The sequence below is a fragment of the Methylobacterium sp. A49B genome (genome assembly GCF_053346215.1).
Map to the genome: position 1 here is coordinate 1 of NZ_JBKFBO010000114.1, position 113,461 is coordinate 113,461.

The following is a 113,461-nucleotide window of genomic DNA, read 5'->3' on the forward strand; positions in this document are numbered from 1 at the left end:
CGAGCCCGGCCATTTGTATCAAGCCGGGAGAGAGAGGTGCGAGGTCATGAGTACGGCCGTTGGCGTCCTGATCCTTGATGAACCGCAGGACCTGAGCGCGACTGTTCGCGCGACACTGGAGCACATGCCCGAGCTCCACACGATCGGCGAGGCGGATCTGGATCGGGCGAACACCGACACGACCGTCGCGCTGATCTTCCTCGACGAGATCCGGCTTGCCGACGGGATCGCCCGCATCGTCGGCCTGAAGGAGCGTCAGCCCAACCTGCGCACGCTGGTGGCCTTCGGCGCGCTCGCGGCGGATGACCTGCGCGCGCTGCTGGCTGCGGGCGTCGACGCGTTCGTGGCGCGCTCGAAGTCGCCCCGGGAACTCGGCGCCGCGCTGCTGGCGCTCGCGGAGGGCTCGGACTGCCTGACACCGCCGGAGCAGCCCGATGCGGCGGCGAGCGAGGCGGCCGACAGCCTGGGCCTCACGCCCCGCGAGGCCGAGGTGCTGCGCTTCCTCAGCTCCGGCTTCAGCAACAAGGAGGTCGCCCGGCGGCTGGCGCTGAGCGTGCGCACCGTCGAGACCCACCGGCTCAACCTGCGCCGCAAGACCCAGACGGGCCGCCTCAAGGATCTGGTCTCGCTCGCCCGACAGCTCGGCCTGGCGCCCGTCGTTGACAACGGCGATCAGGTCCGGCGCGGCACCGACAGCCGCAGATCGAATACCGACGGCCAGTCCCGGCATTGACCGGGACCTCGGGCCGCCCCCCCGGTGGGCCGCTCCATCCTCAAGCTGCGCCGACCCGTGTCTCGGCGCGGGCCTTCGGCGGACGCCGTCCCTTGGCGGAGGCCGACCCTTGAGATCCGGCCGCCGGCTTCGCCGTGCCTTGCGCCTTGCTTTTGGGCGACGCCTTGCCGGGCGGTGCCTTGGAACCCCGGCCGCGCGCAGTGGCTGGCTTGACCGGCTGTCCGTTCCGGGCCGCGTGCCCGGCGGCAGCCAGACGGGCCTGGAGCAGGCCGAGAACCGCAGCCTCCTCGGGGCGAAGATCGGAGAGGTCCGCACTCAATTCCGATTCCACCGCATCCTTCACCTGAAGGAGCAGGCCGCCCTCCAGATAGCAGTCGAGGACCTCGGGATGGATGTAGCATTTGCGGCAGATGGTCGGCGTATTGCCGAGCCGGCCCGCCACGCTCTCGATGGCGGTGCGAATGTTGCGCTTGGCACCCGCCTCGCTGTCGAAGCTCTCGAACTCGCGCAGCGCCAGTGCCGCCAGCACCGTCCCGGCCCAGGTCCGGAAGTCCTTGGCGGTGAACTCCTCGCCGGTGATCTCGCGCAGATAGGCGTTCACGTCCGAGGACGTGACGTCGCGCTGGGTGCCGTCCTGGTCGATGTACTGGAACAGCTCTTGGCCGGGCAGGTCCTGGCAGGCCTTCACGATCCTCGCCACGCGCCGATCCTTGAGCGACACGTCCCAGGTCTTGCCGCTCTTGCCCTTGAAGCGGAAGGACAGCGCCGCACCTTCGATCCGGACGTGCGGATCGCGCAGGGTGGTCAGGCCGTAGCTCTTGTTGGTGCGGGCGTAATCGTCGTTTCCGACGCGGATCAGCGTGGTCTCGAGAAGGTGGACGACCGTGGCCAGCACCTTCTCGCGGGTGAGGCCCTTTCCCCTCATGTCGGCGTCGACGCGCTGGCGGATGCCCGGCAGGGCATTCGCGAAGGCCATGATCCGCGAGAACTTGTTGGCCTCCCGGGCCTCCCGGAAGTCCGGGTGATAGCGGTACTGCTTCCGGCCCTTGGCATCCCGACCGGTCGCCTGGATGTGGCCGTTGCCGCGGGGGCAGATCCAGACATCCGTGTAGGCCGGCGGCACGGCGAGCGACCGGATACGGGCCAGCACCGCCTTGTCGCGCACCGGGGCGCCCTTGGCGTCGAGGTAGCGGAAGCCGGTGCCGCTGCGCTTGCGCGTCAGGCCGGGACGGCCGTCATCGACGTAGACGAGCCCGGCCTCCTCCGCGGCAGCCCGAAGGTTTCCGCCGCTCTCCGCCGTCTCGACACCCGCCATGGAACCCCCCTTCCGTGCACGCCGCCGGGCGACCGGGCCCGGCGGGAAGGCCTTGTTCAACCGGCCGCCCGCGACGCCGTTCCGGGCCTGCGCATCGGTCGCAGGACGAGCCACTCCCGCGTGCTAGAGGGCTTCCATGGATCCCGCGCCTGAAAACCCGCCCCGCCCGATGCGCCGTCTGGTCTTCGTGGTGACCGAGGACTGGTTCTTCGCCTCGCATTTCCTGCCGATGGCGCGGGCCGCCGTCGGCATGGGCCTCTCCGTGTCGGTCGTCACCCGCGTGCGCGCGCATCGCGCGGCCATCGAGGCGACGGGCGCGCGGGTCGTGCCGCTGGAGGCGGAACGGGCGAGCCTTAACCCGATGGCCGCCGGCTACGCGGCCGGGCAGCTCGCCGCGATCCTGAAGGCGCTTCAGGCCGACGTCGTGCACTGCATCGCCCTGCGCGGCATCCTGGTCGGCGGCACGGCGGCGGCCATGGCGGGGATCCCCGCGCGTGTCTACGCGCTGACGGGCCTCGGTCTCGTCGGGGCGCGGAGCGACCGGGTTGGGCGCGCGACCCGCCTCGCCCTGCGGGCCCTGATCCGCGGGCCCCTGGCCTCTCGCCGCACGCGCTTCCTGTTCGAGAACCCGGACGACGCCCGCGCGCTCGGCCTCGACCCGTTGGAGCAGTCGGTCACCGTCGTGGGCGGGGCCGGAGTCGATCCCGCGGCCTTCGCGCCCACACCCCTTCCGCCGATGCCCCCCCTGCGCGTGGCCGTGGTGGCCCGCATGCTGTGGTCCAAGGGGATCGACGTGGCCGTCGAGGCGGTCCGCCTCGCCCGTTCGCAGGGCGCACCCGTGGAACTCGCCCTGTACGGTGCACCCGACCCGTCGAACCGGCGCGTGATCGCCGAGGCGACGTTGAGGGATTGGAGCCGCGACGGCGTGACCTGGCACGGGCCGACGGCCGACATACCCGCGGTCTGGGCGGCCCACCATGTGGCCTGCCTCCCGTCCCGGGGCGGGGAGGGGCTGCCGCGCACGCTGCTGGAAGCGGCCGCCTGCGGCCGGGCGTTGGTCGCGTCCGACGTTCCGGGCTGCCGCAGCCTCGTGCGCGACGGCGTCGAGGGTCTTCTCGTCCCGCCGGGGGATGCACCGGCCCTGGCGAGCGCCCTGGTGCGGCTGAGCGGCGATCCCGCACATGTCGCCGGCTTCGGGGCAGCGGCGCGCGCGCGGATCGAGACCGGCGGCTTCACGGAGCTCGCGGTGACCGACAGCGTCCGCGCCCTCTGGCGCGACCTGCTGGAGGCCTGACCATGCGCGCGCCCGACGATCCGGCCGGCTTCATCCGCGCCCACACCCGCCTGCTGCCGGTCCCGCACGCTCCGGAGATCCGGCTCCACGTGGGCGACGAGGCAACGGCCCTGTGGCAGAAGACCGAGGAGGAGCTTCAGGAGATCGGGCTCCCGCCGCCGTTCTGGGCCTTCGCCTGGGCCGGCGGACAGGCGCTCGCCCGCTACGTCCTCGATCATCCGGAGGCCGCGGCGGGCGCGGCGACGGTGGATTTCGCCTCCGGCTCCGGTCTGGTGGCGATCGCGGCCGCCCGCGCCGGGGCGCGGCACGTGACCGCCAGCGACCTCGATCCTTTCGCCGTCGCGGCGATCGGCCTGAACGCCGCCGCCAACGGCGTCGCAGGGCTGATCGAGCCGGTTGCCCACGACCTGCTCCGGGAGCAGCCGGAGGCCGACTTGGTCCTGGCGGCCGACGTGTTTTACGAGCGTGACCTCGCCCAGGCCGTCACTGCCTGGCTCACGAGCCTGCAGGCGCGGGGCACGATGGTGCTGATCGGGGATCCGGGCCGCACATACCTCCCGCGGGAGCGGCTCGAATGCCTGGCGACCTACGCGGTGCCCGTCTCGCGGTCCCTGGAGGATTCCGAGATCAAGCGCAGCCACGTCTGGAGACTGCGCGCATGAAAATCCGCCGACAACTAACCATACGGCCGCAGCACTCGGATGCACCGAGTGTTCACCCGGCCGAGGAATGCGCTACCAATACTTGGCTCCAGGCGCGTGTGCGGTACGCGGCTGACTTGTGCGCGGTCCCGTCTCGGGGCGTCTCGCAGCGGAAGGGTTCCCGGTGAGTATCGAGTCGAACATCAAGCCGAGGCTTGCCCGCGTCGTCGCCTTCTCCGGAAGCGCCAAGCGGCCTTCGCGCACCCGCGTCCTAGTCGAAGCGCTGGGGGCGGAGCTCGAACGCCTGCGCCGGATCGATCTCACGGTCTACGATCTGATCGACGCCGGACCCGGGCTGGGCGTGACCCAGCGCGATGACCTGCCCCCGGCGGCGGCGGGCCTGATCGAGGCGATCGAGGGCGCGGACGCGCTGATCGTCGGCACCCCGGTCTACCAGGGCGGCTATGCCGGCCTGTTCAAGCACGTCTTCGACTTCGTCGAGCCGGCGCGGATGGCCGGCATGCCGGTGGCGATCACCGCCACCGGCGGCGGCCTGCGCCACGCCCTCGTGGTCGAGCATGGGCTTCGGCCGCTCTTCGGCTTCTTCGCGGCCCATGTGGCGCCGACTTCGGTCTATGCCGGGTCCGACGATCTCGTGGATGGTCGCGTCGTCAACGGCACCGTGGCGACCCGGCTCGGCGCAGCGGCGACGGAACTCGCGGCCCTGCTCGACGTGAAGCGGACCGCCGACGTCTGACGGGATACTCCCCCCGTGCCGATGCGGGCCCTAGATCCCAGGCGGACCACGCTCATCCGCGAGGGATCATGTCAGGTTCTCCGATTACGGCCGGCAAAACGATCACGCCGCAGCCGGCCACATACGTCACGGCCTCCGGCCTGCCCCGCTACCACCCGGTGTCGCAGGTCCTGCACTGGCTGACCGCGGCGCTGGTGCTGGCCATCCTGCCGCTGGCCTGGGTGGCGATCAGCCTCCCGCCGACGCCGGCCAAGGGGAGCATGTTCGTGCTTCACAAGTCGGTGGGCCTGACGATCCTGGCGATCGTCGTCCTGCGGATCGTCTGGCGCATGATTCGTCCCGCGCCCCCGGACCCGCAGGCCCCGCGGCTCCTGACGCTGATCGGCCGCATCAATCATTGGTTGCTCTACGCGATCTTCCTGATCATGCCGATCAGCGGCTATCTGCTGAGCGCGCTCTCCGGCCGCGACACGCCGTATTTCTGGCTGTTCACCGTCCCGGGGCTGCAGAAGGACGAAGCCGCCCAGAAGGTGGCGGAGTCGGTCCACGTCGCGGGGCAGTGGGCCGTCTATGCCCTGGTGCTCCTGCACATCGCCGGCACCGTGTGGCACCTCCTGATCCGCCGCGACGGTTTGCTGGAGCGGATGCTCCCGGTGCAGGACGGGCGCGGCGCCACGCGCTGAGCCATTTCCGCGACGAAAACCTGCGACCGTCCGCGGGCGCCGGCAGGCCTGCGCTGGCTTGGCCGACGCCGGCCTGCGCGACGTCACTCGACGCGGCGCAGCACGAAGGTGGTGCCGACCTCCGGGTCGCGCCGCCAGCGCCCGTCGCCGCTCGGCACGAGATCGATGCTGTGGCCGCGCTTCGCCGTCAGGGTCATGCGACCGTTGGCGAAGCGCCACCGGACGGGATCGAACACCTCGAGGCCGCCATCGTGGCAACCCGGGACGATCCGCACGCCGCCGCCGGTCCCATCGAGGGCGATGCGACAGGTGTCGCGCTCCTGGAAGCGATCGAGGGCGTAGACGCCCGGCCTGGGCCCGGGATCGGCCGCGGCCGCCGTCGCGGGCTGCAATTCGGCCGGGACGGGCGCCGCGGCCTGAAGCGGGGAGGGCGGCGTTCCTTCCGGTGCGGCGGCCTCGGCCTCGGACGGCCCGCCGGGGCGCATCGCCACGATGTCGAGGGGCACGAGGCTGTAGCGCTCACCGCCCTCGGAGGACGCGACGAGGCTGCGTTGATCCGGCCGTCGCGTGAAGTCGAGGATCGGGCGGACGTTGCGATCGACCAGCCGCACGACGCCGTCGACGAAGAGCCATCCCGCGACACCGTTGAGCACCGGCAGGGCGCGGCGGCAGCCGGCCGGGAAGCGCAGCTTCCGTCCGGCATCGCCGTTGTCCAGCACGAGGGTCATCACACAGCGGCGGTTGGTGCCGTCGCGGGACAGATCCCAGGTTCCGGGCACCTGGCCGATCTTCTCGGGAAGGCTCGGCGGCGCCGACGCCGCGGCGGGCGTATCCGCGGCGGGCGAATCCGCGGCCGGCGTCGCCGGCTCGGGGTTCGCCGCCGGCGCGTCCTGCGCCGCCGGCATATCCTGCGCCGCCGCCGGCCGGGACACCAGTGCCAGGAGTATCAGGAAGGCAGGTCCGGCGGATCTCACGCCTTCGGCTTCCAGGGCGTCTCGCCGACGGGCGTCAACGGGCCCCGACCCTCGAACCACGAGATCACGTTGTCGACGACGAGTTGGGCCATGGCCGCGCGGGTATGCTCGGAGGCCGAGCCGACGTGCGGCAGCAGCACCGTGTTGTCGAGGGCCGCGAGGTCGGACGGCACGTGCGGCTCGTTCTCGAACACGTCGAGGCCGGCACCGAGGATCGAGCCCGCCTTCAGCGCTTCGGTGAGGGCCGCCTCGTCCACGAGGCTGCCGCGGGCGACATTGACCAAGATACCTTCGGGGCCGAGGGCCTCCAGCACGGCCTTGTCGACGAGACCGCGGGTGTCGGAGCCGCCCGGGGCCACCACGATCAGCACATGGACGGCTTGTGCGAGGCCGATCAGGCTGTCGTAGTAGGCAAAGGGCACGTCCGTCTGCCGGCGTCGACCGTGATAGGCGATCTCGACGCCGAAGCTTTCCAGCCGCTTGGCGATGGCCCGCCCGATCCGGCCGAGGCCGAGGATGCCAACCCGCCGCCCGCGCAGGGACGCCGTGAGCGGGAACGGCGCCTTCGGCCAGTGACCCGCGCGCAGGTAGCGGTCGGCCTGGGGCAGGCGCCGGAGCGTGGCGAGCACGAGGCCGATGGCGAGATCGGCGACCTCGTCCGTAAGCACGTCCGGCGTGTTGGTGACGACGATGCCCCGCCGATGGGCCTCGACGGCGTCGACGGCGTCGTAGCCGACACCGAAATTGGCGATGACCTCCAGGTTCGGCAGCCGGTCCATCAGCGCGCCGTCGATGCCGACCTGCCCGCCGACGCAGAGCCCGCGGATGCGCGGTCCGACCGCGTCCAGCATCGCCTCTGGGTCAGAAGCGTCCGCGAGGCGGTGGACGGTGTGCCGTCCGTCCAGAGCTGTCTCGACCAGCGGGTGCATCTTCCGCAGGAACAGGATGTCGGCCGCCGCGTCAGGCATCAATCACTCCCTTGTGAGGCCGTCGGCCGGCCATCGTCGATCCGCCGCCTGCGCAACCGGATCCCGCGCCCGGCATAGGGCCTGGGACGGGGGCGGCGCCACCCTGACCGACCCGTCCGCGTGACATCCGTCCACGGGCGCCGGGCGGCCATCCGACCGCGACAGACCTGGCCTCTTTCGAAAACCGCGCGCGATGCCTACTAAGGACCACGCATCACCCGCGAGCGCCAGAACCGACGCATCATCTGAAGACGAAAACCGATGACCAGCCCGCGCACCCTCTACGACAAGATCTGGGACGACCACGTCGTCGATGTCCAGCCGGACGGCTCCAGCCTTCTCTACATCGACCGTCACCTCGTTCACGAAGTGACGAGCCCGCAGGCCTTCGAGGGGCTGCGGGCGGCGGGCCGCAAGGTGCGTCACCCGGAGAAGACGCTGGCGGTGGTCGACCACAACGTCCAGACCTCCGACCGCAGCCAGGGTATCGACGACCCCGAGAGCCGCACCCAGCTCGAGGCGCTCGCCGAGAACGTGCGCGACTTCGGCATCGAGTTCTACGACGCCCTTGATGTCCGCCAGGGCATCGTTCACATCATCGGGCCCGAGCAAGGCTTCACGCTGCCGGGCCAGACGATCGTGTGCGGCGACTCGCACACCTCGACGCACGGTGCCTTCGGGGCGCTCGCGCATGGCATCGGCACCTCCGAGGTCGAGCACGTCCTGGCCACCCAGACGCTCGTGCAGCGCAAGGCCCGGAACATGCGCGTGACCGTCGACGGCACGCTGCCGGCGGGGGTGACCGCGAAGGACATCATCCTGGCGATCATCGGCGAGATCGGGACAGCCGGCGGCACCGGCCACGTCATCGAGTATGCCGGCGAGGCGATCCGCGGCCTCTCGATGGAAGGCCGGATGACGATCTGCAACATGTCGATCGAGGGCGGTGCCCGCGCCGGTATGGTCGCCCCCGATGCGACCACCTTCGCGTATGTGCAGGACCGCCCGAAGGCGCCGAAGGGTGCGGCCTTCGATGCGGCCCGGCGCTACTGGGAGAGCCTCGTCACCGACGAGGGCGCGCATTTCAACCGTGAGGTGCGCCTCGACGCCGCCAACCTGCCGCCGCTGGTCAGCTGGGGGACGAGCCCCGAGGACGTGATCTCGATCCAGGGTCGCGTGCCGGACCCGGCGGAGATCGCCGACGAGAACAAGCGCCAGTCGAAGGAGAAGGCGCTGGCCTATATGGGCCTGACGCCGGGCACGAGGATCACCGACATCACCCTCGACCGGATCTTCATCGGCTCCTGTACCAACGGCCGCATCGAGGATTTGCGCGAGGTCGCGCGTGTGGTTGGCGACCGCAAGGTGCACGAGGGCGTCTCCGCCATGATCGTCCCGGGCTCGGGCCTCGTGAAGGCGCAGGCGGAGGCTGAAGGCCTCGACAAGATCCTCAAGGCAGCGGGCTTCGACTGGCGCGAGCCGGGTTGCTCGATGTGCTTGGGCATGAACCCCGACAAGCTGCGGCCGGGCGAGCGCTGCGCCTCCACGTCGAACCGTAACTTCGAGGGCCGCCAGGGTCCGCGGGGGCGCACGCATCTGGTCTCGCCGGCGATGGCGGCGGCCGCCGCGGTGGCCGGACGCTTCGTCGACATCCGGGAATGGCCGCGCGGCTGAAATCCCGATTGACGGCGACGGCTCCGTTGCCTAAACGGAGCCGTCGCCGGCCGATGGCCGACGGCGAGCCCAGGTGGCGGAATTGGTAGACGCGCTGGTTTCAGGTACCAGTCTCGCGAGAGGTGAAGGTTCGAGTCCTTTCCTGGGCACCACCGATAAGGTGGAGTCGCGAAAACCTGAGAGGCTCACGGCAGCCTCAATACTCCATTCAGTATCGATTGAATTGTACAGCCCGCGCCGGCTTGGCAGCAGGTATCGATCCCGTCTTTCATAGCGTGGGGCTTCGCCTTCACCGACGCTTTTCTCGGGCGCGACCGATCCGTGTCTTGGTCTCCTTCAGCCGGCGACTTGGATACGCACCTCCAGCGCCCCGATCGGACCATCGCAGAGCCTGAAAGCCGGGCCGCCGGCCGGTGAGCTCATGGCGAACGGCTTTCCCATCCGGAAAGCTTTTACAGGCGATCTGATCTTAATCCAGCTGCTCGGCAAAAAATTCAAATCCATGTGACCAGCAATCGCAACACGCACGCAGGTGGTTAGACAAAGAATATACTCCTTCTACTGCAATAAACTTCTCGATCGCCCTTGAACGAATGTCCGTCCTGTGCGACAGAGTGATGTCCGTACAAGACGATGCGGGAGAGCCCAGACCGGCCTGAGTCGGTCATGGCGCCGCGGAGCGACCGCCCCCGGAAGCTTCGAGGCACAATTCCGTAGCGTTGGACGATCTGGAGTGCGACGCGTCCTGCGTCCTTGACGAGCCGAGGCTGCCGAAAGGTCGCCGCGGCTCCAGGCACCCGCGACAGAGGGGGGCGACCGGAATGCTTTGACGGGCATTTCCTCGCCCGTCCGTCGAGGGAGAGCGGCATGTTTCCGGACGACGACGACTTCGAATTTGTCGGCCCTGTACGCGATTGGAACCTCGAACCGGCCTGTGCGGACGTTTTCAAGGATTTCACGTCGCCCGTCTACACGACGGACGCCGATGGCTGGCTGACCTACTACAACGAAGCGGCAGCTGATCTGTGGGGCTATCATCCCGAGCTCGGGAAGACGCGCTGGTGCGGCTGCTGGCGCATCTTCACGATGGACGGCGCCCTGCTTCCCTTCGATCGATGCCCCATGGCCGAGACGATCCGCCAGGGCGTACCCGTACGCGGCGTCCAGGCCCTGCTGGAGCGGCCGGACGGGACACGCATTCCCTTCATGCCGTATCCCACACCCCTGCGCGACGCGTCCGGCACCCTCGTCGCGGCGTCCAATGTGCTCCTGAGGATCACGCGGCTGAACTGGTTGGGTCAGACCGGTGCCTCGGCCGATCCTGCGGCCGATCCCTTGTCCGATGCGATGTCCGGCACGCGCGGAGCAGATCTCGGGCTCGATGATCTGACGGGGATGCTCCAGGCCACCCTGGCGGCCCTGGCGGATGTCGAGTTCGGCTTCCAGAGCGATTGCGAGCGCCTCGAGGGTTGGTCCGATCCGGTGGCGAAGCGGGATCGGATCCTCTGCCAGCTCGAGCAGAAACGGCAGAGGCAGCGCGAGGTCTTGGTCAGACGCGCTGAATGGCTCCAGCGGCAGGCGAGGCCGTTCATCGGCCATCAATCGACCGACACCCCGCGACGGCCGCGACGTGCTTCGCAGGGAGGCGGCACGATTCACTGAGCGCCCGGCGGAACACTCCGGAGGAGCGCCTGCCGGAAGCGTGCCCGAACTCGTTCAAACGGAAGCGTCGGCTTCGCCGGTGCCAAAGGCGCGCGCCGTGAGCGCGTCGCGTCAGCATGCCCGATCAGGTCCCGTCACCTCCCTCACCCACCCCCGCTTGGACGAGGTGGCGGGTCGCGCCAGACCGGGACCGGCGATACCCACTCGATAGAGCGTTGCAAAAGGCTCCGGGCGAGTCCAGGGCGTCGGCGCGTCCGCCGGACAGAGCTACGCGTGCAGCTCGGATCCGAGCGCGCGGGCCGCAAGAGCGCTGTCGGCGATGAGGGCTGCCGGAACGTCCGGCACGATGTCGGCCTCAGGCAGCAGGGTGCTCGGCAGCGTGATCGCCGGCGCAGCCTCCAACGCCCCTCCGTGTGCCTCCATGAACGCGACGATCTTCGGCACGATCTCGGCCCGGAAGCGGGAGCCGTTGAAGACGCCGTAATGGCCGGCGCCCATCTGGAGGTGATAGGCCTTCTTGCTGTCGGGCAGGTTCAGCGTCAGGTCGAGCGCGGCGCGCGTCTGGCCGATGCCGGTGATGTCGTCCTTCTCGCCCTCGATCGCCATCAGCGCGCAGCGACGGATCGCGTTCAGGTCGACGAGCGCGCCGCGATGGCGCATCTCACCCTTGGGCAGGCGGTGCTCGATGAACACCGTCTCGACCGTCTGGAGATAGTACTCCGCGGGCAAATCCATCACGGCCAGGTACTCGTCGTAAAACTCCCGGTGCTTGGCCGCGGAGTCGCCGTCACCCTCGACGAGGTGGTTGAACATGTCCCAGTGGGCCGTCTGATGCCGGTCCAGGTTCATGCTGATGAAGCCGGCCAGCTGGAGAAATCCCGGATAGACGTCGCGGCCGTGGCCCTGATGCGTCCACGGCACCTCGTGGATGCAATGGCGCTCGAACCAGCCGATGCTCCGCTCCTGCGGCAGGCGGTTCACGGCCGTCGGCGAGCGGCGCGTATCGATCGGGCCACCGATCAGCACGGCGGAACGCGGAACGAGTGGATGGTTTTCCGCCTCCATGCGGGCGATCGCCGCCAAGACCGGAACGGAGGGCTGACATACCGCCGCCACGTGCAGGTCCGGGCCGAGTTCCGTGAACAGGTCGATGCAGTAATCGATGTAGTCGTCGAGATCGAAGCGGCCGGCCGAGAGCGGCACCTTCTTGGCGTCGGCCCAGTCGGTGATGAACACCTGATGCGTGTCGAGGAAGGCCGCGACCGTGCCACGGAGCAGGGTGGCGTAATGACCGGACAGCGGGGCCACCACCAGGAGCTTCGGTTTGTCCGACGGTTCGCCGAAGGCAACGACGCGGCAAAATGGTCGCTCCCACACCACCCGCTCGGCGACCTGAAGGTTGAAGGCCGGCTTGGCGTAAGTGCGTGTGGCACGCTCGAACAGCTCACAGCCGGCGGCGATGGCGCGACTCGTGGGTGCGTAAGAGAGAGGGCTGAACGGATTTTCGCACGCCGTCCGGGCCACCTCGGCGGCCACGCGCATGGGCGAGAGCATCTGATCGTAGGCGTCGCGCATCAGGTACAGCATGCGGATGTGTCCTCTGGCGGCCTGACGTCATGCGGCCCGAAACGCCTAACGTTCTTGCATTATGATGCGGTTCCGGGCGCCGACAGCTTTTTATTGCTCATGCCTGCGGCACAAAATTGCTCATCTCCTCCAGTCCTGGCTAGGTTGCCCACGCTACGAAGCGGTGGAAAGCCGCCGCTTGTTGCTCCGCGGCAACAGCGTTGAACGATGGTCTGAGCACACGAAAGCCCGCGTCGGCGGGGCCGAGCGGGCTGAGTGGCGGCATAGGGTCTGGGAATTTCGCCGTGGCGCGCCGCTATCATCCCGGTGATGACGCGCGCGTGACGCCCTGGTGCTTGGCGCGGCGGCAGGATGCACCCTTCGTGTCCCGCATGGCGTAGGGCCGAACGCAACCGACGCCGCGCTAGCCCCCGGTAACCCCAATCAGGATTTTTATCTTATTGACGCTCGGGTCCGAAGCACCCTGGTCTGATGACTTTCGACTGAAACCGCATCACCTTCGCGGTACTGGCGGCACGAAGCGGAGCCCCAGGATTCGAACACACCGATGGCCGAGATCCTGACGCAACAGGGGTTCTGGATTTCGGGCTCGCCTGCGGCGCCCTGGAGAGACCGGGGCGACCATCAACCCAGGGCATCCTCGTCGGAGTGGAAGAACGGTCGAACCCATGTGATCCTCCGCCGAACGAAGAGGTCGGGCGCATCATCAAGGCTCCCAGGACGCAACGTCCCGAGATCCGCGGAGAGGGCCGCGGCTCCGAGGACCGTGCGGTTGCTCCGGCATCGGCCCGAGGCCGGATCCGTCCGGCGCCGGCGATCGACCTCCTGAATGCGCTTTCCGAAACGCCGAAGCCGCCTATCTGCGCGCGCAGGTGCCGGAACCCGAGGCGAGGGTGCCCAGGAGGAGGACGACGCCCTCGATGTCACTGACGAAGCGGATCGTGGGGCTGGTGGGCTTGGCGCTCGTGCCCGCACTCGCCATCCAGGGCTACAACGAGTACGCGCTGCGCGCCGCCCGGAGCGCGGCTGTCCGCAGCGAGGCGATGCGGACCGCGCGGGGCATCGCCGCCGACCTGGGCCAGTACGGGCGCGGCGCCCAGCAGATCCTCGGCATCCTGTCCGAACTGCCCGAGATCCGGCACCGGGATCCGCAAACCTGCACGGCCTATCTCCGGCGCGTCGTCGACAAGGTCCCCGGGTCATTCTTCTTCGGCGTCGCCGATCCGGACGGGAAAATTCGCTGCAACACACTCGGGTCCTCGCCCGGCGCCTACACGATCGCCGACCGATCCTACTTCCAGGACGCGATGCGCACGGGCGCCTTCGCGGTCGGAGACGTCGTGTCCGGCCGTGTCACCCGGAGGCCGACCATTCAGTTCGCCATAGGGATACCCGGTGCGGACGGTCGCTCGGACGGGATCGTGCTGACGAGCATCGACCTGTCTTATCTGGCGGGCCGACAGGCCTCAGCCGGCCTGCCCCCCGACGCGACCCTGACGGTCGCGGACCGGAAGGGCACGATCCTCATCCGGCTGCCGGGTCACGAGGAATGGGTGGGCAGGACGCTCCCGCAGCCGTTCTGGGCGGCCCTGGTCCAGCACCGCGGCGGCGTTGCGGATCTGCCCGGCCTCAACGGAAGCCCGCGGATCACCGCCGTGGCGGAGGCGAGCCCCGACGACCTCGACTCCGTCACGGTGTCGGTCGCCTTCTCACCGACGACGGCCTTCGCCGACATCGATGCCGCCACGCGGCGCGGACTGGTCCTGATCGGCCTCGGCGCCGCCTTGGCGATCGCGGCCGCCTTGCTGGCGGGACGCGCCTTCATCCGCCAGCCTGTCCGCCGGCTGCTCCGCGCCGCCGCGTCGTGGCGGGCCGGTGCGCTGGACACGCGCAGCGGGCTTGCCGGCCCGGGTGAGTTCGGGGAACTGGGCGAGGCGTTCGACGCCATGGCCGCCGCGCTCCAGACCCACGAGGGCGAGCTGCGATCGGAGATCGAGCGGAGCCGCCGTCTGCAGGAGCGGCAGACCCTGATGCTGCACGAGCTGAACCACCGGGTGCGCAACACGCTGGCGACCGTTCAGTCCCTGGCCCGTCAAGGACGACGCGACGATGACCGGGGCGAACGGCTGGAGGGACGCATCCTGGCGCTGTCGAAATCGCACGACCTGCTGTCGCGCGATGATTGGGGCGGGGCGTCCCTGCGCGCGGTGCTCGAGAGCGCGCTCGCCCCCTTCGAGGACGCGGCGCCGCGCCGCTTCGGGCTGAACGGCCCCGACATCGAATTGCCGCCCCGCTACGTGCTGGCGCTCGGCATGACGATCCACGAACTGACCACAAACGCGGCGAAGTACGGAGCGCTCGCGGCCGAGGGCGGCCGGATCGACATCACGTGGCACGTGGCCACGACGGACAGGCCCACCCGGACCCTGGCGCTGGAGTGGCGCGAGAGCGGCGGTCCCCCCGTCACAGCCCCGCAGCGCCGCGGCTTCGGCACGCGCCTGATCTCCAGCGGCATCAGCCGGGAACTCGGCGGCACCGTAGACCTGAGCTTTCCGACGGAGGGCGTCCGCTGCACCCTCGCGGTGCCCCTGGACGAGCCGGACCGCTTCACCTCGTTCCGGAACCCCGTGGGAGCCGGGACATCCGCGATACCGGTCTGACCCGCGCTAGGACTTCGGGAAGTCGTAGAGTTCGGCCGGGTTGTCGACGAGGATGCGCGTGCGGGCGCCCGCGTCGGGCACGAAGGTCGGAAGCAGGTCGAGGAGCAGGGCGTCGTCCGGCTTGTTGGACTGGTTCTCGGTGGGATGCGGCCAGTCTGTCCCCCAGAGGCACCGCGTCGGCGCCGCGGCCGCGAAGGCGCGCGCGACGGCCACGGAATCCCCGTAGGTGGGCGGCCCGACCTTGGTGTCGGCGTAGAGGCCGGTCAGCTTCACCCAGGTGTTGCCCTGGTCGAGGAGCCGGCGGATCAGCTTGAACGTGTCGCTCTCGACGCCCGCAGGCTGCGGACAATGGGCCAGATGGTCGAAGACCAGCTTGCCGCGGATCTTGCGGAAGGTGTCGGCCGCCGCCGCGATCTTTTCGCCCGGCATGTTGATCTGACAGTGCCAGCCGAGGGCGTCGACCCGCTGCGACAGCGGCTCCAGCATGTCGAGCGTCGTGGCGCCGGTTTGCGCGAGGTTGAAACGGATGCCGCGGATGCCGAGGCCGTGCAGGCGCTGCAGCTCGGCGTCGCTCACGGAGGGGTTCACCACGGCCACGCCGCGGAAGTTCGGCCCGAGGGCCGCCATGCCCTCGAGGGTCGGACGGTTGTCGAACCCGTAGAGGGACGGTTGGATGACCACGCCCCGGCCGGTGCCGAGACGCGCCTGAAGGGCGCGGTAATCGTCCGGTGAGGCGTTCGGCGCCGGCAGTCCGCCCGCCACCGGCGCGAAGCGGTCGTCGTAGATGTGGAAGTGGCAGTCGGTGGCGTTCTGCGGGACGCGGAACTTCGGCGCCTCGCTCCCGGTCGAGTACCGCACGTTGTGCTGCGCGGAGGCCGATCGGGCGCGGAGCCCGAGCGAGGCGCCCAGGGACGCGGCGGCCGCACTGCCGAGCACACGGCGTCGGCTGGGGTCAGATGGAATCATCGCGTCCTCCCACTGCCTATAGCCCGCCGCTCTCCGCGGCGCGCCAACTTGAATGCAGAGTACAGTCGGTCCGCATCCGCCGGAACGATGCACGGCGGATGCGGGATACGTCTGCGCGGAAGCGTCAGGCGTTGTCGCCCCGGATCGCCGCGATGACGGCGTCGGTAACCTGCCGGGTCGTCGCCTTGCCGCCCAGATCGGGCGTGTGCAGGTTCGGATCCGCGGTCACCCGCTCGACGGCGCGCATCAGCCGGTCGGCCGCCGGCTTCTCGCCGAGGTGCTCCAGCATCTGGCAGGCCGTCCAGAAGGTCGCGACCGGGTTGGCGATGCCTTTGCCGGTAATGTCGAAGGCCGAGCCGTGGATCGGCTCGAACATCGACGGGAAGGTCCGCTCGGGGTTGATGTTGGCGGTCGGCGCGATGCCGAGCGAGCCCGCGAGGGCCGCCGCGAGGTCCGATAGGATGTCGGCGTGCAGATTCGTCGCCACGATCGTGTCGAGGGTCTCGGGCTTGGTCACCATGCGCATGGTCATGGCGTCGACCAGCATCTTGTCCCAGGTGACGTCCGGGAAATCCTTCGCGACCTCGGCGGCGATCTCGTCCCACATCACCATGGCGTGGCGCTGGGCGTTGGACTTGGTGACGACGGTGAGCAGCTTGCGCGGGCGAGAGCGGGCGAGCTCGAAGGCGTAGCGGATGATCCGGTCGACGCCCGAGCGGGTCATCATCGAGACGTCGGTGGCGACCTCGTTGGGGTGGCCCTGGTGGACCCGGCCGCCGACGCCCGCATACTCGCCCTCCGAGTTCTCGCGCACGATCACCCAGTCGAGCTCCGGCCCCGAGACGTTGCGCAGCGGGCTGGTGATGCCCGGCAGGATCCGGGTCGGGCGGACGTTGGCGTACTGGTCGAAGGGCTGGCAGATCGCGAGCCGCAGGCCCCAGAGGGTGATGTGATCGGGCACGTCCGGCGCGCCGACGGCGCCGAAGAAGATCGCGTCGTGGTCCCGGATCTGCTCGCGGCCGTCGGCCGGCATCATCACGCCGTGCTTCTTGTAATAGTCCGAGCCCCAGTCGAAATGGTCGAACGTGAAGGCGAAGGAGCCGGTCTTCTCGGCCAGCGCGTCGAGCACCTCGATGCCGGCGGCGATGACCTCGACGCCGATGCCGTCTGCGGGGATGGCCGCGATGGTGTAAGTCTTCGTCATCATCGATCTCCTTGAGCTTTGGAAAGGTTCAGCGGGCGACCGCGCCGGCGGGCTCGGCGCGCCGCCCGGCCCGGGCGACCACCAGGGTCAGGATGGCGGAGAGCACGAGCAGGCCCGCCACGAACATCAGGCCGCCGGAGAAGCTGCCGGTCCGGTCCCGGATCCAGCCGATCACCCAGGGGCCGACGAAGCCGCCGAGATTGCCGATCGCGTTGATGGTGGCGATCCCCACGGCCGCCGCCGAGCCGGACAGGAACATGGTCGGCATGGCCCAGAGAGGCGGCTTCGCGGCGCTGATCCCGACATTGACGAGGCTCAGCGCGGCGACGACCGCGAGCACGGAGGCTGCGCCCCCGGCCAGGATCAGGCCGACGGCCGCGGCGAGGCAGGCGATCACCACGTGCCACGTGCGCTCGCCGGTCCTGTCGGAATGACGCGCCCAGAGCACCATCGCCACCACCGCCACGGAGGGCGGCACGGCGTTGAGCAGGCCCACCGCCATCGTCGACAGGCCCAATCCCTTGATGATCTGTGGCGCCCAGATGCCCAGCGTGTAGAGGCCGGCTGAAGTGCCAAAATAGATGAGCGCGAGGGCCAGCACGCGCGGGTCGGAGAGTCCGCTCAGGAGACTGTGGCGGGCGCTCGTCTGTTTGCGGGCGCGCTCCGCCTCCATCTCGGCGACGAGCCACGCCCGCTGATCGGCGGCGAGCCACGTCGCCTTCTCGGGCCGGTCGGTCAGGTAGAACAGCACGACGACCCCGAGGATCACGGCGGGCACCGCCTCGACCAGGAACATCCACTGCCAGCCGTGCAGGCCGAGAAGCCCCTCCATCTCGAGGAGCAGGCTCGACAGGGGCGAGCCGAGCAGCACGGAGATCGGCGCCGCCGCCATGAACAGGGACACCACCGCGGCGCGGTAGCGGGCCGGGAACCAGTAGCTCAGGTAGAGGATGATGCCGGGAAAGAAGCCGGCCTCGGCGGCGCCGAGCAGGAAGCGCAGCACGTAGAAGCTCGTCTCGCCGGCGATGAAGGCGAAGGCTCCCGAGAGGAAGCCCCAGGTGATCATCACCCGGGCGATCCAGAGCCGCGCGCCGACCTTGTCGAGGATGATGTTCGAGGGGACCTCGAACAGGAAATATCCGAAGAAGAAGATCCCGGCCCCAAAGCCGAAGACTGTCGACGAGAAGCCGAGATCCTTGTTCATCGTCAATGCCGCGAAACCGATGTTCACGCGGTCGATGAAGGCGATGAAATAGAGGAGGCAGATGAAGGGTATCAACCGCCACGCGACGCGGCGCATCGTGGCCTGCTCGAGCGAGCCGTCCATCGCATCCTCCCAGTGCCGCGACGCGCTGCTGTTCCTTGCGCGCCATCTTCCATGCAAGATGAAATACAGGTACGGCCGATGAGGTGGGCTGTCAACGCGTGTTCCGCAGGGGCCCCGGACAGTGATAGGGCTGCCTTGCTAGGGGAGGGGTCGATGGCGCGGGCGCAGCCCAGCAAGGGTCAGGACGGGCAGGCGGGCGCCGACGAGGGTCAGAGACCCGCCTCCCTGGTCGACGCGGCTTACGCGGCGATGCGCGCCGCGATCCGGGACGCCAGCTTCACCCCGGGTTATCAGGCCTCCGAGCAGGAGATCGCCCTGCGGCTCGGCATGAGCCGGACCCCGGTCCACGAGGCGGCCATCCGTCTGCAGGAGGACGGGCTCGTGCGGGTCCTGCCCCGGAAGGGCATCCTGATCCTGGCGCTGGCGCCGGACGACATGCGCGAGATCTACGACGTCGTGATCGCGATGGATGGCCGGGCGGCGGAACTGGTCGCCGCGCTGCCGGATGACGCGCGCCATGCGGCCGCGCAGGTCCTCGACGGCCACACGGACGCAATGGCGGACGCGCACGCCAGCGGCGATCTCCTCGGCTGGGGTCAGGCGGACGGGGCGTTCCACGCCGCGCTGATCGAGCAGGCCCGGAACGGCCGCATGAGCCGGATCGTGCAGGCGATCAACGACCAGTCCCATCGGGCGCGGATGCTGACGCTCAACCTCCGCCGGGGTCTCGACGCCTCGATCGCGGAGCACCGGCGCATCGCCGGAGCGGTCCGCGCGGGCGATGCCGCCGAGGCCCTCGACGCCGCGCGCCAGCATCGCATCCGGGCCCGGAACGAGTTGCTGCCCCTCCTGAGCAGCTACGGCCTCAAGCACCTTTAGCGCAGATGCGATCCCTCCACCGCTTCATGTAACATTTTGTGACAGCGGCCGGATTCGCGTTGCCGCCGCGTCGGCGGCGCCTATGCTCCAGCCATGCACGAAGGCACGACCATCGCCGTCGTCGAGGACGATCCCGACATCCGTACGCTGCTCGCCGACTACCTGGAGGGCGAGGGCTTTCGCGTCGTCGCGCTCGACGGCGGCGCCAGCCTCGACCGGCTCCTGGCCTCCGGCACGCTCCCGGACCTGATCGTCCTCGACTGGATGCTGCCCGGCGAGGACGGGCTCTCGATCTGCCGGCGCCTGCGCGACGCGAACGGGCCGCCGGTGGTGATGCTCACTGCCAAGGACGAGGATATCGACCGGGTGCTCGGCCTGGAGATGGGCGCCGACGACTACGTCTCGAAGCCCTTCAATCCGCGGGTGCTGCTCGCCCGCATTCGCGCCGTCCTGCGCCGGGCCAACGGCGGAGGCTCTGCCGCCGAGCCCGGACCGGAAACGCTGAGCGTAGCCGACCTCGTCATCAACCTCGCCGCCCGCACCGTCACCACCGGAGCGCCGGCCACCGAGGTACCCCTCACCAGCGCCGAGTACGACCTGCTGCACTGCTTCGTCACGCGCCCGCAACGGGTGCTCTCGCGCGACCAGCTCCTCGACTGGACACGCGGGCGGACCGCCGACGCCTTCGATCGCACCATCGACGTCCAGGTCAGCCGCCTGCGGCACAGGCTCGACGCCGCCGGCAGCAGCGCCGCCGGCCTCCTCAAGACCGTGCGCAACGCGGGATATATCCTGGCGGCAGCGGTGAAGCCCGGAAGCCCGTGATGAGCCGCGTCGGCCTGCTCGGCCGGATCATGCTGCTTCTCCTGGGGGCGCTGTCGCTGCTCGTCCTCGCCACCGTGGGCGTCGACCGCTGGCAGCGGGGCCAGGAGATCTCGCCCTACAAGACGCCGTTTCCCCGCGTGGACCAGGCGGCGGGAATCATCTCGCTCCTGTCGGAGGCCGATCCGGCACAGCGGCCGGCGATCCTGAAGGCCGTGAGCGGCGAGGCGCTCGCCGTGGACATCGTCGACACGCCGCCCGACGAAACCACGCTGATCCGCGAGCCGCGTCTTGAGGCACGCCTGCGCCGCCTGACCAGCGAGCCGGCCAGCCAGGTCTCCGCGTTCACCCGCCCCGACATGCTGCGCCACGGCGTCAATGCGGCCGACGTGGCCCGGGCGGATGTCACGCGGCCCCAGGGTGGCCTGGCCCTGGCCAGCGCCCGGTTGCCGGACGGCCGGACCGTCGTCATCACGACGATCCGGAACCATCGCTCGCTGATGCCCTGGCTGCTGGGTCAGCCGCTCAGCCTGTGGGTCGCGGCCCTCGGCGTGGCGGTGGCGGGCCTCGTCCTGGTCGGCGCCCGCCACGAACTTGCCCCGCTGCGGCGCCTCACGGATGCGGTCTCCCGCTTCGACGGCCACGTACCGGAGCGGGTGAGTGCTCCGCGCGGCGCCCCGGAGATCCGGCGTCTCGCGCGCGCGGTCCAGCACATGCAGGAGCGGATCGCCGGCCTCATGGCCGAGCGCTCGCTGCTGATCGGCGCAATCTCACACGACCTCAAGACCTACCTGACACGCCTGCGCCTGCGGGCCGAAGGGGTCGGCGAGGCGGTCGTGCGCGACCGGATCGTGTCTGATCTCGACGCCATGACCGACCTGATCGAGACGTCCCTCGGCTTCGCCCGCGGCACCGCCGTCCAGGCCACCCGGTCGGCGGTGGATCTCGCCGACCTCGTGGCCGTCGAGGTCGCCGAGCACGCCGCGCAGGGCGCCAACATCCGCATGACCGGCGAGGAGGTGCGGGACGCCACGGTGGCGGGGGATGCCGTCGCCCTGCGCCGGGTCGTCGCCAACCTCATCGGGAACGCCGTCAAGTTCGGTCGGACCTCGGTGGCGGTCGCGGTGCAGCGTGTTGGAGCGGTCTGCCAGATCGTCGTCGAGGATGACGGACCGGGGATCCCGGAGGCGGAGCGGTCGGCGGTGTTCAGCCCCTACTACCGGGTCGAGCGGTCCCGGAACCGCCAGACCGGCGGTACGGGCCTGGGCCTCGCGATCAGCCGGCAGATCGCCGAGGCGCATGGCGGCTCCGTGGTCGCCGAGGCGGGTGCGCGGGGCGGGGCGCGGCTCGTCCTGACGCTGCCGAGCCTGGCCTGACGGCTCGGGCGCACGCAACTCATCGTTACGGAACGTTACGATCCGGCGCCTGCCCGTCACACCCGGGCACAGCGCGCGGGCGAACCTCTGCTCACACGTCGCGGCTTCACGGGCCGGGGCAATTCTGAGGGCCCGACACCCCCTCACACGAGCAGAAGGAACTCATCGATGCTGAAGATATTCGCCCCGGCCGCGCTGCTCGCCGCGCTCGCGGTCCCGGCCTCGGCCCTGCCGCAAGTCCAGGACGCGGTGTCCGATGGACCGGGCGACGCGCAGATCATCCAGGTCTACGGCGGCTGCGGTCCCTACGCCCATCGTGGCCCCTACGGCGGCTGCCGCCCGGGCGGTCAGTGGGGCGGCTATGTCCGGGGCGTCTCCTGTCCGGCCGGCTTCCACATCGGGCCTTACGGCCGCCGCTGCTGGCCGAACTGAGCTCGATCCCGAGTCCGCTTCCCGTCCGGCAAGGGCCGGACATCCTTGGAGGAGATCATGATTCGCACGCTTGCCCTTCCCGTCGCGCTCGCGGCGGGCGTTCTGATGGCCGGCACGAGCGCCGAGGCGCGCGACGGGTGCGGCCCCGGCTTTCACCGCAATTTCTATGGATGGTGCCGGCCGAACGGCTTCTATCGTCCGTACGTGTTCGTCCCGGCCTACCGCCGGTTCGGCTACCGGTGGCATTACGGCTACCGTCACGGCTGGCACCGCGGCTTCGCGTGGCACCGCGGCTATCGCTGGAGCGGATTCCGCCACGTGGGTTGGCACGGTGGATGGCATCGGGGTTGGCACGGCGGCTGGCACCGCCGCTGGTGAAACCGCGCTGCCCGCCCGACGGCAGGAACCGCCCTATGGCAGGACCAAGCCCGACACCGCATAGGTCAGGGCGGCGACGAGGCCCGCGGCCGGCATCGTGATCACCCAGGCGACCACGATGCTCTGCGCCACGTTCCAGCGGACAGCGGAGACCCGGCGGGCCGCCCCGACCCCGACGATCGCCCCGGTGATCGTGTGGGTGGTGGAGACCGGGATGCCGAGGGCCGTCGCGGCGAACAGCGTGACGGCCCCGCCCGTCTCGGCGCAGAAGCCCTGCATGGGCGACAGGCGCGTGATCTTCGATCCCATCGTGTGGACGATGCGCCAGCCGCCCAGCAGAGTGCCGGCCGCCATGGCGGTCTGACAGGACAGGACTACCCACAGGGGGACATGGAAGCTGCCACTCTCACCGTGCGCGTAGAGCAGGGCCGCGATGATGCCCATGGTCTTCTGGGCATCGTTGCCGCCGTGGCCGAGGGAGTAGAGCGAGGCCGAGACGAACTGCATCCCCCGGAACAGGCGGTCCACCGCGTAGGGCGTCGAGCGGACGAAGATCCACGACACCGCCAGCATCAGCAGCAGGCCGAGGGCGAAGCCCAGGGCCGGCGACAGCACGATGGCGGCGCTGGTGGCGATGACGCCGTGCCAGACGATGACGCTCATCCCCGCCTTGGCGATCCCGGCGCCCAGCAGGCCGCCGATGAGGGCGTGCGAGCTCGAGGAGGGGATCCCGGCGTACCACGTGATCAGGTTCCACGAGATGGCGCCGCCGAGCGCGCCCAGGATCACCCGGTCGTCGACCGCACCGACGTCGATGATGCCGGCGCCCACCGTGCCGGCCACGTGCAGGCCGAAGACCAGGAACGCCACGAAGTTGAAGAACGCCGCCCAGAATACCGCGTAGCGCGGCGCCAAGACGCGGGTCGACACGATGGTGGCGATGGAGTTCGCCGCATCGTGCAGCCCGTTCAGAAAGTCGAAGACCAGCGCCAGGGCGATGAGGATGACGAGGAACGTCACGCGTGCGGCCCGCGGCTCAGACGTGCTCGACCACGATGCTGCTGATCTGGTTCGCCACGTCCTCGAAGCGGTCCATGACTTTCTCCAGGTGATCGTAGAGCTCGGACCCGACCAGGAAGGCCATGGGATCCCGGCCTGACGCCTTGAACAGGGTCTTCAGTCCGGCGTTATGCAGATCGTCCGCGCGGCCTTCCAGCTCGATGACGCGCTCGGTCAGGGTGTTCAGCGCGGCGGCGTTCTCGCCGAGCGAGCGCAGCTTCGGCAGCGCCTCGGCTGTGACCTGCGCGGCCTCCTGGATCACGGCCCCCATCTCGCGCATCGCGGGCTCGAAGGCCGTCACTTCGAAGAGCTGCACCGCTTTGGCGGTCTTGAGCATCTGGTCGATGGCATCGTCCAGGGAGCCGACCAGCGCCTGAATGTCGCCGCGGTCGAAGGGGGTGATGAAGGTCCGGCGCACCGCGAGGAGCGCGTCCCGCGTGATGGCGTCGGCTTCGTCCTCGCGCGCCGCGATGACCGCACACGCCGCCGGGACATCCTGCGTGCCGTCCAGCAGCGTCCTCAATGCCGCCGCGCCGTCGACAAGGGTGGCGGCGTGACGCTCGAAGAGGTCGAAGAACCGATCCTCCTTCGGCATCAGGGCGCGGAACCAAGCCAGCATGTCGTGTCCGGGTCCAGAAATCGAGGTGACGCCGGCAGGCCGGCTTCCGGCAGGCACAACGGACCAAGGGCCCGGACCGATCCCGACGCGCCTGTTTCGACGGGACTCAGGCCGTCGCGGCGGACCGGCGGCTCACCGCAGGGGCAACAGGCCGAGACGCCGCGCGATGGGGACCGACCGACGCCAGCGGCGTTTGCGTCCGAAGACTCGGCGCGGATCCGGAAGCCGCGTTCCCGCGGCTACCCTGCGGACGACAGGTGCCTGTCGGCTGGCTCCGATCGCCACCAGAGCCGCCGCACTGATCAGCGCGACGAGTGCCGGGCCCAGGAACCAGCTCTCGAACATCGGCAACTCCCGGCCCGGAAAGACATCACACGTCGAAAACCGGCGACGATTGCGGCCAAATCTGGACAACGCCTAAGCTTCCCCCGGAACTCCAATAATGGGGCGATCTGAGCTGTGGACATCCGCGCGGACGGCGGTGCGGCGCCCGGCCGCCCTGCTTCCACGACGCGTCGCGCGAGCGTCGGGACTCGCCGGACTCAGGACGGCGCGCCCGGCTGCGCAGCGGGTGTGCGATGCCGCACCGGACCCGCTGGAGAGCCGTCGCGTGTGGGCGGCGTCACGCATTCCCGCCGTGTTTCTGGTCTTTTCAGGCGGCGTTGATGCAGCTGCGCACGGCGCAAGCCGGTCGTCTCCGGGATGACCGAGGCGGCCTCGCAGCGGTGAGGTTAAGGATTCATTTACCCTCCAGGTGTCCCATCCGGGTTCACGGAGGCGGGAAGGGGAAGCGATGTCGAGTGAGACCAAGACGCCGCCTCAGGAGCCAATCCTGGAACTGTGGCGCATTGTGGCGCTCGCGCTGATCGTGGCGGCTGGCATGCTCTTCGTCCACCTGATCGTCCCCAACGAGGCCGACGCGTCCGCCGATCCGGTCGTGGCGACCGCAACCGCCGGCAATCCCGGTCTTCGCTAGAGCAGGACATAGCGGACCGCACGATCGGGACATGCGATCGCGGCCGCCGTCACCGATGCCGGTCGGGCGCGCCGGTCACTTCACCGCGGCCTGATCCAATGCGGACGCGGCCGCCTTCAGATCGCGGCGCGCCTGCGCGATCGCCGTCGCCTTCTCGTCGCCCTGCGCATTCAGTGCTTCCAGGAAGGCCGTCCAGTCCGCGCGGGCGCTGTCCGGGATCTCTCCGTCGAGCCGTTTCCGAAGCTGGGCCACCCGCGCGTCCGCGGTCGCGGCGGCCGGTGCGACCACATCGGCGTCGTAGACGCCGACCCCACAGGTCTGGCCACCAGCCTTGGTGTAGTACGTGGTCTTTGGCTCCTCCACCGTGCTGCCGGGCTTGGGAAACAGGTAGCGGATCACCGAAATCTGGCCCGGCACGGCGGACCCCATCATCGTCCGGATGAAATAGTTGCCGGTCCTGTCGTGCAGGTCCCGCACGTCGTGTCCCCTGAGGATCGGGTTCGGGTGGGCGCTCATCACGCCGTCGGGCCCGACACAGAACACGTAGGTGTCGGCGGTCCGAAATCCGCGCGCGCCGTCAGTGAAGTCGCGAAGCGCCTGCGCCTTGTCGGCCTTCAGGGCCCGCTCGACCCGGCCGAGCATCCAGGAAGCGAGTCCGTTCGGGCTCGGATCGTCGCAGGAAGTCGGCGCCTCGCCGTCACCGCACGCCAGAGCCGGCGAGATCGGTGACATCGCGAGGACCAGCACGGCCGCGAGCATCGAAGCTTTCAGGGTCATCGGCCCCTCTCGAATGCAGAACATTCGCCGAATCGGGACCATCAGAAACTGCACTTGCCCGATTGGCAAGCGCTGAAGACAGTTTTCGCCAGATCTTCAGCGGCATCCGCACCGCCGAATCGCTACTGCAGCGGCAGCGGAATCGCTTCGACGCCCACTTCGCCGATCCCACGGGCCGCCAGGGCGGCCCGCAACGGGGCGTTGAGACAGCTACCCGCGGTAAACGCGCCGAGCGCCGAGCCGTGCCGACCGGCCTCGCGCGGAAGTGGCCCAATCAGCTGCACGACGCGCCGGGCGATCGCCGGTGCCGGATCGATCCAGGTCACCGGCCACGGAGCCAGGGCTTCAAGGCGCGGCAGCAGAAGGGGGTAGTGCGTGCAGGCGAGGCAGACCACGTCGGTGCGCCGCCCATCCGGTTCGGTCACGAAGCAGGGGGCGATCTCGGCCGCCAGGGCGGCATCGTCCACGGGTGCGCCGGCGAGTTCGGCCTCCGCGTAACCCGCGAGGTTCTGCGAGCCGACCCGGGTCACCGTGCAGGCGCCCGCGTAGGTGGCAATGAGATCCTGCGTGTAGGAGCGTGCCACCGTCCCGGGCGTGGCCAGGAGCGAGACGACCCGCGAGCGCGTCGCCGCCGCCGCAGGCTTGATCGGCGGCACGACGCCGACGAAGGGCGTGGTGAAGCGCTGACGCAGGGCCGGAAGGACGAGGGTCGAGGCAGTGTTGCAGGCGATGACCACGAGGTCCGGCCTGTGCGTCGCGACCAGACGCTCCATCACGGCGAGGACGCGGGCGACGAGGGTGGCCTCGCCGAGGCGGCCATACGGGAAGGCCGCATCGTCACCGACATAGACGTAGCGGGCATCCGGACGGGCGCGGCGCACAGCCTCGAGGACGGTGAGTCCGCCGAGGCCGGAATCGAACACCAGGATGGTCGGCTCGGCTGCGACATGCAGCGCGGCGGCGGAGTGGCTGGCCCCGGCCATCAGATCGATCCGCATGAGAACCCCGGACTCCACGAAGAGCGGCCCAAAATCTCGACGGCGAGGGTTAAGGTGGCCTCACTGCGGCGAGAGAAAGACGCGCCATCCCCAACAGTTCCGGTTAACCGACGCGGCGCCGGCGCGAAGATGACGCCGGACGGGTCGGGGGAGCGGCTGACCCGACGGAGGTTGTCGAAGCTCAAGCAGGACATATCTTCTGCGCACCAACCCTGGACAGGGAAATGCTTCCGGGCTGGGGCCGAAAACAGGGATGAATCTCATGGCAGCGACGGCCGCACTGCGCCCGGAGGAAGGGTGCGAGCAGGAGGCGACAGCCTTCCCGCCCCCCGCGGTGTCGGCCCGCCCGATCGACCGGACTGCCTGGATCGCCGCCTTCCGACAGGTGCGCGGCGAGACCGAGCGCCGCGCTGCACCGCTTTCCGCGGAGGACCAGCAGGTCCAGTCCATGGCCGATGCGAGCCCGACCAAGTGGCACCGGGCGCATGTGACGTGGTTCTTCGAGCAATTCCTGCTCCGCGAGCATCTGCCAGGCTACGCGATCTACGACGAGCGGCTGCACTACCTGTTCAACTCGTACTATGTGGCCGCCGGCCCGCGGCAACCGCGCATCCAGCGGGGCCTGATCACGCGCCCGACCATGGCGGAGGTCACCGCCTACCGCGCGCATGTGGACCGGGCGGTGGAGACCCTGCTCGGTCAGGCGTCCGACGGGGCGCTGGAGGCGGTGCTGCCGATCCTGGAGATCGGGCTCTACCACGAGCAGCAGCACCAAGAACTTCTCCTCACCGATATCCTGCACGCCTTCGCGCAGAACCCGCTGAATCCCGCCTACGATCCCGCGTGGCGTTTCCCGGCACCGGAGGCTCTCTCCGGCCAGCGTCGCCTCGACCGGGCCATCGCGTGGATCGGGCACGACGGGGAGGGCTTCTCGTTCGACAACGAGTCGCCACGCCACGAGGCTCTCATCCCGGCCGGACGGATCGACCGGGCGCTGGTGACCAACCGGCAGTGGCTCGCCTTCATGGAGGACGGCGGCTATGCCAAGGCCGAGTTGTGGCTGTCCGACGGCTGGTATGCCGGCCCCGGCGAGGGCTGGGAGGCGCCCGGCTACTGGCGCCGGTCCGACGGCGGCTGGGCGACCATGACGCTGGGCGGCCTGCGCCCCGTGGACCTTGACGCTCCGGTCACGCATGTCAGCTACTACGAGGCCGATGCGTTTGCCCGCTGGTCGGGACGCTTCCTGCCGACTGAGTTCGAGTGGGAGGTCGCGGCCCGGGACGGCCAGTTGCCCGACGCCTTCGGACTCGTGTGGCAATGGACCCGCAGCGCCTACCTGCCGTATCCCGGCTACCGGCCGCTGCCGGGGGCCCTCGGCGAGTACAACGGCAAGTTCATGGCCAACCAGTTCGTGCTGCGCGGCTCGTCGGTCGCGACGCCCGCGGGCCATGCCCGGCTGCCCTACCGCAACTTTTTCTATCCGCACCAGCGCTGGCAGTTCACGGGCCTGCGTCTGGCCGACGCCGCCTGACGCGCCCCCGGAGGCCTCCTTGACCATCAAGCCCGCATTCCCCGACGCGACCCCGATCGCGCTGGAAACGGCCGAACTCGCCTTCCTGGCCGATGTCCGGGAGGGCCTGTCCCGGCCGCAGAAGGCGCTCTCGCCCAAGTACTTCTACGACACCGCCGGCTCGGACCTGTTCGAGGCCATAACCCGCCTGCCGGAATACTACCCGACCCGCACCGAGATCGGCATCCTGGACCGGATCGGTCCGGAGATCGCGGCGCTGCTGCCGGCTCAGGCGGCCCTGGTGGAATTCGGCAGCGGCTCGACCGTGAAGCTCCGCTGCCTGCTCCGGCACCTCGACACGCTCGCCGCCTATGTTCCGGTGGACGTCTCCGGCGAGTTCCTGCGCGCGCAGGCGGACGTTCTCAGCGCCGACTTCCCGCACCTGCGCGTGGAGCCGGTGGCGGCGGATTTCACCCGGGACTTCGTGCTGCCGGAGAGCCTGGACGGACTGCCGCGGGCGGGCTTCTTCCCGGGCTCGACGATCGGCAACTTCGAGCCGTCCGAGGCCGAGGACTTGTTGCGCCGCTTCGGCCGGATCCTGGGGCAGGGCGCCCACATGATCGTGGGCGTCGACCTCGTGAAGGACTCTGCGACCCTTGAGACGGCCTACGACGATGCCGCGGGTGTGACGGCGGCGTTCAATCGCAACCTCCTGACCCGGATCAACCGGGAACTCGCCGGGCGCTTCAACCTCGATGCCTTCGCTCACCGCGCCGTGTTCAACCCGCAGGCATCGCGGATCGAGATGCATCTCGTCGCCCGGGATGCGCAGGCGGTGCGCGTCGGTTCCGACACCTTCACCTTCGCGGCGGGCGAGACGATCCACACGGAGAGCAGCTACAAATATACGCCGACGACCTTCCGGGAATTGGCGGAACGGGCCGGCTGGACATGGCTTACGGTGTGGACTGATCCGGACGCGCTGTTCTCGGTCCACGCCCTGCGGCTGGACTGAGGAGCGCCGGCGACCGGGGGGCCGCCATAGAGGACGCGTCGATGCGTTTCAGGCCCCCATGGTTCTTTCTCGTCGCGCCGACGCTCGGGGCCCTGGCCGGCCTGATGTACGGAGCGATCTTCGAGGTCGGCCCGCTCACGGGCGCGGCGATCCGTGGCGCCATCATCGGCACGCCGATCATGCTCTACGAGCGCCGTCTCCTGCTCCCGCGCCTGCGGGAGCGGATCCGAGGCCTCGCGACGCCGCTGTTCCTGCTCGCCACCGTGGCGATCTACATCGCGATGATCGTCATCGGCAACGCAATCGCCAGCACCGTCCTGAACCGCCTGTTCCGCTTCATGTACAGCGAGCGCAACGCGATGCTGATGACGGATACGGGTCTGCTCTACGCGCTCGGCATCTCGGCCATCGTGGTTTTCGTCTTCCGCGTCCGCGACCTGATCGGACCGGGCGTGTTCGCCAACCTGCTGATCGGCCGCTACCACCGGCCGATCAGCGAGGAGCGCATCTTCCTCTTCCTCGACGTCACCGGCTCGACCCGCTTCGCCGACCGGTACGGCGACCGCGCTGCCCAGGCCTATCTCGGGCAGGTCTTCAACGCCCTGGCCCTACCGGTCTCCCGCACGCGCGGCTCCATCGACGACTATATCGGCGACCTCGCGCTGGTGACCTGGACGATGGAGCGGGGCCTGCGCGACGCGGCGTGCCTGCGCTGCGTCTTCGATTTCGCCGCGCGGCTCAACGCCGAGGCGGAGAGTTGGCGCAGCCGCTTCGGGCAGGTGCCGGAATTCCGCGCCGCGCTCCATTGCGGCCCGGTCGTCACCGCCGAGATCGGACTGGAACGCCACAAGATCGCGTATTTCGGCGACGTCGTGAACACCACGGCACGGTTGGAGACGCTGTCCAAGTCGCTGGGCGTCCACGTCCTCGTCTCGGCCGATCTCCTCGACCGGATCGGACAGCTGCCGGACGACCTCGAGGCGGAGGATCTCGGCGCCCATACCCTGCGCGGGCGGGAGGAAGCCCTGGTGGTGGCCGCGGTTCGGCATCGGGCGCCCGTTCCGGTTCCGGCGGCAGCGCCGCGCCGGGCGGCCGTGACGGGCTGATCAGGCGCCCAGCACCTTCAGCACGTCGCGGGCGGCCCGGCCCCCGTCGAGGGTCGCGCCGCCGACCGTCATGGCGCCGCCGCCGGCCAGCGCCTCCCCGGCGAAGAACACCCGTCCGCCCACTGGTTCGCGCAGCCGGTCGCGGGCGTCGGCGTGGCCCGGCACGACGATCGAGTAGGACCCGCGGGCCTGCGGATCCGTCCACCAGCCGGCGAGCCGACCGGCCAGCACGACGCCCCGGGCTTTGTCGCCCAGGATCGCGCCGAGTCGTTCGGTGGCGAGTGCCACCGCCGCAGCTTCTCCGGCGCGGCAGAGGTCGCGGGCGAGATCGCCGCCGAGATTGGCGACTGCCAGCGGGCGGCCGAACGGAGCCATCTCGAGGTAGAGGGTCGGTCCGCCGGCCGCGACCGAGACCGCGTCGCCCAGGGCCGCCGGGTCGATCTTCGCTGGGTCGAGGCTAAGTCCGATCTTCGTGTAGGCACCCATGCGCAGCCCATCCAGCGCAGCCCGCGCGGAGTTCGGGAGGCCCGGCGTGAACCGGATCGCGCCCTCCCTCAGGACGCCGACCGGGACCGTGACGATGACGGCCGCCGCCGTCAGGGTGCCGCGCGCCGTCTCGACCCGCACATCCCGCCCGGACCAGTCGATCGCCCGGACGGCGCAGCCGAGGCTTGCCGGCACGTCGGAGAAGTGCCGCGCGACGAGGTCGCCGTAGCCGTCGACCCACAGGTCGCTGCCGGACCAGAGGCGATCGTAATCGACCGCCGAGACGCGCTCCGGATCTTCGCCCAGCGACAGCCGGCTCAAGCCCGCGGCGGCCTGCTCAGCGTCGGGGCCGCCGGCGCGGGCCGCCTCCGCCAGCGACGGGTCGCCCTTGCCCTTCGGGTCCAGCAGGGCGTCGAGGCCGGAGAAGCCGGCGCGCCGCTTGGCCTTCTCGGCGTCGGTGGCCGGCCGCCCGTCGATCGTGAGGCTGCGCGCCCAGCCGTCCTCGCGGGCAAAGCGGACCGCTGCCTGCCGGGCGATCGGCGCCCAAGGATTGTGCTCGGCCCAGTGAATATACTCGGCGCCCGCATCGAAGGGGCAGTCGGGACCGAGCGCCTTGTCGGTGAAGGCGCGGCCGCCGATCCGGTCCCGAGCCTCGACCAGCGTGAAGTTTTGTCCGGCCGCCCGCAGGGCGGAGGCTGCCGCGAGGCCGGCCGCACCGGCGCCGATGATCACCACCGGGCCGCCGCGCGCAGCCGCGCGCAGGGCCGGGGCCGCCAGCACCGCAGATGCGAGGATCGAGCGTCGGGTCGGTCTCAGTCGAGCCGGGTTCATGGCGCCTCCGCCCGGACAGGTCCCGGAGCCCGCGGACCACGGTAAACGACGGGACAACCTCGGACCGGCTGTCCCGCTCACACCTTCGTCCTGAGATGCCGCGCGATCGGAGTTCGCGGGGTCTCGACGGAGCCGTCCGGGGAGCGCGCGGCCCGGCCCCTCGTTGAAGGCGGCTATGCCCCGTCTCAGAATGAGGGCGTGGGTCGGAGGGGCCACGTCAGACAGGGCTGAGGGCGCCTTTCGAGACGATCCTCTAGCCGCGCCCGGCCGGGTTGCTCGAACGCTTCTCCATCATCGCCTTGACCTGCATCAGCTGGTCCCAGACCTGTCCCGGCGACGTCCCGAAGAAGCTGAAGCCCGCGTTGACGCCCCAGTAGACGCCGAAACAGATCAGCGGCACCAGAAACCAGGAGAGGACCTCCTCGCCGCGCTTGCGCCGACGGCGGCGCTTGCGGCGCTCCTCGCGCCAGGTCGGCTTTTTCGGGGGCGCCGGCTGCGCGACGGGGGACAGGGGTCCCTCGTGCAAGTTGTCAGTCATCGGGCGCCTCCTCGCCGCGGCGCATTCGCGTCGCGGCGGTCATAGACCGGCGGATCCTGGTCCGGAAGGCCGCCGGCCGGCGTGCACACCATTAGGCGCGCACGAGTGGCACCTTCGGCACGGTCTTGACGCCGCCGGAGCCGCCCCCGCCCTTGTTGTCCTTCGGCGTCTTCTTCCGTGACGCGGTGCGGGGCTTGGTGCGCTTGTGGCGCTTGGCGGCGTTGGTCACATCCTTCTCGGGCTTGGGCGTGACCGGACCGGCCGGAAAGTCGAAGCCCAGGCTGTCCTTGGCGCCGGCCTTGGCCTCGGCGTCCTCCGGCTTGCGCACCACCACGCGAACCGCGCCGCCGTCCTTCAGCTTGCCGAACAGCACCTCGTCGGCGAGCGGAGTCTTGATGGTCGACTGGATCAGCCGGGCCATCGGGCGCGCGCCCATCGCGTCATCGTAGCCGTGCTCCACCAGCCAGTCCCGTGCCTCGTCCGAGAGCTCGATGGTGACGTTGCGATCGGCGAGCTGCGCCTCGAGCTGGAGGACGAACTTGTCGACCACCTTGGCGACCACATCCTTCGGCAGGTGCCCGAACGAGATGATCGCGTCGAGACGGTTGCGGAATTCCGGCGCGAACAGCTTGTTGATCGCCTCTACGTCGTCGCCCGTGCGCTTCGATTGGGTGAAGCCGTAGGCCGACTTGGCCAGGTCCGAGGCGCCCGCATTGGTGGTCATGATGATGATGACGTTGCGGAAATCGACCTGCTTGCCGTTGTGATCGGTCAGCTTCCCGTGGTCCATCACCTGCAGCAGGATGTTGAACAGGTCCGGATGCGCCTTCTCGATCTCGTCGAGGAGGAGCACGCAGTGCGGGTGCTGGTCGATCCCGTCGGTGAGCAGGCCGCCCTGGTCGAAACCCACGTAGCCGGGGGGCGCGCCGATCAGGCGGCTCACCGTGTGGCGCTCCATGTATTCCGACATGTCGAAGCGCAGCATCTCGACGCCGAGCGAGGCGGCGAGCTGCTTGGCGGCCTCGGTCTTGCCGACGCCGGTCGGGCCCGCGAACAGGTACGAGCCGATCGGCTTGTCCGGGTCGCGCAGGCCGGCGCGGGCCAGCTTGATCGCCGAGGTCAGGGCCTCGATCGCGTTCGGCTGGCCGTAGACCACGCGCTTCAGGTTCTCGGTCAGGTGCTGGAGCACCACCGCGTCGTCCTTGGAGACGGTCTTCGGCGGGATCCGGGCCATCGTGGCGATGGTCGCCTCGATCTCCTTGATGCCGATGGTGCGCTTGCGGCGCGCCTCGGGCACCAGCATCTGCGAGGCGCCGGTCTCGTCGATCACGTCGATCGCCTTGTCGGGCAGCTTGCGGTCGTTGATGTAGCGCGCCGACAGCTCCACCGCGGCCTTCACGGCCTCGGTCGTGTACTTGAGCTTGTGGAACTCCTCGAAATACGGACGCAGGCCCTTCACGATCTCGATCGTATCGGGGATCGACGGCTCGTTGACGTCGATCTTCTGGAACCGGCGCACCAGGGCCCGGTCCTTCTCGAAGTACTGGCGGTACTCCTTGTAGGTGGTCGAGCCGATGCAGCGCAGCGTGCCGGAGGCCAAAGCAGGCTTGAGAAGGTTCGACGCGTCCATGGCGCCGCCCGAGGTCGCACCGGCGCCGATCACCGTGTGGATCTCGTCGATGAACATGATGGCGTTCGGGTGCGCCTCGATCTCCTTCATCACCTGCTTCAGGCGCTCCTCGAAGTCGCCCCGGTAGCGGGTGCCGGCGAGCAGCGTGCCCATGTCGAGCGAGAAGACCGTCGCGTCGGCCAGAACCTCCGGCACCTCGTGCTGGATGATCTTGCGCGCCAGCCCTTCCGCGATCGCGGTCTTGCCGACGCCGGGATCGCCGACCAGAAGCGGGTTGTTCTTCTGCCGGCGGCAGAGCACCTGGATGGTGCGCTGGACCTCGGTCTCGCGGCCGATCAGCGGGTCGATCTTGCCGTCGCGCGCCTTCTTGTTGAGGTTGACACAGTAGGCGTCGAGTGCGTCGCCCTTCTTCTTGGCGCCGCCGCGGGGATCGCCCTCGTCGCTCGGCCGCTCGGAGGCGCCTTCGTCCTCGGCGCCGCGCACCGGCTTCGACTCGGAGGCGCCGGGCCGCTTGGCGATGCCGTGGCTGATGTAGTTGACCGCGTCGTAGCGGGTCATGTCCTGCTCCTGCAGGAAGTAGGCGGCGTGGCTCTCGCGCTCGGCGAAGATCGCCACCAGCACGTTCGCCCCCGTCACCTCCTCGCGACCCGAGGACTGGACATGGATCACGGCGCGCTGAATCACGCGCTGGAACCCGGCCGTGGGCTTGGCGTCCTGCCGGCCGTCGCCGGTGAGGTTGGAGAGTTCGGTGTCGACGTAGTCGACGAGGCTGCGCTTGAGCGTGTCGATCTCGACGTTGCAGGCGCGCATGACCGCGGCCGCGTCCTGGTCGTCCACGAGGGCGAGCAGGAGATGCTCCAGCGTCGCGTATTCGTGACGGCGCTCCCCGGCGAGCGCCAGAGCGCGGTGGAGGGCTTGTTCTAGGCTGCGTGAGAAGCTTGGCAAAGCTGGCCTCTGTGTGGGTGCCTACCGCGAGCGGCGCCTATTTCTTTTCCATAACGCACTGGAGAGGATGTTGGTGTTTGCGCGCGAAGTCCATGACCTGCGTCACCTTGGTCTCCGCCACCTCGTAGGTGAAGACCCCGCACTCTCCGACCCCGTTCTGATGCACGTGCATCATGATGTGATAGGCGTCCTCGTGGCTCTTGTTGAAGAACCGCTCGACCACCAGCACCACGAACTCCATCGGCGTGTAGTCGTCGTTGAGGAGGAGCACCCGGTAGAGACTCGGCCGCTTGGTGCGGGGCTTCGTGCGGGTGATGATCGCGGTGTTGGACCGGTCGTCGCCTCCCGGGGCGCGCGAGCCGGACGCCGTGATCGCGCTGCGCGCCGGCCGGAGAACCCTCGTCGAAATCGCGGTGCCCTGCATGGGGACCTGTATCATGTGCGTCGAACCGATCCCTCGATTGGAGCGGGCGTCGCCGACCCTAGCGGGCGAACCTGCCCTGGCCCTGCCGGGGGCAGGGCTCAGCTCCACCGTCATTAATCTACAGACGGTGAGCCGACTTCGCCAGACGCCTGTGCGCGTTTGTCCGCCCCGCGAAGCTTGCGTCCGGCGCAGGTCCGCCGACGCCCAGGTCAGGGTCGGTCGCCGCGCGACGCCACCGGATTCATGAGATCACCGGCCAGTGTCGCCACGAGGCTGTTGGCCGCCGTCGCGCGCGCAGTGAAACGCTCGCCGGCGCGGCTCAGATAGGCCGTCTGCACCGCGAGGACCTCGGCGGGGTTGCGAGCCGCAGCGAGGCGCTGCGCCGTAGCGGCCAGGTCGTCGAGCCCCTGCCTGGCGGAATCGAGCCACTCGATGCCGAGCGTCTGAGCCGTCCGGGTCGCGTGACCGAGTCGACGCAGCGCCAAGCGCGTCCCGGCGGAGGGCGGGAATGCGGGGAAGGCGCGATCGTTCGACATGGGCCAACCTCCAGGCCGCCGCCGGCCCTGAAGGCCATACTCGACCGGCACGGCCAGCGAATGCGGATCTGCGCCGACTTTGTGCGCCGCGTCAGCGAGCGTCAAGCCGGCGCGCCCGGGCGCCGATAAGTGGCCTCCCAAGCGCAAGGATCCGGTATTCGAAGCGTCGGCATTAACGGGCCTGTAACTGCGCTTGCCTAACTCTCCGATGATGCAGCGGGGCCACGCGATCAAGGCGGGCTCACGCAGGGGACACGACCGGCGAGCGCCGGTTTCGCGAGGCAATCAGGCGTGATGCGTAGCGTAGTAGGCCGCTCCCGGACCATCCCCGCGCTGCCGGCCGCCCTCGCGGCCGCGGCGGTCCTGACGGCTCTCGCCTCGCCGGCGGAAGCCAGGCGCGGGCGGCATCACCATCACGTGCGCGCCGGCGGCGGCTACAACCCGCCCTACGCCGCCATGGTCGTCGACGTGAAGAGCGGCAAGACCCTGCACGCGGTGAACGAGGACGCCCTGCGCCACCCGGCCTCGATCACCAAGGTCATGACGCTCTACATGCTGTTCGAGCAGATGGAGCGCGGGAAGTTCGCCCTCGATTCCGACCTGACCATTTCGGCCCACGCCGCCGCGCAGGCACCCTCGAAGCTGGGTCTGCGCCCGGGTCAGACCATCTCGGTCGAGGACGCCATCAAGGCGATCGTGACGAAATCGGCCAACGACGTGGCCTGCGCCATCGGCGAGAACATCGCCGGCTCCGAGGAGCGCTTCGCCGAGATGATGACCGCGAAGGCCCGCGCGCTCGGCATGAGCCGGACGCACTACGCCAACGCTTCGGGCCTGCCCGATCCTGACCAGATCACCACAGCCCGCGATCTGACCGTGCTGGCCCGGGCGATCCAGGACCGGTTCCCGCACTACTACCGCTACTTCCAGACCCGCTCCTTCGCCTTCCGCGGCCGAGTGATCGGCAACCACAACCACCTGCTGGGCAACGTCCAGGGCGTGGACGGGATCAAGACCGGCTACACCCGCGATTCCGGCTTCAACCTGATGACCGCCGCGAAGTCCGAGGGCCGCCAGATCGTGGCGATCGTGCTCGGCGGCAAGTCGGGCGCGAGCCGCGACCGGATCATGGCCGACCTCGTCCGCTCCAGCCTGCCGCGGGCCTATGCCGGCACGCGGATCTCGGCGCCCGTCACCGAGGTGGCCGAGCGCGCCCGCCCGGCGGTGGTCGCCGACGCGGTCTCACGGACCCGCACGCAGGTCGCGTCCGCCGACGACGAGGATGTCGAGACCACCGGCACCACGGGCGAACCCCTCGATCTCGCGCCGTCCAAGACGACGACGCCGGGCGGCACCTGGAAGCCCGGCCCGCAGGGCATCCCGAAGGCCGCGCAGGCCTATGCCGGCGCCGGCAGCGCCCAGGCCCCGTTCCCGGGCGCGACCAAGTCGGCCGCCCGCGTGGCCTCGGTCGAACGCGACGAGCCGCCGAAGGCCGTCTCCGGCGCGCGCGTCATACCCACCGCCTGGGTGATCCAGCTCGGCGCCATGGACGACGAGGGCAAGGCCCGCTCGATGCTCTCGGAGGCACGCGCCAAGGTCGGCAGCACCCTCTCGAAGGCGGCCCCCTACACGGTGAAGGTCGAGCACGGCGGCACGACGCTGTTTCGCGCCCGCTTCTCGGGCTTCGCCGAGCAGGATTCCGCCCAGGAGGCCTGCTCGGCCCTGAAGCGCAGCGGCTTCAGCTGCTTCGCGACCCGGAGCTGAGCACCTCACGATGGTGCGACGCGCAGGCGCGTCGAAACGGTGATCCCGCGGGGTGTCCGCCCGCGGTCCAGCATCTGTAGATCTCTGACAACGCGCGTGGAGTTTAGCGATGTCGGTTCAGAAGCCTGTCCCGGGCCGCGTTGACGCGCGCCGCCCGCTCGGCGCTTCCCCCCTGGTCGGGGTGGGCGCTCTTCATGAGAGACCGGTGGGCCGACCGGATCTGCTCAGCGGTCGCCCCGCGCTGAAGCCCCAGGATCTGGTACGCCTCCTCCTGCGTCATCGTCCCTGGGTTCGGCGGGCGGCGCGGCCGCGGGTCTCGATCGCGCTCAGCGTCTACACGCCAGCCGGGCGCCCGGCGGTCGAGATACGGCTCTAGCAGGGCCGCCCCGGCGGCGTCGCGCTGGCGGCAGAGCCGCAGCAGGTCGATCACCGCCTCCGCCGGCATGGCATCGAGCCGCGCGCCGGCGTCCGGCCCGGCCAAGACCCGGCCCGTGTACAGGCTGCCGTCCGGGTTCAGTTGCGCCTCCAGCAGCGCCGTCCGGACGCGATTTTCCGGCTGTCGCCCTCCGAAGGGGCGCTTCAGGAGGCGCGCGAGGCGCGCGGTCATCGATGCCTGCCCCTCGATCAGCCAGATCCCGCTGAGCCCGAGGAGCGCCGCGAGGACGAGGTTGCCGCGGAACAGGAGGAAACCGGCTGCCAGGAGCGCGAAGGCGCCGAAGGCCGGCCAGCGGACGGGCCCGAGCACGGCGCCGGCACCCTGACCGAGGGCGCGCTTGAGCCGTCGGCCGAGGCCGCCGCTGTTCTTCGACAGCCACCACAGCGTCAGGCAGGCGAGCAGGCCGGCAAACAGCGCCATCGCTAGCGCCGCACACCGAACTCGGACGTGACCCGGCCGCCGAACCGCAGCGTCGTCCCGTCCCCCAGGTCGTATTCACCCGGTCGCCGCTTCGGCTCGGCCCCGACAGGCCCAGCGCCGCAGCCGGGTTGCGGTGGCAGGCGCACGCCCGCAGGCAGGTCCTCCGGACAGAGCTTCGACCGCCGCGGCTGTTCCGCGGCCGAAACGGGACCGATTGCCGAGAGGGCGAGGAGCGCCGCGAGCGTGCGCGCGTTCATCGGCGGTTCTCCGCGACGTCGGCCGTCGTGAGCCGGACCTGCCGGACCCGGCCATCGCGTTCGACCTTGAGAGTCACGGCCGTGCCGAGTCCCGCTTCCTCGATGGCCGCCGTGAGGTCGGCCAGCCGGTGGACCGGGTGCCCGTTGGCCTCGACGATCACGTCGCCGATATCGCCGGTCTGCAGATCGACGCCGCGCAGGCCGGCCTGGGCCGCCGGGGATCCGGGCAGGACCCGCACGATCACCACGCCGTCGATCCCGAGACGCGCCGTGGCCGCCTCCTGGGCGGCGATGATGCCGATGCCGGGGTTGCGCACCCGGCCCACCCGGATCAGCTCCGGCACGACGCGGTTCACGACGTCGACGGGGATCGCGAAGCCGATCCCGGCGCTGGCGCCCGAAGGCGACACGATGGCGGTGTTGACGCCGATCAGCCGGCCGGCGGAATCGAGGAGCGGCCCCCCGGAATTGCCGGGATTGATCGCCGCATCCGTCTGGATGACGCCGGAGAGTTCGCGACCCTCGCTGGTCGGCATCCGCCGCCGCACGGCGCTGATCACACCGGTCGTCAGCGTGTGGTCGAGGCCGAACGGGTTGCCGATGGCGAAGGTCGACTGCCCGACCTTGAGGTCCGCCGAGGTGCCGATCGCCAGGGGCGGCGGCATCTGGGTCACCCGCCCGAGCCGCAGGACCGCGAGGTCGTAGGACGGCGCAAGGCCGACCAGGGTGGCCGAGACCACCGTGCCGTCGCTCAACCGGACCGACACGGAGCCGCCGCTCTGCGCGGCGTTTTGCACCACATGCGTGTTGGTGACCACATGGCCGGCGCCGTCCCAGACGAAGCCGGTCCCGGTCTGCGTCCCGCCCTGCTCGCCGCCGCCCTCGTCGAGGTCGAGGAGGTCGCGGTTCTGCGCCGCACCCTGTGCGAACACGTGAACGACCGATGGGCTCGCCCGCTCGAACAGGGCAATCGTGGCCGTCTCGGACTGGGCGAGATCGCCTCGCGCCGTCACGGCCCGCGGCGCATCGGCCGAGTAGAGCACCGGCTGCAGGTAGGGCTGGGCGACGTAGAGCGCCAGCAGGACCAGAACCGCGGCGAGCACGATGCGCACGGTGCGATCCGGCACGGGTGTCTCCGATACAGGGGCCCTCACCGGGCGCGGGCCTTAAGTGCGCGTTCAGGATCGGGGCGTCAACAAGGATGCAGACCGCCGCCGACACACGCCACACGTGTTCTGGCACACACCGGAAGGCGGCCCTTACTGGCTAACGGAATGGTCATCATTCGAGAGCCACAATTCTCGCAAGTCGACATTAGGCAATCCGCGCTCAATACAGATATGGAACAACTCACTGGCCCTCGTCTGGTGTCTCAGCACCGGGAGCCGGCTGCGTAATCCGCCAGAATTGATCGCAAAGCTGCCGCAGAGATGCTTGCTTTGACGCGCAGACCATCGATCCCCGCCGTCCGCAGGTACGGACGGGCGGCGGCGATCTGAACGGTCCAAAACGGTTCGGAAGGACGAGTACCCATGGAAACCGAAGCTCTGGAACGGCCCGCTGATCTGACGATCTGGCGCACGGCCCCGGCGAGCACCCCGCTCGCGCAGCCCGAGCGCTACCAGACCCTGCGCGAGGCCATCGCGGCCGCTGCTGGCGCCCTGGCCGATCCAGCCAAGCAGCCCTGGATCATCACCGAGGAAGGCGAGATCCTCTCGCCGAACTGGATCCGTACGTACCTGAACTGAAGAACGGGGATACCGGGGAGGGCGGAACGAGCCCGTCCGGGCGGGCATGCGAGGCCGCGGCCGTCGCGAAGCCACGGTCCCTCAAGGCAGAGATTACCCCACGATCCCGGGGCCGCACGGCGGAACCCGGGATCCGCAATCGTTGTGGGTTGAGGGTCCGATCCGACAGCGGCTGCAGATCGGCTGCCACAGGCGTGCCTCTCGACGGGTCGGGCATCGCCGCCCACGCTGGCCCGCGATACCGGCCGCGTGACCGGGCTTGGCATCTCCTGCAGTCGAGCGACCCCGCGGGCGCGCGATCGTTCCCGACCCTGTCCCCGACGCGACGGGCCCCTCGGCCTCCGGACCTGCGCGAGACCGCTCCGCAGTCGACCGCTCTGCAGTTCTTCGGTGCCCGTGGTCGAAACCCGGCCCCTGATCGAGGGGCGTCGCCGCCGACCCTAAGGCTCCGTTTACCATTCCTGCACAGGATCCGGCCCGACCCGCGCGGATCGGCATCCGCGCGGCCTGGAGTCGTTGCCCGGCATGATGTCACGCGCGGAACGCACCCCCCTGACGGACTGGTGGTGGACGGTGGATCGCGGGCTGCTCGCGGCCCTGTTCGCGCTGATGATCGCGGGCCTCGTCTTCCTGATGGGCGGCGGTCCGCCGGTCGCCGAGCGGATCGGCCTGCCGACCTTCTATTTCCTGAACCGGCAGGCGATGTACCTCGCCCCGACCATCCTGCTGATCTGCGCGGTCTCGTTCCTGTCGCTGCGCGGAATCCGCCGGCTGGCGCTGATCACCTGGGTCTGCGGCGTCGTGCTGTGCCTGCTCGCCGGCAAGTTCGGCCCCGAGATCAAGGGCGCGCACCGCTGGATCCAGTTCGGCTCCTTCGGCCTCCAGCCGTCCGAGTTCGTCAAACCCGCCTTCGTGGTGGTGGCCGCCTGGGCCTTCTCGGAGGGTGCGCAGCGCCGTGACATGCCGGGCGGGATCTTGGCGCTGCTGCTCCTGCCGATCACCATCGTGCCGCTGCTGCTGCAGCCCGATTTCGGCCAGACCATGCTGATTACCATGGTGTGGTGCGCGCTGTTCTTCGTCGCCGGCCTCCACCTGATCTGGGTGGCGGTGCTCGGCGTGCTCGGCCTCGGAGGCGTGTTTGCGGCCTATCTGTTCTTCCATCACGTCCGCGAGCGCTTCAACAAGTTCCTCGACAAGGATTCGGGCGGCGGCTTCCAGGATTTCTGGTCGCGGGAATCGTTCCGGTCGGGCGGCTGGTTCGGCACCGGCCCGGGGGAGGGGGTGGCCAAGCGCCACCTGCCGGACGCGCACACGGACTTCATCTTCTCGGTCACCGGCGAGGAGTTCGGCGTGATCGTCTGCCTGTGCCTCGTGGCCCTGTTCGCCTACATCGTGCTGCGTGGCCTCAAGCTCGCACGGCGCACCGACGACACCTTCTCGCGCCTGGCGATCACCGGCCTGACCACGCTGTTCGGCCTCCAGGCCTGCATCAACATGGCGGTGAACACGCAACTCATGCCCGCCAAGGGCATGACGCTGCCCTTCGTCTCCTACGGCGGCTCGTCGCTGATCTCCCTGGCGCTCGGCACCGGCTTCCTCGTCGCCCTGACCCGCAAGCGTCCCCGCACCGTGATGCTCAGCCAGAAGCCCCCGGGCACCGCGCCCGCCACCGTCGCCGGGGTGATGCGGTGACGGTCTTCACCCCCACGATCCTGCTCTGCGCGGGCGGCACCGGCGGCCACCTGTTCCCGGCCGAGAGCCTCGCCCACGCGCTGCGCGCCCGCGGCATCCGGGTGGCGCTCGCCACCGACGCCCGGGTCGACGCGATCGCCGCCGAGTTCCCGGCCTCCGAGGTGGTGACCATCGCGTCGGCGACGCCGTCCGGCCGCTCGCCGCTGAAGCGGGCCGGCGCGGTGCTGACGCTCGGCCGCGGGTTCGGCGTGGCCGCCAAGGAGATCCGCCGGATCAATCCGGCCGCCATCGTGGGCTTCGGCGGCTACCCGACCGTGCCGCCGGTGCTGGCTGGCCAGATCCTGCGGGTGCCGACGATCCTGCACGAGCAGAACGCCGTGATGGGCCGGGCCAACGCCTTCCTGGCGCGGGGCGCCCGCACCATCGCGACGGGCTTCAAGGTCGTGCGCGGCGTGCCCGATAAGGCGCGCGCCCCGCGCATCCACACCGGCAACCCGCTCCGCCCCGCGGTGATCGAGGCGGCCAAGACCCCGTATCCGGCCTTCGGGCCGGACGACGCCCTCCGCCTGCTGGTCTTCGGCGGCAGCCAGGGCGCCCGGGTCATGGGCGAGGTCGTCCCCGAGGCGATCGCGCGCCTGCCCGCCGCCCTGCGCGCCCGGCTGCACCTCGTCCAGCAGGTCCGCCCCGAGGACCTGACCGCGGTGCAGAACCGCTACCTCGCCATGGGGCTCGCCGGGATCGAGGCGGCGCCGTTCTTCAAGGACCTGCCGGCCCGCATGGCGGCGAGCCACCTCGTGGTCTCGCGATCCGGCGCCTCGACGGTCTCGGAACTCGCGGCGATCGGCCGTCCCTCGATCCTCGTGCCGTTGCCCGGATCCCTCGATCAGGACCAGGCCGCGAACGCCGCGACCCTCGACGCCATCGGCGCGGCGCTGGCGGTGAAGCAGCCCGATTTCACGCCGGACCGCCTCGCCGCGGAACTCACCGCCTGCTTCGCGACGCCGGCAAAATTGACCGCGGCGGCCGATGCGGCCAGAAGCGCGGGCATCCACGACGCCGCCGAGCGGCTGGCCGAGGTCGTCGTCGAGACGGCTACCCGCACCTGATTCTTGAGGGATTCCGCGACCGGCGGTCCCGCCACCAGACGGTTCGACCCATGAAGCTGCCCGACAAGCTCGGCCCCATCCACTTCATCGGCATCGGCGGGATCGGCATGTCCGGCATCGCCGAGGTGATGAACAACCTCGGCTACACGGTGCAGGGGTCGGACGCGTCCGACAACGCCAATGTCCGCCGTCTTGCCGAGAAGGGCATGCGGACCTTCGTGGGCCACGACGCCAAGAACGTCGAGGAGGCGGCCCTGGTCGTGGTCTCCACGGCGATCCGGCGCGACAACCCCGAGTTGCAGGCCGCCCGGGAGCGTCGGCTGCCGGTGGTGCGCCGCGCCGAGATGCTGGCCGAGCTGATGCGCTTCAAGTCCTGCGTCGCCATCGCGGGCACGCACGGAAAGACCACCACCACGTCGCTCGTGGCGACCCTGCTCGACGCCGGCAACCTCGACCCGACCGTGATCAACGGCGGCATCATCAACGCCTACGGCACCAACGCCCGCATGGGCGCGGGCGAGTGGATGGTGGTGGAGGCCGACGAGTCGGACGGCACCTTCCTGAAGCTGCCGGCGGACGTCGCGATCGTCACCAACATCGACCCCGAGCACCTCGATCATTTCGGCTCGTTCGAGGCGATCAAGGACGCGTTCCGGCGCTTCATCGACAACATCCCGTTCTACGGCTTCGCGGTGATGTGCATCGACCACCCGGTGGTCCAGGACCTCGTCGGCCATATCGAGGACCGGCGGATCATCACTTACGGCGAGAACCCGCAGGCCGACGTGCGCCTGATCGACGTGGACCTACGCGGCGGCCAGAGCCGCTTCCGGGTGATGATCCGCGACCGTCGCCCCGGCTACCGGATGGAGATGGAGGATCTCGTCCTGCCGATGCCCGGCAAGCACAACGCGCTGAACGCCACGGCGGCGCTGGCGGTGGCGCACGAGCTCGGCGTCAAGCCGGACGCGATCCGCAACGCGCTTGCCGGCTTCGGCGGCGTGAAGCGGCGCTTCACCCGCACCGGCGAGTGGAACGGCGCCACGATCTTCGACGATTACGGGCACCATCCGGTGGAGATCAAGGCGGTCCTGAAGGCCGCCCGCGCGTCGACCGAGCAGGGCGTGATCGCGGTGGTGCAGCCGCACCGTTACACCCGCCTCCAGTCGCTGTTCGACGATTTCTGCACCTGTTTCAACGACGCCGACACGGTCATCGTCGCCCCGGTCTACGCGGCGGGCGAGCAGCCGATCGAGGGGTTCGACCGCGACAGCCTCGTGGCGGGTCTGCGCTCCCGCGGACACCGCGACGCCCGGGCCCTGGAGCGGCCGGAGGAACTTGCCGGGATCGTCGCGGAGCTGGCGAAGCCCGGGGATTACGTCGTGTGCCTCGGCGCCGGCACGATCACTCAGTGGGCCTACGCCCTGCCGGACGAGCTCGCCGCGCGGGGGCGGTGAGGGGATGACGGTGCGTCAGGGCGCGTCCGGCACGAGATCCTCGGCATCGATGCCGAGCGCCCGTGCGAGCCGTCCGTAAACCGCCATGTCCGCTGTCCATGCGCCCGCTTCAAGTGCACTGAACTCCTCCTCCGCGAGGCCGCAAGCCCTTCCCAAAGCAGCGGCCGTTTCGCCCCGGCGGGCCCGCCAGAACGCCAGCGGGCTCGGCGCCACGCGAAGAGCATCGAGGTCAGCCTCGCTGAGAAGTTCCTCCTTTCCGGCGGCCAGCCTTGCCGCTGAGTCATCGATCAGCCGAGCGTCGATCGCATCCTCCGCCAGTTCTCTCAGGCGCTCGAAGTCGGCTTCCAGCAGAATCACGATGGCCTCTCCGGCGGGCGTCTTCGTTCTGACGATCGTCAAGGGCGGTGTCCTAATCGTAGATCGAGCCGCGCGGGCCGACCGCATGGACTATGATCCGATCGGGCTCGATCGTGAAGATGGCTCGCCAGTCGCCGACGCGCAGGCGCAAGCGCTTTCCATCACCTTTGAGCGCCTTCACGTTGTTGGCGAGACTTCCGGGGTCGCGTGCGTAGAGTCGGAGCTTCTCACGGATCAGATCCTCGGCGTCCTTCGGCAACCGACTGAGGCTTCGCGCGGCGGCCCGCGTGAAGACCAGAGCTTTGCCCGCCTCCTCATTTATCGCCTCGCGATCCCCTCACGCACGCCGGTTCTCCCGGCGCGAAGCTTAGCATGACCGCATCCCTCCACGGCCGCATCCGCGCCGCCGCGCCCGATCTCCGCGGGCGCCTGCTCAGCCATCAGCCACTGGCCGACCTCACCTGGTTCCGCGTCGGCGGGCCGGCCGAGGTTCTCTTCACCCCCGCCGACGAGGAGGATCTCGCCCGCCTCCTCGCCGCCCTGGATCCGGACGTGCCGGTGACGGTGATCGGTCTCGGCTCCAACCTGATCGTGCGGGACGGCGGCGTCCCGGGCGTTGTGGTCCGCCTCGGCGGCAAGGCCTTCGGCAGCGTCGCGATCGACGGCGATACGCTGACCGTCGGCACCGCGGTGCCGGATATGCGTCTCGCCAAGGCGGCCGCCGAGGCCGGGCTCGACGGGCTCGCCTTCTACCGCGGCATCCCGGGCTCGATCGGCGGCGCGTTGCGCATGAACGCCGGCGCGCATGGCGGCGAGACCACCGACGTGCTGGTAGAAGCCCGCGGGATCGATCGCGGGGGCGCGTTGCGCACCTTCAGCCATGCCGACATGGGCTTCTCCTACCGGCATACGGACGTCCCGGAGGACGTGATCTTCACGCGCGCCCTCTTCCGCGGCCGGCCCGGCGATCGGGGTGCCATCGAGGCCGAGATGGAGCGGGTCACGGCCGCCCGCGAGGCCGCGCAGCCGATCCGCGAGAGGACAGGCGGCTCGACCTTCGCCAACCCGGACGGCAGCAAGGCGTGGCAGCTCATCGACGCCGCCGGCTGCCGCGGGCTGACGCGGGGCGGCGCCCAGGTCAGCGAGATGCACTGCAACTTCCTGATCAATACCGGTAGCGCGACCGCGTCCGATATCGAGCAGCTCGGCGAGGAAGTCCGGCGCCGCGTCCGCGACACCAGTGGGGTCGAGCTGCGCTGGGAGATCCGGCGCATCGGCCGGCCCACCGGCGCGACGTAAGAGCGGCGTTCCGGATGCGCCGGGGAGGCGGAGATACGATGCTCGGCCGCCGCAGCGACCGTTCGGGTGCGTTCAGATCCTGATTGAAGCCGACCTATTCGAGGTGCCCTGATGTCCAAGCACGTCGCCGTCCTGCTGGGCGGCACCTCCGCCGAGCGCGAGGTCTCCCTCAGTTCCGGCAAGGCCTGCGCCGACGCGCTCGAAGGGGAGGGCTTCCGGGTCACGCGCGTCGATGTCGGCCCCGACATCGCCTCGGTGCTGACGACGCTCCGGCCCGACGTGGCCTTCAACGCGCTGCACGGCCCGGACGGCGAGGACGGCACGATCCAGGGCCTGCTGGAGATCTTGAAGATTCCCTACACCCATTCCGGCGTCCTCGCCTCGGCGCTCGCGATGGACAAGGAGAAGGCCAAGATGGCGATGCGCGCCGCCGGCGTCGACGTGCCGGGGGGCCGCATCGTTAACCGTCTTGAGGCCGCCAGGACACACCCCATGCCGCCACCCTACGTGGTGAAGCCCAACGCGGAGGGCTCATCGATGGGTGTGATCATCGTGCGCGACGGGCGCTCGCACCCGCCCCAGATCCTCGCCTCCGAGGACTGGACCTTCGGCGAGCAAGTCCTTGTCGAACCTTACATAGCGGGTCGCGAGCTCACCTGCGGGGTGATGGGCGACAGGGCCCTCGGGGTCATCGAGGTGAAGGCCGCCAATGGGGGCTGGTACGACTACGACGCGAAATACGCCCCCGGCGGCTCGGTGCACGTGCTGCCGGCCGAACTTAAACCAAATGTTTACCAGCGTGTCCAAGAACTGTCGTTAACGGCGCATCAAGCACTGGGCTGCCGGGGCGTCAGCCGTGCCGACCTTCGCTACGACGACACACCGGGTGGAACCGGTCTGCTCGTGGTGCTGGAGGTCAACACGCAACCCGGCATGACCCAGACGAGCCTTGTGCCGGAGATGGCGGCCCATGCGGGCCTGAGTTTCGGTGAGCTCGTCCGATGGATGGTGGAGGACGCTTCCCTGAATCGCTGAGCGGCGGCGACGCCGCCGGTCGGAGCGGCCCCGCGCGCCTCGTCGGCGCTCTCCTGGGGCGGCTCACCGGCCGCCGCGCACGCGCGCTCTCGGTTCGCCGGCTCCGCTCCGGCCAGCGCCTCAGCGAGCGCCTGCCCCGGGGTACCGGGACCGTCGCCGTCTCTCTGTCGTTCGCCGCCGCGGCGCTCGCCGGGTTCGTGGCGAGCGGGCGCTATGACTCCTTCGTGGCCGAGCAAGGCCGCCCCCTGGACATCGCCGCGCGCCTCGCCGGCTTCGGCGTGGAGCGTGTCACCATCTCGGGCATCTCGCGGATGTACGAGCGCGAGGTGCTGGCCGCCGCCGGTATCGACTGGCGCTCCTCCGTCCCCTTCCTCGACGTCGGCGCCGTGCGCGAGAAGCTCCTGCGCGTGCCGCTGATCGCCCAGGCCTCGGTCCGCAAGATCTACCCGAACGAGATTGCCATCACCCAGGTGGAGCGCGAGCCCGCCGCCCTCTGGCAGAAGAACGGCGAACTCAGCGTCATCGCGGCGGACGGCACGGTGATCGACGCCATGCGCGACGATCGCTACGCCAGCCTGCCCCTGGTGGTCGGCGAGGACGCCAACACCAAGCTGCCGGAATACCTCGCCCTGGTCGCCGCCGCCGGGCCGCTGGCCGACCGGATCAAGGCGGGGACCTACGTTTCCGGCCGGCGCTGGACTCTCAAGCTCGACGGCGTCGACGTGCGCCTGCCCGAGTCCGACCCGGCCGCGGCCCTCGCCCGGCTCGTCCGCTTCGAGCGCGAGGCCGGCCTCCTCGAGAAGGACATCATCGCGGTGGACCTGCGCATGCCGGACCGCCTCGTTGTGCGCCTGACCGAAGAAGCGGCCGCCGCCCGCGCGGAAGCCCAGAAGGCGAAGAAGAAGGGCGCGGCCAGCTGATGCCCTCGACCACGATCTCCGCCCGTCCCGCACCCCGCGTCCGGTAGCGTCAATGCACAGCCAACACGGCCTCACGCCGCGCCTGAAGCCGCTCTCCGCGCGACGCTCGACCACCCTGTCGGTGCTCGACATCGGCACGAGCAAGGTGGTCTGCCTCATCGCCGAGTTGCAGCCCGCCGAGGCGCTGACGACGTTGCGCGGCCGCACCCACCTCGCGCGCATCATCGGCATCGGCCATCAGCGCTCGCTCGGCCTGAAGGGCGGCGCCATCGTCGACCTCGCCGCCGCCGAGGGCGCGATCCGTCAGGCGGTGCACGCCGCCGAGCGGATGGCCAAGGTCGAGGTCCAGTCGGTCATCGTCAACATGTCGGGCGGCCGGCTCGCCTCCCAGCACTTCCAGGCGCGGGTGAACGTCCGCTCCGGCACCGTGACGGGCAGCGACGTCGAGCGGGTGCTCGAGACCGCGAGCGCCCACGGCGTCAGCCCCGGCCGCGCCGTGCTCCACGCGCTGCCCACCGGCTACGCCCTGGACGGGCAGGGCGCCGTGATCGATCCGTCGGGCATGATCGGCGAGGCGCTGAGCGTCGACCTGCACGTTGTCACCAGCGAGCTGGCGGCGGCCCGCAACGTGATGCTGGCGGTGGAACACTGCCACCTGGGCGTCGAGGCGGTGATCGCCACGCCTTATGCGTCCGGCCTTTCGGCGCTCGTCGACGACGAGGCCGAGATGGGCGTCTGCGTCGTCGACATGGGCGGCGGCACCACCAGCGTCGGTGTGTTCTCGGGCGGGCACCTCGTCCACGTGGACGCCCTGGCGGTGGGCGGCCACCACGTCACCATGGACATCGCCCGCGGCCTCTCCACCCGCATGGCGGCGGCCGAGCGGCTGAAGACCCTCTACGGCTCGGCCCTGTCCACCCCGTCGGACGACCGGGACATGATCGCCGTGCACGGCGTCGGCGAGGACGAGGGCGAGGCCCCGGCCCATATCCCGCGCTCGCAGCTCGTGCGGATCATCAAGCCGCGGGTCGAGGAGGTGGTCGAGCTGGTCCGCGACCGCCTGCGGGACGCGGGCTTCGCCGCCCAGGCCGGGCGGCGCGTGGTGCTCACCGGCGGCGCCAGCCAGCTGGTCGGGCTTCCGGAGGTCGCCCGGCGCGTCCTCCAGGGGCAGGTGCGGATCGGGCGGCCGCTGGGGATCCGCGGCCTGCCCGAGGCCGCCAAGGGGCCGGCCTTCTCGGCGGCGGTGGGCCTGCTGGTCTACCCGCAGGTGGCCCACGCCGAACATTTCGAGCCGCGGGGCCACAGCGCCTTCGCGGCCACCGGAACCGGGGGCTACATCTCGCAGGTCGGCCGCTGGCTCCGAGACAGCTTCTGAAGGTTTCGCATCCGCCTTCTGGCGGGTGTGTCGACGCGAATCCGGCGCCGCGGCGCCGCACGGACAGCAAGGTTAGCGAGAGGCTCGACACCATGGCCATCACACTCCAGGCGCCGGACATCCGGGAACTGAAGCCCCGCATCACCGTCTTCGGCGTCGGCGGCGCCGGCGGCAACGCCGTCAACAACATGATCGAGTCGGGCCTGCTCGGCTGCGAGTTCGTCGTGGCCAACACCGACGCGCAGGCGCTCACCTCCTCGAAGGCCGAGCGGGTGATCCAGATGGGCCTGGGCGTGACCCAGGGCCTCGGCGCCGGCTCGCACCCGGAGGTCGGCTCGGCCGCCGCCGACGAGGTGATCGACGAGATCCGCGACCAGCTCTCGGGCGCCCACATGTGCTTCATCACCGCCGGCATGGGCGGCGGCACCGGCACCGGCGCCGCCCCGGTCATCGCCCGCGCGGCCCGGGACATGGGCATCCTGACGGTCGGCGTCGTGACCAAGCCGTTCCAGTTCGAGGGCATGCGCCGCATGCGCACCGCCGAGTCCGGCATCCAGGAGCTGCAGGCCGCGGTCGACACCCTGATCGTGATCCCGAACCAGAACCTGTTCCGGGTCGCCAACGAGAAGACCACCTTCGCCGACGCCTTCGCGATGGCCGACCAGGTGCTCTACTCGGGCGTCGCCTGCATCACCGACCTGATGGTGAAGGAGGGCCTCATCAACCTCGACTTCGCCGACGTCCGGGCGATCATGCGCGGCATGGGCAAGGCCATGATGGGCACCGGCGAGGCGTCGGGCGAGAAGCGCGCCAACCGCGCCGCCGAGGCCGCCATCGCCAATCCGCTCCTCGACGACGTCTCGATGAAGGGCGCCCGCGGCCTGCTGATCTCGATCACCGGCGGCTCGGACCTCACCCTGTACGAGCTCGACGAGGCCGCCACCCGCATCCGCGAGGAGGTCGATCAGGACGCCAACATCATCCTGGGCGCCACCTTCGACGAGAGCCTGGACGGCATCATCCGCGTGTCGGTGGTCGCCACCGGCATCGAGCCGGCCCTGATCTCGGCGAACTCGCCGAACAACCCGGCCATCGCCGAGACCGAGCAGCGCATCGCCGAGGTCGCCGAGCGCCTGCGCGCCGAGGCCCGCTCCCGCGCCGCCTCGCCGGTGCCGAGCATCCGCACCGAGGCGTTGACCCCGGCTCCCGCCCCGATGCCGGCCGCGCCGCAGGCGGGCCTGGACATGCGGCCCGAGCCGCGGCCCCAGACGCATTTCGAGGCGGCCGCCCCCGTGACCCGCGACGACGTCGTCCTCGCGCCGGCTCAGCCGCGCGCCGCCGCGCCCTTCGTCCCGGCCCCTGCGCCCCATCCGGCCGAGCCCGCGCAGCCGCTCCAGGCCGGTCCGTTCGTTCCGCCGCGCGCGGCCGCGCCGGCCGGCACGCCGCTCGCCCGCGCGCCGCGGATGCCGCAGATCCACGAGCTGCCGCCGATAGCCCAGACCCAGATCATGGCGAGCCGCGCGGCCGAGGAGCCCGCACCGGAATCCAAGCGCACCTCCCTGCTCCGCCGGCTGGCGACCCTCGGATCCGGCGGCCGTCGCGAGGAGGCGGACGGCGCCCCGCTTCCGACCCGGGCCGCCCCGCAGGCGGCACCCCAGCCGCAGATGGCGCAGCCGCCGGCGCCGCGCGCCCCGGCCCCTCCGGCCGTGCCGCAGTACCGTCCGGCCCAGGGCAACCTGGACGCTCAGGGCCGCGTCGCGCCGCAGCCGCGCATGATGGACGACGACCAGCTCGAGATCCCGGCCTTCCTGCGCCGCCAGGCGAACTGACCGGCTCCGGATCCTGAGAAGGACCCTCAACGGCGCGGGAGCCGGCGGAGACGCCGGCTCCCGCGCCGCGTTGCGGCAACTCTGGGTTGCGATTCCGCGCACGCGCTGCCGCTTCGGCCATGCGATCGCGGCGAGTCACCTGTTGACTTGATGCATCCATGCCACAGAACGGCCGCCGGTTAGCCACGCATTAACCAACGTTTAAGCCTTTGGTGGATCAACGTTTTACTGCGGGCTGCGCGCAAGCGTGTCTGTAACACAGCGTAAGAATCCGTGATTTGGCTGCCCTGTGCGGTGCAGCTATAGAAACGTCGAGACCGAAGAGACGCGCACCAGGACACAACCTGATAGCGTGGGCAGGGGCATCAAGCAGCGGACGGATCAGCCAGTTTCCTCACCCTCCCCGTTGGGATGGTGGGACCTGATCGCGGCCTGGGGCTAAGGAATGCGAACGCATAAACAGACGACCCTCAAAGGGCCGGCGACTCTCTCGGGTATCGGGGTCCATTCCGGGAACCCCGCCGAGATCACCATCCGGCCCGCTCCCGCCAATCACGGCATCGCCTTCCTTCGAACCGGCACCACCCACGGCAACGACCGCCTGATCAAGGCCCATCACGCCCTGGTCTCCGCCACCGAGCTCTGCACCGTCCTCGGGGACGTCGAGACCGGCGCGGTGGCCACCGTCGAGCACCTGATGTCGGCACTGTACGGGCTGGGGGTCGACAACGCTCTCGTCGAGATCGACGGGCCCGAGATGCCGATCCTCGACGGATCGGCGCTCCCCTTCGTCCAGGCAATCGACCAGGTCGGGATCGCCACCTGCGACACACCCCGGCGCTGGCTGAAGATCCTGCGCCACGTCCGCATCGAGACCGGCCGGTCCTTCGCGGAACTCCGCCCCATCGATCGGGGCTTCCGCCTCGACGTCGAGATCGATTTCGACAGTCCGGTGATCGGCCGCTCGCGCAAGGCGATGGACCTGTCGCCCGCCTCCTACCGCCGCGAGATCGCCGGCGCCCGCACCTTCGGGATGATGCGGGATGTGGAGCGCTACTGGAAGGCGGGCTTCGCCCTCGGCGCGTCCCTGGAGAACACCGTCGCCGTCGGCGAGAGCGCGGTGGTCAACCCCGAGGGCCTGCGCTTTCCGGACGAGTTCGTCCGCCACAAGGTCCTCGACGCCGTCGGCGACCTCGCCCTGGCGGGACTGCCGATCCAGGGCGCGTACCGCTCCTATTGCGGCGGCCACCGGATGAATGTCGGGGTGCTGTCCGCGCTCTTCTCCGATCGGGCCAACTACGCCATCGTCGAGGCACAGGGTTCCCGCCGCGAGACCGTGCTCTCCGAGCTGGGCGTCGGTCTGGGCATCGCCGCCTTCGCGGGCGATCTCTGAAAAGCGCCTGTGGCCTACAAGACACAGCCGGAAACCGATCCTGATCGCCGCAGCCTTGCCGCTTTCGTGCCCGAATCAAACGGCACGGTTTAACGGTCCGTGAACGGGAGGCACGGCCCGGAAGGGTCGGATCCCCCTCACGCGATGGCACGACGGCGCGGGACGGCGCCGGTTCCGGGAAAGAGCGCCAGATGCCTGTCACCATTCGTCATCGCCGGGCGGCAGCCTTCGCGGCGCCCCTCGTGGCCATTCTCGGCCTGGGCCTCGGCGGCTGCGACTTCGATCCGACCAGTATCTTCGCCGAGAAGTACAAGCCCGAGGTCGTGCCGGACGTCCCGGCCGACAAGCTCTACAGCGACGGCTTGGCCAAGCTGGAAGACAGCGACTACGACGGCGCCATCAAGAAGTTCGACAGCCTCGACAAGCAGTATCAGTATTCCGAATGGTCTCGGAAGGCGCTGCTCATGACGGCCTACGCGAACTACGAGGGCCAGAAATACGACGACGCGATCAATGCCTCGAAGCGGTACCTGCAGCGCCACCCGGCCAGCAAGGATGCGGCCTACGCGCAGTACCTGATGGCCATGTCGAACTATAAGCAGATTCCGGACGTGACCCGCGATCAGGAGCGGTCCGAGAAGGCGCTGAGCGCCCTGCAGGAGTTGGTCCAGAAGTACCCGACCTCGGAATACGCCGCGGACGCCAAGGCGAAGATCCAGATCACCCGCGACCAGCTCGCCGGCAAGGAGATGGAAGTCGGCCGCTTCTACCTTGAGAAGCGCAACTTCCCGGCCGCGATCAACCGGTTCCGCGACGTGGTCTCCCGGTATCAGACGACCCGTCACGCCGAGGAGGCCCTGGAGCGCCTGACCGAGGCCTACTGGGCGCTGGGCATCACCCAGGAGGCGCAGAACGCCGCCGCGGTGCTGGGGCACAATTTCCCCGAGAGCCCCTGGTACAAGGACGCGCACGCACTTCTGGCGCAGAACGGCCTGGAGCCGCGCGAGGAGAAGTCCTCCTTCCTCTCGAAGATCTATCGCACGGTGACGGGCAAGACCGCCTCAGCCGAGTGACAGGCCGGGCCGGCGACGGCCCGGACCGCGAAGTTCCAGGGCCCGGAGCCGCCGCTCCGGGCCCTGGCCGTTCCCGCGCGCCTCGCTGCCGGTGCGACGCATTTTTGGGGTGATTCCGCGCCGCAGCGGCCTTATGTCTGCGATCCCATCCAGAGGAATCCCCGCCGCCGCATGCTGGCGCAGCTCGCGATCCGCGACATCGTTCTGATTGACAGGCTCGAACTGAATTTCCGGACGGGCCTGAGCGTCCTCACCGGGGAGACCGGTGCGGGCAAATCGATCCTGCTCGACGCCTTCGCCCTGGCGCTGGGCGGCCGCGGCGACGGGCGCCTCGTCCGCCACGGAGAGGCCCAGGGCGTCGTCACGGCGGTGTTCGACTTGGCCCCCGACCATCCGGCGCGCCGCATCGCCGCCGAGGCGGAGATCGATACCGAGGGTGATTTGATCCTGCGCCGCACGCAGATGGCCGACGGCCGCACCCGCGCCTTCGTCAACGACCAGCCGGTGGGCGTGCAGGTGCTCCGCGCCATCGGCGCGGCGCTCGTGGAGATCCACGGGCAGCACGACGACCGGGCGCTGGCCGATCCGGCCTCGCACCGGGCGATCCTCGACGCGTTCGGGGGCCTGCAGGGGCAGCTCACGAAGGTCGCGACGGCGTCCCGGGCGGTCCGCGCCGCGCGGACCGAACTGGCCGATCACCGCGCCCGCGTCGAGGCGGCGCGCAAGGAGGCCGACTTCCTGCGCCACGCCGTGGAGGAACTCGGCGCCCTCGCGCCCCTGCCCGGGGAGGAGGCCCAGCTCGCCGAACGCCGCAGCGTCATGCAGCAATCCGAGAAGGTCGCGCGCGAGCTGAACGAAGCCCTCGACGCTGTGGGTGGCCCACATTCCGGCGTGCCCCATCTCTCGGCCGCCCTGCGCAAGCTGGAGCGCCGGGCCGCACAGCTTCCGGCCCTCGTCGATCCGTGCGTGAACGCCTTGGACGCCGCGATGGTCGCCCTGGACGAAGCCCGGGCCGTGCTGGACGCCGCGGTCGCCGAGACGGAGTTCGATCCCCGCGACCTGGAGCGGGTGGAGGAGCGGCTGTTCGCCCTCCGGGCCGCCTCGCGCAAGTACGACGTCGCCGCCGACGACCTCGCGGCCCTCGCGGAGCGCTACGCCGGCGACGTGGCGGCGATCGACGCCGGCGAGGCTGCGCTGTCGGGCCTGGAACAGGCGCTGGCGGCGGCCGAGACCGATTACGCGGAGGCGGCCGAGAAGCTCAGCGCCGGGCGGCGCCGGGCGGCCAAGCAGCTCGATGCCGCCGTGAAGGCCGAGCTGCCGCCGCTCAAGCTGGAACGGGCGCGGTTCATCACCGAGATCGCCACCGATCCGGACTCGCGCGACTTGGCCGGCACCGACCGGGTGGAGTTCTGGGCCCAGACCAATCCGGGCACCAAGCCGGGTCCGATGATGAAGGTGGCCTCCGGCGGCGAGTTGTCGCGCTTCATGCTCGCCCTGAAGGTGGTCCTGGCCGACAAGGGCTCGGCGCCGACGCTGATCTTCGACGAGATCGACACCGGCGTCGGCGGCGCCGTGGCGGACGCCATCGGGCTGCGCCTCGCACGCCTCGCGGCGACCGTGCAGGTGGTCGCCGTGACCCACGCGCCGCAGGTCGCGGCGCGCGCCGACACGCACTTCCTGATCGCCAAGGCGCCCGTGAAGGGCGCCGGCCGCGTGGCGACGCGGGTGTCGAGCCTCCCCGTGAGCGAGCGACGGGAGGAGATCGCCCGGATGCTGGCGGGCGCCACCGTGACCGACGAGGCCCGGGCCGCGGCGGCGCGCCTGCTGCAGGGCGCGGATGCGTGACGGCGCGTCAACCTTAACCTTTGGTTGACGGTAACGTTTTATTAACCATTCGTGGTGAGAGTGCCGGAATCCCGGTGTTGTCGCGCATCGTGCCGGTGGATGGGCGGGAGGACGCCATGAAGCTGACGGCTGTCGAGTCCGACGGGCCTCTGCGTGCGGTTCAGCCGCAGAAGCAGGCGATCGACACGCACCGGCTCGGCAACACTCTCCGCACAGTCTACGAAGGCAGCATCGACACGCAGCCGATCACCGACGCCCATGTCGAGCTGCTCCTGCGCCTGCGCCAGAAGGAGCGGGAACTCCGCCGGGCCGGCTGATCCCGCCGGACGCTACCAGCGGCGCGCCCCCGGACGACGGCGGTACTCGGCGGCTCGAATCAGCGTCAGGATCCGATCGAGGCTGACGAGCAGTTCGGCTTCCTCGCGCCGCGCCTCCGCGACCGTATTCTGATCGGTGCTGAACTTCTGGCGCGCCTGCGCCAGGGTCAGGGCGCGCTCCACCGCCGCCCGCTCGGCGTGCAGGGCCAGCCATGCGGGATCGGCATCCAGCGCCGTATCGACCTCCTCGCCCGCCACGTCCGACCCATCCGTTCCTGCCGTTGAGAGGGATGAACGCGCAAAGGCGATGAACCGTGCCGTGCATTCCCGCAGGGCGATGTCATGCCGGTGTCATCTACCTGTCGTAACCGCCCCGCCATCGGGCGGCCGGCGCCAAGCCTCTTCGGACGATGTCCCATCCGGAGTTCGGCCGCACAGCTCAGCCGCGGGCATGGGCTTGCCGGCGGAGCGGCGCAGGCTCTCGCCCGACGGCAACGGAGATTCCCTTGAGACCCTTCGCTTACGCGCTCGCCGTCGGCCTCGCGACGGTTCAGATGGCGTCGGCGGCGCTCGCCGCCGACATCACCGGCGCCGGGGCCACGTTCCCCTTCCCGGTCTACTCGAAGTGGGCCGAGGCCTATCGCAAGGAGACCGGTTCGGGCCTCAACTATCAGTCGATCGGCTCGGGCGGCGGGATCAAGCAGATCCAGGCCAAGACCGTCGATTTCGGCGCCACCGACGCGCCGCTGAAGGCCGAGCAGCTCGCCAAGGACGGCCTCGTCCAGTTCCCCACCGTGATGGGCGGCGTCGTGCCGGTGGTGAACATCCCGGGCGTCGAGCCCGGAAAGCTCAAGCTCACCGGCGAGGTGCTCGCCGACATCTACGCCGGCAAGATCGCCAAGTGGACCGACCCGCGGATCGCCAAGCTGAACGACGGGCTGAAGCTGCCCGAGACCAACATCACGCCGGTCTACCGCTCCGACGCCTCGGGGACGACCAACATCTTCACCACCTATCTCTCCCAGTCCTCCGAGACCTGGAAGAAGGAGTACGGCGCGGCCACCACGATCTCCTGGCCGGTCGGCCAGGGCGGCAAGGGCAACGAGGGCGTGACCGCCACCGTCAAGCAGGTGCCGAATTCGATCGGCTACGTCGAATCGGCCTACGCCAAGCAGAACAAGCTCGCCTACGCCCTGCTGCAGAACAAGGCCGGCAAGTTCCCGCAGCCCGACGACAAGGCGTTCCAGGCCGCGGCCGCCAGCGCCGACTGGAAGGCGGCGCCGGGCTTCGGCATCTCGCTCACCAACCAGCCGGGCGACGACGCGTGGCCGATCACGGCGGCGACCTTCATCCTCGTCCACAAGGATCCGGCCGATCCGGCCAAGGTCGGCGACGTGCTCAAGTTCTTCGACTGGGCCTACAAGAACGGCGACAAGCTCGCCTCGGATCTCGACTATGTTCCGCTGCCCGACAACGTCGTGGCGCTGATCCACGAGGAGTGGAAGACCATCAAGGGCAAGGACGGCAAGCCCGTCTTCAACATGTGAGCGTGGCGGGGAGGAGGCTTCGACCTCCTCCCTCGCTTCTTGGACTGCACCGCGCTACCACGCCACCCTTCGCAGAGAACCGCGGATGTCCGCTTTGACAGAGACGATCGCCCTCGGCCGAACCCGTGCCACCGCCGCGCGGAAGGGACCGAGCCGGAACCTCGATGCCCTGTTCCGGGCCTGCGCGTACGGCGCGGCGCTCCTCGTTCTGATCGTCCTCGCCGGCATCCTCGGCTCGATCCTCTACGGCGGCTGGCCCGCCTTCCGCGAGTTCGGCTTCGGGTTCCTGACCTCCAGCGCCTGGAACGTCGGGACGGAGCAGTACGGCGCCCTCGTCGCCGTCATCGGCACCGTGGCGTCGGCCTTCCTAGCCCTGCTCATCGGCGTCCCCGTGTCCCTCGGGATCGCGGTCTTCCTGACGCAGCTCTGCCCGGGATGGGCGCGCAAGCCGGTCGCGATGACGATCGAGCTGCTCGCCGCCGTGCCGAGCATCATCTACGGGATGTGGGGCCTGTTCGTGTTCGCCCCGCTCTTCGCGCGCTTCGTCCAGATCCCGGTCTCGAACCTCGTCGAGGGCCTGCCGATCGTCGGCACGCTGTTCTACGCCCGGGTGCCGTCGGGCGTCGGCGTGCTGACCGCGGGCATCATCCTGGCGATCATGATCGTGCCGTTCATCGCCTCGATCGCCCGCGACATGCTCGACCAGATCCCCACCGTCCTGCGCGAGAGCGCCTACGGGATCGGCTGCACCACCTGGGAGGTGGTGCGCCACGTGCTCGTGCCGCAGGCCGCCGTCTCGATCATCGGGGCGATCATGCTGGGCCTCGGTCGCGCGCTGGGCGAGACCATGGCGGTGACCTTCGTGGTCGGGAACGCGAACCGCCTCTCGGCCTCGATCTTCGACCCGAGTTCCACCATCGCGTCGCGCATCGCCAACGAGTTCAACGAGGCGGACGGCCTCCAGCTCAACGCCCTGATGGCGCTCGGCTGCATCCTGTTCGTGATCACCTTCGTGGTGCTGATGATCGCCCGGCTGCTGACGCGCCGCGTCAAGGCCGCCTGAGGAGCCCGCATCATGGACGCCTCCAACACCATCGCCACCGCCGAGACCGCCCTGCGGCGGAGCGGCCGTGTCCGCCCGGGCCGGCGCATCGCCGACCGGACCCTCCGCGTCGCCTGCACGGTCGCCACCGTGGTGGGCGCCGTGGTGCTGGGCTCGATCCTGGTCATGCTGATCGTCCAGGGCGTGCGCGGCTTCACGCCGGCCATGTTCACGAACCCGACCCCGGGTCCCGGCTCCGAGGGCGGCGGCATCGCCAACGCCATCCTGGGCAGCCTCGTGCTGACCGGCATCGGCATCGCCATCGCCACGCCGATCGGCGTCATGGCGGGGACCTACCTCGCCGAGTACGGCCGCGGCTCGAAACTGGCCGCGGTGATCCGCTTCCTGAACGACATCCTGCTGTCGGCGCCCTCGATCCTGATCGGCCTGTTCGTCTACACCCTGATGGTGCGGCCGATGGGAACCTACTCGGGCTGGGCCGGCGGCGTCGCCCTCGCCATCATCGCGGTGCCGGTGATCGTGCGCACCACCGAGGACATGCTGCGGCTGGTGCCGGGGACATTGCGCGAGGCCGGCGCCGCCCTCGGCGCCCCGCCCTCGACGGTGATCACGAGCGTCACGTGGCGGGCGGCCTCGGCCGGCATCGTCACCGGGATCATCCTGGCGCTCGCGCGCATCGCCGGCGAGACCGCGCCGCTCCTGTTTACGGCCCTGAACAACAACTCATGGTTCTCGCCCGACCTGATGGGCGGCATCGCGAACCTGCCGGTGATGATCTACCAGTTTGCCCTCTCGCCCTACCCGAACTGGCAGAGTCTGGCCTGGGCCGGGGCCCTGCTGATCACCGGAACCATCCTGGCGCTGTCGATCGTCGCCCGCTTCGTGATCAAGCCGCAGACCGCGCGCTGAACCCCCCTTCGAGGATACGACGATGAACGCCGCCTCCGCGATCCCCACGGTCGAGCTGAACCGGAACCACGCCGAAGAGGGCCGCCCGGTGCGCATCGCCGTGAAGGGCCTGGACTTCTACTACGGCAGCTTCCACGGGCTGAAGGACGTCTCGATCAACTTCCACGACCGGCAGGTCACGGCGCTGATCGGGCCCTCGGGCTGCGGAAAGTCCACGCTGCTGCGCTGCTTCAACCGGATCTACAGCCTCTATCCGGAGCAGCGGGCGGAGGGCGAGATCATCCTCGACGGCGAGAACATCCTCGACCCGTCCATCGATCTCAACGAGCTGCGCGCGCGCATCGGCATGGTGTTCCAGAAGCCGACGCCGTTCCCGATGTCGATCTACGACAACGTCGCCTTCGGCCTGCGCCTCTATGAGAAGCTGCCGAAATCGGAGCTCGACGGCCGGGTGGAGGAGGCCCTGCGCAAGGCCGCCCTCTGGGACGAGGTGAAGGACAAGCTCCGGCAGCCGGGCACCGGCCTCTCCGGTGGCCAGCAGCAGCGCCTGTGCATCGCCCGCACGGTGGCGCAGGGCCCGGAGGTCATCCTGTTCGACGAGCCGACCTCGGCGCTCGACCCGATCTCCACCGGCCGGATCGAGGAGTTGATCGAGCAGCTGCGCGACGAGTTCACCATCGTGATCGTCACCCACAACATGCAGCAGGCGGCGCGCATCTCGCAATTCACCGCCTTCATGTATCTGGGGCAGCTCGTGGAATTCGGTCCGACCAACCGGATGTTCATGAACCCGACCGAGCGGCGCACGCAGGACTACATCACCGGGCGGTTCGGCTGATCGGGCCGGACGCTCCGGCGAACCATACCGGCCTTCGCCGCCGCGGCGGCGGGGCGGCGGATCCCCGCCAGCCCCCGCGGATCGCGATGCGGGGCCCTTATCGAAGGATCCACCATGCCCGGCCATATCGTCAGCTCCTACGACACTGACCTGGAGGATCTGCGTCGCTCGATCTCCGAGATGGGCGGCGTGGCCGAGAAGATGACCGCGGAGGCGACCGACGCCCTCGTGCGCCGCGACGACGGGCTCGCCCAGGCGGTGATCATCGCCGACAAGCGCCTCGACGCGCTCCAGCGGGACATCGAGGAGCGCTCCGTTCTCCTCATCGCCCGGCGCCAGCCGCTGGCGATCGACCTGCGCGAGACGATCTCGGCGATCCGCGTCTCGGGCGACCTGGAGCGGATCGGCGACCTGGCCAAGAACGTCGCCAAGCGCGTGGTGGCGATCTCCGACCACGCCCCGGCGCAGAAGATCGTGCTGGGTGTCCGCCACATGAGCGACCTCGCCGAGGGACAGCTCAAGGATGTGCTGGACGCCTATGCGAGCCGCGACATCCAGGCGGCCCACGACGTCTGGGAGCGCGACGGCGAGATCGACGCGCTGTACAATTCCCTGTTCCGCGAACTCCTGACCTACATGATGGAGGATCCGCGCAACATCTCGTTCTGCACGCATCTCCTGTTCTGCGCCAAGAACGTGGAGCGGATCGGCGACCACACGACCAACATCGCCGAGACCATCCACTACCTCGCCACCGGCGAGACCCTGGCGGGCGACCGGCCGAAGAACGATGCGTCGAACTACGCGACGGTGGAGCGCGGGCAGGCTCCGTAGTCGGGCCGCCTCGACACAGGCGCCGGGGCGCGCTCATTCCTGTGGGGCGCCGCCGGAGAATCGGTGGGTACGGGTTGAGGCTGAGCGGCGCCTCCCGCACCTTCCGCCCGGCCGCCCGCTCCGGAGGGGGCCGGCGCGTCCGCAGGCTGAACGGCGCCGCCTCGTGAACGGGTCATCGAACGTGAGCATGCAAGTCCTGATCGTCGAGGACGAGGAGGCGCTGACCACGCTGTTGCGCTACAATCTGGAGGCCGAAGGCTTCCTGGTGGACACGGCGGCGCGGGGCGACGACGCGGAGCTGCTCCTGGCCGAGCGGATCCCCGATCTGGTCCTGCTGGACTGGATGCTGCCGGGCCTCTCCGGAATCGAACTCTGCCGCCGCATCCGGGCGCGGCGCGAGACCGAACGGCTGCCGGTGATCATGCTCACCGCCCGCGGCGAAGAGGGCGACCGGATCCGGGGCCTCGGGACAGGGGCCGACGACTACATCGTCAAGCCGTTCTCCGTGCCGGAACTGCTCGCCCGGATCCGGGCGCTGCTGCGCCGGGCCAAGCCCGCCCACGTCTCGGACCGTCTGGCCGCCGGCGACCTGGAACTCGACCGCACCGGGCACCGCGTCCGCCGCGGCGGCGAGGAGCTGCATCTCGGGCCCACCGAGTTCCGGCTGCTGGAGTTCCTGATGCTGGCGCCGGGCCGGGTCTTCTCCCGCGAGCAGCTCCTCGACGGGGTCTGGGGACACGACGTCTACATCGACGAGCGCACGGTGGACGTGCATGTCGGGCGCCTGCGCAAGGCGCTGAACAGCCCGCGCCAGCCCGATCCGATCCGCACGGTCCGCGGTTCCGGATACGCCTTCGACGAGACCTTCGCGCTGGAGGCGTAGCCCCGCTCAGCGGGCGAGCGCCGCGCTCCGGCCCGCGCCAGCCGGCACCGCCTCCAGGGCCGCCAGGACCGTCCCCTCGGTGAGGATCTGCGGCAGCACCTGCGGCGTCCCGCTGCCGCTGTAGAGCAGGTAGAGCGGCACGCCGCTGCGCCCGTGCTTCTCCAGAAGGCGGGTGATCTCGGGGTTCTGGTTGGTCCAGTCACCCTTCATGTAGGTCACGTCGCGCTCGGCCATCGCGGCCCGCACGGCCCTGGTGTTCAGCGAGGTCGCCTCGTTCACCGCGCAGGTGATGCACCACGCCGCGGTCATGTCCACGAAGACGGGGCGACGGGCCTCCACCAGGGCGTCGAGGCGGGCCTGGGTGAACGGCTCGACGCCGTCGGCGGCGGCCTGTGCGATCGGCGCGGCGCGGTCCCGCGGAAGCGTCGCGGCGACGGCCCCGACGGCGGCCAGCGCCAGGATTGCGGCGGCCTGCGCGATCCGCGAGGTCCGGGGTCCGGCGTGCCCGTGCTCCCAGGCCCAGGCGGCGAAGCCCACCAGCACGAGGCCGATCAGGGCCGCCAGGAGGCCGCGCGGATCGACCTGCTGTGCCAGCACCCAGACAAGCCACGCCACGGTGGCGTAGACCGGGAAGGCCAGGACCTGCTTGAGCGTCTCCATCCAGGCGCCCGGCCGCGGCAGCGCCCGCAGGGCCGGCGGCCAGAGGGTCAGGACCAGGAAGGGCAGGGCGAGGCCGAGGCCCAGGCTCGCGAAGACCGTGAGCGCCACGGCGGCGTTCTGGGTCAGGGCGAAGCCCACCGCCGAGCCCATGAACGGCGCCGTGCAGGGTGTCGCCACCAGGGTGGCAAGGACGCCCGTGAAGAAGGAGCCGCTCAGGCCGGGGCGCCGGGCGAGGCCGTCGCCGATGCCCGCGAGCCGGCCGCCGACATGGACCACGCCGGACAGGCTCAGGCCCATGGCGAAGAGCAGGTAGGCGAGCCCCGCCACCACGAGGGGCGATTGCAGCTGGAATCCCCAGCCGATCGCAGACCCGCCGCCCTTCAGGGCGATCAGCAGGGCGGCGAGCCCCAGGAAGCTCGCCAGCACCCCGGCGGTGTAGGCGAGGCCGTGCAGCCGCAGGCGCGACGGGCTCTCGGCCGCGTGCCGCACGAGGCCGAGGACCTTGATGGACAGGACCGGGAAGACGCAGGGCATCAGGTTGAGGATCAACCCGCCGAGGAAGGCGAACACCGCGGCGGTGGCGAGCGTCAGCGTGTCGATGTCGGGGGCGGGCGTCTGCGGGACCGGTACCGACGCGGCCGGGGCCGACGACGCGCTCACGGGAGGTGCCGGCTCGTCGCCGTACGCGAAGGCGAGCCGGCGCGATCCTCCCGCGCTCACCTCGTCCAGGGTGAGCACGCCGGGCAGGGAGCCGGGAACCGCGTCGGCCGGACTGCTGCGGGCCAGGGTGAGGTGGAGGCCGGTCTCGTCGATCGTCATGACCTGCGCGGCGGCGTTGTCGATCGCGGTCTCGGAATAGGGGAAATAGGCGGCGTTCCGGATCGCTTCGGCCTTCAGGCCGGTCGCCGCGAAGTCGAGCCGCAGCGTGTCGCCCTGGCTGGAGAGCTGCAGCGGCCACAGGGCCGGGGCGGGCAGGGCGGCGCGGGCGCGCGCGAACAGCGCGGCGTTGTCCGGATCGGGCTTGGCCTCGCCCACCGGCACGGTGAGGGCGAGGTCGGCCGAACCGGGGACGCATTCGGTCTCGCAGACGAGATACGTCAGCTTGGCCTGGATCCGGACCGGGTCGGCGGGGTCGAGGCTCGGCGGCGGCGTGACCGGCACGAGCAGCGTGACCTCGCCCTCATAGCCGTAGTTCATGAGCGTGGCGATCGGGATGCGCTCCGGGGCCGGCCACCGGATCGCACCGGCGTTGAAGCCCGCCGGCAGAGTCCAGGTCACCTCCGGGGGCAGCCCGGAATCGCCGGGATTGCGCCAGTAGACGTGCCAGCCGGGCTTCACCTGCATGCGCACGGCCAGGGTAAAGGGCTGCGCCCCCGCGACGGCTGCGGGCTCGGCGAGGAGGCTCGATCGCACGAGGTCCGGGGGCGTGCGGAAGCCCTGCGGAAGACCCTGCGCGACGGCGGCCGAGACGCTCGCGGCGAGCGCCAGGATCAGGATGGCAAGGCGGCGGATCATGCTGTCCCTTCGCGCGCAGGGCGGCCACGGTTTCATGAGTGCAGAGCTTTGCGCTGCGCGAGCCGGTCCAGGATCGGGGGCCATATCATGGGCGGCCTTGAAAATCGCCAGCCCGTGGGTCAGCCCGGGAGCGGCGAAGTCGCCGCGTCCAGCCAGCCGCGCGTCTCGGTATCGAGGCTCGGTCCAAGCGTTTCCCGCACCCGCGCATGGTACGCGTCGATCCAGGCGCGCTCCTCCGGATTGAGCAGGTCCGGTTGGATCAGCCGGCGGTCGTAGGGCGCGAGCGTCAGCGTCTCGAAGCCGAGCACCGGCCGCTCGCCGCCCGCGATCGCGCGGGGCTCCACCAAGACGAGGTTCTCGATCCGGATGCCGTAGGCGCCGCTCGCGTAGTAGCCCGGCTCGTTCGACAGGATCATGCCCGGTTCCAGCGCCACCGTGCCGGTCTTGGCGATCCGTTGCGGCCCCTCGTGGACCGACAGGAAGGCGCCGACGCCGTGCCCGGTGCCGTGGTCGAAATCCAGGCCCGCCTGCCAGAGGGGCGCCCGGGCGAAGGCATCGATCTGCGCCCCCGTGGTGCCGGTCGGGAAGACCGCCCGCGCGATGGCGACGTGGCCCTTCAGCACCCGGGTGAAGCGGTCGCGCATCGCTGCGGTCGGCGCGCCGACCGCGACGGTGCGGGTGATGTCGGTGGTGCCGTCCGGGTATTGCGCGCCGGAATCGATCAGGAACAGCTCGCCCGGCCGCACGGTCCGGTCGCTGGCGCGGGTCACCCGGTAATGGACGATGGCCCCGTTCGGGCCCGAGCCCGAGATCGTCGGGAACGAGACGTCGCGCAGGTCGCCGCCGGCCGCGCGAAAATCCTCCAGCGCCTCCACGGCGGCGATCTCGGTCAGCGTTCCGGCGGCGGCCGCGCCGTCGAGCCACGCGAGGAACCGCACGACGCTGGCACCGTCGCGGGCATGGGCGGCGCGCGTACCGGCGATCTCGGCGGCGTTCTTGACCGCCTTCATCCCGGTGATCGGATCCTTGCCGACATCGACGGTGCCGCCCGCCGATTCGATCTTCTCCTTCAGCGCCACCGCGCCGGTCGCCGCGTCGAGCCGGACGCGCGCGCCGCCCAGGGCGGCGAGCCCGTCGTCGAGTTCGTCGCGGGTCAGGATCTCGGCGACCGGGGCGAGGGCCGCGCGCAGGCTCGGATCGACGTTCGGCGAGACCAGGAACAGCCGCGCCGCGCCGTCGCGCGGGAGGATCGCGTAGCCCAGCGCCAGGGGCGTATGGCCGACATCGGACCCGCGCAGGTTGAACGCCCAGGCGAGATTATGCGGGTCCGAGATCACCAGCGCGTCGCAGCCTGCCTCAGCCAGGGCGGCCCGCACCCGCGACAGCTTCTCGGCCACCGGTTGCCCAGCGAGCGCGTCGGGATGTGTGACCACGGGACCGGCGGGCGGCTTGGGCCGCCCGGCCCAGACCGCGTCGACGAGGTTCGGGACGGCCCGTACCGTGCCGCCGGCCTTCGCCACCGCCCGCTCCAGGCGCGCGAGCCCATCCGGCGTGTGCAGCCAGGGATCGTAGCTCAGCACCTGGTCGCGCCTGAGGTTGCTGGCGATCCAGGCCTCCGGCGTCGTCTCGGACAGCGGCACGACGGTGAGGATCCCGGTATCGACCTGCTCGGGCGCCTGGAGGGTGTAGCGACCGTCCACGACCAGCGCGGCGGACTCCATCAGGATCAGCGCGGTCCCGGCCGAGCCGGTGAACCCCGTGAGCCACGCCAGCCGCTCCGCGTCGGCCGGCACGTATTCGGACTGGTGCTCGTCGGCCCGCGGCACGACGAATCCATCGAGGCCGGTCTCGCGCAGGGCGGCGCGCAGGGCCTCGATCCGCTCGGCCCCCTTGCGGTGGCTCGGATCGTCGAAGGTCTGGAAGCGGCGGCGCGACGGGGAGGAGCTGGGCTCTGACATGGCGCGAGCCTAGCGCCCGGCGGTCCCGGCTCGCAACCGCGCAGCCAGCGTTGCGGCGCGCCCTCGTTGAGGGTTAAAAGATCGCGTCCAATCTTATCACGCCGCGGAATTTAGCCTATTCATCTGCGATGCCACGCCGCGTTTATTATCGGATCTGCGACAGACCGGACGGCCGCTTCGACGCCGTCGTCACGATCGAACCCGACACCGTCGTCCGGCGCGACGGGTTCGCGTCGCTGGGCGAGGTCGAGGAGTGGATCGAGGGACTGCGCGTGCTGATGGCGGCGCTGGGTGCCCCGGTGGCGCAGGCGGACGCATCTTCGTCGACGGCGCCGGTCGAGGCGGCGGCGGACAGATCACGGGCACCAGGGCAGCTGCGGACCGCGAAGTGACGCGATCGTCGCCGGCCACGTCCCCGCCGCCTCCTGACGGTCAGGCGTCCGTAATGGGCAGGTCCGGGGCGCGGTCGACCGGCGCGCCGTCGTAGCCTTCCAGCCAGGCCGCCCGGGCGGCCGAGTGCGCCGGATAGGGACACGCATCCTTGGGCCGTCCCTGCGCCCGGGCGCGGGCTCCCTCGGCGATGGGATCCGACGGCGGATCGGGGAGCGACGTCTGGCTCATGCCCGCACAACCCGCCCGGCCGGTCCGGGTTCAGCGGCGGGGTCGTCGGGCCGCGCCGCCGCGCATCAGCACGAGCGCCACCCAGCCCTCGATCAGCCCGCGGCTCACGAGGGAGAAGCCCTGGAGGCGGTAGGCCGAGAGCACGCCCGGCACGTCGCGCTCGATCAGGCCCGACAGCACCAGCACGCCCCCCGGCGCGACCACCCGGGTGAGGGTCGGCGCGAGGAGCCGCAGGGGCCGCGCCAGGATGTTGGCGAAGACCAGATCGAAATGCCGCGGCCTGTCCGCGAGGCGGTGGCGCACGCCGGCGCCCTCGTAGAGCTTGAGATAGGGGCCGAGCCCGTTGGCGCGGGCGTTCTCGCGGGCGGTGCGCACCGCCTCGGCGTCGAGATCGCCGGCGATCACCGGCTGGCGCAGAGCCTTGGCGGCCGCGAAGGCGAGAATGCCGGTCCCGGTCCCGACATCCAGCACATGCTTCGGACGCCGTCGCTTCAGCGCGGAGACCAGGGCCCGGAGGCAGCCGAGGGTCGTACCGTGATGGCCGGTGCCGAAAGCCAGGGCCGCCTCGATCTCGATGGGCAGGTCGTTGGCACGCACCGCATCACGATCGTGGGACCCGTGGATGAGGAATCGTCCGGCCCGGACGGGCTTCAGCCCCTCTAGCGAGGCGCGCACCCAATCCTGCTGCGCGATCGTATGGAACTCCGCCGCATCGGCCGCGTCGCCGATCACCGGCCGGATCAGCTCCCGTACGTAGTCCTCGTCGGGCGCATCGGCGAAATAGGCTTCGAGCCGCCATGTCCGGCCATCCGCATCCTCGAAGGCCGCCACCGCGGTCTCGGTGGGATCGAACATCTCGCCCAGCAGGTCGGTCATCGCCCGGGCCGAGCGTTCGTCGGTCAGCAGGCGCAGGACGTGGGACGGGCGGTGGGGCGGCAGGCCTTCGAGCATGTGGCGGGCTGTAGCGCCCGCGCGCGCGGCATCACAGGGGGCCGGAGCGAAAAAAATCGCGCGCGTCGGGACCGCGGAACGGGACCAACCCGGTGCGATCGGCGCTTGTGGCCGACCGGACACAATCGGCAATACATGTATCGGCACTGCGCATATACAGTGTCCATCGGATGGATGTGTGCTTAAACAGTTTCGGCTTCCCCAAGGCCAGACCCTCAACTCGGGCGCGCCGCTCTTGACGGACCGGCGCGCCAGTTTTGACAGATCAAAGCGCACCATGAATTCGCCACTCCTCTTCAGCGTCGGCGTCGCGCTCCTGACGACGGCAGCGGCCACGCTGTGGGCGAAGCTCGTGGCGGCCGACATGGTCGGCCTGCCGGATGTCGACCCGACCGAGCGGCGCGATATCCGGACCTGGTGAGACGGCCGGAGGGCGGGCGACCCGAGCCGGCGCTCCCGATTCTCAGCCGACAACGCCCAGGAATGCGGCAGGATGGCCAAGCGTTCATCACAAGAACCTGCAGCCGCGGAACTCGCATCGCGGAGCAGCGTTTTCGCCGGCTTTCGGCGTGTCCGACGATTGAGCAAGGTGCGTACAGCGTGACCAAGTCCCGGCGTTCCGGCCCGCGTGGGCCCGTGGTGGTCAACGATGCCGCGTTGCCTGCGCGGCCCCGCGAGCGGGTCTTCGGCGGCCCGACGCCGGATGGGCCGTTGCCCGGTCGCATCCTCGTGTTGCTGAGCCGTCTGCACCGGGCCGAGGCCGCGCCGAAGGACCACCACGAGAGCCAGAGCGGCTGAAGGCGCGCGTCCACGGCGTGGCGCTGAGGATCGTCCATCTGCTTGGCCGATCCGCTTGGCCGATCCGCTTGGCCGATCCGCTTGGCCGATCCGCAACGCGACCCTATGATCCCCGTCGTACCCGAACGGATATAACGGGTCTCGACAGGATCGATCGTCCATGCGCCTGACCCGACGAGTCTCGCTCGCGTTCGCCCTTGGCGTGCTGACGCTTCTCCCCGCCGCCCGATCGGTTCGGGCGGAGGAGCCCGTGCTCGTCTTCGCGGCGGCGAGCCTGAAGAACGCCCTGGACGAGGCCTCGGCCGCCTGGGGCCGGCAGACCGGGAAAACGGCCCGCATCTCGTACGCGGGCTCCAACGCCCTGGCCAAGCAGATCGAGGCCGGGGCGCCGGCCGACCTGTTCATCTCGGCCGATCAGGCGTGGATGGATTATGTCGAGCGGGCGGGCTTGCTGAAGCCTGGGACGCGCAGCGACCTCCTGCGCAACGCGCTGGTGCTGGTCGCGCCCGGGCCCAGGAACGCCGGCTCCGATCCCCAGATGGCGCTGGCGCCGGACCTCGGCACCACGCTGACGAAGGCGCTGGGTGGCGGCAAGCTCGCGATGGCGACGATCGACGCGGTCCCGGCCGGCAAGTACGGAAAGGCCGCCCTGGAGAAACTCGGTGCCTGGGACGCCGTGAAGGGGCAGGTGGCGCAGGCCGAGAACGTCCGCGCCGCCCTGCTGCTGGTCGCCCGCGGCGAGGCGCCCCTTGGCATCGTGTACGCCACGGACGCGGCCGCCGACCCGAACGTCCACGTGGTCGCGACCTTCCCGGCCGACAGCCACCCGCCGATCGTCTATCCGGCCGCGCTGATCAAGGACTCGCGCAACCCGGATGCCGCCGGCCTGCTCGCGTATCTGCGCGGCCCGGCCGCCAGCGGCTTCTTCACGCGACAAGGCTTCACGGTGGTCGCCCAACCCGGCGCCAGCCAGTAACAGCGCGCGCTCCGCCGTGCTCGGCCTGACCCCGGAGGAGTGGACCGCCGTCGCCTTGAGCCTGCGCGTGGCCACCGTGGCCACGCTCGCGAGCCTCGGCCCCGGCTTGGCGGTGGCGTGGCTGCTGGCCCGGCGCCGCTTCCCCGGCCGCGCCCTCCTCGACGGCCTGGTCCACCTGCCGCTGATCCTGCCGCCCGTGGTGACCGGCTACCTGCTCCTCCTCCTCCTCGGGCGGCGCGGGACGCTGGGGGCCGCCCTCGCGGAAATCGGGATCGTGTTCTCGTTCCGGTGGACCGGCGCGGCACTCGCCTGCGCGGTGATGGGGTTCCCCTTGATGGTGCGGGCGATGCGCCTGTCCATCGAGGCGGTGGACCGTCGGCTTGAGCAGGCGGCGGCGACGCTGGGGGCACGGCCGCTCGCCGTGTTCGTCACCGTGACGCTGCCGCTCAGCCTGCCGGGCTGCATCGCGGGCGCCGTGCTGGCCTTCGCCAAGGCGATGGGGGAATTCGGCGCGACCATCACGTTCGTGTCGAACATCCCGGGCGAGACCCAGACTTTGCCCTCGGCGATCTACACGCTGACCCAGGTTCCGGGCGGCGAGGGTCCGGCCCTGCGCCTCACCCTGGTGTCGATCGCCGTGTCGGTCACGGCCCTGCTGGTGTCGGAGTTTCTGGCCGCCAGGGCCGGGCGGCGGCTGGGAGCCGGCTGAGTGGCGGCGCGGGCGCGGCGATCCCGATCCGCGGACGGGCGCGGGGACGCTGGGCAGGTCTGCTCACGCATACGCGTAGGGACCGCCGGCCTGCAGCGCCCGGCCATAAGCGGGACGGTCGTGGATGCGGGCGAGCCACGCCGTGACGCGCGGGCCCGCACCGGTGCCGCGCGCCGCGAAGGCTTCCAGGGGGAAGCTCATCATGATGTCGGCGGCGGTGAAGTCCGCACCGCAGAAGTAGGGCCGGTCGGCGAGTTCCGCCTCCCAGTAGGCCGCGTGCCGGCGCAGGTCCGGATCGACGAAGCCCTGGAGCACGCGGTCAGCGATCCGGCGGACCAGCGGGCGCGGCAGCCGGGGGCTGCCCGGGGCGAGGCGGGAGAAGATCAGCTTGAGCAGCAGCGGCGGCATCGCCGACCCTTCCGCGTAATGGAGCCAGTAGGTGTAGCGCGCGTGGGCCTCGGTGCCCTCGGTCGGCACCAGCAGACCGCCGGCCTTCGCGGTCAGATAGGTGACGATGGCACCGGTCTCGGCGACCACGCGCCCCGCGTCGGTGATCACCGGCGACTTGCCCAGCGGATGGATCGCCAGGAGTTCGGGCGGGGCCCGGAGGGTGCGGGGATCGCGCGCGTAGCGCTGCACCTGGTAGGGCAGGCCGAGTTCCTCCAGCAGCCACAGCACGCGCTGCGAGCGGCTGTTCTCGAGATGGTGGACCGTGATCATGGCGGGCGCGTCCGGGCCGGCGCCGTCTCGCGCCGCGTCCCGTGTTATCCGAGAGGCGCCGCGTGAGCATCCAGGTCGATGTCGAGCTCCGGCGCGGCGCCTTCACCCTGGCGGCGGCCTTCGAGGCCGGGCCGGGGCTGACCGCCCTGTTCGGGCGCTCGGGCTCGGGCAAGACGACGCTGATCGACCTGATCGCGGGGCTCGCCAGACCGGATCGGGGCCGGATCGTCGCCGACGGGACCGTGCTGGTCGACGGCGCGGCGCGGATCTTCCTGCCGCCGCACCGGCGGCGGATCGGCGTGGTCTTCCAGGATGCACGGCTGTTCCCGCATCTGAGCGTGCGGAGCAATCTCGGCTACGGCCGCGCCTTCACCCGTCGGTCCAGGGATCCGGCCACCTTCGCGGCGGTGACCGGCATGCTCGGCATCGACCCTCTCCTGGACCGGCGGCCGGACGGGCTCTCGGGGGGCGAGCGCCAGCGGGTCGCGATCGGGCGCGCGCTGCTCGCAGGGCCACGCCTCCTGCTGATGGATGAACCGCTGGCGGCTCTGGACGAGGCCCGCAAAGCCGAGATCCTTCCGTACATCGAGCGCCTGCGCGACGAGGCCGGCGTGCCGATCGTCTACGTGAGCCACGCCGTCTCGGAGGTGGCGCGGCTCGCCACCACGGTGGTCGTCCTCGAAGCGGGGCGCGTGGCCGCCGCCGGACCCGCCGAGGCGATCCTGCGCCGGGCCGACCTCGTGCCCGTCCACGAGGCCGAGGCCGGCGCGCTGCTCGATCTGCAGGTGGCGGAGCGCGATGCGCAGACCGGTCTCACGCGCCTGACCGGGACCGCCGGGGAGCTGCTGGTGCCGGGACTGTCGCGCCCGGCCGGGACGCGGTTGCGGATCCGGATCCCCGCGCGGGACGTCCTGGTGGCCACCGAGCGGCCGTGGGGGCTCAGCGCGCGCAACATCCTGGCCGGTCAGGTCTGCGGGTTGAGCCCGTCAGGATCCGAGATGGCCGTGGAGATCGACTGCAACGGCGCGCGCCTCGTGGCGCGGCTGACGGCGGCCGCTTCCCGCGAGCTGGCTCTGGACATCGGGCGCCCCGTCTACGCGGTGGTGAAGAGCGCCGCCTTCGACCCGGCGGGGATCGGCCTGGTGCGCGCGCCGGTCACGATCTGACGACGCTCTGGCATCGCCGGCTGCATCGCCGCGTTCGGGCGGCGCGGCGCGGGCAGCCGCCCGTCACCCCATCTGGGACAGCAGCGTGAAGGCGCCGAAGATCAGGACCGCGCCCACGGAGGCGGCCAGCAGAATCAGGGCGGCGCGCGATTCCCGCAACTCCGGCGACATGAGCCCCTCCCGTCTCGGCACGCGTTGGATCGCGGCACGGCAACGGTGACGTTCGCATCGATCCGGCGGGCTGTCGACACGGGTAGCCGTAACGCCGCGCGCACTTTGTCCGAGCCGGCACCGCTTTTGACCGGTGGCGGCGCGCGGGCTGATCCCGCGTCGATCGCGCAGGTCGAGGGCTGAGTTCGTGACGGGAGGGGCCCTGAAGGAAGATGGCCGATGCGACGCTGAACCATCGCCAACTCCTGGGCGCTCAACCGCCTTGGCGGAGGGTGGACGGAAAGGGCGATTGACGGAGACGATGGAACGTGACCATGTTTGTACCGATCGGTACAGACCTCGGAGCAACGTCCCATGTCGGATCGCCCGCCCTTCCCGCCCTTCACCGCCGAGACAGCGGCCCAGAAGGCCCGCATGGCCGAGGATGCCTGGAACGGGCGCGATCCCGAGCGCGTCTCGCTCGCCTATACGCCGGACAGCGTCTGGCGGAACCGCAGCGAGTTCTTCACCGGCCGCGAGGCCATCGTCGCCTTCCTCCAGCGCAAGTGGACGAAGGAGCTCGACTACCGGCTGATCAAGGAGCTCTGGACCTTCGGGGGCGACCGCATAGCCGTGCGCTTCGCCTACGAGTGGCACGATGCCGAGGGACGCTGGTTCCGCTCCTATGGCAACGAGAACTGGGAGTTCGACGCGCGCGGTTTGATGCGCCGCCGGATCGCGAGCATCAACGATCTGCCGATCCCGGAGGCCGAGCGGAAGTTCCACTGGCCGCTGGGCCGGCGCCCCGACGACCATCCGGGCCTCAGCGATCTCGGTCTCTGACGGCGGTGAGCGGCCGTGCCGGTCTGCTGCCCGTGCTCGCGGAGGTATTTCGCGCGCACGGCTACGAGGGCGCGAGCCTGACGCTCATCAGCCGGGCGACGGGCCTCGGCAAGGGCAGCCTGTACAACCTCTTCCCCGACGGGAAGGCCGAGATGGCCGCCTGCGTGCTGGCCGAGATCGACGCGTGGTTCGAGACCAACCTGTACGCTCCCCTGCGCGAGGCCGAGCACCCCGACGAGGCTGTGTCGACCATGTTCGACGCCGTCGAGACGTACTTCCGATCCGGCCGGCGGGTCTGTCTCGTGGGGGTCGTGGCCCTCGGCTCGGAGCGCGACCGTTTCGCCGAGGCGGTGCGGAGCTACTTCGCGCGCTGGGTCGCGGCGCTGGCCGAGGCCCTGCGGCGGTCCGGCCGGGACCCGGTGGCGAGCACCGCCCTGGCCGAGGAGGTCGTCGCCCAGATCCAGGGGGCGATCGTCCTGGCCCGCGCCCTCGACGAGCCGGCGGTGTTCACCCGGGCGATGACGGCGCTGAAAGGAAGGGTGGCCGCCGCTGGCTGAGCGGCGCGGCGGCCCGGTGCCTCACGCGGCGGTGCGGCGCTCCACCATCCGCGCCAGGAAGGCGCTGCCGATCGGGATGATCGAGTCGTCGAAGTTGTAGCCGGCATTGTGCAGGCCGGGGCCCGGGTTGGCGCCGAGCCAGACATAGGCGCCCGGCACCGCCATGGTCATGTCGGCGAAGTCCTCGCTGCCCATCTTCGGGACCACGTTCGCCTCGACCTTGTCGGCCCCGAGCAGCTCGGTGGCGACCTCGGTGGCCGCGGCAGCCTGCTCGGGGGCGTTCTCCAGCACGGAGAACACGTCCTGCAGGTCGACCGTGACCTCGGCGCCGTAGGCCGCCGAGAAGCCCGCCGCCAGCTCGCGCATGCGGGTGCCGGCGAGCGCGCGGATCTCCTTGTCGAAGGTCCGGATCGTGCCGGCGAGATGCGCCGTCTCGGGGATGACGTTGTAGGCGGAGCCCGCCTCGATCCGGGTGATCGACAGCACGATGGACTTCAGCGGGTCGGCGTTGCGCGAGACGATCGACTGCAGCGCCTGGGCGAGGCCGGTGGCGACGATGATCGGGTCGGTGCCCCGGTGCGGCTGGGCGGCGTGGATGCCCTTGCCGCGGATGTGGATGTCGAAGAAATCCGCCGCCGCCATGATCGGGCCGGGCCGCAGCTTGATCATGCCGTGGCCGCCGCCCGGCTGGTTGTGCAGGCCGTAGATCTCGTCGCAGGGGAACTTCTCGAAGAGGCCGTCCTTCAGCATGGCCCGGGCGCCGCCGCGCCCCTCCTCGGCCGGCTGGAACACGAACACCGCGGTGCCGTCGAAGTCGCGGGTCTCGGCGAGGTAGCGCGCCGCGCCCAGCAGCATCGTGGTGTGGCCGTCATGGCCGCAGGCGTGCATCTTGCCCGCATAGGTCGAGCGGTAGGGGAGGTTGGTCTCCTCCTCGATGGGCAGGGCGTCCATGTCGGCGCGCAGGCCGATCCGGCGGCCGTTGTCGGTGCGGCCCTTGAGCAGCCCGACCACGCCCGTGCCGCCGATCCCGCGATGCACCTCGCAGCCGAGCTTCTCCAGCATGTCGGCCACGATGCCGGCGGTGCGCACCTCCTCGAAGCCGAGCTCCGGATGGGCGTGCAGGTCGCGGCGGAGCGCCGTCAGCTCGTCGGCATAGGTCTGGATGCGGTCGATCGGGCTCATGTCTCGGAACTCTCGGGGGGACTTGCGGGAGGAGTGTCGGGGGACGGCGTCGCGGCGGGTGCGCAGGCGCTGCCCGCGTCGGTGCGCCGGAACGGCGTGAGCGTGTCGAGGACGTCCACCGCCTCGGCGACGTGGGCGCGCTCCCGCTGCAAGTAATCGGCCACCGCGCGGCGCAGCGCCGGGTCGGCGATGTCGTGGGCCGAGCGCATCAGGACAGGCCGGTAGCCGCGGGCGAGCTTGTGCTCCCCCTGCGCGCCGGCCTCGACGCGGGTCAGGCCCCGGGCGATCGCGAAATCGATCGCCTGGTAGTAGCAGACCTCGAAGTGCAGGAACGGGTGGTCCTCGATGCAGCCCCAGTTCCGGCCGTAGAGCGCCGTGTCGCCGATCAGGTTGATGGCGCCGGCGATGTAGGCCCCTTCGCGCTTCGCCATCACCAGGAGGACGCGGTCGGCCATGCGCTCGGTCAGGAGCGAGAAGAACCGGCGGTTCAGGTAGGGCCGGCCCCACTTCCGCGAGCCCGTGTCCGTGTAGAAGTCGTAGAACGCGTCCCAATGGGCCTCGGTGATGGCGGCGCCGGTCAGGTGCTCCACGGTGATCCCGGGGGCGAGGGCGTCGCGGCGCTCCTTGCGGATGGTCTTGCGCTTGCGCGAGGCGAGGGCGGCCAGGAAGTCGTCGAAGGTCGCGTAGCCGTCGTTCTCCCAATGGAACTGCTGGTCGGTGCGCAGCAGGAACCCGGCGGCGCCGGCCCGGTCCCACTCGGCCTCGCGCATGAACGTGACGTGGATCGAGGAGGCCTTGGTCTCGCCCCGCAGCGCCCGCAGGCCCGCCACGAGGCCGGCGGTGGCCTCGTCCGGGTCGGCCCCCGGGGCGATCAGGAAGCGCGGGCCGGTCACCGGCGTGAACGGCACGCTCACCTGGAGCTTCGGGTAGTACGATCCGCCGGCGCGCTCGTAGGCGTCGGCCCAGCCGTGATCGAACACGTACTCGCCCTGGCTGTGCGATTTCAGGTAGCAGGGCACGACGCCGAGGCGCTGGCCGTCGCGCTCCACCGAGACGTGGAGCGGCAGCCAGCCGGTCCGGCGGGAGACGCAGCCGGAGTCCTCCAGCGCCGACAGGAAGGCGTGCGAGAGGAACGGGTTGTGGGTCTCGTCGCCCCCCGCCAGGGTCTCGGGGGAGAAGGCGCAGGCATCCCAGTCCGCGGCGCCGATCTCCTTCAATCCGGGCAGCGCCCGCACGGTGAGCGTGGGGGATTCCGGCGTCGGCCCGGGTGCGTGCTTCATGTCCCCGAGTCTAGCCGGTGTCCGGGGCGGGGCAAGCGGGCGGATGCGCGCGGCGGCGATGGCAGCCTTGTCAGATGGCCGCGGACGTCACACCGTTTCCTGGCCGAATCCGGGTACGCGATTCGGCACGATGGCCCGGCACGCCTCAGACCCCGGCATCCGCAGGGTGGCCGACCGGTCTCCGCCGGACGATCTCGTCGAGGATGTCCTGTGCGAGAAGAGCAATCTCGACACGCAGGATACGAACGTGCCGGGTACGATCGTCGTCTCGACTGCGCTCGGTTCGCCTGGGCCGCGGGTGACGTGGTATCCGGTCGGGCGGGCCGGACCTTGCCCTACCGGATCGTCTCAATCGAAGCCGATCCGAAGGTGCGGGACGATGTTCTTCAGACACCGGCCGCCCGGGCTCCGCTGCGCGGCCCCGGGATGACCGAGGCGAGGCCGGAGGCCAGCCTGATCACGGCACGAAGCCCTCGAACACCATCTGGTCCGCGTGCGCGCCCGCGCGGGCGCGCTGCTCCTCGCTCCGCACCGTCCAGGTCATCACGGGGATCCGGCCGAGCAGCCGGCACAGGTAGGTCGGCGCGCAGGGCAGGTCGTCCACCCGCCAGGACAGGAAGTCCGGCCGGGTCTCGGCGAAGTGCAGGAGGTTAGACAGGGCGAGCCGCGCGCTCGGCGGCAGCGCCGCGTAGGCCGGATCGTCCTGAGTGGTCTCCGCCACGATGCCCCGCGGGATCGTCGGCGGGCACAGGTCGCGCAGCGCCGCGACCACCTGCGGATCGAAGGATTTCAGCGCCACCGGCCCGTCGCAGGCCGCCGCGACCGCGGCGGCGCGGGTCGCAAGCCGCAGGTCGCCGTCGTAGCGGGACTTCACCTCGATCACGACCGGCACGGCCCCGGCCACCGCCGCCAGGAAGGCCGGGAGCGTCGGGATCGTCTCCGCGGAGCCGGCCACCGCGAGGCGCCCGAGCTCGGCCGCGGAAAGCTCCGCCACCGCCGCGCTCGCCCCGGTCAGCCGCCCCAGGGCGGCGTCGTGGAAGACCATCGCCTCGCCGTCGGCGCTCAGCTGCACGTCGCACTCGATGGCGAAGCCGCCCGCGACGGCCGCCCGGGCGGCCGCCAGCGTGTTCTCCGGCCGGCCCGCGGCCCGGTCGTGCAACCCGCGATGCGCGATCGGCCGCGCGGTGAGCCAGTCGGGGACGGCCACCGTCAGCGGACCTCGAACAGCGCCTCGACCTCGACGGCGGCGTCGAGGGGCAGCTCCGCGACACCGACGGTGGAGCGGGCGTGACGCCCGCTCTCGCCCAGCAGCTCGACCATCAGGTCGGAGGCGCCGTTCATCACGCCGGCCACCGCCGAGAAGCCCGGCGCCGCGTTGATGAAGCCGCCGAGCCGGACGCACTGGACCACCGCGCGGTCGAGGTCGCCCACCGCCGCCTCGAGCTGGGCGAGGACGTTGAGCGCGCAGAGGCGCGCGGCCGCCTTGCCGGCCTCGGCCGAGACGGGGCCGCCGACCTTGCCCGTGTGCTCGGCCGCGATGGTCCCGTCCGCGCCGAAGCAGACCTGGCCGGAGATCACCACGAGGTTGCCCGTGCGCACGAACGGCACGTAGTTGGCGACCGGGGCCGCCGCCTTCGGCAGGGTGAGGCCCAGCGTCTCCAGGCGTTCCTTGACCGTGCTCATCGGGTTTCGCTCCCTGACTGTGACCGGCCGGAGCTGGAGCATGGTGCCCCCCGCCGCGCAAGGGGGGCGCGCCGCCGTCGCGGAGTAGAAGACGGCCTTGCGGGAGCATCGCGCAGACCTGCCGCGCGTGCCCGCTGATCAGCGAAACGTTGACAGCGCCCGGCACTTTCATAGTAATCGCGCGCGTGCCGCCCATCACTGAGGCGGCACTTTCATTTGGAGCCGGCTAACGCCTGCTCGGCTTCTACGAGAAACGGAGATGGGACCCGTGACGTCAGCCCTTCTGCCGACCTACGTCCGCGCGCCGCTCGCCTTCGAGCGCGGCGAGGGCGCGTGGCTCGTGACGGAGGGCGGCGAGCGATACCTCGACTTCGGCGCCGGGATCGCGGTGAACGCCCTCGGCCACGCGCATCCGCACCTCGTCGGGGCGCTGACCGAGCAAGCGAATCGCATCTGGCACACCTCGAACCTGTTCGAGATCCCGGGCGGCGAGCGCCTGGGCCAGCGGCTGGTCGAGGCGACCTTCGCCGACGTGGTGTTCTTCTGCAACTCGGGAGCCGAGGCGAACGAGGCGGCGATCAAGATCGCCCGGAAGTACCACGCGGCCGACGGCCATCCCGAGCGCTACCGGATCGTCACCTTCGCGGGCGCCTTCCACGGGCGCACGCTGGCGACGCTCGCGGCCGGCGGCCAGCAGAAATACATCGAGGGCTTCGGCCCGAAGGTCGAGGGCTTCGATCAGGTGCCGGCCGGGGACTGGGCCGCGCTGGACGCGGCGATCGGACCGGAGACGGCGGCGCTGATGATCGAGCCGATCCAGGGCGAGGGCGGCGTACGGGTGATCCCCCACGCGGACCTGCGCCGCCTGCGCGAGATCTGCGATGCCAACGGCCTGCTGCTGATCATGGACGAGGTCCAGACCGGCGTCGGCCGCACCGGCCGGCTGTTCGCGCACGAATGGTCCGGCATCACCCCGGACATCATGAGCGCGGCCAAGGGCATCGGCGGCGGCTTCCCGATGGGCGCCTGCTTCGCCACGCGCGAGGCTGCCCGCGGCATGACGGCCGGCACGCACGGCACGACCTTCGGCGGCAACCCGCTCGCCATGGCGGTGGGCAACGCGGTGCTGGACGTCGTGCTGGCGGACGGCTTCCTCGACCGCGTCGCCCGTTCGGGCCTCCTGCTCAAGCAGAAGCTCGCCGCTTTGCGCGACCGGCACCCGCACGTCTTCGAGGAGATCCGCGGCGAGGGCCTGATGCTGGGGCTCAAGCTCGGCGTGCCGAATACCGACTTCGCCGCCGCCGCGCGCGACGCGCATCTGCTGGTGATCCCGGCCGGCGACAACATCGTGCGCCTGCTGCCGCCGCTCACCATCGGCGACGCCGAGATCGACGAAGCGGTCCGCCGGCTGGACGCGGCCGCGTCCGGCTTCGAGGCCGCCCGCGGCGCAGCCGAGTAACGCCGAGCCCGACCGGCTCAGAATACCGCCCCCCGGACCCCGGGGGGCGGCCCGAAGCATTTCCGGGCGCGGCCTGTCCCGCCGCGCGTGACGGAGATGCCCCTGCCAGGAGGTAGAGTGCGGTTCATGATCAGGTGATCGTTGAGCAGACTCTAGTTATTGTGACGCGATGAAAGCCCAGATTGACGGCCGGGCCCCGGCCCCCGCCAGGCACCTGAACGGTGCCGGCCCTCGCCATTTCCTCGATCTCAAGGATCTCTCCGGGGCGGAGCTGCGCCGGGTGCTGGACGCCAGCGCCGCCATCAAGGCGCTCCGCCGCAAGGGCGAGGTCGCCGCCGAGCGCCCGCTGACCGGCAAGACCCTCGCGATGGTGTTCGACCGGCCCTCGACCCGCACCCGCGTCTCCTTCGACGTGGCGATGCGCGAGCTGGGCGGCGAGACGCTGATGCTCACGGGCTCCGAGATGCAGCTCGGTCGCGGCGAGACCGTGGGCGACACCGCGCAGGTCCTGTCGCGCTTCGTCGACGCGATCATGATCCGCATCCTCGACCACGGTCAGATGCTGGAGCTCGCCGAATACGCCACCGTCCCGGTGATCAACGCCCTGACCAAGGTTTCGCATCCGTGCCAGATCATGGCCGACGTGCTGACCTTCGAGGAGCATCGCGGGCCGATCAAGGGCCGTACGGTGGCGTGGTCGGGCGACGCCAACAACGTGCTGGCGAGCTGGGTCCACGCGGCCGCGCGGTTCGACTTCACCTTGAACGTCGCGAGCCCGCCCGAACTCGCCCCTCCGTCCGCCCTGCTCGCCTGGGCGCAGCAGGAGGGTGCCGACATCCACGTCACCACGGACGCCTTCGCGGCGGTCGAGGGCGCGGATGCGGTCGTGACCGATTGCTGGGTGTCGATGGGCGACGACGACGAGGCCCACCGGCACAACCTGCTCAGTCCCTATCAGGTCAACGCCAAGCTGATGGCGGCAGCCAACCCGGACGCGATCTTCATGCACTGCCTGCCCGCCCACCGGGGCGAGGAGGTCACGGCCGAGGTGATGGACGGCCCGCGCTCCGTGGTCTTCGACGAGGCCGAGAACCGCCTGCACGCGCAGAAGGGGATCCTGGCCTGGTGCCTCCACGCGGGCGGGCTCTGAGCTGGCCTGCGTCGGCCTGCCCACAAGAGGGCACGGCAGCGCGAAGGCTCGGACCGGCCTTCCCATCCACCCCCCTCATCCTGAGGTGCCGGTGCGTAGCGGAGGCCTCGAAGGAGCCCTCCAGATCGTTCCGAGATCCCTGAAGCCCTCCTTCGAGGCCCGCTTCGCGGTCACCTCAGGATGAGGCGGTGGGTGGGATCGTCCGATCAACGCGCCGCCGGCACTGGCGTTTACCGTCGGCAGCCCACCGCACATCCGCTGAGCCCTGGGCTCGCGCTCGGAGAAGCGGCGCACCATATAGGCATGAGCGGGCGGCCGACGCCGTCCGCCTCCCCATCACGGCCGCCGGCAGGCGGCGTCCCGGCACCGGATACGGCGTTCCGCGCCTCCGCTCGGGCGCGGGCGGGGTGAGGGATCGATCGCTCCGTCAAGGTCCATTCCTCACGCGGCCCGGCCCACCCGGAACACGGCTCCGCCCGGGCGGCCGCCCGATCCGCGAACGGGTCGTGACGGGCGCCGGACTCATCGATCGGAGAGGGCATGACCTCAGGAACGCAGTCGCCATCCCAGTCGCCATTCCAGTCGCAGCCCCCCGCCGCCGGCAACGGCCACGCGGGGGCGGACGACGCCGTGCTGCCCTTCGCCGTGGAGGCGCTGGATGTGCGCGGGCGTGTCGTCCGGCTGGGGCCCGCCGTCGACACGATCCTGCGCCGCCACGGCTATCCGGACCCGGTCGCGCGGCTCCTCGGCGAGGCGGCGGCACTCACGGTGCTGCTCGGTTCCTCCCTCAAGTTCGAGGGGCGGTTCCAGCTCCAGACCAAGACCGACGGTCCGGTGTCGATGATCGTGGTCGATTTCGAGGCGCCCGACCGGCTGCGCGCCACCGCGCGGTTCGAGGCCGACAGGGTGACCGCCCTCGGATCCGGACCGCTCAAGGATGCCGACCTGATCGGTACCGGCCACTTGGCCATGACCATCGACCAGGGCACCGCGGCGAGCCGCTACCAGGGCGTCGTCGCCCTCGAGGGCCAGAGCCTGGAGGAAGCCGCACACCAGTATTTCCGCCAGTCCGAGCAGATTCCCACGGAGGTCCGCCTCGCGGTGGCCGAGGCCGTGGGGGAGGGCGAGGGGCGCTGGCGGGCCGGCGGCCTTGTCGTACAGTTCCTGCCCCAGTCGATCGACCGCGCCCGCCTCGCGGACCTGCCGCCGGGCGACATCCCGGAGGGGCACGCGCATCTCTCGGGCGACGCGCCGGAGGACGACGCCTGGGTGGAGGCGCGCTCCCTGGTCGCCACGATCGAGGATCACGAACTGGTCGACCCCAACGTGTCGAGCGAGACCCTGCTCTACCGGCTCTTTCACGAACGCGGCGTGCGGGTGTTCGAGCGGCAGCCGGTCCACGAGACCTGCCGCTGCTCGCGCGAGCGCGTGATGGGCATGATCCGCTCGTTCACCCCGCAGGAGCGGCGCGACATGGTGGCGGACGATGGACGCATCGTCATCACCTGCGAATTCTGCTCCCGGCGCTACGATCTCGATCCACAGGAGGTCGAGGCCGAGATCGCGGAGCAGCCGCGCCAGTAGAGGCAGAATCACCCGTGCCGACGACCAGTAGAACGACGCCTACGGTCAAGCTTCATCGCGCGAAACGAGTTGACCTCGGTATTCGTTGCGTAAATTTTTGGGCCCTCCAGGCTGAACCGTTCCGCAATCTTCGACGTTGCGTGGCAGATTCAACATTGGAGAGTTCGCCATGCGGAAATTGTCCATCGGGTTGGCCGCGCTGCTGATCAGCACCTCGGCGTATGCGCAGCAGCAGGGCGGCGCCGGGCGGGGCGCAGACGGAATGGGCGGCCGCGCCGGTCAGGGCGGGGCCGAATCCAGCATGAAGTCCGGGGCCGAGGGCGGTCGCATGGGCGGCGCCGAGCGCGGCGGCGCGCAGGGCGGCCAGTCGGCGGAGCGCGGCTCCGCCGATGCGGGCCGGTCGGCACAGGGCCGGGATGCGGGCGGCGAGGGGCGGATGGCCCAGGATCGCGGTCGCGCCGGCGCCGAGCGCGGTGATCGCGATGGTGCCCGCGCGGAGCGGAACGAGCGCGGCGACCGGAACGGCGCGCGCGCGGATCGCGGCGACCGCCGCGGGGACCGCGCCGATGTCCGCGGGCGGACCGATGTGAGCAGCCGGACCGACGTCAGCAGCCGGACCGACATCCGCGGCGGCCGCGTCGAGGGCGGCTTCCGCCGCGAGGGCCGCTACGTCTTCATCGGCGGCCGCCGGGTGGTCTACGGCTCGCCCGAGTACCGCCGCCTGATCGTCACCGAGAACCGCGGACCGCGCGAGCGTTACGTCGTGATCCGCGGCCAGCGCGTGCTGTACGGCTCGCCCGAGTACCGCCGTCTGGTCAGCGTCCGTGAGACCGGCCCGCGCGAGCGCTACGTCGTGATCCGCGGCCACCGGGTGCTGTACGGGTCGCCCGAATACCGCCGCCTCGTCTCGGTGCAGGAGGATCGCTTCGTCACGATCCGCGGCCAGCGGGTCCGCTATGGTTCCGCGGAGTACCGTCGCCTGAGCGGCGGCGGCACCGTCAGTGCGAGCTTCCGTTCCGAGCAGCGCGCCGGCGCGCGGTTCGACAACCACGGCGGCCGGGACGGCGTCCGGAACGCCTCGCGCACCGAGGGGCGGAACGACGGCCGGATGGACCGGGGCAATGACCGCAACGCCGATCGCGGGATGGACCGGAAAGCCGGCCGTGATGGCCGGAACGAGGGCATGCGCAACAGCGACATGCGCGGCGGCCAGCAGGATGGCATCCGGAACGCCTCGGACCGTGGCGGCCAGCAGGGCGGCATGAAGGCCGGCGGCAACGAGGGCGGCCGGACGGGCGGCGCCGAGCGTGGCGGCATGAGCGGCGGCAGCATGGGCGGTGCCCAGGGCGCAGGCCGGTCGGGCGGCCAGTCGGGCGCGCAGACGACGGGTGCCGGCCGCAACTGAGCGGTACGAGGGGGAGGGGCTCCGGCCCCTCCCTCACACCTTCAGCACGGGCTCGGCGATGTCACCACCGCCGCGGGCCTTGAGGTAATCAGGCTGGAACAGGCACATCCGCACCGCGTCGCGATAGCGCCCGTTCACGAAGAACTCGTCCTTCAGTACCCCTTCGGCGTGGAAGCCGCAGCGCTCGTAGATGCGCACCGCCCGGGCATTGTCCCGGTCCACGTGCAGGTAGAGCTTGTGGATGTTGAGCACGCTGAACGCGTAATCCATGGCGATCCTTGTCGCCTGCCACGCGTAGCCCCGCCCCTGGAAGCTCGGGTGGATCGCGATCTGGAATTCGCAACGCCGGTGGAGATGGTTGATCTCCACGAGCTCGATCAGCCCGGCCGGCTCGCCGCCCGGATCGGCCACGATGAAGCGCCGCTCGGTCTGGTTGTGGATGTTGCGCTCGTAGAGCTGCTGCAGCTCGGCGAAGGATTCGTAGGCCTCCTCGAACCAGTAGCGCATGATGCTGTCGTTGTTGTTGAGCTGGTGGACGAAGCGCAGATCCTCCCGCTCCAGCGGCCGCAGCTTGATGGTGATTCCGGTGATGGCGTTCATGACGCACAGGCCTCGATCAAGTTGCGCAGGAACCGCTCACCCTGTCCGAGGGCGTCGAGGGTGATGAATTCGTCGGGCTGGTGAGCCTGCGCGATGTCGCCGGGCCCGCAGACGACGGTCGGGAGGCCTGCCGCCTGGAACTGCCCGGCCTCGGTGGCGTATGGCACCGCGATGGTGCGGTTGCGGCCGGCGAGCCGCAGGCAGAGCCGCTCGGCGTCCGATCCCGGCTCGGGGGCGAGGCCGGGGATGTCGACCTCCTCCAGGGTCTCGATCCGGCCGAAGTCGCCGTAACGGTTGAGGCGCTCGCGGGTGACCCGCTCCACCTCCCGGGCGAAGAGGCGGGGGATCTCGGCCGGGTCGAGGTCCGGCAGGCCGCGATACTCCCAGTGGAACCGGCATTCCTTGGCCAGGATGTTGCGGGCCGTGCCGCCGTGGATCGTCCCGACATGGACCGTGGTCGCGGCCGGATCGAACCGGCCCGAGGGATCGCCGCGCTCGATCATCAGGTCGGCGATCCGGTTGAGGCCGGCGACCAGCTCGCACGCGGCCGACACGGCGTTCGCCCCGAGGGCGGGCCGGGCGGAATGGGCCTCGTGGCCGTGGACGGTGGTGAGGCAGGTGACGATGCTCTTGTGCGCGTCCGCGACCTCCATCCCGGTGGGCTCGCCGACGATCACCGCCGCCGGCCGCGGCAGGTCGGCGCCGAAGCGGGCGATCCCGTCCATCGAGCCGAGGCAGGTGGTCTCCTCGTCGTAGGAGAGCAGGATATGGATCGGCCGCCTCAAGCTGGCGGCGAGCATCTCGGGCACCAGCGCCAGCGCCAGGGCGTCGAAGGCCTTCATGTCGACGGCGCCCCGACCGTAGGCCCGGCCGTCCGAGACGCGCAGCCTGAACGGGTCGCTGGTCCAAGACTGGCCGGCCACCGGCACCACGTCGGTATGGCCCGAGAGCACGACGCCCCCGTCGACCATCGGGCCGACCGTGGCGAGGAGGGCCACCTTGTCGCCCGCGGCGTTCGGCAGGCGCAGAGAGGGAATGCCCCATCCGTCGAGATAGGCGCAGACGGACTCGATCAGGGCGAGATTCGATTTGTCGCTCTCGGTGTCGAAGGACACGAGGCGGGCGAGCATGTCGAGCGGGCTCAGCCGCTCGCCGGTCGCGGACATGGATTCCTCCGGAGCGGGGCCCCGGCTGCCGGGACCTCAGTGCAGGCTGCGGCGGACGTGCGGGCTGTCGAGGGAGAAGGCGGGGATCTCGGCCTCGAAGCTCTCACCGGCCACCGTCGCCATCGTGTAGCTGCCGGCCATCAGCCCGTCGGGCGTGTTCAGCGGGCAGCCGCTCGTGTAGCAGAAGGACTCCCCGGGCTCCAGCACCGGCTGCTTGCCGACGACGCCGGTTCCGCGCACCTCCTGACAAGCACCGTGCCCGTCGATGATGCGCCAATGACGGGAGCGCAACTGAACCTGCACGCTGCCGTTGTTCACGATCTCAACCGTGTAGGCGAAGAAGTATCGGCTCTCGTTCGGCGAGGACTCCTCCTCGACGAAGCGGGACTGAACCGTCACGCTAATTCCCCGCGTCTCGGCCTTGTACATCGCCCTATTAGGCCCTTCTTCGGACGGTGCGATTCGACGAAGCAGAATGAAACGCGCTCCATGGCCGGTGGTAGTAGGCAGCGGAATCGCCGTCAATTGCGGCGGACTACCTCGCGGATTGCCGAACCGCCCCGCTTCCCGGCCAGGACGACCGGCCCAGCATGACGGGACGGCCGAGACGGGTTAAGCCCCCATTAGCCAGTCCCGGCGAAAACGGACGGCGGACGCGGACCTGCCGGTGGCGCGCGAGGGAGTCAGGGGCGCGATGAACGCGGGCGCAGGCAAGGAAGCCGCCGATTCGGGCGCGGAGGGCCGCGCCGGGATCCTGCCGGGCCAGGCGATCGCCGCCCTCGCGGCCTCGGGCGGCATCCGCCCCGCGCGCGCATTCGCCGCCGATCAGATCCAGCCCGCGAGCCTCGATCTGCGCCTGGGCGACAGGGCCTATCGGGTCCGCACGAGCTTCCTGCCCGGCTCGGGCCGTACGGTCCAGGCCTGCGTCGAGCGCCTGTCGCTGCATGCGATCGATCTGCGTCCCGGCGCGGTGCTGGAGACGGGCTGCGTCTACATCGCCGAACTCCAGGAGAGCCTGGCCCTCCCGGGCGATCTGGCGGCCGCGGCCAATCCGAAGAGCTCCACCGGCCGCATCGACGTGTTTACCCGGGTCATCACCGACCGGGGCGAGGCGTTCGATCAGGTCGAGCCAGGCTATACCGGGCCGCTCTACGCGGAAATCTCGCCGCGCACCTTCCCGGTCCTGGTCCGGACCGGCTCGCGCCTCTCCCAGATCCGCTTCCGCCGGGGGGCGCCACGTCTGACCGAATCCGAGCTCGGATTGCTCCATGCGCGTTCGGCGCTGGTCGACGCGGGCAGCCCGTCCTTCCAGGGCGGCGTGGCCGTCTCGGTGGATCTCGCTGGCTTCGACGGCCTCGTCGGCTACCGGGCGAAGCGCCACACGGGGCTCGTCGATGTCGACGCGCCGGGCCGTCACCGGGCCGCGGATTTCTGGGAGCCACTGGCGGCCGACGGATCGGGGAGCCTGATTCTCGACCCGGGCCAGTTCTACATCCTGGCGTCGAAGGAGGCGGTCCAAGTCCCGCCCGACCACGCCGCCGAGATGGTGCCGTTCGATCCCCTGGTCGGCGAGTTCCGGGTTCACTACGCGGGCTTCTTCGATCCCGGGTTCGGCTATGCCGGAGCGGGCGGCGCAGGGGCCCGCGCCGTGCTGGAGGTGCGTTCGCGGGACGTGCCGTTCCTGCTGGAGGACGGCCAGATCGTCGGCCGCCTCGTCTACGAGCGGATGCTCAACCTGCCCGAGACGCTCTATGGGGCCGGCGCCGGCTCGAATTATCAGGCCCAGGGTCTGAAGCTCTCGAAGCACTTCGTCCTGTAGTCAGGGCGCCGGGATCCGGATCAGGAGCCGATCACGGAGCGCTCGAACGCGCGGACGAGGTCCGCGTCGAGCTTACCCTCCATGCCGTGCAGGATTTTCACGGCATCCGCCGCCGGCAGGGGCGGTCGATAGGGACGGCGCTCCACCAAGGCTGCGTAGACGTCGCAGACGGTGATCAGCCTGACGATGTCGGGGATGGCCGCGCCCCTCAGCCCATCGGGGTAGCCCGACCCGTCGAGCATCTCGTGGTGGTGGCGCACCACGTCGAGGACTATCCGGTCGAACCCGCCGGCCTGCACGAGGATCTCGTGGCCCAGGGCTGCGTGCTCGCGCATCACCGCGCGCTCGGCCGGATCGAGGGGGCCGGGCTTGTTCAGGATCGCCAGCGGGATTCTGGCTTTGCCGACGTCATGGACGAGGGCGGCGCGCACCAGCAGCTGGCGGTCCGCCGCCGAGAAGCCGAGGTCGATGGCAAAGGTCGCGGCCAGACCCGCCACCAGCAGGCAGTGCTGGTACGTGGCGTCATCGTAGGCGCGGACTGTCTCGAGCCACGCGGTGAGACCGCCGACCCTGATCGCGCCGAGGATCGGATCGAGGCCCTCGTCGATCAGCGCGGCGTCGACTCTCCCGGTCTCGCGCGCGGAATCGAGAAGGTTGGCGATGACAGCGCCGGCCCGGTCGGCCGCCTGGGCCACGAGCGGCTCGCCCGGTTCGACCTGCGTCGGCCTCTCCATCGGGGCTGGGGATCTGACGGCCACGCGCAGGGCCTCGACCACGGTGGCGACCGGCGTGTCGGCCGGCAAGCAGAGCCGCCCGCCGAGGCTGCGCGCCGCGGACAGGCTGCGCGAGCCCATGCTGCGCAGCAGGAAGAGGCGCGGCAGCGCGGGCGAGGCGACCAGGAGTGAGCGCAGACCGATGAGTGGGCAGGGCCGGAGCAGGTCGAGGTCGCCGATGACGGCGAGGCATGGATCGCTCGGGGGCGCCTCCGCGGCATGGAGCATCACGCAGGGCGCGAACGCCTCGAGCGCGCGCAGAAGATCGGCGCGGCGCGTCGGCTGGTCGGTGTAGAGGACGAGGGTGCCCGCGCGCATCTGGCCCTTGAGGCGGCATACCCGCCCCGCCGGGTCTACCACCGCGACCTTGCCAGACCGTAACGCCAGGCGGAAGCGTTAGCCGGCTGCAGCTGCGTCGAGGAGCCACGCGACCGCGCCGAAGCTGGTCACGCGCCCGGCGGGCAGAGTCTCGCCCGCAGCGAGGCGAGCTAGAGGGGCGCGCTTGCCCGCGCCGGTCACCAGGAACAGCACGTGCCGGGAGGAGGCGAGTGCCGGGAAGGTGAGGGTGATGCGCGGCACGAACGGTGCCAGCCCGGACTCGGGCACTGGCGCGACTAAACGGCCGGTCTCCGCCACGGCCGGCTTGCCGGGGAAGAGGGAGGCGGTGTGCCCGTCTTCGCCCAATCCGAGGAGCACGAGGTCGAAGAGGGGCCGGTCTGGATCGAGGCTGTCGGCCCCGTAGAAGTCCAGCAGCGTGCGCTCGTAGGCGCGAGCCCCAGCTTCCGCGCCCTCGTCCGAAGGAATGAAGTGCAGGTGGGTCGGCGGGATCCGCGCGCCGTGGCCGAAGGCCTCGCGGACCATCCGGACGTTGCTGCGCGCATCGTCCCAGGGCACCACCCGGTCGTCGCCGAAGAACCAGTGGATCCGCTCCCACGGCACCCTGGTCGCGTAGTCCGGTCCGGCGAGGAGGCCGTACAGAACCTTGGGCGTCGAGCCGCCCGAGAGGCAGATCGCGATCCGCTCCGCGTGGTTCTCGCCGCATGCCACGATGAGCCGCTCGGCCGCCTCGCGGGCGACCGCCTCCGCATCCTTCAGGATATGGGTACCGGCGGGAAGGCTCATGGGACTGCCCTCTACTTCTTCGGCTCCTGATGGCCGCCGAAGCCCTTGCGCATCGCCGACAGGAGCTTGTCGGCGTAACTCGCATGCTCGCGGGAGCGGAAGCGGCGGTAGAGGGCCGCGGAGAGGACCGTCGCCGGTACGCCCTCCTCGATGGCGGCGTTGATGGTCCAGCGCCCCTCGCCGGAATCCTCGACGTAGCCGGAGAAGTCCGTGAGTTGCTCGTCGCCCGCGAGCGCCTGGGCGGTGAGGTCGAGGAGCCACGAGGACACGACGCTGCCGCGCCGCCAGACCTCGGCGATATCGCCCATGTCGAGATCGAATCGTCGCTCGGCCGGCAGGTCCTGGGAATTGGCGTGACGGAGGATGTCGAAACCCTCCGCATAGGCCTGCATCAGCCCGTATTCGATACCGTTATGGACCATCTTCACGAAGTGTCCGGCGCCGGTCGGCCCAGCATGGATGTAGCCCTGCTCGGCGCGCGGGTCGCGGCCCTCGCGGTTCGGCGTCTTCGGTATATCGCCGATGCCCGGCGCCAGAGTCTTGAAGATCGGGTCGAGCCGGTCGACGGTTTCCGTGTCGCCGCCGATCATCATGCAGTAGCCGCGCTCCAGGCCCCAGACGCCGCCCGACGTACCGACATCGACGTAGTGCTGGCCCTTTTCTTTCAGGGCAAGGCCGCGCCGCACATCGTCGCCGTAGAAGGAGTTGCCGCCGTCGATAACGCAGTCGCCGGACTGCATCAGATTCGAGAGCGTCTGGACGGCTTCCTCGGTGATCGCGCCGGCCGGCAGCATCACCCAGGCCGCACGCGGCACCTCCAGCTTGGCGACCAAGTCCTCCAGGCTCGACGCGCCGACCGCACCGGCCTCGACCAGGGCCGCAACGGCCGCCGGGTTCTGATCGAACACCACCGCCGTGTGCCCGTCCCGCAGGAGGCGCCGGACGATATTGCCGCCCATCCGGCCGAGGCCGATCATGCCGAGTTGCATCGCTGCTCTCCTCCAGATTTCCCCTCCCCCTTGCGGGGAGGGGTCAGGGGTGGGGGTGGTCCAGGATCGAGCGGCGCGGTCTATCCTGCGCCACCCCCACCTCCGGCTCCTCCCCGCAAGGGGGAGGAGAGAGGGTTGGCCACCTACGCCACAGCCGCCTTCAGCGCCGACGCCACGCGCTTCAGCCCGGTCTCAAGGTCGCCCTTGATGTGAACCCGGAGCGCCCGGCGGCCGCGCTCGGCGAGCACCGCGAAATCACCCCGCGCCTGCGCGGCCACCACGGTGGCGAAGCCGAGCTTACGGCCGGGGATGGGGAGATCCTGCGACGGCTCCGCGGTGATCTGCAGGAACACGCCGGTGTCCGGGCCACCTTTATAGGCCTGACCCGTGGAGTGCAGGAACCGCGGGCCGAATTCCAGGCAGGTCGCGACCTTCCGCACGTCGCGCACGGCGATCCGCGCCTCCTGGAGGATCGAAGCCGCACGCTCGTCGCGCGGCACGTAGGCGAGCAGTCCGAGATAGTCCCCGTCCTTGAGCCGGGCGAGCTGTGCCTTCAGCGCGACCTCCAGGCCGTCGGATGCCTGCGGCAGGCCCTCGGCATTCCGCGGATCCGCGTAGAGCGCGACCGCGTCGTCGGCGAAGAGCGGGGTCTCGGAAGGCAGGGCACCGCTCGCCTCGGCCTCCGCGAACAGCTTCTTGGTCTCGACCTTGCTGGCCTCGACATCGGGCTGATCGAACGGGTTGATGCCGATCACCGCACCGGCGACCGCGGTGGCCATCTCCAGGCGGTAAAATTCCTGCGGCAGCTGCTCGATGGAGTCGAGGGTTATGCGGGCGATCGGATGGCCGTCTCGCTCCAGGGCGCGCAGGGCCTCATCCTGCGCCGCCTCGGCCTTGCCGTCGACGCGCAGGTAGATGAAGAACCGATCGTGCCCGTAGACCGCCGGAACGCCGACCGGTTCCCCGTCCACCGGCACGAGGCCCTTGCCCTGCTTGCCGGTCGATTCCGCGATGAGCTGCTCGGCCCAGGCGCCGAAGCTGTCGATGGCCGGCGAGGCGACGATCGTCACCTTGTCGCGGCCGGCCAGCGCCGCCGCGCCCATGGCCGTGCCGAGGAGCACGCCCGGGTTCACGGCCGGCGGCACGGCCGGGCCGCAGGAACGGACCATGATGCGCGCCGTCTCCAAGAGAGCCTTCACGTCGAGGCCCATGGCGGCGGCCGGCACGAGGCCGAAGGCCGAGAGCACCGAGTAGCGCCCGCCGATCTGCTTCACCCCGTAGAAGGTCTTCTTGAAGTTGTCCGCCTTCGCGGCGCGCTCCATGTCGGAGCCCGGATCGGTCACGGCGACGAAATGGTCGCCGGCCCGGTCGCCGAGCACCGCCTTGGCGCGGGCCAGGAAGTAGTCACGGAACACGTTGGGCTCCAGCGTCGAGCCGGACTTCGACGCGACGATGAACAGCGTCTTGCCCAGGTCGATGCTCGCCTCCAGGGCGCGCACCTGATCCGGGTGGGTCGAGTCGAGGATCTGGAGCTTCGGAAAACCTTCGCGCTGGCCATAGGTCAGGCTCAGCACCTCCGGGCCGAGGCTCGACCCACCCATGCCGAGCACCACGGCGTCGGTGAAACCCTGCGCCTTCACCCAGTCGGAGAAGGCAGCGTAGTCGGCGGCCTTCTCCAGCTCATCCTCGACAATGTGCAGCCAGCCAAGCCAGTTCGCCTCGTCGTGGCCGGACCAGACCGAGGCGTCGCCCGCCCAGAGCCGGCGGATCGACCCGCTGGCCCGCCAGGATTCGACAGCCTTCTTCGCCTCGGCCGCCAGGGTGTCGTCCATGGCGAGGCTCTGGCCGTCCAGCCGGTGACCCAGCAGCGCGACGCGCTTGCCTGCGACGGCGCCCAGCAGGTTGTCGGCGGCGTCGATGAAGAGCTGCACGCCCTCCTTCACCAGTTGCTCGGCGACCGCCTCGATGTTGATCCCGGCCCGGGCGAGGCGGTTCATCACCGCCTCGGCGCCCGGCACGTCCTCCTCGATCGTGGCCCGCACCACGCCGTGGTCGCGGAACGCGTCCATGGTGGCGGGCGGCATCGTGTTGACGGTGTTCGGCCCGATCAGCTCCTCGACGTAGAGGACGTCGGAGTAGGCCTTGTTCTTCACGCCCGTGGAGGCCCAGAGCAGGCGCTGCGCTCTGGCGCCCTTCTCAGCGAGGGCGGTCCACTTGGATTCGGCGAAGATGGCCTTGTAGCGCTGGTAGGCGAGCTTGGCGTTGGCGATCGCCACTTTGCCCTTCAGCTGCTCCAGGGCGAACTTCTCGTCCGGGTCGTTGGCCTGCGCGATCTTCTCGTCGAGGAGCTTGTCGACAAGCACGTCGATCCGGCTGATGAAGAAGCTCGCCACGCTGGCGATCCGCGACACGTCGTGGCCGGCCTTCGCGCGCGCGTCGAGGCCGTCGATAAAGGCGCGAGCCACGGCCTCGTAGGCCTCCTGCGAGAACAGCAGGGTGACGTTGATCGAGATGCCCTCGGAGGTGAGCTGGTGGATCGCCGGGATGCCCTCGGGGGTCGCCGGCACCTTCACCATGAGGTTGTCGCGGGAGACAGCCTTATGCAGGCGGCGCGCCTCGGCGAGCGTCGCCTCGGTATCGAGGGCGAGGTAGGGCGAGACCTCAAGGCTGACGTAGCCGTCGGCGCCGTCGCTCGCCTCGTAGACCGGGCGGAGCACGTCGGCCGCCGCCTGGATGTCGGCGATGGCGAGCCCCTCGTAGAGATCGATGACGCGGCTGTCGCCGGTCGCCTGCACGGATTTCAGGCTGTCGTCGTACTCGTCCGAGTGACCGATCGCTTTCTCGAAGATCGACGGGTTCGAGGTGACGCCCCGAAGTCCGTCGCGCTCCACGAGCTGCTTCAGCTCGCCCTTCGCGATGAAGCCGCGGGCCACGAAGTCGAGCCAGACCGCCTGATCCTGTTCGTCGTGCAGGGCCTTGAGCGCGTTCATGTCGTTTCCTCGTCAGCGGACTGCGTCCCGGATCCGGAACGCACTCGCCTCCCCCCAGCTGGAGGGAGGCGGAAGCCGTCAAGCTACTTCTTGTGCTTGGTCACCTGCGCCTTCGCGGTCTCCAGCACCTTCTCGGGGGTAAAACCGAACTTGGTCTGAAGATCCTTGATCGGCGCAGAGGCGCCGAAAGTGTGCATGCCGATGATCGCGCCCTCGGAGCCGGCGTACCGGTCCCAGCCGATGACGCTGCCCTGCTCCACCGCCACCCGGGCCTTGACGGCGGGGGGCAGCACCGAGTCGCGGTAGGCCTCGTCCTGGCGCTCGAACAGGTCCCAGGACGGCATCGACACGACCCGGGCCTTCACCCCCTCGGCCTTCAGGGCCTCGTAGGCACCGACGCAGAGCTGCACCTCGGAGCCCGAGGCGAGCAGGATCACGTCGGGCGTGCCCTCGCTGTCGGCCAGCACGTAGCCGCCCTGGGCGGTGCCGGAGGCGGCCCCGTACTTCGCGCGGTCGAGGGTCGGCAGCGGCTGGCGCGAGAGGGCGAGAACCGCCGGCTGGTTCTTCAGCGTGAAGATCACCCGGTAGGCCTCGGCGACCTCGTTGGCGTCGGCCGGGCGCAGGGTCACGAGGCCCGGGATGCAGCGCAGCGACAGGAGCTGCTCCACCGGCTGGTGGGTCGGCCCGTCCTCCCCCACACCAATCGAGTCGTGGGTGAAGATGTGAAAGACCGGCAGCTCCATCAGCGAGGCGAGCCGGATCGGCGGCCGCATGTAGTCGGCGAAGACCAGGAAGGTCGCGCCGTAGGCCCTGAGCCCGGAGAGGCCGAGCCCGTTCACGATCGAGCCCATGGCATGCTCGCGGACGCCGAAATGCAGGTTGCGGCCGCCCGGCGAGAACGGGCCGAACGAGCCCGCGCCCTCGAAGGTCAGGTTGGACTTGTTGGACGGCGCGAGGTCGGCCGAGCCGCCGAGCAGGAACGGCACATGCTGGGCGATCGCGTTCAACACCTTGCCGGAGGATTCGCGGGTCGCGAGGCCCTTCGCGTCCGGCTCGAAAACCGGGATGTCCTTGTCCCAGCCCGCGGGCAGGCGGCCCTCCAGGAAGGCGTTCAGATCTTCGGCGTGGTCGGCATCGGCCTCCTTGGCTTCGGCGAGCAGGCCCTGCCAGGCATCGTAGAGCCCGGCGCCGCGCTTGCCGATGCCGTTGCGGAAATTCTCCTGCACGCCGTCCGGCACGAGGAACTGGGCATCCTCCGGCCAGCCATACGCGCGCTTGGCGCCCTTCACCTCGTCCTCGCCCAAAGCGTCCGAGTGGGCCTTGGAGGTGCCCTGCTTCTTCGGCGCGCCGTAGCCGATCACCGACTTGACGATGATGAGCGTCGGCCGGTCGTTCGTGGCGAGGAAGGTCTCGATCGAGCCCGCGAGCGCATGGACGTCGTTGGCGTCGGCGACGCGCAGCACCTGCCAGCCATAGGCCAGGAACCGGGTCGCCACCTCCTCGCCGAAGGCGAGTTCCGTGTGGCCCTCGATGGTGACGGTGTTGTCGTCGTAGATCCAGCAGAGGTTGGCGAGCCGCAGGTGGCCGGCCAGCGAGGCGGCTTCCGAGGCCACGCCCTCCATCAGGTCGCCGTCCGAGCAGACCGCGTAGACGTTGTAGTCGAACAGCGGCAGGTTCGGCCGATTCAGGTGCTGGGCCAGGAAGCGGCTGCCCATCGCCATGCCCACCGAGTTGGCGACGCCCTGGCCGAGCGGCCCCGTGGTGGTCTCGACGCCGGTGGTGAAGTGGTATTCCGGATGGCCCGGGGTCCGGCTGTCGAGCTGGCGGAATTTCTTGATGTCCTCCAGCGACACCGCCGGAGCGTTGCCGCCGTCGCTCTCGGCGACGCCCGCGAGGTGTAGGAGCCCGTAAAGCAGCATCGAGGCGTGGCCGCAGGACAGCACGAACCGGTCCCGGTTCGGCCAGTGCGGGTGCGCCGGATCGTAGCGCAGGTAGCGGTTCCACAAAGTGTAGGCCACCGGCGCGAGCCCCATTGGCGCACCGGCATGGCCGGAATTGGCCTTCTGCACCGCGTCGATCGCCAAGGTGCGGATCGTGTTGATGCTGAGCGTGTCGATCTCAGCGAGGGCCGCCTTGGCGGGAGTGTCAGCACCGCTCATGATGTCGCATCTTCCAGTTCGCCTCGCGCGGTCCGCTTCGCGGCTTCGCGCTGCCGCAGGACGGCGGGAGGAGCTCCATTGCCCTTACCACCCTGCCGGTCCGCCGGCCCTTCGCCGCGCGTATAGCTGAGGAGCGTGTTGACGAGCGCGACGTGGGTGAAGGCCTGGGGGTAGTTACCCACAAGGCGCTTGGCTTGCACGTCGTATTCTTCGCTGACCAAGCCGAGATCGTTGCAGATGCCGACGAGGCGCTCGATGATCGCCCGCGCCTCGTCCCGCCGGCCGAGGCCGATCAGGTTGTCTGCGTACCAAAACGTGCAGGGCAGGAACGCCCCCTCGTTGCCCGACAGGCCGTCGGTGGTCTGCCCTTGCGTCTCGTAGCGCAGGATGAAGCCGTCCCGCATCAGCCCCGTGCCGATGGCCTCGACCGTGCCGACCACTCGGGGATCGTCCTGCGGCAGGAAGCCGGTATGGGCGATGAGCAGGAGACTCGCGTCGAGCGCCTTCGATCCGTAGGATTGAACGAAGCTGTTGAGCTCGGGATCGAAGCCCTTGTCGCAGACCTCCGCGTGGATCGCGTCCCGGGCCGCGCGCCAGCGTTTGGCATGCTCCTCGGTGGCGCCGGATTCGTGCATCTCGTGCATGCGCAGGGCACGATCGAACGCCACCCAGGCCATGACCTTCGAATGGGTGAAGTGGCGCGCGCCCCCGCGCACCTCCCAGATCCCCTCGTCGGGCCGGCGCCACGCCTGCTCCAGATGGCCCAGGATCGCCAGCCCGACCCGCAATCCGTCCTTGCTCACCGGCAGGCCGCGGGCATGGGCTTGGTAGAGCGCGTCGAACAACTCACCGTAGACGTCGAGCTGGAACTGGCTGGAGGCCGCGTTGCCGATCCGCACGGGCTTCGAGTTCTCGTAGCCCGGCAGCCAGTCGAGCTCGATCTCCGGCAGCAGTCGCTCACCACCGATACCGTAGAGGATGTGTGCCTGCTCGGGGTTTCCAGCCACGGCCCGCTGCAGCCAGTCGAGCCACTTGCGGGCTTCGTCGATGTAGCCGCCATCCATCAGGGCGATGAGCGTCAGCGTGGAGTCGCGCAGCCAGCAGAATCGGTAATCCCAGTTGCGCTCGCCGCCGAGCCCCTCGGGGAGGGAGGCGGTGGGCGCCGCCACGATGCCGCCGGTGGGCTCGTAGATCAGCGCCTTGAGGGTCAGCAGGGAGCGCTGCAGCATCCGGTCCCAGGCGGTCCCGCCGGCGCAGCGGCTCGACCAGTCCCGCCACGCCTGGTCGGCAATCTCGAGCGCCTTGCGCGGCTCGATGGCGACCGGGTCATCCTCGTGGGACGGGCCGTAGCTCAGGACGAAACGGTGCTTGTCGCCGGCATGCACGGTGAACTCGGCGACCGTGGTCTGCGCGTCCGAGCCCTTGAGGTGCACGTCGGTGCGCAGCACCACCTTGTGAGGGCCCGAGACGGCGCGCAGGTCGCCGAGTTCCGATCGCGACACCCAGGGTACGGCCGAGCCGTAATCGAACCGGACCGCCATCTCCATCCGCATGGCGACGCGCCCGTGCACGCCCTCGACGAGGCGCACCAGATGAGATCCGTCGCCGATCGGCATGAAATCGGTGACCAAGACCTCGCCCTGGCGCGTGACGTGCCGGGTCTCCAGCACGAGACTGCCCGGCCGATAGCTCCAGTGTGTCTCGACATGCTCGGCTTCGGGGAAGATCTTCCAGAAACCGTGCGCCTCGGTACCGAGCAGGCTGGTGAACAGGGCAGCCGCGTCAAAGCGCGGCCAGCACAGCCAGTCGACGCTGCCCTGACGGCTGATCAGCGCGGCGCTGCGGCAATCGCCGACAAGCGCGTAATCCTCGATGCGTGCAGCCATCCGGCCCCGGCTCCGGTCCACGGACGGCTGCCCGGACCGTCCGCTGCGATGCACCTAGGACGGGAGTGCGAGAGGTCTAGGGCAAGCGCTCGAAGGTCAGAGGTCGAGAGTAGGAGGTCGAGGGGAACGCAGCGTTCGCCGTGGCACGCACTGAACCGGGTATCGGCCGGGACGCGGGCATTCCGTGCCTGCGGTTGGCTCGCCCGGCGAAACGGCTTCGGCGACATCCACCTCGTCTGGAGATGACGCAACAGCCGGATCCACGGCTCTCGCTCCCAACCCTGCGGGCCACCCGGCCCACACTTTCCAGGATCGCACCAACATCCTGCGGCGATAGCGCTTTTCCCTCCTCGTGGAAGGAGCCTGGGGTGGGGATGGTTGAAGATGAGGCAGTGCTGCGCCTTTGGCACCAGTCCCCGCTCCCAATCCCTTCCCGCATGAGGGAAGCGGGAGCCCGGCAGCACCGAGGTTCGAAGATCTCGGCCGTAAAATTCGGTCCGCGCGTTGCCTCAGCGCAGGCACTCGGCCACCGCTAGGGACACGGAGCCCTTCACGGCCGCAGCGCCGGTGCGCACGAGTTCGGCTGCGTCTCCGACGACACGGGCGGCGGGGGCCAGAGTGTCGGCCACCGTGTCGACAAACGGCAGGGCCGGTCTGGGGAGCGAACCGTCCTCTGCGGGCTCTGAGGCCTCGGCGTGGGCGGCGGCGAACGGGTCGGCGCCGCGCTGCGGCGCTTCCGGGCAGCGGCGGCCGGGACAGGAGCGGCGGTTCGCGGCGGCGAGGCGCGACGCCGGCCGAGCAGAACCTCCCGCGTGCAGGGTCGAGGGTGCCGTCTTCGTCACCAGCCCGTCGAGTGGATAGGCTTCCGCGAAAGCCAGCGAGGCCGGCATCCGGCTCGGCACAGGAACGTTGGCGCCCGACCGCACGAAGGCCGTCGGCGACGGCGCGGCAGGGATCGAGGGAAGAGATTCAGTCGTGAGAGGATCCAGTTGCGCCACGTTCGCCTGGACGACAGGCCGGGCCGGATTCGAGGACGGGCAATAGAGCGAGGCGACGCCCAGCAGTGCCACGACGGCCAGCGTTGGCAGGAATGGCATCGAGACGCGGCCCGTGGCGGCGTCCGTGAGGGCGGGCTGACTTGGCCTGCGCATCCGAATCACCGATCTCCATGACCGCTTCGAGACCTGCAAGATGCGGCCAGCATTGCGGCGGAAGCTGGACCGGATCTTTTCGCGGTCGTTGCAACTGATGGCATTGGGGGAAGGCGTGAAACCGGACGCGATGCGAGCGCCCGCGGCCTTCCCGGCGGCCGTCGCCGAAGGGCATATACCTTGCTTAGCTTGGGATGCCCCAACGGGGTGCCCTGCCGCGAGGATCCGCCCCGAACCGGGCTCCGATGACCGAATCCAGCCTGACCGTCGCCGTTATCGATCCAAGCCGCGCGCGAGCGGCGATCCTGGAAGAGGGGTTGCGCGCGGCCAGCGTCGGCCGCGTCGTGATCATCCCCGACACGGCCGACCTCACGGAACGCCTGACCGCGCTCAAGCCCGACGTGGTGGTCATCCACCTGGAGAGCCCGAGCCGGGACATCTTGGAGCAGATGTCAGGAGTCTCCCGCCAGGTCGAGCGGCCGGTGGCGATGTTCGTGGACCGCTCGGACTCCACCATGATGCAGGCCGCCGTGGATGCCGGGATCTCGGCTTACGTCGTCGACGGGCTGCGTGCGGAGCGGATCAAGTCGATCCTCGACATCGCGATCCTGCGCTTCAATGCTTTCGCACGCCTTCAGCGTGAACTCTCGGAGGCGCGGGGCGAACTCGCCGACCGGAAGCTCATCGAGCGGGCCAAAGGCATCTTGATGAGCGTGAAGGGTCTCTCGGAAGACGAGGCCTACAAGCAGCTGCGGCGTAAGGCCATGAACGAGAAGCGCAAGATCGCCGACATCGCCCGGGCCATCGTGACGACCGCGGACCTGCTCGGATGAGGCTTCAACTCGGCTACGTCCCGCTCTGCGACGCGGCGCCCCTAGTTGCCGCACACGAACTCGGCTTCGCGCGATCCGAAGGGCTCGACCTCGACCTGACACCCGAGCCGTCCTGGGCGACGCTGCGCGACCGGCTGGCACTCGGTCACCTCGACGCTGCGCACATGCTGGCGCCGCTGGCGCTTGCAAGCCGCCTCGCCCTGTCGGGGCCCCCCTCCGACCTGATCGTGCCCGTGCAGCTCAGCGTCAACGGCAATGCCATCACCCTGTCGTGTGGCCTCTGGGCGGACATGCAGCCGGCGGGGACGGGGCTGCAGGCGGTCGCCCGTGCCTTCGCCAAGGTCGCCGAGGCTCGGCACCGGGCTGGCCAACCTTTGACCCTCGGGACGGTCCATCCCTTCTCGTGCCACACCTACCAGCTTCGGCTCTTCGCCGAAGCCGGCGGCCTCGATCCGACGATCCTGCGAACGGTCGTGGTCCCGCCGCAATACAGCGTCGAGACCCTCGCGCGGGGTCTTGTGGACGGCTTCTGCGCGGGCGCTCCGTGGAACGCCGTGGCGGTCGCCGCCGGCCATGGGCATGTCGCGGTGCTCGGGCACGCGCTGGCGCCTGACGCGCCGGAGAAGGTACTGGCCGTATCGGAGCGACTTGGCGGCGCCCTCCAGCCGCTGGTCCGGGCGGTGGCGCGGGCCGGGCGCTGGTGCGCCGACCCGGACAACCGGCCGGAGTTGATCCACCGCCTCGCCCGCCGGAATTATCTCGGTCTTGACGCGACGCTCCTCGCCGCCGCCATGCCGGGCGCCACGGCCGCAGAGGCAACGGACGGGGCGCATCTCCGCTTCGGCACCACCGTTCAGGAGCCCAGCCTCGACCAAGCCCGCTGGCTCGTTCAGCAAATGTGGCTGTCGCGGCAGATATCGGGGCGGGGCGATCTCGAGGCCGCTGTGGCGACAGTCTACAGGCCCGACATCTACCGGGCGGTTGCCGCGGATCTGTGAGCCCGGAGACAGCCGAGCTCTTTCGTCATTTTCCTGGGGCAGCGTCACGGTCGGTGCTGGAACGGCGGACGTCCTCGGCCGTTGTGCTCTCGCCATGCCCGGATGCCGCAAACTCGACACTGGTTCGTTGACGTCGCATCCGCGCATGCGGGTCGAGCTTCGACGGTATGTACGCCGAGGCGGCCGGGTCCCCCGGGCGTGCAACGACAACCGCCGTCCAGGCGCAAACCGTGCCTGGTACTGGGCCCTCGCCGTGGGCGCCATGCCGACGCTCGGCCTTCTGGCGATCCTGTCATCCCTGATCTGATCGCTCGGCGCCGCACAACAGCGCAGATACCGATAAGGCCTGCGCGCCGGTGAGCCTGCCTGCGATCGCCCGGCTCGGCGTAATCGCGAACCGAGCCAGCAGGCTGAACTGCGAAACCGAGTAGACCGCGCGGCGGCTTCCCGACATCCGGACTGCGCCGACTCTGCCGATTTGGCTGTCGCCCGCCTCATTTTTGTGCAGCGCACTTGCGACGCAACGGGGGGACGCGCTGCCGCGAAATATCGGCATTTCGCGAGCCGCCGCGAGCGCTTAGCGCTCCATTCCAAATCTGGCACGAAACCTGCTCGGTACGTGTCGTCCGTCAACGGCGACGGGCAGCGCCGTCAGCGAGGCCGCTGATCCGGTTCTCCTGGGGCTGAAGCCTGCTGGGAGCCAACCGGCAGCGGCTTTTTCGTGGGCGGTCCGCCAACGATCCTGCAATCGAGGTTCCAAACGCGATCGAGCGATGGCGACATCTTCAATGCACACCTGCGCAGACGACGCGGGCGCTGAGACCGGACTGCCGCGCGAGAGACTGGTGGTCGTCGGCAACGGTATGGCCTCCCTGCGCTTCCTCGAGCGGCTGACGGAGGGTTCACCGGGCCACTTCGACGTCACCTGCATCGGCGCCGAGCCAACGGCCGCCTACAATCGTGTGCTGCTCTCCTCGCTGCTGGGCGGCGAAGTCGATGAGGCAGCCTGCGCCTTCCGCGGCCTCGACTGGTACGCGGATCACGGCATTCGCCTGATCACCGGCGCTCCGGCGACGCAGATCGACCGCGAGAACGGCCTCGTGATCGTCGGCGAGACCCACGTCCTCCCCTTCGACAAACTGGTGCTCGCGGTCGGATCTCTGCCGATCCGCCTGCCGAAGCCAGGCATGGATCTCCCCGGCGTCATCACATTTCGTGATCTCGCCGACGTGGCGGCGATCCGGCGGGCTGCGGTCCAGCACGCCCGGGCCATCGTCATCGGTGGCGGCCTTCTGGGACTCGAGGCTGCGGTCGGCCTCGCGCGCCTGGGTGTCGACACAACGTTGCTCCACGTCATGGACCGGCTGATGGAGCGCCAGCTCGATCACCATGCCGCCGGGCTGGTGAAGCGCGCCATGGAGGCGCGCGGCGTGCGGGTCATCCTCAAGGCCGACACCGACCGGATCGAGGGGGATGGCCGCGTCGAGCGCCTCGTCCTGGCCGACGGTACCGTTCTTCCGGCCGATCTGGTGGTGATGTCGGTGGGCGTGCGCCCCTCGGTGGCGCTGGCGCAGGTAGCCGGGCTGACGATCGGCCGCGGCATCACGGTCGACGACCGGATGACGACCTCGGATCCGCGCATCTTCGCGCTGGGCGAGTGTGCCGAGCACCGCGGTCAGATCTACGGCCTGGTCGAGCCCGCCTACGAGCATGCCGAGACGCTGGCCCGCCACCTTGCCGGTCATCCGGCCGAGTACCGGGGGACGGCTCTGTCCACGAGCCTGAAGGTGTCGGGCCTGCCGGTCTTCTCGGCCGGGATCGTGGATACGCCCGACGATGCCGAGGCGATCGTGCTCTCCGATCCCGGTGCCGGCCTCTATCGCAAACTGCTGGTGCGCGAGGGCCGGCTGATCGGCGCAGTGTTCGTCGGCGACATCGCCGAGCAGGGCGCCTGCAAGGGGCTGATCCGCTCCGGCGATCCGATCGAGAGCGTGGACGACTTGATGTTCGGGCGCCCCGCGCCCGAGCCGCTGGCTGCTTGAGGAGGCGCGGATGTCCGAGACCACCACACAGATTGCCGCGGGCGCGTTCGAGGCCGAGCAGAAGCGCTACCTCGAAGGCTTCGCTTCCGGCATCGCCGCCGCCCGGTTGACCGGCGGCCTCGCCACGGGCGGGGCCGGAGCGGCCGCACCACCCACCGAGCCCACCGGCCCGGACGCGATCCACATCAAGGCGCAGGATCGGACCGTCAAGGACGGCGGCAAGCTCTGCGAGCAGGAGAAGTGGAAGCGCGCCGAGAACCCGTTCGACGGCCACAATCGCCTGATCCAGGAGGCCGCCGCCGGCAAGCAGCCGAAGCCGGAGGACAATTTCCGCTGGCGCTACCACGGGATGTTCTGGGTCGCGCCCAACCAAGTCTCGTACATGTGCCGGATGCGGATCCCCAACGGGATCCTGCACCATTGGCAGTTCGCGGGTGTCGCCGACCTCGCCGACCAGCATGGCGGCGGCTACGTTCACGTGACCACCCGGGCGAACCTGCAGGTGCGCGAGATCGGCCCCGAGCACGCCCAGCCGTTCCTCGACGGGCTCACCGATATCGGGCTGACCGCCCAGGGCGCGGGCGCCGACAACATCCGCAACGTCACCGGCTCGTCCACCGCCGGTATCGACACGCAGGAGCTCTTGGACACGCGCCCGCTCGCCAAGTCCTGGCACAACTGGATCCTGAACGACCGCTCGCTCTACGGCCTGCCGCGCAAGTTCAACGTCGCCTTCGACGGCAGCGGCGTGATGCCGACGCTGGAGGAGACCAACGACATCGGCTTCCAGGCCGTGGAAGTGCTGGACGGCGCCGCCGTGCCGCCCGGCATCTACATGCGCCTCGTGCTCGGCGGCATCTCGGGCCACCGGGACCTCGCCCGCGATACCGGCATCGTGCTGAAGCCGGAGGACTGCAACGCCGTCGCCGACGCGATCATCCGGGTGTTCATCGAGAACGGCGACCGTACGAACCGCAACAAGAGCCGGATGAAGTACGTCCTCGACGCCTGGGGCTTCGACAAGTACCTCGCGGCCGTCGAGGACAAGCTCGGCCGCAAGCTCGACCGGGTCGCGCCGGAGCAGGTCGCGCCGCGGAAGGCCACCGACCGGTTCGCCCATGTCGGCGTCCACGCCCAGAAGCAGCCCGGCCTCAACTGGATCGGCGTGGTCCTGCCGGTCGGCAAGATGACCAGCGATCAGGTCCGGGCGCTCGCCAAGATCGCCGCCGAGTGCGGCGACGGCCAGATCCGCCTGACCGTCTGGCAGAACTTCATCTTCTCCGGGGTTCCGGACGCGAAGGTCGCCGAGGTCGAGCAGCGGGTGCTCGATCTCGGCCTCACCACCAAGGCGGCGGGCATCCGCTCCGGTCTCGTGGCCTGCACGGGGGCGAAGGGCTGCAAGTTCGCGGCCTCCGACACCAAGGGCCACGCGCTGATCATCGCCGACCACGTCGAGACGGCCCTGCCGAACCTCGACGTGCCGGTGAACGTCCATCTCACCGGCTGCCACCACAGCTGCGCCCAGCACTACATCGGCGATATCGGGCTGATCGGCGCCAAGGTCGTCGTCTCGGAGGAGGGCGACACCGTCGAGGGCTACGACGTCGTGGTCGGCGGCGGTTTCGCCGAGAACCCGAAGATCGGCACCGAAATCTGGAAGGCCGTGAAGGCCGAGGATGCGCCCGCCCGCGTCGAGGCGCTGCTGCGCGCCTACCTCGCCCTCCGCCAGGGCCCCGAGGAGAGCTTCCAGTCCTTCACCAGCCGCACCGGCGCGGAGGCGCTCCGCGACGCCGCCGAGGACCAGCCCGCCCTGAAGGCCGCCGCATGACCCAGCACGTCTCGCCCCCCCTCGTCCTGATCCCCGAGACCGCGCCCTTCAACGAGGACCAGCGCGCCTGGCTCTCGGGCTACTTCGCGGCCCTGCTCGGCCCCGCCGTCGCGGGCGCGACGGCACTCGCGCCCGGCGAGGGCCCCGCCACGGGCCCCAAACTCGCCGACAACGACGACGCCCCCTGGCACGACCCGTCCGTGCCGATCGCCGACCGGATGGCGATGGCCAAGGACCGGCCCGAACCGCAGAAGCTGATGGCCGCCATGGCCCAGCAGGATTGCGGCCAGTGCGGCTACAACTGCGCCGACTACGCCAACGCCATCTTCCTCAAGAACGAGGCGCGCCTGAACCTTTGCCAGCCCGGCGGCAAAGAGACCCTGCGCATGCTCAAGAAGCTGGACGAGGAGTTCGGCGCCGCCGGGGGCGCCCCGGCGGCGCCGAAGGCGGACGACGATGCCCCGAAGGCGGCGGCCGATCTCGGCCCGCTCGGCTACTGCCGCGAGAACCCGGTCGAGGCGCTGTTCCTGTCCCGTCGACGCCTCAACGATCCGGGCGGCGAGAAGGAGACGTGGCACATCGAGATCGGGCTCGACGGCACGCCGATCCAGTACGAGGTCGGCGACTCGCTGGGCCTGTTCCCCGCCAACGCCCCGGCACTGGTGGATGCCGTGATCGCGGAACTCGGCGCCCGGCCCGAGCGGGTGATCGGGGAAAGGACCCTGCGCGAGCACCTGCTGATCAACTACGCGCTCGGCGCGGCGCCCGACAATCTGTACCAGCTGCTGTCGCTGCTCACCTCGGGCCCGGCCCGCAAGAAGGCGCAGGCGCTTGCCTCGGGCGAGGATCCGGATGGCGACGCCGCCTATCTCGACGTGCTCGGCGCGCTCCACAAGTTCCCGGGCGCGCGGCCCGACGCCGAGGTCTTCCTGGAGGCCTTGGACGAGCTGCAGCCGCGGCTCTACTCGATCTCGTCCTCGCCCAAGATGGATGTCGGCCGCGTGTCGCTGACCGTGGACGCGGTGCGCTACAACCACCGCTCGCGGCTGCGGCTGGGCGTGGCCTCGACGCACCTCGGTGAGCGCCTTCCGGAGCAGACCAAGGTGAAGGTCTACCTCCAGAAGGCGCACGGGTTCGGCCTGCCGGCCGACCTGTCGAAGGACGTGATCATGTGCGGCCCCGGCACCGGCATCGCGCCGTTCCGGGCCTTCCTGCGCGAGCGCGCCGCCACGCGGGCGCCGGGCCGCAACTGGCTGTTCTACGGCCACCAGCGGCAGGCCTCGGACTTCTTCTACAAGGACGAGCTGAACAGCCTGAAGGACGACAAGGTGCTCACCCGCCTGTCCCTGGCCTGGTCGCGGGACGGGACGGAGAAGACCTACGTTCAGGACCGGATGCGCGAGAACGGCGCCGAGCTGTGGAAGTGGCTGGAGGGCGGCGCGCATTTCTACGTCTGCGGCGACGCCAAGCGCATGGCCAAGGACGTCGAGCGGGCGATCATCGACGTGGCGGCGCAGTTCGGCGGCAAGAGCCCCGAGGACGCGGTGGCCTATCTCGCGGCGCTCAAGAAGGCCGGGCGGTATCAGGCCGACGTGTACTGAACCGCAACTTGCTCTCCTCCCCCTTGTGGGGAGGAGCCGGAGGTGGGGGTGGCGCAGGATGGGGCTCGGGCGGTGCCTTCTGCACCACCCCCACCCCTGACCCCTCCCCACAGGGGGGAGGGGAACGGCGGCGCGAAGCTTGCTCCCGCCCAGGACGACCCTGCGAGGATTCAGCCATGACCCAGCCAGTGGCGGCGCCGACGGTGCGGACCACCTGCCCCTATTGCGGGGTCGGGTGCGGCGTGCTCGCGACCCCGGACGGGCAGGGCGGCGCCACCATCGCGGGCGATTCCGAGCACCCGGCCAATTTCGGCCGCCTGTGCTCGAAGGGCTCGGCGCTGGGCGAGACCCTGTCGCTCGAGAACCGCCTGCTCCACCCGCAGGTCGACGGCGCCCAGGTCTCGTGGGATGCCGCGCTCGACACGGTCGCGGGCAAACTCCGCGCGGTGGCGGACGAGCACGGGCCGGACGCGATCGCCTTCTACCTCTCGGGCCAGCTCCTCACCGAGGATTACTACGTCGCCAACAAGCTCGCGAAGGGCTTCATCGGCACGCCGCACGTGGACACCAACTCGCGCCTCTGTATGTCGAGCGCGGTCGCGGCCCACCGCCGGGCCTTCGGCTCCGACACGGTCCCGGGCTGCTACGAGGATCTCGACGAGGCCGACCTGATCGTGCTGGTCGGCTCCAACACCGCGTGGTGCCACCCGGTCCTGTTCCGCCGCATGGCCGACGCCAAGGAGCGCCGCGGCACCAAGTTCGTGGTCATCGACCCGCGCCGGACCCAGACCGCGCAGGAATGCGACCTGTTCCTCGGCATCCGGCCGGGCACCGACACCGCCCTGTTCTCGGGCCTGCTGGTCTACCTGTCGGACAACGGTTTCCGCGACCGCGCCTTCATCGATTCCCACACGGCCGGCCTCGACGGCGCCCTCGACCGCGCCCGCCAGATCGCGCCGGACCTCGCGGCTGTCGCCGCCGTCACCGGTGTGACCGAGGCCGACATCGCGGCCTTCTACGCCCTGTTCGCCGGCACCCGCCGGGTGGTCACGGCCTTCTCGCAGGGGGTGAACCAGTCGGCGCAGGGGACCGACAAGGGCAACAGCATCATCAACTGCCACCTCGTCACCGGCCGGATCGGCGAGACCGGGATGGGGCCGTTCTCGCTGACCGGCCAGCCGAACGCCATGGGCGGGCGCGAGGTCGGGGGGCTCGCCAACATGCTGGCCGCCCACATGCACTTCACCCCCGAGGAGGTGGACCGGGTGCGCCGCTACTGGGGCGCCCCGCGGATCATCACCGGCGAGGGCATGAAGGCGGTGGCCCTGTTCGAGGCGATCGGCCGGGGCAAGATCAAGGCGCTGTGGGTGATGGGCACCAACCCGCTGGTCTCGATGCCGCGGGCCGACGCGATCCGGGACTCGCTCACCGGCCTCGACCTCTACGTGGTGTCCGAGGCGGTGGCGGATTCCGACACCGCGCGGGGGCGGGCCAAGACCACCGTGCTTCTCCCCGCCCAGGCCTGGGGCGAGAAGGACGGCACGGTCACCAATTCCGAGCGCCGGATCTCGCGCCAGCGCCGCTTCCTCGCGAGCCCCGGCGAGGCCAGGCCGGACTGGGCGGCGCTGGCGGATGTCGGGCGCCGCCTCGGCCACGGCCGGGCCTTCGCGTTCGACTCTGCCGCCGCGATCTTCCGCGAGCATGCCGGGCTCTCGGCCTACGAGAACAACGGCACCCGCGATTTCGACCTCGGCGCGCTCGCGGACATCGGCGACGCCGCCTACGAGGCGGCCCTGCCGGTGCAGTGGCCGATCCCGAAGCGCTCCGGCTTCCGGGGCGCCCCGCAGGGGAAGGCGAGGCTGTTCGGTGACGGCCGGTTCTACACCTTCGACCGGCGCGCCCGCTTCGTCGCGGTGCAGCCGCCGGCCCTCGCGCTCGCGGCCTCTGCGGCGTTCCCGCTCATGCTCAACACCGGCCGGGTCCGCGACCACTGGCACACGATGACGCGCACCGGGAAGAGCCAGCGGCTCTCCGCGCACCGGGCCGTGCCGTTCGTCGAGGTCCATCCGGACGACGCGGCGGCCCACGGCCTCGCGGAGGGCGACATCGCCCGGCTCACGACCGCGCATGGCGCGGCCGAGCTGGAGGTGACGGTCACCGACACGGTGGTGCCGGGCAGCCTGTTCATGCCGATGCACTGGGGCGGCGCCTTCGCGTCGCGGGCCCGGGTCGGCGCGCTGGTGCGGGGCATGACCGACCCGGTCTCGGGTCAGCCCGAGCTCAAGGCGACCCCCGCGGCGATCGAGTCCGTCGGCTACCGCGCCCGCGGCTTCCTGCTGACGCGCCGACAGGTGGCGCTGCCCGAGGACTGGTGGTGGGCACGCGCCGCGATCACCGGCGGCTGGGGCGCGCAGTTCGCCACCGCCGACAGCTCCCGCGCCGTGGCGCTGATGGTGCGCGGGCTGATCCAGAGCGAGGCGCTGCCGGGCGGCGAGCTGGCGGAATATGCCGACCACGCCCGCGACCGCTACCGCTGCGCGGTCTACGACGGCGACCGCCTCGTCGCCTGCCTCGCCTACGCCCCCGCCGCCGAGCGGCCGGACTGGGAGGCCGCCAAGGTCCTGTTCGCCGCCGAGTCGCCCGACGCCGCCGAGCGGCGGGCGCTGCTCTCGGGCCGCGCGGCGACCGCCTCGGCGGGTCCGGTGGTCTGCGCCTGTCACGGCGTCGGTGCGGACGTCATCGCCGCGACCGTCGCCGGAGGCGCCGGCTCCGTGGAGGCGGTGGGCGCCGCCTGCAAGGCCGGCACGAATTGCGGCTCGTGCATACCGGAGATCCGCAAGATGCTGGCCGGGCAGACCGCCCGCGCCGCATGATTATCTGATAGACTCTCGTTGAGGATGGATCGGCTTCTCCTGTCGGATCACCTCATCCTGCGGTGCCCGCGCGTGCGGGCCTCGAAGAAGGGCTCCAGGGATCGCGCGGCCGACTGGAGCCCTCCTTCGAGGCCTCCGCTACGCTCCGGCACCTCGGGATGAGGGGGCAGACGGGATCGGTCGGATCAGGACGATTCAGGACAGGCCCGTGACCGAGACCCCCCTGCGCGCAGCCCGCGCGCCCCGCGAGACCAAGGCCGCCGGCCTGGAGCCGCTGGCGGTGCTGCCCGTCTTCGTCCCCCTGCGCGGCAAGCGGGTGGTGCTGGCCGGCTCCTCCGGGGGCGCCCCCTGGAAGGTGAAGGTCCTCGCGGCGGCCGGCGCCCACGTCGACGTCTACGCGCCCGAGCCCAGCGAGGAGCTGCGCGCGGTGCCGGGCGAGATCGTCGACGGGCAGGTGGTGCTGCACGAACGCGCCTGGAGCCCGGACGACCTCTGGGGCGCGACCTTCTGCGTCGGCGCCTTGGAGGACGAGGCCGAGTGCGTCGCCTTCGTGGCGGCTGCCCGCGGGGCCGGCGCCATCGTCAACGCGGTCGACCGGCCGCATCTCTGCGACGTGAAGTTCGGCGCCATCGTCAACCGCTCGCCACTCGTGGTCGGCATCTCGACGGAGGGCGCCGCTCCGGTCTTCGGCCAGACGGTGCGCGCCCGGATCGAGGCGATGCTGCCCCGTGGATTCGCCCGTTGGATGGCCGCGGCCCGCGACTGGCGGGACGGCGTCACCGCGCGCTTCCACGGGTTCGCCGAGCGCCGGGCCTTCTGGGAGCGCTTCACCGACCGGGCCTTCGCGGAGCCCGACCGGGCGCCCTCGGACCGGGACCTCGCCGAGCTGCTCGGCGAGACCGAGAGCGCCCCGAAGGGCGGTGCCGTGACGTTGGTCGGCGCCGGTCCCGGCGACGCGGAGCTCCTCACCCTCAAGGCGCTGCGGGCGCTGCGCAACGCCGACGTCATCCTCTACGACGACCTCGTCGCCTCCGAGATCCTCGACTACGCCCGCCGCGAGGCGCGCACCATGCTGGTGGGCAAGACCGGCCACGGCCCGTCCTGCCGCCAGGACGACATCAACGCGCTGATGGTCCAGCTTGCCCGCTCCGGCAAGCAGGTGGTGCGGCTGAAATCCGGCGACCCGCTGGTCTTCGGCCGGGCCGGCGAGGAGATCGAGGCCTGCCGGGCCGCCGGCATCCCGGTCACGGTGGTCCCCGGGGTCTCGGCCGCGCAGGGTGCGGCGGCGTCCCTCGGCCTGTCCCTCACCCATCGCGATGCCGCCCGCCGCCTGCAATTCGTCACCGGCCACGACCGTCGCGGCGCCCTGCCGGACGATCTGAACTGGGGGGCGCTCGCCGATCCAAGCGTCACCACGGTGGTCTACATGCCCAAGCGGACCCTGCGGGCGCTGCTGGCGCGCGCCGTGGAGGAAGGTCTGGCGCCCACGACCCCGGCGCTGCTGGTGTTCAACGCCACCCGCCCGAGCCAGCGGGCGCTGCGCGGCACGGCCACCGACCTCGCCGACCGGGTCGAGGCCGCCGGCCTCGACGGCCCGGCTCTGCTGATGGTCGGCGAGGCTTTCGCCGAGATGCGGGGCGCGCTCCTAGTCCAGGCCGAGCAGAACCGCGTCGCGGTCTGAAGCGGCGTCTGAGTCGGTTTGAGCGGACGGCGCTCCGCGGGACGATGCCGGCTCGTCCCGCGACGATCTGCGGCGGCTTCCGAACCTGGGCAAAACCAGGGCCGGAGCCACAACAAGCCGCGGGGACACGATCCCCGGCACGACTCGGGAGGGTGGAATGACACGAACTTGGATCGGCGCCGCGGCGGCGCTGGCGATCCTCGGAGGTATCGCGCCGGCGACGGCCGCGGAGCACGACCATGCCGGTCTCGTGATCGTCCCCGACGGAGCCGCGGCCATCTACGAGCCGGGACCGCCGAACCTGCCGAAGGGCACGCAGATCAGCCGGGTCGCGGGCGATCCGTCGAAGCCCGGACCGTTCGTGCTGCGCGTGAAGGTTCCGGCCAACACGGTGATCGCGCCGCACACCCACGCGAAGCCGGAGACGCTGACGATCCTTTCGGGCTCGATCTACCACGAGCACGGGCGTACCCTCGGCAAGGCCAAAGGTTCGGCGCTCAAGGCGGGCGGCTTCGTCTACCTGCCCGAGGACATGCCCCATTCGCTCTGGACGACCGACGAGCCGGTCGAACTGCAGGTCAACGGCTCCGGCCCGTTCGGACTGAACTACATCAACCCGGACGACGACCCGAGCCGGAGTGCCGGCAAGCCCGGCTAGTCCGGATCAGGTCTCGCCGGCGACGAAGGCGCGCATCAGGTAGTTGGCGATCGCCATGGGCGGCGGGGCCTGGATGCCCTCGGGATGCGTGCCCGCCAGCATGGCGGCGACCGCGTCCCGGGTGAACCAGCGCGCATCCTCCAGCTCGCTCGGGTCGGTGACGATGGCGTCGTCGAGCGCCTCGGCGGCGCAGCCCATCATCAGCGAGGACGGGAAAGGCCAGGGCTGCGACGTCCGGTAGGTCACCGCGCCGACGCGGATCCGCGTCTCCTCGAAGACTTCGCGGCGCACCGCATCCTCGATCGTCTCGCCGGGCTCGAGGAAGCCCGCGAGGCATGAGTACATGTGCGGCCGGAAATGCGGCCCGCGGCCCAGCAGGCAGGTATCGGCCCGGCGGACCAGCATGATGACCACCGGGTCCACCCGGGGGAAATGGTGGGCGGCGCAATTCGGGCACTCCCGCCGGAAACCGCCAGCCTTCACCGTGGTGGCGGTGCCGCAATTGGCGCAGAAGCCGTGGCGGGCGTGCCAGTCGAGCATCGACTTGGCTACCGCCAGAAGTCCGAGTTCCTCGGCTTCCACGGCGGCGTCAGTGGCGATCGACCGCAGATCGAGGGTGCGGGTCCCGGCGTCGGCGAACCGCTCCGCCGCCTCGGCGGGCGCCGCGGCGGCGAAGACGGGAGCACCGTCCCGGTGGCCGAGGAAGATGCGCGGGCCATCAGTGAGGCCGGCGGCGTCCGCGGGCGCGATCAGCGCGGTGGGTCCGCGCAGCACGATCCGGTCGCCGCAGAGCAGGACAAGGCGTGCCTCGGGCGCCTCAAGAGGCGGGACAGCTTCCTCGGGCTGCTCGGCGGAATGGCGGTCCAGGCGGTTGCGGACGAAGCCGAGGATGTCGCGGGGATCGGTCATCGGAAGGTTCAGGCCGCGGTGAAGAGAGCGCCGGCGCGTTCGAGGAGCTGGGCGCGGGCGTGGGGCGGGTAGGGCGTGCGGGTCTCGAAGCCCCAGACCGGGCCGGGCCAGGCCGGGTCCGAGCGGAAGCGGCCGACCACGTGCACATGAAGCTGTGCCACGATGTTGCCGAGGGCGGCAATGTTGACCTTGTCGGGCTTGGCCAGCGCCTGCATTACCCGCGTGGCGATGCGCGTCTCGTGCCACAGGGCCGCCGCATCGTCCGCGGAGAGGTCGGTAATCTCGCTGATGTCCAGCCGGCGCGGCACCAGGATGAGCCACGGAAACCGGGCATCATCCATCAGCAGCACACGGCACAAGGACAGGTCGCCAACCTCTGCGGTGTCGGCCTCCAGGCGCGGGTCGAGAGTGAAATCCGAGTCGCTCATCGCGGATCGGTTTAGCGCAGCTCATGCGTCGGCGCGCGGTCCGGCGTCGGGAACGATGACGCAGGCCAGGGCAATCCGTCAGAGGCCGGGTATGACGCCCTGGCGTCCCACCGCGACGGTGCCGGCGTCGAGGGCGCCGTCCGGCTCCGACCGCGCGAAGATCGTCACCGCGGCGCCGGGTTCGAGCAGCGCCTTCTCGCCGGGCGAGAGCTGAGTCACCGGCGTGTCGGCGGGGATCTCGAAGGCGGATTGGCCATCGCGGTAGGCGAGCGCCAAGCGCATCGGCGCCAGCCCCCGCACATTGGCCACCCACCCGGCCGTCAGCGTTGCGCCGGGCTCGCTGTCCCAGGGCTGAGTCCCGGCCTCGAAGCCGCGCTCGGACGGGGAGTAAAGCGTCACCGCCCGCGCGCGCTGGGAGCCGTCGCCCGGAGCTCCGACCACGCTGACGTAGCTCTCCGGCTTGATCGCACGAAGGGTCGCTTGATTGACCGCGTAGACGCGGGTCTTCGGCGTCATCCGCAGCGTGAGTGTGCTGCCGCTGCCGCGCCGGATCTCCAGGCGGTCGGCGTCGGCGCGCACGACGGTTCCCCGGAAACGCATCGACTCGGCCTGGACGGCGGAGGCGGCGGACATCGACAATAGGGCGGCGAGGAGAAGGCGGGTCACGGGGCTCCTTATCGCTTCCGTCCGGATGCGGGAGCCGAACGCCACGTGGGCGCGGCGGTTCCCAGTGCGCGGTGGGGATGCCGTGCGGCAGTCCGGTCGGCCATCGCCTCGGCGGTCGGCGATGCGCCCCTCATCAATGGGCCATCAGCACAGGCATATCGGCCTGGGCGAGCACGTGGCTGGTGACGCCGCCGAAGATCATCTGCCGCAGGCGGCTTTGGGTGTAGGCCCCCTTGATCAGCAGGTCGCACCCGAAAACCTTGGCCTCGGCCAGGAATGTCTCGCCGGGGACGCGCCGTCCCGAGGGAAGGGCCCGGTGCGAGGCGTCCACGCCCTCGCAGGCCAGCGCCTGGGCGAGATCCTGGGCGGTCGGGCCCGGCACCATCCCGCCTTCGACGCTCAGTACGAGGACCCGTTCGGCCCGCCGCAGGAACGGCATGGCGAAAGCCACCGCCCGGGCGGTCTCGGTGGAGCCGTTCCAGGCGATCAACACCGCGGTGCCCAGGCTCGCCGGCGGCTCGGGCGGGGCGAGCAGGATCGGACGGCCGCTCTCGAACAGCGCGGTCTCGAAGGTTGTCATGCGCGGCGCGTTGTCGGTGGTACCCGGTCGACCCACCACGGTGGCCGAGAACAGCCGCGCATACTGGCCCAGGAAGGCGTCGCCCGTCGGCACGTCCTGGCGCCATCGGTAGCGTGGGCCCGCGTCGGCAACCCGCTCGGGGATGCACAGGCCGTCGCGGGCG

103 protein-coding genes and 1 tRNA gene (1 of these 104 cut by a window edge) are annotated in these 113,461 nt (G+C 70.4%); 59 read left to right on the plus strand and 45 right to left on the minus strand.

Annotated features, from left to right (window positions below):
• Positions 1-46 precede the first annotated feature (46 nt).
• A complete protein-coding gene (locus ACLBX9_RS20125) occupies positions 47-733 on the plus strand; it encodes a response regulator transcription factor (protein WP_447720197.1) in 687 nt (228 codons plus the stop codon).
• Positions 734-773: 40 nt separating this feature from the next.
• On the opposite strand, the gene ACLBX9_RS20130 is transcribed toward ACLBX9_RS20125, so the two are convergent.
• On the minus strand, positions 774-2,048 hold the full coding sequence (locus ACLBX9_RS20130) for a DNA topoisomerase IB (RefSeq protein ID WP_447720198.1): 1,275 nt from the start codon (positions 2,046-2,048) through the stop codon (positions 774-776).
• Positions 2,049-2,184: 136 nt separating this feature from the next.
• On the opposite strand from ACLBX9_RS20130, the gene ACLBX9_RS20135 reads away from it, so the two are divergent.
• The 4 genes from ACLBX9_RS20135 to ACLBX9_RS20150 all read left to right on the plus strand — a co-directional run bounded on the left by ACLBX9_RS20135 (position 2,185) and on the right by ACLBX9_RS20150 (position 5,423).
• Positions 2,185-3,342, plus strand: coding sequence for a glycosyltransferase family 4 protein (locus ACLBX9_RS20135; protein WP_010685890.1), 1,158 nt, complete (start codon positions 2,185-2,187; stop codon positions 3,340-3,342).
• A 2-nt stretch (positions 3,343-3,344) separates the two neighbouring features.
• Positions 3,345-4,004 (plus strand): class I SAM-dependent methyltransferase, encoded by a 660-nt coding sequence (locus tag ACLBX9_RS20140; RefSeq protein ID WP_447720199.1) that lies wholly within the window; start codon positions 3,345-3,347, stop codon positions 4,002-4,004.
• Positions 4,005-4,167: 163 nt separating this feature from the next.
• Positions 4,168-4,740, plus strand: a complete 573-nt coding sequence (locus ACLBX9_RS20145; protein WP_010685888.1) for an NAD(P)H-dependent oxidoreductase — start codon at positions 4,168-4,170, stop codon at positions 4,738-4,740.
• Positions 4,741-4,808: 68 nt separating this feature from the next.
• On the plus strand, positions 4,809-5,423 hold the full coding sequence (locus tag ACLBX9_RS20150; protein ID WP_447720200.1) for a cytochrome b: 615 nt from the start codon (positions 4,809-4,811) through the stop codon (positions 5,421-5,423).
• An 83-nt stretch (positions 5,424-5,506) separates the two neighbouring features.
• Here ACLBX9_RS20150 and ACLBX9_RS20155 read toward each other — a convergent pair whose 3' ends face one another.
• Both ACLBX9_RS20155 and ACLBX9_RS20160 read right to left on the minus strand, forming a co-directional pair.
• Entirely contained in the window at positions 5,507-6,397 is an 891-nt protein-coding gene (locus ACLBX9_RS20155; RefSeq protein WP_447720201.1) for an AprI/Inh family metalloprotease inhibitor, read from the minus strand.
• Entirely contained in the window at positions 6,394-7,365 is a 972-nt protein-coding gene (locus ACLBX9_RS20160) for a 2-hydroxyacid dehydrogenase (protein WP_447720202.1), read from the minus strand. The genes ACLBX9_RS20155 and ACLBX9_RS20160 overlap by 4 nt, the downstream gene beginning before the upstream one ends.
• 261 nt (positions 7,366-7,626) lie before the next feature.
• On the opposite strand from ACLBX9_RS20160, the gene leuC reads away from it, so the two are divergent.
• From leuC to ACLBX9_RS20175, 3 genes are all read left to right on the plus strand, one after another.
• Positions 7,627-9,039 (plus strand): 3-isopropylmalate dehydratase large subunit, encoded by a 1,413-nt coding sequence (leuC, locus tag ACLBX9_RS20165; RefSeq protein WP_447720203.1) that lies wholly within the window; start codon positions 7,627-7,629, stop codon positions 9,037-9,039.
• Positions 9,040-9,106: 67 nt separating this feature from the next.
• Positions 9,107-9,191: transfer RNA gene (locus tag ACLBX9_RS20170), tRNA-Leu, on the plus strand.
• A gap of 715 nt (positions 9,192-9,906) precedes the next feature.
• On the plus strand, positions 9,907-10,701 hold the full coding sequence (locus tag ACLBX9_RS20175) for a histidine kinase (RefSeq protein ID WP_447720204.1): 795 nt from the start codon (positions 9,907-9,909) through the stop codon (positions 10,699-10,701).
• A 267-nt stretch (positions 10,702-10,968) separates the two neighbouring features.
• Here ACLBX9_RS20175 and ACLBX9_RS20180 read toward each other — a convergent pair whose 3' ends face one another.
• Complete coding sequence (locus tag ACLBX9_RS20180; protein ID WP_447720205.1) at positions 10,969-12,288, minus strand: polyhydroxyalkanoate depolymerase; 1,320 nt, start codon at positions 12,286-12,288, stop codon at positions 10,969-10,971.
• A gap of 920 nt (positions 12,289-13,208) precedes the next feature.
• Here ACLBX9_RS20180 and ACLBX9_RS20185 point away from each other — a divergent pair.
• On the plus strand, positions 13,209-14,948 hold the full coding sequence (locus ACLBX9_RS20185; RefSeq protein ID WP_447720206.1) for an HWE histidine kinase domain-containing protein: 1,740 nt from the start codon (positions 13,209-13,211) through the stop codon (positions 14,946-14,948).
• A gap of 6 nt (positions 14,949-14,954) precedes the next feature.
• Here ACLBX9_RS20185 and ACLBX9_RS20190 read toward each other — a convergent pair whose 3' ends face one another.
• The 3 genes from ACLBX9_RS20190 to ACLBX9_RS20200 form a co-directional block, all read right to left on the minus strand.
• A complete protein-coding gene (locus ACLBX9_RS20190; protein ID WP_447720207.1) occupies positions 14,955-15,914 on the minus strand; it encodes an amidohydrolase family protein in 960 nt (319 codons plus the stop codon).
• Between the two features lie 124 nt (positions 15,915-16,038).
• Positions 16,039-17,118, minus strand: coding sequence for a tartrate dehydrogenase (locus tag ACLBX9_RS20195; protein ID WP_010685879.1), 1,080 nt, complete (start codon positions 17,116-17,118; stop codon positions 16,039-16,041).
• A gap of 28 nt (positions 17,119-17,146) precedes the next feature.
• Positions 17,147-18,445, minus strand: coding sequence for an MFS transporter (locus tag ACLBX9_RS20200; protein WP_010685878.1), 1,299 nt, complete (start codon positions 18,443-18,445; stop codon positions 17,147-17,149).
• Positions 18,446-18,598: 153 nt separating this feature from the next.
• Between ACLBX9_RS20200 and ACLBX9_RS20205 the strand changes: the two genes are divergently transcribed.
• From ACLBX9_RS20205 to ACLBX9_RS20225, 5 genes are all read left to right on the plus strand, one after another.
• Positions 18,599-19,324: a GntR family transcriptional regulator gene (locus ACLBX9_RS20205; RefSeq protein ID WP_010685877.1), complete on the plus strand. Its 726-nt coding sequence runs from the start codon at positions 18,599-18,601 to the stop codon at positions 19,322-19,324.
• A 93-nt stretch (positions 19,325-19,417) separates the two neighbouring features.
• A complete protein-coding gene (locus tag ACLBX9_RS20210) occupies positions 19,418-20,149 on the plus strand; it encodes a response regulator (RefSeq protein WP_447720208.1) in 732 nt (243 codons plus the stop codon).
• Positions 20,149-21,522 carry a sensor histidine kinase gene (locus tag ACLBX9_RS20215; RefSeq protein WP_447720209.1) on the plus strand — a complete coding sequence of 458 codons (1,374 nt, stop codon included), beginning with the start codon at positions 20,149-20,151 and terminating at the stop codon, positions 21,520-21,522. Before ACLBX9_RS20210 ends, ACLBX9_RS20215 begins: the two co-directional genes overlap by 1 nt.
• Positions 21,523-21,690: 168 nt before the next feature.
• A complete protein-coding gene (locus ACLBX9_RS20220; protein ID WP_447720210.1) occupies positions 21,691-21,954 on the plus strand; it encodes a GCG_CRPN prefix-to-repeats domain-containing protein in 264 nt (87 codons plus the stop codon).
• A gap of 57 nt (positions 21,955-22,011) precedes the next feature.
• A complete protein-coding gene (locus tag ACLBX9_RS20225) occupies positions 22,012-22,332 on the plus strand; it encodes a GCG_CRPN prefix-to-repeats domain-containing protein (RefSeq protein ID WP_447720211.1) in 321 nt (106 codons plus the stop codon).
• Between the two features lie 33 nt (positions 22,333-22,365).
• Here the strand turns inward: ACLBX9_RS20225 and ACLBX9_RS20230 are convergent, their stop codons facing one another.
• Both ACLBX9_RS20230 and ACLBX9_RS20235 read right to left on the minus strand, forming a co-directional pair.
• Positions 22,366-23,352, minus strand: a complete 987-nt coding sequence (locus ACLBX9_RS20230; RefSeq protein ID WP_447720212.1) for an anion permease — start codon at positions 23,350-23,352, stop codon at positions 22,366-22,368.
• A gap of 16 nt (positions 23,353-23,368) precedes the next feature.
• Positions 23,369-24,010 carry a DUF47 domain-containing protein gene (locus ACLBX9_RS20235; RefSeq protein ID WP_010685871.1) on the minus strand — a complete coding sequence of 214 codons (642 nt, stop codon included), beginning with the start codon at positions 24,008-24,010 and terminating at the stop codon, positions 23,369-23,371.
• Positions 24,011-24,803: 793 nt separating this feature from the next.
• Between ACLBX9_RS20235 and ACLBX9_RS20240 the strand changes: the two genes are divergently transcribed.
• On the plus strand, positions 24,804-24,986 hold the full coding sequence (locus ACLBX9_RS20240) for a hypothetical protein (RefSeq protein ID WP_447720213.1): 183 nt from the start codon (positions 24,804-24,806) through the stop codon (positions 24,984-24,986).
• A gap of 75 nt (positions 24,987-25,061) precedes the next feature.
• Here ACLBX9_RS20240 and ACLBX9_RS20245 read toward each other — a convergent pair whose 3' ends face one another.
• Complete coding sequence (locus tag ACLBX9_RS20245) at positions 25,062-25,763, minus strand: cache domain-containing protein (protein WP_010685868.1); 702 nt, start codon at positions 25,761-25,763, stop codon at positions 25,062-25,064.
• A 122-nt stretch (positions 25,764-25,885) separates the two neighbouring features.
• Entirely contained in the window at positions 25,886-26,761 is an 876-nt protein-coding gene (gene murI / locus ACLBX9_RS20250) for a glutamate racemase (protein ID WP_447720214.1), read from the minus strand.
• A 262-nt stretch (positions 26,762-27,023) separates the two neighbouring features.
• Here murI and egtB point away from each other — a divergent pair, with 262 nt between their 5' ends.
• The 3 genes from egtB to ACLBX9_RS20265 are packed head-to-tail and all read left to right on the plus strand — an operon-like array spanning position 27,024 to position 30,392.
• The gene (egtB, locus tag ACLBX9_RS20255; RefSeq protein ID WP_447720215.1) at positions 27,024-28,292 is read left to right on the plus strand and encodes an ergothioneine biosynthesis protein EgtB; all 1,269 of its coding nucleotides are present in this window, start codon (positions 27,024-27,026) and stop codon (positions 28,290-28,292) included.
• Positions 28,293-28,311: 19 nt separating this feature from the next.
• Complete coding sequence (gene egtD, locus ACLBX9_RS20260) at positions 28,312-29,286, plus strand: L-histidine N(alpha)-methyltransferase (protein ID WP_010685865.1); 975 nt, start codon at positions 28,312-28,314, stop codon at positions 29,284-29,286.
• Positions 29,287-29,327: 41 nt separating this feature from the next.
• Positions 29,328-30,392, plus strand: a complete 1,065-nt coding sequence (locus ACLBX9_RS20265) for an adenylate/guanylate cyclase domain-containing protein (RefSeq protein WP_447720216.1) — start codon at positions 29,328-29,330, stop codon at positions 30,390-30,392.
• On the opposite strand, the gene ACLBX9_RS20270 is transcribed toward ACLBX9_RS20265, so the two are convergent.
• From ACLBX9_RS20270 to ACLBX9_RS20290, 5 genes are all read right to left on the minus strand, one after another.
• Positions 30,393-31,709 (minus strand): flavin monoamine oxidase family protein, encoded by a 1,317-nt coding sequence (locus ACLBX9_RS20270; protein ID WP_447720217.1) that lies wholly within the window; start codon positions 31,707-31,709, stop codon positions 30,393-30,395.
• A gap of 253 nt (positions 31,710-31,962) precedes the next feature.
• Positions 31,963-32,247 carry a hypothetical protein gene (locus ACLBX9_RS20275; RefSeq protein ID WP_010685862.1) on the minus strand — a complete coding sequence of 95 codons (285 nt, stop codon included), beginning with the start codon at positions 32,245-32,247 and terminating at the stop codon, positions 31,963-31,965.
• 91 nt (positions 32,248-32,338) lie between these two features.
• On the minus strand, positions 32,339-34,822 hold the full coding sequence (gene clpA, locus ACLBX9_RS20280; RefSeq protein WP_010685861.1) for an ATP-dependent Clp protease ATP-binding subunit ClpA: 2,484 nt from the start codon (positions 34,820-34,822) through the stop codon (positions 32,339-32,341).
• Between the two features lie 37 nt (positions 34,823-34,859).
• Positions 34,860-35,246, minus strand: a complete 387-nt coding sequence (gene clpS, locus ACLBX9_RS20285; RefSeq protein WP_010685860.1) for an ATP-dependent Clp protease adapter ClpS — start codon at positions 35,244-35,246, stop codon at positions 34,860-34,862.
• Positions 35,247-35,455: 209 nt separating this feature from the next.
• Positions 35,456-35,782, minus strand: a complete 327-nt coding sequence (locus ACLBX9_RS20290) for a phasin family protein (protein ID WP_010685859.1) — start codon at positions 35,780-35,782, stop codon at positions 35,456-35,458.
• A gap of 294 nt (positions 35,783-36,076) precedes the next feature.
• Here ACLBX9_RS20290 and ACLBX9_RS20295 point away from each other — a divergent pair, with 294 nt between their 5' ends.
• Entirely contained in the window at positions 36,077-37,546 is a 1,470-nt protein-coding gene (locus ACLBX9_RS20295; protein ID WP_447720218.1) for a serine hydrolase, read from the plus strand.
• A 103-nt stretch (positions 37,547-37,649) separates the two neighbouring features.
• On the opposite strand, the gene ACLBX9_RS20300 is transcribed toward ACLBX9_RS20295, so the two are convergent.
• From ACLBX9_RS20300 to ACLBX9_RS20310, 3 genes are read right to left on the minus strand one after another with little or no spacing between them, the layout of a single operon-like run.
• The gene (locus ACLBX9_RS20300; protein WP_447720219.1) at positions 37,650-38,402 is read right to left on the minus strand and encodes a DnaJ domain-containing protein; all 753 of its coding nucleotides are present in this window, start codon (positions 38,400-38,402) and stop codon (positions 37,650-37,652) included.
• A gap of 2 nt (positions 38,403-38,404) precedes the next feature.
• The gene (locus ACLBX9_RS20305) at positions 38,405-38,659 is read right to left on the minus strand and encodes a hypothetical protein (protein ID WP_447720220.1); all 255 of its coding nucleotides are present in this window, start codon (positions 38,657-38,659) and stop codon (positions 38,405-38,407) included.
• Positions 38,656-39,786 (minus strand): S1C family serine protease, encoded by a 1,131-nt coding sequence (locus ACLBX9_RS20310; protein ID WP_447720221.1) that lies wholly within the window; start codon positions 39,784-39,786, stop codon positions 38,656-38,658. Before ACLBX9_RS20310 ends, ACLBX9_RS20305 begins: the two co-directional genes overlap by 4 nt.
• 405 nt (positions 39,787-40,191) lie before the next feature.
• Here ACLBX9_RS20310 and ACLBX9_RS20315 point away from each other — a divergent pair, with 405 nt between their 5' ends.
• From ACLBX9_RS20315 to murC, 4 genes are all read left to right on the plus strand, one after another.
• A complete protein-coding gene (locus ACLBX9_RS20315; RefSeq protein ID WP_010685854.1) occupies positions 40,192-40,407 on the plus strand; it encodes a hypothetical protein in 216 nt (71 codons plus the stop codon).
• A 525-nt stretch (positions 40,408-40,932) separates the two neighbouring features.
• Complete coding sequence (locus ACLBX9_RS20320; RefSeq protein ID WP_010685853.1) at positions 40,933-42,099, plus strand: FtsW/RodA/SpoVE family cell cycle protein; 1,167 nt, start codon at positions 40,933-40,935, stop codon at positions 42,097-42,099.
• On the plus strand, positions 42,096-43,205 hold the full coding sequence (gene murG, locus ACLBX9_RS20325; protein WP_447720222.1) for an undecaprenyldiphospho-muramoylpentapeptide beta-N-acetylglucosaminyltransferase: 1,110 nt from the start codon (positions 42,096-42,098) through the stop codon (positions 43,203-43,205). The genes ACLBX9_RS20320 and murG overlap by 4 nt, the downstream gene beginning before the upstream one ends.
• 50 nt (positions 43,206-43,255) lie before the next feature.
• On the plus strand, positions 43,256-44,662 hold the full coding sequence (murC, locus tag ACLBX9_RS20330) for a UDP-N-acetylmuramate--L-alanine ligase (RefSeq protein ID WP_010685851.1): 1,407 nt from the start codon (positions 43,256-43,258) through the stop codon (positions 44,660-44,662).
• A 15-nt stretch (positions 44,663-44,677) separates the two neighbouring features.
• Here murC and ACLBX9_RS20335 read toward each other — a convergent pair whose 3' ends face one another.
• Positions 44,678-45,061: a helix-turn-helix domain-containing protein gene (locus ACLBX9_RS20335; protein WP_447720223.1), complete on the minus strand. Its 384-nt coding sequence runs from the start codon at positions 45,059-45,061 to the stop codon at positions 44,678-44,680.
• Positions 45,062-45,071: 10 nt separating this feature from the next.
• The gene (locus ACLBX9_RS20340; RefSeq protein ID WP_447720299.1) at positions 45,072-45,341 is read right to left on the minus strand and encodes a type II toxin-antitoxin system RelE family toxin; all 270 of its coding nucleotides are present in this window, start codon (positions 45,339-45,341) and stop codon (positions 45,072-45,074) included.
• A gap of 50 nt (positions 45,342-45,391) precedes the next feature.
• On the opposite strand from ACLBX9_RS20340, the gene murB reads away from it, so the two are divergent.
• The 9 genes from murB (at position 45,392) to ACLBX9_RS20385 (ending at position 56,105) form a co-directional block, all read left to right on the plus strand.
• Positions 45,392-46,318 carry a UDP-N-acetylmuramate dehydrogenase gene (gene murB, locus ACLBX9_RS20345; RefSeq protein WP_447720224.1) on the plus strand — a complete coding sequence of 309 codons (927 nt, stop codon included), beginning with the start codon at positions 45,392-45,394 and terminating at the stop codon, positions 46,316-46,318.
• 111 nt (positions 46,319-46,429) lie between these two features.
• Positions 46,430-47,353 carry a D-alanine--D-alanine ligase gene (locus ACLBX9_RS20350; RefSeq protein ID WP_010685848.1) on the plus strand — a complete coding sequence of 308 codons (924 nt, stop codon included), beginning with the start codon at positions 46,430-46,432 and terminating at the stop codon, positions 47,351-47,353.
• The gene (locus ACLBX9_RS20355) at positions 47,320-48,273 is read left to right on the plus strand and encodes a cell division protein FtsQ/DivIB (protein ID WP_039894190.1); all 954 of its coding nucleotides are present in this window, start codon (positions 47,320-47,322) and stop codon (positions 48,271-48,273) included. The genes ACLBX9_RS20350 and ACLBX9_RS20355 overlap by 34 nt, the downstream gene beginning before the upstream one ends.
• A 52-nt stretch (positions 48,274-48,325) precedes the next feature.
• Positions 48,326-49,648: a cell division protein FtsA gene (gene ftsA / locus ACLBX9_RS20360; RefSeq protein WP_010685846.1), complete on the plus strand. Its 1,323-nt coding sequence runs from the start codon at positions 48,326-48,328 to the stop codon at positions 49,646-49,648.
• 92 nt (positions 49,649-49,740) lie between these two features.
• Positions 49,741-51,477 carry a cell division protein FtsZ gene (gene ftsZ / locus ACLBX9_RS20365; protein WP_447720225.1) on the plus strand — a complete coding sequence of 579 codons (1,737 nt, stop codon included), beginning with the start codon at positions 49,741-49,743 and terminating at the stop codon, positions 51,475-51,477.
• A 445-nt stretch (positions 51,478-51,922) separates the two neighbouring features.
• Positions 51,923-52,870, plus strand: a complete 948-nt coding sequence (gene lpxC, locus ACLBX9_RS20370; protein ID WP_010685844.1) for a UDP-3-O-acyl-N-acetylglucosamine deacetylase — start codon at positions 51,923-51,925, stop codon at positions 52,868-52,870.
• A 191-nt stretch (positions 52,871-53,061) separates the two neighbouring features.
• Positions 53,062-53,943 carry an outer membrane protein assembly factor BamD gene (locus tag ACLBX9_RS20375; protein ID WP_010685843.1) on the plus strand — a complete coding sequence of 294 codons (882 nt, stop codon included), beginning with the start codon at positions 53,062-53,064 and terminating at the stop codon, positions 53,941-53,943.
• Positions 53,944-54,114: 171 nt separating this feature from the next.
• A complete protein-coding gene (gene recN / locus ACLBX9_RS20380; RefSeq protein ID WP_447720226.1) occupies positions 54,115-55,788 on the plus strand; it encodes a DNA repair protein RecN in 1,674 nt (557 codons plus the stop codon).
• Positions 55,789-55,904: 116 nt separating this feature from the next.
• Positions 55,905-56,105, plus strand: coding sequence for a hypothetical protein (locus tag ACLBX9_RS20385; RefSeq protein ID WP_010685841.1), 201 nt, complete (start codon positions 55,905-55,907; stop codon positions 56,103-56,105).
• 12 nt (positions 56,106-56,117) lie between these two features.
• Here the strand turns inward: ACLBX9_RS20385 and ACLBX9_RS20390 are convergent, their stop codons facing one another.
• Entirely contained in the window at positions 56,118-56,363 is a 246-nt protein-coding gene (locus ACLBX9_RS20390) for a hypothetical protein (RefSeq protein WP_010685840.1), read from the minus strand.
• A 248-nt stretch (positions 56,364-56,611) separates the two neighbouring features.
• Between ACLBX9_RS20390 and pstS the strand changes: the two genes are divergently transcribed.
• From pstS to phoB, 6 genes are all read left to right on the plus strand, one after another.
• The gene (gene pstS, locus ACLBX9_RS20395) at positions 56,612-57,652 is read left to right on the plus strand and encodes a phosphate ABC transporter substrate-binding protein PstS (protein WP_447720227.1); all 1,041 of its coding nucleotides are present in this window, start codon (positions 56,612-56,614) and stop codon (positions 57,650-57,652) included.
• A gap of 85 nt (positions 57,653-57,737) precedes the next feature.
• Entirely contained in the window at positions 57,738-58,715 is a 978-nt protein-coding gene (gene pstC, locus ACLBX9_RS20400; protein WP_010685838.1) for a phosphate ABC transporter permease subunit PstC, read from the plus strand.
• 12 nt (positions 58,716-58,727) lie between these two features.
• Positions 58,728-59,624 (plus strand): phosphate ABC transporter permease PstA, encoded by an 897-nt coding sequence (gene pstA, locus ACLBX9_RS20405; protein ID WP_447720228.1) that lies wholly within the window; start codon positions 58,728-58,730, stop codon positions 59,622-59,624.
• Between the two features lie 22 nt (positions 59,625-59,646).
• Positions 59,647-60,462, plus strand: a complete 816-nt coding sequence (pstB, locus tag ACLBX9_RS20410) for a phosphate ABC transporter ATP-binding protein PstB (RefSeq protein WP_010685836.1) — start codon at positions 59,647-59,649, stop codon at positions 60,460-60,462.
• Between the two features lie 114 nt (positions 60,463-60,576).
• Complete coding sequence (gene phoU, locus ACLBX9_RS20415) at positions 60,577-61,296, plus strand: phosphate signaling complex protein PhoU (protein ID WP_010685835.1); 720 nt, start codon at positions 60,577-60,579, stop codon at positions 61,294-61,296.
• A gap of 187 nt (positions 61,297-61,483) precedes the next feature.
• The gene (phoB, locus tag ACLBX9_RS20420; RefSeq protein ID WP_447720229.1) at positions 61,484-62,179 is read left to right on the plus strand and encodes a phosphate regulon transcriptional regulator PhoB; all 696 of its coding nucleotides are present in this window, start codon (positions 61,484-61,486) and stop codon (positions 62,177-62,179) included.
• A gap of 6 nt (positions 62,180-62,185) precedes the next feature.
• On the opposite strand, the gene ACLBX9_RS20425 is transcribed toward phoB, so the two are convergent.
• Positions 62,186-64,354 carry a protein-disulfide reductase DsbD family protein gene (locus ACLBX9_RS20425; protein WP_447720230.1) on the minus strand — a complete coding sequence of 723 codons (2,169 nt, stop codon included), beginning with the start codon at positions 64,352-64,354 and terminating at the stop codon, positions 62,186-62,188.
• A gap of 119 nt (positions 64,355-64,473) precedes the next feature.
• Entirely contained in the window at positions 64,474-66,312 is a 1,839-nt protein-coding gene (locus ACLBX9_RS20430) for an aminopeptidase P family protein (protein WP_447720231.1), read from the minus strand.
• A 128-nt stretch (positions 66,313-66,440) separates the two neighbouring features.
• Here ACLBX9_RS20430 and ACLBX9_RS20435 point away from each other — a divergent pair, with 128 nt between their 5' ends.
• Complete coding sequence (locus ACLBX9_RS20435) at positions 66,441-66,704, plus strand: hypothetical protein (RefSeq protein WP_010685831.1); 264 nt, start codon at positions 66,441-66,443, stop codon at positions 66,702-66,704.
• Positions 66,705-66,744: 40 nt separating this feature from the next.
• Here the strand turns inward: ACLBX9_RS20435 and rmf are convergent, their stop codons facing one another.
• Positions 66,745-66,933 carry a ribosome modulation factor gene (gene rmf / locus ACLBX9_RS20440; RefSeq protein ID WP_447720232.1) on the minus strand — a complete coding sequence of 63 codons (189 nt, stop codon included), beginning with the start codon at positions 66,931-66,933 and terminating at the stop codon, positions 66,745-66,747.
• Between the two features lie 30 nt (positions 66,934-66,963).
• Complete coding sequence (locus ACLBX9_RS20445) at positions 66,964-67,884, minus strand: 50S ribosomal protein L11 methyltransferase (RefSeq protein ID WP_447720233.1); 921 nt, start codon at positions 67,882-67,884, stop codon at positions 66,964-66,966.
• Between the two features lie 277 nt (positions 67,885-68,161).
• Between ACLBX9_RS20445 and ACLBX9_RS20450 the strand changes: the two genes are divergently transcribed.
• The 4 genes from ACLBX9_RS20450 (at position 68,162) to modB (ending at position 70,367) form a co-directional block, all read left to right on the plus strand.
• Positions 68,162-68,305 carry a hypothetical protein gene (locus tag ACLBX9_RS20450; protein WP_010685828.1) on the plus strand — a complete coding sequence of 48 codons (144 nt, stop codon included), beginning with the start codon at positions 68,162-68,164 and terminating at the stop codon, positions 68,303-68,305.
• A gap of 179 nt (positions 68,306-68,484) precedes the next feature.
• The gene (locus tag ACLBX9_RS20455; protein ID WP_010685827.1) at positions 68,485-68,682 is read left to right on the plus strand and encodes a hypothetical protein; all 198 of its coding nucleotides are present in this window, start codon (positions 68,485-68,487) and stop codon (positions 68,680-68,682) included.
• Between the two features lie 160 nt (positions 68,683-68,842).
• A complete protein-coding gene (modA, locus tag ACLBX9_RS20460; RefSeq protein WP_010685826.1) occupies positions 68,843-69,658 on the plus strand; it encodes a molybdate ABC transporter substrate-binding protein in 816 nt (271 codons plus the stop codon).
• 16 nt (positions 69,659-69,674) lie between these two features.
• Entirely contained in the window at positions 69,675-70,367 is a 693-nt protein-coding gene (gene modB, locus ACLBX9_RS20465) for a molybdate ABC transporter permease subunit (protein WP_010685825.1), read from the plus strand.
• Positions 70,368-70,430: 63 nt separating this feature from the next.
• Here the strand turns inward: modB and ACLBX9_RS20470 are convergent, their stop codons facing one another.
• Positions 70,431-71,087: a glutathione S-transferase gene (locus ACLBX9_RS20470; RefSeq protein ID WP_447720234.1), complete on the minus strand. Its 657-nt coding sequence runs from the start codon at positions 71,085-71,087 to the stop codon at positions 70,431-70,433.
• 62 nt (positions 71,088-71,149) lie between these two features.
• Here ACLBX9_RS20470 and modC point away from each other — a divergent pair, with 62 nt between their 5' ends.
• The 3 genes from modC (at position 71,150) to ACLBX9_RS20485 (ending at position 73,803) form a co-directional block, all read left to right on the plus strand.
• Positions 71,150-72,253: a molybdenum ABC transporter ATP-binding protein gene (gene modC / locus ACLBX9_RS20475; RefSeq protein WP_447720235.1), complete on the plus strand. Its 1,104-nt coding sequence runs from the start codon at positions 71,150-71,152 to the stop codon at positions 72,251-72,253.
• A 525-nt stretch (positions 72,254-72,778) separates the two neighbouring features.
• Positions 72,779-73,246 (plus strand): nuclear transport factor 2 family protein, encoded by a 468-nt coding sequence (locus tag ACLBX9_RS20480; RefSeq protein WP_010685821.1) that lies wholly within the window; start codon positions 72,779-72,781, stop codon positions 73,244-73,246.
• Between the two features lie 5 nt (positions 73,247-73,251).
• Positions 73,252-73,803 carry a TetR/AcrR family transcriptional regulator gene (locus tag ACLBX9_RS20485; protein WP_010685820.1) on the plus strand — a complete coding sequence of 184 codons (552 nt, stop codon included), beginning with the start codon at positions 73,252-73,254 and terminating at the stop codon, positions 73,801-73,803.
• A gap of 21 nt (positions 73,804-73,824) precedes the next feature.
• Here ACLBX9_RS20485 and ACLBX9_RS20490 read toward each other — a convergent pair whose 3' ends face one another.
• The 4 genes from ACLBX9_RS20490 to ACLBX9_RS20505 form a co-directional block, all read right to left on the minus strand.
• The gene (locus ACLBX9_RS20490) at positions 73,825-74,985 is read right to left on the minus strand and encodes a M20 aminoacylase family protein (protein ID WP_447720236.1); all 1,161 of its coding nucleotides are present in this window, start codon (positions 74,983-74,985) and stop codon (positions 73,825-73,827) included.
• Positions 74,982-76,265, minus strand: coding sequence for a GNAT family N-acetyltransferase (locus ACLBX9_RS20495; protein ID WP_447720237.1), 1,284 nt, complete (start codon positions 76,263-76,265; stop codon positions 74,982-74,984). The genes ACLBX9_RS20490 and ACLBX9_RS20495 overlap by 4 nt, the downstream gene beginning before the upstream one ends.
• Before the next feature lie 457 nt (positions 76,266-76,722).
• Complete coding sequence (locus tag ACLBX9_RS20500; protein WP_010685816.1) at positions 76,723-77,472, minus strand: glycerophosphodiester phosphodiesterase family protein; 750 nt, start codon at positions 77,470-77,472, stop codon at positions 76,723-76,725.
• Between the two features lie 2 nt (positions 77,473-77,474).
• Positions 77,475-77,948: a RidA family protein gene (locus ACLBX9_RS20505; protein WP_447720238.1), complete on the minus strand. Its 474-nt coding sequence runs from the start codon at positions 77,946-77,948 to the stop codon at positions 77,475-77,477.
• 268 nt (positions 77,949-78,216) lie between these two features.
• Between ACLBX9_RS20505 and ACLBX9_RS20510 the strand changes: the two genes are divergently transcribed.
• The 4 genes from ACLBX9_RS20510 (at position 78,217) to ACLBX9_RS20525 (ending at position 83,546) form a co-directional block, all read left to right on the plus strand.
• On the plus strand, positions 78,217-79,407 hold the full coding sequence (locus ACLBX9_RS20510) for an acetylornithine transaminase (RefSeq protein ID WP_447720239.1): 1,191 nt from the start codon (positions 78,217-78,219) through the stop codon (positions 79,405-79,407).
• A gap of 169 nt (positions 79,408-79,576) precedes the next feature.
• A complete protein-coding gene (gene argF, locus ACLBX9_RS20515; protein ID WP_010685813.1) occupies positions 79,577-80,557 on the plus strand; it encodes an ornithine carbamoyltransferase in 981 nt (326 codons plus the stop codon).
• A 540-nt stretch (positions 80,558-81,097) separates the two neighbouring features.
• Positions 81,098-82,141 carry an Hsp33 family molecular chaperone gene (locus tag ACLBX9_RS20520; protein ID WP_447720240.1) on the plus strand — a complete coding sequence of 348 codons (1,044 nt, stop codon included), beginning with the start codon at positions 81,098-81,100 and terminating at the stop codon, positions 82,139-82,141.
• Between the two features lie 169 nt (positions 82,142-82,310).
• Positions 82,311-83,546, plus strand: coding sequence for a hypothetical protein (locus ACLBX9_RS20525; protein ID WP_447720241.1), 1,236 nt, complete (start codon positions 82,311-82,313; stop codon positions 83,544-83,546).
• Positions 83,547-83,579: 33 nt separating this feature from the next.
• Here ACLBX9_RS20525 and speG read toward each other — a convergent pair whose 3' ends face one another.
• The 3 genes from speG to apaG are packed head-to-tail and all read right to left on the minus strand — an operon-like array spanning position 83,580 to position 85,741.
• Positions 83,580-84,146 carry a spermidine N1-acetyltransferase gene (gene speG / locus ACLBX9_RS20530; RefSeq protein WP_010685810.1) on the minus strand — a complete coding sequence of 189 codons (567 nt, stop codon included), beginning with the start codon at positions 84,144-84,146 and terminating at the stop codon, positions 83,580-83,582.
• Positions 84,143-85,312, minus strand: a complete 1,170-nt coding sequence (argE, locus tag ACLBX9_RS20535) for an acetylornithine deacetylase (RefSeq protein ID WP_447720242.1) — start codon at positions 85,310-85,312, stop codon at positions 84,143-84,145. The genes speG and argE overlap by 4 nt, the downstream gene beginning before the upstream one ends.
• A 36-nt stretch (positions 85,313-85,348) precedes the next feature.
• On the minus strand, positions 85,349-85,741 hold the full coding sequence (gene apaG, locus ACLBX9_RS20540) for a Co2+/Mg2+ efflux protein ApaG (RefSeq protein ID WP_010685808.1): 393 nt from the start codon (positions 85,739-85,741) through the stop codon (positions 85,349-85,351).
• Positions 85,742-86,006: 265 nt separating this feature from the next.
• Here apaG and ACLBX9_RS20545 point away from each other — a divergent pair, with 265 nt between their 5' ends.
• A complete protein-coding gene (locus tag ACLBX9_RS20545) occupies positions 86,007-87,131 on the plus strand; it encodes a 2'-deoxycytidine 5'-triphosphate deaminase (RefSeq protein ID WP_010685807.1) in 1,125 nt (374 codons plus the stop codon).
• Positions 87,132-87,151: 20 nt separating this feature from the next.
• Here ACLBX9_RS20545 and ACLBX9_RS20550 read toward each other — a convergent pair whose 3' ends face one another.
• The 7 genes from ACLBX9_RS20550 to ACLBX9_RS20580 form a co-directional block, all read right to left on the minus strand.
• A complete protein-coding gene (locus tag ACLBX9_RS20550; RefSeq protein ID WP_447720243.1) occupies positions 87,152-88,222 on the minus strand; it encodes an HD-GYP domain-containing protein in 1,071 nt (356 codons plus the stop codon).
• 78 nt (positions 88,223-88,300) lie between these two features.
• Entirely contained in the window at positions 88,301-89,026 is a 726-nt protein-coding gene (gene pgl / locus ACLBX9_RS20555) for a 6-phosphogluconolactonase (RefSeq protein ID WP_010685805.1), read from the minus strand.
• Between the two features lie 11 nt (positions 89,027-89,037).
• Positions 89,038-90,015 carry a phosphogluconate dehydrogenase (NAD(+)-dependent, decarboxylating) gene (gene gnd, locus ACLBX9_RS20560; protein ID WP_010685804.1) on the minus strand — a complete coding sequence of 326 codons (978 nt, stop codon included), beginning with the start codon at positions 90,013-90,015 and terminating at the stop codon, positions 89,038-89,040.
• A 143-nt stretch (positions 90,016-90,158) separates the two neighbouring features.
• Positions 90,159-93,005, minus strand: a complete 2,847-nt coding sequence (locus ACLBX9_RS20565) for a bifunctional transaldolase/phosoglucose isomerase (RefSeq protein ID WP_447720244.1) — start codon at positions 93,003-93,005, stop codon at positions 90,159-90,161.
• 83 nt (positions 93,006-93,088) lie between these two features.
• On the minus strand, positions 93,089-95,164 hold the full coding sequence (gene tkt / locus ACLBX9_RS20570; protein ID WP_447720245.1) for a transketolase: 2,076 nt from the start codon (positions 95,162-95,164) through the stop codon (positions 93,089-93,091).
• Complete coding sequence (locus ACLBX9_RS20575; protein WP_447720246.1) at positions 95,161-97,050, minus strand: glycoside hydrolase family 15 protein; 1,890 nt, start codon at positions 97,048-97,050, stop codon at positions 95,161-95,163. The genes tkt and ACLBX9_RS20575 overlap by 4 nt, the downstream gene beginning before the upstream one ends.
• A gap of 509 nt (positions 97,051-97,559) precedes the next feature.
• Positions 97,560-98,201: a hypothetical protein gene (locus ACLBX9_RS20580; protein WP_447720247.1), complete on the minus strand. Its 642-nt coding sequence runs from the start codon at positions 98,199-98,201 to the stop codon at positions 97,560-97,562.
• Positions 98,202-98,446: 245 nt separating this feature from the next.
• Between ACLBX9_RS20580 and ACLBX9_RS20585 the strand changes: the two genes are divergently transcribed.
• The 8 genes from ACLBX9_RS20585 (at position 98,447) to ACLBX9_RS20620 (ending at position 110,715) form a co-directional block, all read left to right on the plus strand.
• On the plus strand, positions 98,447-99,034 hold the full coding sequence (locus ACLBX9_RS20585; RefSeq protein WP_010685799.1) for an ANTAR domain-containing response regulator: 588 nt from the start codon (positions 98,447-98,449) through the stop codon (positions 99,032-99,034).
• On the plus strand, positions 99,031-100,032 hold the full coding sequence (locus tag ACLBX9_RS20590) for a CmpA/NrtA family ABC transporter substrate-binding protein (protein WP_447720248.1): 1,002 nt from the start codon (positions 99,031-99,033) through the stop codon (positions 100,030-100,032). The genes ACLBX9_RS20585 and ACLBX9_RS20590 overlap by 4 nt, the downstream gene beginning before the upstream one ends.
• A gap of 788 nt (positions 100,033-100,820) precedes the next feature.
• Entirely contained in the window at positions 100,821-102,074 is a 1,254-nt protein-coding gene (locus ACLBX9_RS20595; protein ID WP_447720300.1) for an NAD(P)/FAD-dependent oxidoreductase, read from the plus strand.
• A gap of 10 nt (positions 102,075-102,084) precedes the next feature.
• The gene (locus ACLBX9_RS20600) at positions 102,085-103,902 is read left to right on the plus strand and encodes a NirA family protein (protein ID WP_447720249.1); all 1,818 of its coding nucleotides are present in this window, start codon (positions 102,085-102,087) and stop codon (positions 103,900-103,902) included.
• Positions 103,899-105,503: a sulfite reductase subunit alpha gene (locus ACLBX9_RS20605; RefSeq protein ID WP_447720250.1), complete on the plus strand. Its 1,605-nt coding sequence runs from the start codon at positions 103,899-103,901 to the stop codon at positions 105,501-105,503. Before ACLBX9_RS20600 ends, ACLBX9_RS20605 begins: the two co-directional genes overlap by 4 nt.
• Before the next feature lie 176 nt (positions 105,504-105,679).
• Positions 105,680-108,376 (plus strand): nitrate reductase, encoded by a 2,697-nt coding sequence (locus tag ACLBX9_RS20610; RefSeq protein WP_447720251.1) that lies wholly within the window; start codon positions 105,680-105,682, stop codon positions 108,374-108,376.
• A gap of 208 nt (positions 108,377-108,584) precedes the next feature.
• Positions 108,585-110,057, plus strand: coding sequence for a siroheme synthase CysG (gene cysG, locus ACLBX9_RS20615; protein ID WP_447720252.1), 1,473 nt, complete (start codon positions 108,585-108,587; stop codon positions 110,055-110,057).
• 157 nt (positions 110,058-110,214) lie between these two features.
• Positions 110,215-110,715 carry a cupin domain-containing protein gene (locus ACLBX9_RS20620; RefSeq protein WP_447720253.1) on the plus strand — a complete coding sequence of 167 codons (501 nt, stop codon included), beginning with the start codon at positions 110,215-110,217 and terminating at the stop codon, positions 110,713-110,715.
• Between the two features lie 6 nt (positions 110,716-110,721).
• Here the strand turns inward: ACLBX9_RS20620 and nudC are convergent, their stop codons facing one another.
• The 4 genes from nudC to ACLBX9_RS20640 all read right to left on the minus strand — a co-directional run.
• Positions 110,722-111,624 (minus strand): NAD(+) diphosphatase, encoded by a 903-nt coding sequence (gene nudC, locus ACLBX9_RS20625; protein WP_010687458.1) that lies wholly within the window; start codon positions 111,622-111,624, stop codon positions 110,722-110,724.
• 8 nt (positions 111,625-111,632) lie between these two features.
• Positions 111,633-112,052: an HIT domain-containing protein gene (locus ACLBX9_RS20630; RefSeq protein WP_447720254.1), complete on the minus strand. Its 420-nt coding sequence runs from the start codon at positions 112,050-112,052 to the stop codon at positions 111,633-111,635.
• A gap of 78 nt (positions 112,053-112,130) precedes the next feature.
• Positions 112,131-112,718, minus strand: a complete 588-nt coding sequence (locus ACLBX9_RS20635; protein WP_447720255.1) for a hypothetical protein — start codon at positions 112,716-112,718, stop codon at positions 112,131-112,133.
• A 133-nt stretch (positions 112,719-112,851) separates the two neighbouring features.
• Positions 112,852-113,461, minus strand: partial view of a universal stress protein gene (locus ACLBX9_RS20640; RefSeq protein WP_447720256.1) — the 3' portion only. The gene runs 254 nt beyond the window's last position; 610 of the gene's 864 nt are visible here — the last part of the coding sequence; its start codon lies off the right edge, out of view; it ends in the stop codon at positions 112,852-112,854.

Coding starts and splice junctions, on each gene's coding strand:
- ACLBX9_RS20125 (WP_447720197.1), top strand. CDS start 47: ATGAGTACGGCCGTTGGCGTCCTGATCCTTGATGAACCGCAGGACCTG.
- ACLBX9_RS20130 (WP_447720198.1), bottom strand. CDS start 2,048: ATGGCGGGTGTCGAGACGGCGGAGAGCGGCGGAAACCTTCGGGCTGCC.
- ACLBX9_RS20135 (WP_010685890.1), top strand. CDS start 2,185: ATGGATCCCGCGCCTGAAAACCCGCCCCGCCCGATGCGCCGTCTGGTC.
- ACLBX9_RS20140 (WP_447720199.1), top strand. CDS start 3,345: ATGCGCGCGCCCGACGATCCGGCCGGCTTCATCCGCGCCCACACCCGC.
- ACLBX9_RS20150 (WP_447720200.1), top strand. CDS start 4,809: ATGTCAGGTTCTCCGATTACGGCCGGCAAAACGATCACGCCGCAGCCG.
- ACLBX9_RS20160 (WP_447720202.1), bottom strand. CDS start 7,365: ATGCCTGACGCGGCGGCCGACATCCTGTTCCTGCGGAAGATGCACCCG.
- leuC (WP_447720203.1), top strand. CDS start 7,627: ATGACCAGCCCGCGCACCCTCTACGACAAGATCTGGGACGACCACGTC.
- ACLBX9_RS20175 (WP_447720204.1), top strand. CDS start 9,907: ATGTTTCCGGACGACGACGACTTCGAATTTGTCGGCCCTGTACGCGAT.
- ACLBX9_RS20180 (WP_447720205.1), bottom strand. CDS start 12,288: ATGCTGTACCTGATGCGCGACGCCTACGATCAGATGCTCTCGCCCATG.
- ACLBX9_RS20185 (WP_447720206.1), top strand. CDS start 13,209: ATGTCACTGACGAAGCGGATCGTGGGGCTGGTGGGCTTGGCGCTCGTG.
- ACLBX9_RS20190 (WP_447720207.1), bottom strand. CDS start 15,914: ATGATTCCATCTGACCCCAGCCGACGCCGTGTGCTCGGCAGTGCGGCC.
- ACLBX9_RS20195 (WP_010685879.1), bottom strand. CDS start 17,118: ATGACGAAGACTTACACCATCGCGGCCATCCCCGCAGACGGCATCGGC.
- ACLBX9_RS20200 (WP_010685878.1), bottom strand. CDS start 18,445: ATGGACGGCTCGCTCGAGCAGGCCACGATGCGCCGCGTCGCGTGGCGG.
- ACLBX9_RS20205 (WP_010685877.1), top strand. CDS start 18,599: ATGGCGCGGGCGCAGCCCAGCAAGGGTCAGGACGGGCAGGCGGGCGCC.
- ACLBX9_RS20210 (WP_447720208.1), top strand. CDS start 19,418: ATGCACGAAGGCACGACCATCGCCGTCGTCGAGGACGATCCCGACATC.
- ACLBX9_RS20215 (WP_447720209.1), top strand. CDS start 20,149: ATGAGCCGCGTCGGCCTGCTCGGCCGGATCATGCTGCTTCTCCTGGGG.
- ACLBX9_RS20220 (WP_447720210.1), top strand. CDS start 21,691: ATGCTGAAGATATTCGCCCCGGCCGCGCTGCTCGCCGCGCTCGCGGTC.
- ACLBX9_RS20225 (WP_447720211.1), top strand. CDS start 22,012: ATGATTCGCACGCTTGCCCTTCCCGTCGCGCTCGCGGCGGGCGTTCTG.
- ACLBX9_RS20235 (WP_010685871.1), bottom strand. CDS start 24,010: ATGCTGGCTTGGTTCCGCGCCCTGATGCCGAAGGAGGATCGGTTCTTC.
- ACLBX9_RS20240 (WP_447720213.1), top strand. CDS start 24,804: ATGTCGAGTGAGACCAAGACGCCGCCTCAGGAGCCAATCCTGGAACTG.
- ACLBX9_RS20245 (WP_010685868.1), bottom strand. CDS start 25,763: ATGACCCTGAAAGCTTCGATGCTCGCGGCCGTGCTGGTCCTCGCGATG.
- murI (WP_447720214.1), bottom strand. CDS start 26,761: ATGCGGATCGATCTGATGGCCGGGGCCAGCCACTCCGCCGCCGCGCTG.
- egtB (WP_447720215.1), top strand. CDS start 27,024: ATGGCAGCGACGGCCGCACTGCGCCCGGAGGAAGGGTGCGAGCAGGAG.
- ACLBX9_RS20265 (WP_447720216.1), top strand. CDS start 29,328: ATGCGTTTCAGGCCCCCATGGTTCTTTCTCGTCGCGCCGACGCTCGGG.
- ACLBX9_RS20270 (WP_447720217.1), bottom strand. CDS start 31,709: ATGAACCCGGCTCGACTGAGACCGACCCGACGCTCGATCCTCGCATCT.
- ACLBX9_RS20275 (WP_010685862.1), bottom strand. CDS start 32,247: ATGACTGACAACTTGCACGAGGGACCCCTGTCCCCCGTCGCGCAGCCG.
- clpS (WP_010685860.1), bottom strand. CDS start 35,246: ATGCAGGGCACCGCGATTTCGACGAGGGTTCTCCGGCCGGCGCGCAGC.
- ACLBX9_RS20290 (WP_010685859.1), bottom strand. CDS start 35,782: ATGTCGAACGATCGCGCCTTCCCCGCATTCCCGCCCTCCGCCGGGACG.
- ACLBX9_RS20295 (WP_447720218.1), top strand. CDS start 36,077: ATGCGTAGCGTAGTAGGCCGCTCCCGGACCATCCCCGCGCTGCCGGCC.
- ACLBX9_RS20300 (WP_447720219.1), bottom strand. CDS start 38,402: ATGGCGCTGTTTGCCGGCCTGCTCGCCTGCCTGACGCTGTGGTGGCTG.
- ACLBX9_RS20305 (WP_447720220.1), bottom strand. CDS start 38,659: ATGAACGCGCGCACGCTCGCGGCGCTCCTCGCCCTCTCGGCAATCGGT.
- ACLBX9_RS20315 (WP_010685854.1), top strand. CDS start 40,192: ATGGAAACCGAAGCTCTGGAACGGCCCGCTGATCTGACGATCTGGCGC.
- ACLBX9_RS20320 (WP_010685853.1), top strand. CDS start 40,933: ATGATGTCACGCGCGGAACGCACCCCCCTGACGGACTGGTGGTGGACG.
- murC (WP_010685851.1), top strand. CDS start 43,256: ATGAAGCTGCCCGACAAGCTCGGCCCCATCCACTTCATCGGCATCGGC.
- murB (WP_447720224.1), top strand. CDS start 45,392: ATGACCGCATCCCTCCACGGCCGCATCCGCGCCGCCGCGCCCGATCTC.
- ACLBX9_RS20350 (WP_010685848.1), top strand. CDS start 46,430: ATGTCCAAGCACGTCGCCGTCCTGCTGGGCGGCACCTCCGCCGAGCGC.
- ACLBX9_RS20355 (WP_039894190.1), top strand. CDS start 47,320: ATGGATGGTGGAGGACGCTTCCCTGAATCGCTGAGCGGCGGCGACGCC.
- ftsA (WP_010685846.1), top strand. CDS start 48,326: ATGCACAGCCAACACGGCCTCACGCCGCGCCTGAAGCCGCTCTCCGCG.
- ftsZ (WP_447720225.1), top strand. CDS start 49,741: ATGGCCATCACACTCCAGGCGCCGGACATCCGGGAACTGAAGCCCCGC.
- lpxC (WP_010685844.1), top strand. CDS start 51,923: ATGCGAACGCATAAACAGACGACCCTCAAAGGGCCGGCGACTCTCTCG.
- ACLBX9_RS20375 (WP_010685843.1), top strand. CDS start 53,062: ATGCCTGTCACCATTCGTCATCGCCGGGCGGCAGCCTTCGCGGCGCCC.
- recN (WP_447720226.1), top strand. CDS start 54,115: ATGCTGGCGCAGCTCGCGATCCGCGACATCGTTCTGATTGACAGGCTC.
- ACLBX9_RS20385 (WP_010685841.1), top strand. CDS start 55,905: ATGAAGCTGACGGCTGTCGAGTCCGACGGGCCTCTGCGTGCGGTTCAG.
- pstC (WP_010685838.1), top strand. CDS start 57,738: ATGTCCGCTTTGACAGAGACGATCGCCCTCGGCCGAACCCGTGCCACC.
- pstA (WP_447720228.1), top strand. CDS start 58,728: ATGGACGCCTCCAACACCATCGCCACCGCCGAGACCGCCCTGCGGCGG.
- pstB (WP_010685836.1), top strand. CDS start 59,647: ATGAACGCCGCCTCCGCGATCCCCACGGTCGAGCTGAACCGGAACCAC.
- phoU (WP_010685835.1), top strand. CDS start 60,577: ATGCCCGGCCATATCGTCAGCTCCTACGACACTGACCTGGAGGATCTG.
- phoB (WP_447720229.1), top strand. CDS start 61,484: ATGCAAGTCCTGATCGTCGAGGACGAGGAGGCGCTGACCACGCTGTTG.
- ACLBX9_RS20425 (WP_447720230.1), bottom strand. CDS start 64,354: ATGATCCGCCGCCTTGCCATCCTGATCCTGGCGCTCGCCGCGAGCGTC.
- ACLBX9_RS20430 (WP_447720231.1), bottom strand. CDS start 66,312: ATGTCAGAGCCCAGCTCCTCCCCGTCGCGCCGCCGCTTCCAGACCTTC.
- ACLBX9_RS20435 (WP_010685831.1), top strand. CDS start 66,441: ATGCCACGCCGCGTTTATTATCGGATCTGCGACAGACCGGACGGCCGC.
- rmf (WP_447720232.1), bottom strand. CDS start 66,933: ATGAGCCAGACGTCGCTCCCCGATCCGCCGTCGGATCCCATCGCCGAG.
- ACLBX9_RS20445 (WP_447720233.1), bottom strand. CDS start 67,884: ATGCTCGAAGGCCTGCCGCCCCACCGCCCGTCCCACGTCCTGCGCCTG.
- ACLBX9_RS20450 (WP_010685828.1), top strand. CDS start 68,162: ATGAATTCGCCACTCCTCTTCAGCGTCGGCGTCGCGCTCCTGACGACG.
- modA (WP_010685826.1), top strand. CDS start 68,843: ATGCGCCTGACCCGACGAGTCTCGCTCGCGTTCGCCCTTGGCGTGCTG.
- ACLBX9_RS20470 (WP_447720234.1), bottom strand. CDS start 71,087: ATGATCACGGTCCACCATCTCGAGAACAGCCGCTCGCAGCGCGTGCTG.
- ACLBX9_RS20480 (WP_010685821.1), top strand. CDS start 72,779: ATGTCGGATCGCCCGCCCTTCCCGCCCTTCACCGCCGAGACAGCGGCC.
- ACLBX9_RS20490 (WP_447720236.1), bottom strand. CDS start 74,985: ATGAGCCCGATCGACCGCATCCAGACCTATGCCGACGAGCTGACGGCG.
- ACLBX9_RS20495 (WP_447720237.1), bottom strand. CDS start 76,265: ATGAAGCACGCACCCGGGCCGACGCCGGAATCCCCCACGCTCACCGTG.
- ACLBX9_RS20505 (WP_447720238.1), bottom strand. CDS start 77,948: ATGAGCACGGTCAAGGAACGCCTGGAGACGCTGGGCCTCACCCTGCCG.
- argF (WP_010685813.1), top strand. CDS start 79,577: ATGAAAGCCCAGATTGACGGCCGGGCCCCGGCCCCCGCCAGGCACCTG.
- ACLBX9_RS20520 (WP_447720240.1), top strand. CDS start 81,098: ATGACCTCAGGAACGCAGTCGCCATCCCAGTCGCCATTCCAGTCGCAG.
- ACLBX9_RS20525 (WP_447720241.1), top strand. CDS start 82,311: ATGCGGAAATTGTCCATCGGGTTGGCCGCGCTGCTGATCAGCACCTCG.
- speG (WP_010685810.1), bottom strand. CDS start 84,146: ATGAACGCCATCACCGGAATCACCATCAAGCTGCGGCCGCTGGAGCGG.
- argE (WP_447720242.1), bottom strand. CDS start 85,312: ATGTCCGCGACCGGCGAGCGGCTGAGCCCGCTCGACATGCTCGCCCGC.
- apaG (WP_010685808.1), bottom strand. CDS start 85,741: ATGTACAAGGCCGAGACGCGGGGAATTAGCGTGACGGTTCAGTCCCGC.
- ACLBX9_RS20545 (WP_010685807.1), top strand. CDS start 86,007: ATGAACGCGGGCGCAGGCAAGGAAGCCGCCGATTCGGGCGCGGAGGGC.
- ACLBX9_RS20550 (WP_447720243.1), bottom strand. CDS start 88,222: ATGCGCGCGGGCACCCTCGTCCTCTACACCGACCAGCCGACGCGCCGC.
- pgl (WP_010685805.1), bottom strand. CDS start 89,026: ATGAGCCTTCCCGCCGGTACCCATATCCTGAAGGATGCGGAGGCGGTC.
- gnd (WP_010685804.1), bottom strand. CDS start 90,015: ATGCAACTCGGCATGATCGGCCTCGGCCGGATGGGCGGCAATATCGTC.
- ACLBX9_RS20565 (WP_447720244.1), bottom strand. CDS start 93,005: ATGAACGCGCTCAAGGCCCTGCACGACGAACAGGATCAGGCGGTCTGG.
- tkt (WP_447720245.1), bottom strand. CDS start 95,164: ATGAGCGGTGCTGACACTCCCGCCAAGGCGGCCCTCGCTGAGATCGAC.
- ACLBX9_RS20575 (WP_447720246.1), bottom strand. CDS start 97,050: ATGGCTGCACGCATCGAGGATTACGCGCTTGTCGGCGATTGCCGCAGC.
- ACLBX9_RS20580 (WP_447720247.1), bottom strand. CDS start 98,201: ATGCGCAGGCCAAGTCAGCCCGCCCTCACGGACGCCGCCACGGGCCGC.
- ACLBX9_RS20585 (WP_010685799.1), top strand. CDS start 98,447: ATGACCGAATCCAGCCTGACCGTCGCCGTTATCGATCCAAGCCGCGCG.
- ACLBX9_RS20590 (WP_447720248.1), top strand. CDS start 99,031: ATGAGGCTTCAACTCGGCTACGTCCCGCTCTGCGACGCGGCGCCCCTA.
- ACLBX9_RS20595 (WP_447720300.1), top strand. CDS start 100,821: ATGCACACCTGCGCAGACGACGCGGGCGCTGAGACCGGACTGCCGCGC.
- ACLBX9_RS20600 (WP_447720249.1), top strand. CDS start 102,085: ATGTCCGAGACCACCACACAGATTGCCGCGGGCGCGTTCGAGGCCGAG.
- ACLBX9_RS20605 (WP_447720250.1), top strand. CDS start 103,899: ATGACCCAGCACGTCTCGCCCCCCCTCGTCCTGATCCCCGAGACCGCG.
- ACLBX9_RS20610 (WP_447720251.1), top strand. CDS start 105,680: ATGACCCAGCCAGTGGCGGCGCCGACGGTGCGGACCACCTGCCCCTAT.
- ACLBX9_RS20620 (WP_447720253.1), top strand. CDS start 110,215: ATGACACGAACTTGGATCGGCGCCGCGGCGGCGCTGGCGATCCTCGGA.
- nudC (WP_010687458.1), bottom strand. CDS start 111,624: ATGACCGATCCCCGCGACATCCTCGGCTTCGTCCGCAACCGCCTGGAC.
- ACLBX9_RS20630 (WP_447720254.1), bottom strand. CDS start 112,052: ATGAGCGACTCGGATTTCACTCTCGACCCGCGCCTGGAGGCCGACACC.